This is a genomic window from Acetatifactor muris (assembly GCF_024623325.1).
GTDB lineage: Bacteria > Bacillota > Clostridia > Lachnospirales > Lachnospiraceae > Acetatifactor > Acetatifactor muris.
In genome coordinates, this window is the sequence record NZ_JANJZD010000017.1 from 1 (window position 1) to 115,343 (window position 115,343).

General features: G+C 49.1%; 103 protein-coding genes and 6 pseudogenes. 86 read left to right on the forward strand and 23 right to left on the reverse strand.

Features of this window, described 5'->3' with window-relative positions; genetic code table 11:
* Positions 1-203, reverse strand: a pseudogene (locus NSB25_RS16110) (hypothetical protein); the annotation flags it as partial.
* Positions 204-418: 215 nt separating this feature from the next.
* Here NSB25_RS16110 and NSB25_RS16115 point away from each other — a divergent pair.
* The 10 genes and pseudogenes from NSB25_RS16115 (at position 419) to NSB25_RS16160 (ending at position 6,820) form a co-directional block, all read left to right on the forward strand.
* The gene (locus NSB25_RS16115) at positions 419-1,069 is read left to right on the forward strand and encodes a sensor histidine kinase (protein ID WP_257479281.1); all 651 of its coding nucleotides are present in this window, start codon (positions 419-421) and stop codon (positions 1,067-1,069) included.
* A gap of 54 nt (positions 1,070-1,123) precedes the next feature.
* Positions 1,124-1,537, forward strand: coding sequence for a DUF2871 domain-containing protein (locus NSB25_RS16120; protein ID WP_103240649.1), 414 nt, complete (start codon positions 1,124-1,126; stop codon positions 1,535-1,537).
* 182 nt (positions 1,538-1,719) lie between these two features.
* Complete coding sequence (locus NSB25_RS16125; RefSeq protein ID WP_330406152.1) at positions 1,720-2,136, forward strand: iron chaperone; 417 nt, start codon at positions 1,720-1,722, stop codon at positions 2,134-2,136.
* A 29-nt stretch (positions 2,137-2,165) separates the two neighbouring features.
* On the forward strand, positions 2,166-2,306 hold the full coding sequence (locus NSB25_RS16130; RefSeq protein WP_172455169.1) for a hypothetical protein: 141 nt from the start codon (positions 2,166-2,168) through the stop codon (positions 2,304-2,306).
* 22 nt (positions 2,307-2,328) lie between these two features.
* Positions 2,329-2,679 (forward strand): DUF2200 domain-containing protein, encoded by a 351-nt coding sequence (locus NSB25_RS16135; protein WP_103240636.1) that lies wholly within the window; start codon positions 2,329-2,331, stop codon positions 2,677-2,679.
* 89 nt (positions 2,680-2,768) lie between these two features.
* Positions 2,769-3,137: a DUF4180 domain-containing protein gene (locus NSB25_RS16140; RefSeq protein WP_103240635.1), complete on the forward strand. Its 369-nt coding sequence runs from the start codon at positions 2,769-2,771 to the stop codon at positions 3,135-3,137.
* Between the two features lie 324 nt (positions 3,138-3,461).
* On the forward strand, positions 3,462-3,719 hold the full coding sequence (locus NSB25_RS16145; RefSeq protein ID WP_103240634.1) for a TfoX/Sxy family protein: 258 nt from the start codon (positions 3,462-3,464) through the stop codon (positions 3,717-3,719).
* A 155-nt stretch (positions 3,720-3,874) separates the two neighbouring features.
* Positions 3,875-4,477 carry a DNA-3-methyladenine glycosylase I gene (locus NSB25_RS16150; RefSeq protein WP_103240633.1) on the forward strand — a complete coding sequence of 201 codons (603 nt, stop codon included), beginning with the start codon at positions 3,875-3,877 and terminating at the stop codon, positions 4,475-4,477.
* A gap of 125 nt (positions 4,478-4,602) precedes the next feature.
* Positions 4,603-5,149, forward strand: a pseudogene (locus tag NSB25_RS29725) (SMI1/KNR4 family protein); the annotation flags it as partial.
* Between the two features lie 501 nt (positions 5,150-5,650).
* On the forward strand, positions 5,651-6,820 hold the full coding sequence (locus tag NSB25_RS16160) for an immunity protein Imm33 domain-containing protein (protein WP_103240632.1): 1,170 nt from the start codon (positions 5,651-5,653) through the stop codon (positions 6,818-6,820).
* 19 nt (positions 6,821-6,839) lie between these two features.
* On the opposite strand, the gene NSB25_RS16165 is transcribed toward NSB25_RS16160, so the two are convergent.
* Complete coding sequence (locus NSB25_RS16165) at positions 6,840-7,655, reverse strand: MerR family transcriptional regulator (protein ID WP_103240631.1); 816 nt, start codon at positions 7,653-7,655, stop codon at positions 6,840-6,842.
* Positions 7,656-7,837: 182 nt separating this feature from the next.
* Between NSB25_RS16165 and NSB25_RS16170 the strand changes: the two genes are divergently transcribed.
* Positions 7,838-9,091, forward strand: coding sequence for an MATE family efflux transporter (locus NSB25_RS16170; RefSeq protein ID WP_103240630.1), 1,254 nt, complete (start codon positions 7,838-7,840; stop codon positions 9,089-9,091).
* Positions 9,092-9,098: 7 nt separating this feature from the next.
* Here NSB25_RS16170 and NSB25_RS16175 read toward each other — a convergent pair whose 3' ends face one another.
* Positions 9,099-9,734, reverse strand: coding sequence for a DarT1-associated NADAR antitoxin family protein (locus NSB25_RS16175; RefSeq protein WP_103240629.1), 636 nt, complete (start codon positions 9,732-9,734; stop codon positions 9,099-9,101).
* 165 nt (positions 9,735-9,899) lie between these two features.
* Here NSB25_RS16175 and NSB25_RS16180 point away from each other — a divergent pair, with 165 nt between their 5' ends.
* The 4 genes from NSB25_RS16180 (at position 9,900) to NSB25_RS29955 (ending at position 12,690) form a co-directional block, all read left to right on the forward strand.
* Positions 9,900-11,000: a hypothetical protein gene (locus NSB25_RS16180; protein WP_146040095.1), complete on the forward strand. Its 1,101-nt coding sequence runs from the start codon at positions 9,900-9,902 to the stop codon at positions 10,998-11,000.
* Positions 11,001-11,383: 383 nt separating this feature from the next.
* A complete protein-coding gene (locus NSB25_RS16185) occupies positions 11,384-11,725 on the forward strand; it encodes an ECF transporter S component (protein ID WP_242982486.1) in 342 nt (113 codons plus the stop codon).
* 489 nt (positions 11,726-12,214) lie between these two features.
* Complete coding sequence (locus NSB25_RS16190; RefSeq protein WP_103240627.1) at positions 12,215-12,475, forward strand: hypothetical protein; 261 nt, start codon at positions 12,215-12,217, stop codon at positions 12,473-12,475.
* Entirely contained in the window at positions 12,457-12,690 is a 234-nt protein-coding gene (locus NSB25_RS29955) for a hypothetical protein (protein ID WP_416386619.1), read from the forward strand. The genes NSB25_RS16190 and NSB25_RS29955 overlap by 19 nt, the downstream gene beginning before the upstream one ends.
* Here the strand turns inward: NSB25_RS29955 and NSB25_RS16200 are convergent.
* The 3 pseudogenes from NSB25_RS16200 to NSB25_RS29730 form a co-directional block, all read right to left on the reverse strand.
* A pseudogene (locus NSB25_RS16200) lies at positions 12,635-13,132 on the reverse strand (DUF4303 domain-containing protein); the annotation flags it as partial. The gene NSB25_RS29955 and the pseudogene NSB25_RS16200 sit on opposite strands and share 56 nt — an antisense overlap.
* Before the next feature lie 77 nt (positions 13,133-13,209).
* Positions 13,210-13,438 (reverse strand): annotated as a pseudogene (locus tag NSB25_RS16205) (helix-turn-helix domain-containing protein).
* Positions 13,408-13,494: pseudogene (locus NSB25_RS29730) on the reverse strand (sigma-70 family RNA polymerase sigma factor); the annotation flags it as partial. The pseudogenes NSB25_RS29730 and NSB25_RS16205, both read right to left, overlap by 31 nt.
* Before the next feature lie 235 nt (positions 13,495-13,729).
* On the opposite strand from NSB25_RS29730, the gene NSB25_RS16215 reads away from it, so the two are divergent.
* Positions 13,730-13,963 (forward strand): hypothetical protein, encoded by a 234-nt coding sequence (locus NSB25_RS16215; RefSeq protein ID WP_103240624.1) that lies wholly within the window; start codon positions 13,730-13,732, stop codon positions 13,961-13,963.
* 47 nt (positions 13,964-14,010) lie between these two features.
* Here NSB25_RS16215 and NSB25_RS16220 read toward each other — a convergent pair whose 3' ends face one another.
* Positions 14,011-14,367: a helix-turn-helix domain-containing protein gene (locus NSB25_RS16220; protein WP_103240623.1), complete on the reverse strand. Its 357-nt coding sequence runs from the start codon at positions 14,365-14,367 to the stop codon at positions 14,011-14,013.
* A gap of 298 nt (positions 14,368-14,665) precedes the next feature.
* On the opposite strand from NSB25_RS16220, the gene NSB25_RS16225 reads away from it, so the two are divergent.
* The 17 genes from NSB25_RS16225 to NSB25_RS16305 all read left to right on the forward strand — a co-directional run bounded on the left by NSB25_RS16225 (position 14,666) and on the right by NSB25_RS16305 (position 38,147).
* Positions 14,666-15,262, forward strand: a complete 597-nt coding sequence (locus NSB25_RS16225; RefSeq protein WP_103240622.1) for a ClpP family protease — start codon at positions 14,666-14,668, stop codon at positions 15,260-15,262.
* Between the two features lie 106 nt (positions 15,263-15,368).
* Complete coding sequence (locus NSB25_RS16230) at positions 15,369-16,673, forward strand: VirD4-like conjugal transfer protein, CD1115 family (RefSeq protein ID WP_103240621.1); 1,305 nt, start codon at positions 15,369-15,371, stop codon at positions 16,671-16,673.
* A 154-nt stretch (positions 16,674-16,827) separates the two neighbouring features.
* Positions 16,828-17,928, forward strand: a complete 1,101-nt coding sequence (locus NSB25_RS16235; protein WP_146040093.1) for a hypothetical protein — start codon at positions 16,828-16,830, stop codon at positions 17,926-17,928.
* 118 nt (positions 17,929-18,046) lie between these two features.
* Positions 18,047-19,366 carry a hypothetical protein gene (locus NSB25_RS16240; RefSeq protein WP_103240619.1) on the forward strand — a complete coding sequence of 440 codons (1,320 nt, stop codon included), beginning with the start codon at positions 18,047-18,049 and terminating at the stop codon, positions 19,364-19,366.
* Positions 19,348-21,072, forward strand: coding sequence for a hypothetical protein (locus tag NSB25_RS16245; protein ID WP_103240618.1), 1,725 nt, complete (start codon positions 19,348-19,350; stop codon positions 21,070-21,072). Before NSB25_RS16240 ends, NSB25_RS16245 begins: the two co-directional genes overlap by 19 nt.
* A gap of 313 nt (positions 21,073-21,385) precedes the next feature.
* Complete coding sequence (locus tag NSB25_RS16250) at positions 21,386-26,779, forward strand: AAA family ATPase (RefSeq protein ID WP_103240617.1); 5,394 nt, start codon at positions 21,386-21,388, stop codon at positions 26,777-26,779.
* Between the two features lie 401 nt (positions 26,780-27,180).
* Positions 27,181-27,453, forward strand: a complete 273-nt coding sequence (locus tag NSB25_RS16255) for a tetratricopeptide repeat protein (protein ID WP_172455168.1) — start codon at positions 27,181-27,183, stop codon at positions 27,451-27,453.
* A gap of 34 nt (positions 27,454-27,487) precedes the next feature.
* Positions 27,488-28,564 carry a radical SAM/SPASM domain-containing protein gene (locus tag NSB25_RS16260; protein WP_103240647.1) on the forward strand — a complete coding sequence of 359 codons (1,077 nt, stop codon included), beginning with the start codon at positions 27,488-27,490 and terminating at the stop codon, positions 28,562-28,564.
* 15 nt (positions 28,565-28,579) lie between these two features.
* Positions 28,580-29,404, forward strand: coding sequence for a hypothetical protein (locus tag NSB25_RS16265; RefSeq protein ID WP_146040092.1), 825 nt, complete (start codon positions 28,580-28,582; stop codon positions 29,402-29,404).
* Between the two features lie 187 nt (positions 29,405-29,591).
* Positions 29,592-29,894, forward strand: a complete 303-nt coding sequence (locus tag NSB25_RS16270) for a hypothetical protein (protein WP_103240614.1) — start codon at positions 29,592-29,594, stop codon at positions 29,892-29,894.
* 89 nt (positions 29,895-29,983) lie between these two features.
* Entirely contained in the window at positions 29,984-31,087 is a 1,104-nt protein-coding gene (locus NSB25_RS16275) for a CAP domain-containing protein (RefSeq protein WP_103240613.1), read from the forward strand.
* Positions 31,088-31,593: 506 nt separating this feature from the next.
* Entirely contained in the window at positions 31,594-32,799 is a 1,206-nt protein-coding gene (locus tag NSB25_RS16280) for a hypothetical protein (RefSeq protein WP_103240612.1), read from the forward strand.
* Between the two features lie 25 nt (positions 32,800-32,824).
* Positions 32,825-33,790 (forward strand): hypothetical protein, encoded by a 966-nt coding sequence (locus NSB25_RS16285; RefSeq protein WP_103240611.1) that lies wholly within the window; start codon positions 32,825-32,827, stop codon positions 33,788-33,790.
* Between the two features lie 82 nt (positions 33,791-33,872).
* Positions 33,873-34,889, forward strand: coding sequence for a lactonase family protein (locus NSB25_RS16290; protein ID WP_172455167.1), 1,017 nt, complete (start codon positions 33,873-33,875; stop codon positions 34,887-34,889).
* Between the two features lie 113 nt (positions 34,890-35,002).
* The gene (locus NSB25_RS16295; RefSeq protein ID WP_103240609.1) at positions 35,003-36,265 is read left to right on the forward strand and encodes a M28 family metallopeptidase; all 1,263 of its coding nucleotides are present in this window, start codon (positions 35,003-35,005) and stop codon (positions 36,263-36,265) included.
* Positions 36,266-36,450: 185 nt separating this feature from the next.
* The gene (locus NSB25_RS16300; protein WP_172455166.1) at positions 36,451-37,308 is read left to right on the forward strand and encodes a DUF4474 domain-containing protein; all 858 of its coding nucleotides are present in this window, start codon (positions 36,451-36,453) and stop codon (positions 37,306-37,308) included.
* Complete coding sequence (locus NSB25_RS16305) at positions 37,305-38,147, forward strand: metallophosphoesterase family protein (protein WP_103240646.1); 843 nt, start codon at positions 37,305-37,307, stop codon at positions 38,145-38,147. The genes NSB25_RS16300 and NSB25_RS16305 overlap by 4 nt, the downstream gene beginning before the upstream one ends.
* Here NSB25_RS16305 and NSB25_RS16310 read toward each other — a convergent pair.
* Both NSB25_RS16310 and NSB25_RS16315 read right to left on the reverse strand, forming a co-directional pair.
* A complete protein-coding gene (locus NSB25_RS16310; RefSeq protein WP_103240607.1) occupies positions 38,140-40,191 on the reverse strand; it encodes an ankyrin repeat domain-containing protein in 2,052 nt (683 codons plus the stop codon). The two genes, NSB25_RS16305 and NSB25_RS16310, sit on opposite strands and share 8 nt — an antisense overlap.
* 57 nt (positions 40,192-40,248) lie before the next feature.
* Positions 40,249-42,276, reverse strand: coding sequence for a methyl-accepting chemotaxis protein (locus NSB25_RS16315; RefSeq protein WP_103240606.1), 2,028 nt, complete (start codon positions 42,274-42,276; stop codon positions 40,249-40,251).
* A 166-nt stretch (positions 42,277-42,442) separates the two neighbouring features.
* On the opposite strand from NSB25_RS16315, the gene NSB25_RS16320 reads away from it, so the two are divergent.
* Entirely contained in the window at positions 42,443-43,027 is a 585-nt protein-coding gene (locus NSB25_RS16320; RefSeq protein WP_103240605.1) for an ECF transporter S component, read from the forward strand.
* A complete protein-coding gene (locus tag NSB25_RS16325; protein WP_146040091.1) occupies positions 43,024-43,584 on the forward strand; it encodes a uridine kinase family protein in 561 nt (186 codons plus the stop codon). Before NSB25_RS16320 ends, NSB25_RS16325 begins: the two co-directional genes overlap by 4 nt.
* 20 nt (positions 43,585-43,604) lie before the next feature.
* Here NSB25_RS16325 and NSB25_RS16330 read toward each other — a convergent pair whose 3' ends face one another.
* Together NSB25_RS16330 and NSB25_RS16335 are read right to left on the reverse strand one after the other, a co-directional pair.
* Entirely contained in the window at positions 43,605-45,188 is a 1,584-nt protein-coding gene (locus tag NSB25_RS16330) for a methyl-accepting chemotaxis protein (protein WP_103240603.1), read from the reverse strand.
* A 129-nt stretch (positions 45,189-45,317) separates the two neighbouring features.
* Entirely contained in the window at positions 45,318-46,562 is a 1,245-nt protein-coding gene (locus NSB25_RS16335; RefSeq protein WP_103240645.1) for an extracellular solute-binding protein, read from the reverse strand.
* Positions 46,563-46,811: 249 nt separating this feature from the next.
* Between NSB25_RS16335 and carB the strand changes: the two genes are divergently transcribed.
* From carB to NSB25_RS16355, 4 genes are all read left to right on the forward strand, one after another.
* The gene (carB, locus tag NSB25_RS16340; RefSeq protein WP_103240602.1) at positions 46,812-50,039 is read left to right on the forward strand and encodes a carbamoyl-phosphate synthase large subunit; all 3,228 of its coding nucleotides are present in this window, start codon (positions 46,812-46,814) and stop codon (positions 50,037-50,039) included.
* 51 nt (positions 50,040-50,090) lie between these two features.
* Positions 50,091-51,509, forward strand: a complete 1,419-nt coding sequence (locus NSB25_RS16345) for a family 43 glycosylhydrolase (protein WP_103240601.1) — start codon at positions 50,091-50,093, stop codon at positions 51,507-51,509.
* 150 nt (positions 51,510-51,659) lie between these two features.
* Entirely contained in the window at positions 51,660-51,851 is a 192-nt protein-coding gene (locus NSB25_RS16350) for a hypothetical protein (protein WP_103240600.1), read from the forward strand.
* A 231-nt stretch (positions 51,852-52,082) separates the two neighbouring features.
* Entirely contained in the window at positions 52,083-54,029 is a 1,947-nt protein-coding gene (locus NSB25_RS16355) for a glycoside hydrolase family 31 protein (protein WP_172455165.1), read from the forward strand.
* Positions 54,030-54,125: 96 nt separating this feature from the next.
* Here the strand turns inward: NSB25_RS16355 and NSB25_RS30040 are convergent, their stop codons facing one another.
* Together NSB25_RS30040 and NSB25_RS16360 are read right to left on the reverse strand one after the other, a co-directional pair.
* Positions 54,126-54,299: a hypothetical protein gene (locus NSB25_RS30040; RefSeq protein WP_330406149.1), complete on the reverse strand. Its 174-nt coding sequence runs from the start codon at positions 54,297-54,299 to the stop codon at positions 54,126-54,128.
* Positions 54,293-54,853: a class I SAM-dependent methyltransferase gene (locus NSB25_RS16360; protein WP_330406148.1), complete on the reverse strand. Its 561-nt coding sequence runs from the start codon at positions 54,851-54,853 to the stop codon at positions 54,293-54,295. The genes NSB25_RS30040 and NSB25_RS16360 overlap by 7 nt, the downstream gene beginning before the upstream one ends.
* 258 nt (positions 54,854-55,111) lie before the next feature.
* On the opposite strand from NSB25_RS16360, the gene NSB25_RS16365 reads away from it, so the two are divergent.
* A complete protein-coding gene (locus NSB25_RS16365) occupies positions 55,112-56,425 on the forward strand; it encodes a glycoside hydrolase family 27 protein (RefSeq protein WP_103240598.1) in 1,314 nt (437 codons plus the stop codon).
* Between the two features lie 22 nt (positions 56,426-56,447).
* On the opposite strand, the gene NSB25_RS16370 is transcribed toward NSB25_RS16365, so the two are convergent.
* Together NSB25_RS16370 and NSB25_RS16375 are read right to left on the reverse strand one after the other, a co-directional pair.
* Positions 56,448-58,289, reverse strand: a complete 1,842-nt coding sequence (locus NSB25_RS16370) for an HD-GYP domain-containing protein (RefSeq protein ID WP_103240597.1) — start codon at positions 58,287-58,289, stop codon at positions 56,448-56,450.
* A 6-nt stretch (positions 58,290-58,295) separates the two neighbouring features.
* Positions 58,296-59,978, reverse strand: coding sequence for an ATP-binding response regulator (locus NSB25_RS16375; protein ID WP_172455164.1), 1,683 nt, complete (start codon positions 59,976-59,978; stop codon positions 58,296-58,298).
* Between the two features lie 230 nt (positions 59,979-60,208).
* On the opposite strand from NSB25_RS16375, the gene NSB25_RS16380 reads away from it, so the two are divergent.
* A complete protein-coding gene (locus NSB25_RS16380; protein WP_103240595.1) occupies positions 60,209-61,903 on the forward strand; it encodes a methyl-accepting chemotaxis protein in 1,695 nt (564 codons plus the stop codon).
* 32 nt (positions 61,904-61,935) lie between these two features.
* Here NSB25_RS16380 and NSB25_RS16385 read toward each other — a convergent pair whose 3' ends face one another.
* Positions 61,936-63,126 carry a DUF4317 domain-containing protein gene (locus tag NSB25_RS16385; protein ID WP_103240594.1) on the reverse strand — a complete coding sequence of 397 codons (1,191 nt, stop codon included), beginning with the start codon at positions 63,124-63,126 and terminating at the stop codon, positions 61,936-61,938.
* A 198-nt stretch (positions 63,127-63,324) separates the two neighbouring features.
* On the opposite strand from NSB25_RS16385, the gene mscL reads away from it, so the two are divergent.
* Positions 63,325-63,798, forward strand: coding sequence for a large conductance mechanosensitive channel protein MscL (gene mscL / locus NSB25_RS16390; protein ID WP_103240644.1), 474 nt, complete (start codon positions 63,325-63,327; stop codon positions 63,796-63,798).
* A gap of 30 nt (positions 63,799-63,828) precedes the next feature.
* Entirely contained in the window at positions 63,829-64,884 is a 1,056-nt protein-coding gene (locus NSB25_RS16395; protein ID WP_172455163.1) for a tetratricopeptide repeat protein, read from the forward strand.
* 76 nt (positions 64,885-64,960) lie between these two features.
* Here NSB25_RS16395 and NSB25_RS16400 read toward each other — a convergent pair whose 3' ends face one another.
* Positions 64,961-65,176, reverse strand: coding sequence for a cold-shock protein (locus tag NSB25_RS16400; protein WP_103240592.1), 216 nt, complete (start codon positions 65,174-65,176; stop codon positions 64,961-64,963).
* Positions 65,177-65,433: 257 nt separating this feature from the next.
* On the opposite strand from NSB25_RS16400, the gene NSB25_RS16405 reads away from it, so the two are divergent.
* From NSB25_RS16405 to NSB25_RS16420, 4 genes are all read left to right on the forward strand, one after another.
* On the forward strand, positions 65,434-66,096 hold the full coding sequence (locus tag NSB25_RS16405; protein ID WP_103240591.1) for a PTS glucose transporter subunit IIA: 663 nt from the start codon (positions 65,434-65,436) through the stop codon (positions 66,094-66,096).
* A 279-nt stretch (positions 66,097-66,375) separates the two neighbouring features.
* Positions 66,376-68,784 (forward strand): glycoside hydrolase family 31 protein, encoded by a 2,409-nt coding sequence (locus tag NSB25_RS16410; RefSeq protein WP_103240643.1) that lies wholly within the window; start codon positions 66,376-66,378, stop codon positions 68,782-68,784.
* A gap of 52 nt (positions 68,785-68,836) precedes the next feature.
* A complete protein-coding gene (locus NSB25_RS16415) occupies positions 68,837-71,269 on the forward strand; it encodes a glycoside hydrolase family 2 protein (RefSeq protein WP_172455162.1) in 2,433 nt (810 codons plus the stop codon).
* Positions 71,270-71,288: 19 nt separating this feature from the next.
* Positions 71,289-71,555 carry a Gfo/Idh/MocA family oxidoreductase gene (locus tag NSB25_RS16420; RefSeq protein WP_103240589.1) on the forward strand — a complete coding sequence of 89 codons (267 nt, stop codon included), beginning with the start codon at positions 71,289-71,291 and terminating at the stop codon, positions 71,553-71,555.
* A gap of 18 nt (positions 71,556-71,573) precedes the next feature.
* On the opposite strand, the gene NSB25_RS16425 is transcribed toward NSB25_RS16420, so the two are convergent.
* Complete coding sequence (locus NSB25_RS16425) at positions 71,574-72,008, reverse strand: DEAD/DEAH box helicase family protein (RefSeq protein WP_103240588.1); 435 nt, start codon at positions 72,006-72,008, stop codon at positions 71,574-71,576.
* Between the two features lie 56 nt (positions 72,009-72,064).
* Positions 72,065-73,063 carry an aminopeptidase gene (locus tag NSB25_RS16430; protein ID WP_103240587.1) on the reverse strand — a complete coding sequence of 333 codons (999 nt, stop codon included), beginning with the start codon at positions 73,061-73,063 and terminating at the stop codon, positions 72,065-72,067.
* 257 nt (positions 73,064-73,320) lie between these two features.
* Between NSB25_RS16430 and NSB25_RS16435 the strand changes: the two genes are divergently transcribed.
* The 5 genes from NSB25_RS16435 (at position 73,321) to NSB25_RS16455 (ending at position 76,458) form a co-directional block, all read left to right on the forward strand.
* Positions 73,321-73,773, forward strand: coding sequence for a LytTR family DNA-binding domain-containing protein (locus NSB25_RS16435; protein ID WP_103240586.1), 453 nt, complete (start codon positions 73,321-73,323; stop codon positions 73,771-73,773).
* Complete coding sequence (locus NSB25_RS16440) at positions 73,770-74,336, forward strand: DUF3021 domain-containing protein (protein ID WP_103240585.1); 567 nt, start codon at positions 73,770-73,772, stop codon at positions 74,334-74,336. Before NSB25_RS16435 ends, NSB25_RS16440 begins: the two co-directional genes overlap by 4 nt.
* A complete protein-coding gene (locus tag NSB25_RS16445; RefSeq protein WP_103240584.1) occupies positions 74,333-75,223 on the forward strand; it encodes an ABC transporter ATP-binding protein in 891 nt (296 codons plus the stop codon). The genes NSB25_RS16440 and NSB25_RS16445 overlap by 4 nt, the downstream gene beginning before the upstream one ends.
* 12 nt (positions 75,224-75,235) lie before the next feature.
* Complete coding sequence (locus NSB25_RS16450; protein ID WP_103240583.1) at positions 75,236-76,021, forward strand: ABC transporter permease subunit; 786 nt, start codon at positions 75,236-75,238, stop codon at positions 76,019-76,021.
* A gap of 92 nt (positions 76,022-76,113) precedes the next feature.
* The gene (locus tag NSB25_RS16455) at positions 76,114-76,458 is read left to right on the forward strand and encodes an ArsR/SmtB family transcription factor (protein ID WP_103240582.1); all 345 of its coding nucleotides are present in this window, start codon (positions 76,114-76,116) and stop codon (positions 76,456-76,458) included.
* Between the two features lie 71 nt (positions 76,459-76,529).
* On the opposite strand, the gene NSB25_RS16460 is transcribed toward NSB25_RS16455, so the two are convergent.
* Positions 76,530-77,543 carry a DUF5050 domain-containing protein gene (locus NSB25_RS16460; RefSeq protein ID WP_103240581.1) on the reverse strand — a complete coding sequence of 338 codons (1,014 nt, stop codon included), beginning with the start codon at positions 77,541-77,543 and terminating at the stop codon, positions 76,530-76,532.
* A 155-nt stretch (positions 77,544-77,698) separates the two neighbouring features.
* Between NSB25_RS16460 and pheA the strand changes: the two genes are divergently transcribed.
* From pheA to NSB25_RS16495, 7 genes are all read left to right on the forward strand, one after another.
* Positions 77,699-78,823, forward strand: coding sequence for a prephenate dehydratase (gene pheA / locus NSB25_RS16465; protein ID WP_103240580.1), 1,125 nt, complete (start codon positions 77,699-77,701; stop codon positions 78,821-78,823).
* Positions 78,824-78,859: 36 nt separating this feature from the next.
* On the forward strand, positions 78,860-80,209 hold the full coding sequence (locus NSB25_RS16470; protein ID WP_103240642.1) for an ATP-binding protein: 1,350 nt from the start codon (positions 78,860-78,862) through the stop codon (positions 80,207-80,209).
* A 149-nt stretch (positions 80,210-80,358) separates the two neighbouring features.
* The gene (locus NSB25_RS16475; RefSeq protein WP_242982484.1) at positions 80,359-81,900 is read left to right on the forward strand and encodes a Ppx/GppA phosphatase family protein; all 1,542 of its coding nucleotides are present in this window, start codon (positions 80,359-80,361) and stop codon (positions 81,898-81,900) included.
* An 18-nt stretch (positions 81,901-81,918) separates the two neighbouring features.
* Positions 81,919-84,051, forward strand: a complete 2,133-nt coding sequence (locus tag NSB25_RS16480; RefSeq protein WP_103240579.1) for an RNA degradosome polyphosphate kinase — start codon at positions 81,919-81,921, stop codon at positions 84,049-84,051.
* Between the two features lie 128 nt (positions 84,052-84,179).
* Complete coding sequence (locus NSB25_RS16485) at positions 84,180-84,773, forward strand: Maf family protein (protein ID WP_103240578.1); 594 nt, start codon at positions 84,180-84,182, stop codon at positions 84,771-84,773.
* The gene (locus NSB25_RS16490) at positions 84,767-85,423 is read left to right on the forward strand and encodes an HAD family hydrolase (RefSeq protein WP_242982487.1); all 657 of its coding nucleotides are present in this window, start codon (positions 84,767-84,769) and stop codon (positions 85,421-85,423) included. Before NSB25_RS16485 ends, NSB25_RS16490 begins: the two co-directional genes overlap by 7 nt.
* A gap of 85 nt (positions 85,424-85,508) precedes the next feature.
* On the forward strand, positions 85,509-85,769 hold the full coding sequence (locus NSB25_RS16495; protein WP_103240577.1) for a glyoxalase: 261 nt from the start codon (positions 85,509-85,511) through the stop codon (positions 85,767-85,769).
* Positions 85,770-85,860: 91 nt separating this feature from the next.
* Here NSB25_RS16495 and NSB25_RS16500 read toward each other — a convergent pair whose 3' ends face one another.
* Positions 85,861-86,748, reverse strand: a complete 888-nt coding sequence (locus tag NSB25_RS16500) for a PHP domain-containing protein (protein WP_103240576.1) — start codon at positions 86,746-86,748, stop codon at positions 85,861-85,863.
* Positions 86,748-88,385 (reverse strand): ABC-F family ATP-binding cassette domain-containing protein, encoded by a 1,638-nt coding sequence (locus NSB25_RS16505; protein WP_103240575.1) that lies wholly within the window; start codon positions 88,383-88,385, stop codon positions 86,748-86,750. The genes NSB25_RS16500 and NSB25_RS16505 overlap by 1 nt, the downstream gene beginning before the upstream one ends.
* 299 nt (positions 88,386-88,684) lie before the next feature.
* Here NSB25_RS16505 and NSB25_RS16510 point away from each other — a divergent pair, with 299 nt between their 5' ends.
* A complete protein-coding gene (locus NSB25_RS16510) occupies positions 88,685-89,518 on the forward strand; it encodes a glycerophosphodiester phosphodiesterase family protein (protein WP_103240639.1) in 834 nt (277 codons plus the stop codon).
* Positions 89,519-90,013: 495 nt separating this feature from the next.
* Entirely contained in the window at positions 90,014-92,638 is a 2,625-nt protein-coding gene (ppdK, locus tag NSB25_RS16515) for a pyruvate, phosphate dikinase (RefSeq protein WP_103240574.1), read from the forward strand.
* A gap of 327 nt (positions 92,639-92,965) precedes the next feature.
* On the opposite strand, the gene NSB25_RS16520 is transcribed toward ppdK, so the two are convergent.
* A complete protein-coding gene (locus NSB25_RS16520; protein ID WP_146040090.1) occupies positions 92,966-93,229 on the reverse strand; it encodes a hypothetical protein in 264 nt (87 codons plus the stop codon).
* A gap of 66 nt (positions 93,230-93,295) precedes the next feature.
* Between NSB25_RS16520 and NSB25_RS16525 the strand changes: the two genes are divergently transcribed.
* From NSB25_RS16525 to NSB25_RS16645, 25 genes and pseudogenes are all read left to right on the forward strand, one after another.
* Positions 93,296-93,943, forward strand: coding sequence for a hypothetical protein (locus NSB25_RS16525; protein ID WP_146040089.1), 648 nt, complete (start codon positions 93,296-93,298; stop codon positions 93,941-93,943).
* 1,109 nt (positions 93,944-95,052) lie between these two features.
* On the forward strand, positions 95,053-95,805 hold the full coding sequence (locus NSB25_RS16530; protein ID WP_242982483.1) for an ATP-binding protein: 753 nt from the start codon (positions 95,053-95,055) through the stop codon (positions 95,803-95,805).
* Positions 95,806-95,926: 121 nt separating this feature from the next.
* Positions 95,927-96,679, forward strand: a complete 753-nt coding sequence (locus tag NSB25_RS16535; protein ID WP_103240571.1) for a TraX family protein — start codon at positions 95,927-95,929, stop codon at positions 96,677-96,679.
* Between the two features lie 72 nt (positions 96,680-96,751).
* Positions 96,752-97,630: a metallophosphoesterase family protein gene (locus NSB25_RS16540; RefSeq protein WP_103240638.1), complete on the forward strand. Its 879-nt coding sequence runs from the start codon at positions 96,752-96,754 to the stop codon at positions 97,628-97,630.
* 48 nt (positions 97,631-97,678) lie between these two features.
* Positions 97,679-98,044 (forward strand): annotated as a pseudogene (locus tag NSB25_RS16545) (N-acetyltransferase family protein); the annotation flags it as partial.
* A 196-nt stretch (positions 98,045-98,240) separates the two neighbouring features.
* Complete coding sequence (locus tag NSB25_RS16550) at positions 98,241-99,278, forward strand: hypothetical protein (protein ID WP_103240569.1); 1,038 nt, start codon at positions 98,241-98,243, stop codon at positions 99,276-99,278.
* Positions 99,279-99,280: 2 nt separating this feature from the next.
* Positions 99,281-100,546: a hypothetical protein gene (locus NSB25_RS16555; RefSeq protein WP_103240568.1), complete on the forward strand. Its 1,266-nt coding sequence runs from the start codon at positions 99,281-99,283 to the stop codon at positions 100,544-100,546.
* 6 nt (positions 100,547-100,552) lie between these two features.
* Positions 100,553-101,446: an ATP-binding cassette domain-containing protein gene (locus tag NSB25_RS16560; RefSeq protein WP_103240567.1), complete on the forward strand. Its 894-nt coding sequence runs from the start codon at positions 100,553-100,555 to the stop codon at positions 101,444-101,446.
* Between the two features lie 119 nt (positions 101,447-101,565).
* Complete coding sequence (locus tag NSB25_RS16565) at positions 101,566-102,846, forward strand: ABC transporter permease (protein ID WP_242982482.1); 1,281 nt, start codon at positions 101,566-101,568, stop codon at positions 102,844-102,846.
* Positions 102,847-103,082: 236 nt separating this feature from the next.
* The gene (locus NSB25_RS16570; RefSeq protein WP_103240566.1) at positions 103,083-105,092 is read left to right on the forward strand and encodes an ABC transporter permease; all 2,010 of its coding nucleotides are present in this window, start codon (positions 103,083-103,085) and stop codon (positions 105,090-105,092) included.
* Between the two features lie 50 nt (positions 105,093-105,142).
* A complete protein-coding gene (locus NSB25_RS16575; protein ID WP_146040088.1) occupies positions 105,143-105,436 on the forward strand; it encodes a hypothetical protein in 294 nt (97 codons plus the stop codon).
* Positions 105,437-105,988: 552 nt separating this feature from the next.
* Positions 105,989-106,216, forward strand: a complete 228-nt coding sequence (locus NSB25_RS16580; protein WP_103240564.1) for a hypothetical protein — start codon at positions 105,989-105,991, stop codon at positions 106,214-106,216.
* Between the two features lie 44 nt (positions 106,217-106,260).
* Positions 106,261-106,497 carry a hypothetical protein gene (locus tag NSB25_RS16585; RefSeq protein ID WP_146040087.1) on the forward strand — a complete coding sequence of 79 codons (237 nt, stop codon included), beginning with the start codon at positions 106,261-106,263 and terminating at the stop codon, positions 106,495-106,497.
* Positions 106,498-106,500: 3 nt separating this feature from the next.
* A complete protein-coding gene (locus NSB25_RS16590; RefSeq protein ID WP_416385572.1) occupies positions 106,501-106,758 on the forward strand; it encodes a hypothetical protein in 258 nt (85 codons plus the stop codon).
* Positions 106,759-106,779: 21 nt separating this feature from the next.
* Positions 106,780-107,004 (forward strand): DUF6718 family protein, encoded by a 225-nt coding sequence (locus tag NSB25_RS16595; RefSeq protein WP_103240561.1) that lies wholly within the window; start codon positions 106,780-106,782, stop codon positions 107,002-107,004.
* A gap of 342 nt (positions 107,005-107,346) precedes the next feature.
* Positions 107,347-107,592 carry a hypothetical protein gene (locus NSB25_RS16600; protein ID WP_103240560.1) on the forward strand — a complete coding sequence of 82 codons (246 nt, stop codon included), beginning with the start codon at positions 107,347-107,349 and terminating at the stop codon, positions 107,590-107,592.
* Positions 107,593-108,084: 492 nt separating this feature from the next.
* Positions 108,085-108,846, forward strand: coding sequence for a nucleoside phosphorylase (locus NSB25_RS16605; RefSeq protein WP_172455160.1), 762 nt, complete (start codon positions 108,085-108,087; stop codon positions 108,844-108,846).
* 137 nt (positions 108,847-108,983) lie between these two features.
* On the forward strand, positions 108,984-109,286 hold the full coding sequence (locus tag NSB25_RS16610; RefSeq protein ID WP_146040086.1) for an MBL fold metallo-hydrolase: 303 nt from the start codon (positions 108,984-108,986) through the stop codon (positions 109,284-109,286).
* A gap of 229 nt (positions 109,287-109,515) precedes the next feature.
* On the forward strand, positions 109,516-109,950 hold the full coding sequence (locus NSB25_RS16615; protein ID WP_103240557.1) for a DUF3788 domain-containing protein: 435 nt from the start codon (positions 109,516-109,518) through the stop codon (positions 109,948-109,950).
* A gap of 327 nt (positions 109,951-110,277) precedes the next feature.
* Complete coding sequence (locus NSB25_RS16620; RefSeq protein ID WP_103240555.1) at positions 110,278-111,126, forward strand: hypothetical protein; 849 nt, start codon at positions 110,278-110,280, stop codon at positions 111,124-111,126.
* A 154-nt stretch (positions 111,127-111,280) separates the two neighbouring features.
* Complete coding sequence (locus tag NSB25_RS16625) at positions 111,281-111,817, forward strand: hypothetical protein (RefSeq protein ID WP_146040085.1); 537 nt, start codon at positions 111,281-111,283, stop codon at positions 111,815-111,817.
* 94 nt (positions 111,818-111,911) lie between these two features.
* Positions 111,912-112,193 (forward strand): GNAT family N-acetyltransferase, encoded by a 282-nt coding sequence (locus NSB25_RS16630; RefSeq protein ID WP_330671176.1) that lies wholly within the window; start codon positions 111,912-111,914, stop codon positions 112,191-112,193.
* A 64-nt stretch (positions 112,194-112,257) separates the two neighbouring features.
* Positions 112,258-112,935, forward strand: a complete 678-nt coding sequence (locus tag NSB25_RS16635; RefSeq protein WP_103240552.1) for a response regulator transcription factor — start codon at positions 112,258-112,260, stop codon at positions 112,933-112,935.
* Positions 112,913-114,406 (forward strand): sensor histidine kinase, encoded by a 1,494-nt coding sequence (locus NSB25_RS16640; RefSeq protein ID WP_103240551.1) that lies wholly within the window; start codon positions 112,913-112,915, stop codon positions 114,404-114,406. The genes NSB25_RS16635 and NSB25_RS16640 overlap by 23 nt, the downstream gene beginning before the upstream one ends.
* An 18-nt stretch (positions 114,407-114,424) precedes the next feature.
* Positions 114,425-115,342, forward strand: coding sequence for a hypothetical protein (locus NSB25_RS16645; protein ID WP_103240550.1), 918 nt, complete (start codon positions 114,425-114,427; stop codon positions 115,340-115,342).
* Position 115,343: the final 1 nt, after the last annotated feature.

Sequence of the window (115,343 nt, forward strand, 5' to 3'; positions counted from 1 at the left end):
GAAGGGAGCCGTGGCGGCGAGCCAAAGACAGAGTAGCAGTCCCGCATGATGGAATCCGTCTGGGAAAGGTCGAGGTACCAGAACTGCACGATATAGTCCCAGGTGCTTTTGGGAAGCACAAAGGGATCAGGGTAAAATTTAAGGAACTGGGATACGAAAGTATCCTGAAAGGCGGCATGACCGCCAGGGTTATAAGGTAACATCAAAAATCGCCTCCAATCAAAAAATGTACTTATTGATCAAGGGGCGCGAAGCGCCGCATTTTTTGACTGGTTTGTCAAGTGTTTTAGAGAAAAAAGTGGGTGATTTTTGAAAAATAGGTTCTGAAAGCACCATGAAATAAGGGCTGAAGATTCCGAGAAGTTATCTTCGGGAAAAGGAGGAAAGGGAGAGGAGGCAGCTTAGGAGCAAAAACGAACTGATTACCAATGTCTCCCATGATCTGCGCAGCCCCCTGACCTCTATCATCGGCTATGTGGAACTGCTAAAGGAGACGGGGCCGGGGGACAGACAGAAGTTCGACGAATACATGGAGGTGGTGGAACGGCGTCTGGAGGGGCTGAACGTGCTGATAGACGAACTGTTCGAGTATACAAAGCTGAACGCTGCAGACAAAGTCCCTGACATGGAGAGGAGGGACGTAATGGAGCTGCTGCGGCATATCTTATACGAGAACAAGATTCTTATGGAGGCAGAGGGGCTGACCCTTTCCTGGGAACTGGAGGCGAGGGCCTACCCGGCCGATATCAACACCGGGCAGATGATTCGGGCATTCCAGAACCTCCTGGACAATGCCCGCAGATACGCTGACCCCTCCGCCCCGGTAACCGTCACGGCGCAGGATAGGGGCCGCCTCCATATCTGCATCTCCAACCGGGTAGCGGATGCCCGCAGCCTGGAGCCGGATCAGATGTTTGAGCGCTTTTACCGGGGAGACAAGGCCAGGAGCGATGCCAGAAGTTCCGGGCTGGGACTGGCCATTGTAAAGCGCATCCTGGAACTCCACGGAGGGGAAGTGAACGCCTCTCTGGAGGGGGAGGAACTGTCGGTTCATTTGTTCCTTGGGTAGTTGCGGCACTGTATCACAGAAAAAACTTGGAATCTGAGAAAGGAGAGATACAAAATGACAAAGAGGTATGCAAATTTGGCGATTGTCTATGCAGCCGTGGCCATGGTGTGCGGTGTATTCTATAGGGAGTACACGAAATTCAGCCAATTTAACGGCGTGACAAATCTGGCCGTGATGCACACCCATTATTTCCTGCTGGGGATGGTATTCTTTTTCCTGCTGATGCTGGCGGAGAAAGGGTTTGGGTTTTCCAACAGGAATACCGGAAAAATCCTGGTGATTTATCACATCGGACTGAATGTGACAGGGCTGGGGTTCCTGATGCGGGGGCTGAACCAGGTGTGGGGGACAGCGCTTAGCTCCGCCATGGACGCGTCCATCTCCGGAATCTCAGGAATCGGGCATATCCTGACCGGGGTCAGCCTTATCCTGGTGCTGCTGCAGATCAGGAAGCATGCGGCTGGGTAAAAAGATTGCCGCTGCATCTTTAGGCCACAGGGCCTGCTCCCTCAAAGCGAATTGATACCAGTGTCTTTGACAGTACATTCATGATCCGATAAAGAAATAAAGCAGCTTTCGGTAGCATAAACGGGGCAGGAGAGCGGGAATGAATAATTTGAGTTCAAAGAAAATGTAATGAGGCAGGAGGAATGAAGATGTGGATGTGTCCGAAGTGCGGGCGTACTTTTAAGAGGCAGGAGCAGAGCCATTATTGTGGAAAAGCGCCGGAAACGGTGGATGAATACATTGCGGCACAGCCGGAAGAGGTGCGGGAATATCTGAAGGAAATAAGGAAAGCGCTCTGTGCGGCGCTGCCGGAGGCGGAGGAACGGATTTCATGGAGTATGCCGACTTTTTGGAAAGGGCATAATATCATTCAGTTCGCCGGGTTTAAGAAACATGTGGGCCTGTATCCGGGTCCGGAGGCTGTCAGAGAATTTTCCGAACGTCTGAAAGATTACAGGACCAGTAAGGGGACTATACAGCTCCCATACAGCAGGCCGGTTCCGGCGGAACTGGTCTCTGATATTGCCGGGTGGTGTTACAGGACGGGAAATCATCCGTAGGAGTAAGAAACATTTGGAGGATTCTGGAAATGGAGCAGGATGTATTATACTTTTTTGATGGGAAGCCCTTTGTTTCTTTTCTGCCGGTGCGGAAAGGGAAGAAGCGGCCGGCTTTTCGGCCGGCAAACGCTGAAGGCGTCAGGCCGGCAGAGGCGATGCCGGGAATATAGTCTGGAGGAGTATCAGTATCTTATGGGAAATGAGAAAATATATCAGATGGATTTTTCAAAAGTTTATCATCTGCTTGTCAATAAGGCAGAGAAAAAGGGGCGGACAAGGCAGGAGGTTGACGAGGTGATCCGCTGGCTTACCGGATACAGTCAGCCGGAACTGGAAGAGATGCTGGAAAGGCCGGTGCCTTATGGGGATTTCTTCCGGGATGCCCCGGAGCTGAATGAAAAAAGGAGGATGATCAAAGGTGTGGTCTGCGGTGTCAGGGTAGAAGATATTGAAGAGCCTCTGATGCAGGAGATACGCTATCTGGATAAACTGATCGACGAGCTTGCCAGGGGGAAGGCCATGGACAAAATACTGCGTAAATAATGAGGCGGCGCTTGACAATTTATCTATTGTCCTGTAGAATCTACCCTTAACTGGAATTTGTACTGCAGGTTTGAGGTAAGGAGGACATTATGAATATTGAACATTTAAAGGATAACGGGATTGATATTGCAGTCATTTCCGGTGATGAGATGGTGATTGTTGATACACAGTCGGCTCTGGATCTGGCGATGACTGTGAAATATGAGACAGGTGCGGAAAGGATTGTCATTGATAAAGATGCGGTATGTGAGGAGTTTTTCATCCTTAGTACAGGTATGGCGGGCGAGATTCTCCAGAAGTTTGTGAATTATCATGTGAAAGTAGCTGTTTATGGTGAGTATTCGCATTATACCAGTAAGCCGCTGAAAGATTTTATCTATGAGTCGAACCAGGGGAAAGACTTTTTCTTTGTGGCAACGAAGGAAGAGGCAGTGCAGAAGTTGACAGAGACACAATAACAGGCGTGTACAGATTCCAGTTTTTCTGTAGATTGATTCTGCATGTTATTTTACCAAACATAAATTCAATTAAAGTTTTTTATCACCATTGCGGAATAGTTTTCGTACTGTTTTTCTTTAAAAATCTTTGTATCTTTATATATAATTTCCACTTTATACCTTCACAAATAATATTTTTGGGGTTCTGTCCCTTTGTAAGATTACCGGCTCTGAAATCTGATTGATATGGCGGCCTTTTTCTGCTATGATTGGTAGTGGGAAGAGGCCGCCGAAGAGCCAGTGAACTGAGACCCGGTGGCTATAGGAGCGATACAGGAGAAAAATATGGCGGAATTAACATCTATGATGAATATTGGCAAGGCGATGGCAAAGAAGCTGGATTCTGTTGGGATTGGTTCGGCGGAAGAGCTGGTCCGTTCAGGTGCGGAACAGGCTTTCCTGAAATTGAAGGAAAGGTATCCGAATGTCTGTCTGGTGCATTTGTATGCATTGGAGGGAGCGGTCTGCAATGTGGAGTTCAACAGCCTTCCGGAGAGCCGGAAAAAGGAGCTGAAAGAGTTCAGCGATTTTTTGAAGCGATGACGGCGGAGTGTTCGAAGGAGTTTTTTGGAATTTACCGATTGTGAAGCTGATGGAAGAGAAACGGATGAAGGATTTTCACAGGATAGTTCTGGATACGGAATACCAGAAAGGATTGCTGTGAGAAGAACAGTGAGCGTGTGGCAGGAGGGACGGATATGAAACGGTGTGCATGGTGTCTCTGTAATGAAAAGATGATAAAATACCATGATGAGGAATGGGGGATCCCTCTGCATGATGACAGGAAACAGTTTGAATTTCTGATGATGGAAGCCATGCAGTGTGGCCTGAACTGGAATATGATGATACAGAAGAGGGAGATATTCCGGGAATGTTTTGACGGGTTTGATTTCCAGAAGGTGGCAGATTATACGGAAACGGACATCCGGAGGATTATGGAGACAGAAGGGATGATAAGGTCACGGAGGAAGATAGAGGCGGTTATCCATAATGCAGGATGCTTTTTGAAGGTCCGGGAAGCGTTTGGTACGTTCAGTGATTATTTATGGGGATTTTCAAAAGGAAAGATGATCCTGTATATGGGGCATCAGAAGGGCGGGATTCCGGCGAGGAATGGGCTTTCCGATGCGGTGAGCAGGGATTTGAAGAAAAGAGGATTCAAATACCTCGGTTCCGTCACGGTATATTCCCATCTGCAGGCCTGCGGGATTGTCAATGATCATGTGGACGAGTGTTTTCGGTATCAGGAGGTTATGGCGGGGAGCCAGACAGTTCGTAAGCGGAGAGATAACGAAGGCTGAGATGACAGTATTCTCTTTTCATTTGAAACATATCGAATTTGCATGACAGGATTTAGCCGGATTTCATGGAGCTGAGGACTGGTCCTGTTGGAAACGGTTGGCGCTTCCGGCGGGAGAAAGAAGGAGGAATGACGATGTTTGAAGGATTTGATTTTACGGACTTTTGGGAGGATTGCGAGTATGCGCGGGAGAAGTATGTCAGTGACCCTCCCTCTGACGAACTGATTGCAAGTGTGGAGCAGGAACTGGGTTACAAACTGCCTGCCTCCTACATTTGGCTGATGAAGCGGCACAATGGCGGTATCCCGGTAAACACCTGTTTTCCCACAGATGTGCCCACCAGTTGGGCGGAGGATCATGTGGCCATCACAGGCATCTTTGGCATTGGCCGGGAGAAGCTTTACTCCCTGTGCGGGGGACTGGGCAGTCGATTTATGATCGACGAGTGGGAATACCCGGATATCGGCGTGGCTGTCTGTAACTGTCCCAGTGCCGGACATGATATGATTTTTCTGGATTACCGGGAGTGCGGGCCCCAGGGAGAGCCAAAGGTTGTGCATATTGACCAGGAGTATGATTACGAGATTACGCCTCTGGCAGACAGCTTTGAGGACTTCATCCGGGGACTGGTGAATGAGGAAGTCTATGAGCCGGACCCGGATGAGGAGAAAGCCGAAAATCTGGACCTGGTGCGCACCGCGCCGTTCTCCTCTCTTCTGGCGGAGCTTTGTCGAAAGAGCGGCGCCCCGGAAGCCGCGGAGCGGTGGATTCGGGACATTGCAGAGCAAATCGTGGAGGACAAAGGATTTTTTGCGCTCCACGGGGATAAGGAATCCTGGCTGCTCTATGATATCCAGTTCTGGCTCTATACAAATGCTTTTCCGGGCGTGACGGAGCAGCAGTATCTGGAGATATATCCCCAGATGATGGTGGCTGCAGATGGGTTTTCCACCGGGGGCTATGCGCCTGGCTTTGTGGAAGACTGGCTGAAAAGCAGGAAGAAGACAGGGGAGATTCAGAAGAAAAACGGCGGGCTGTTTCTGTCAGAGTCCGCAAAGGCAGAACTGGAGGGACAGCTTCACCAGGTTTGCCGCAAGGGATGAGGCGGCACGGGAGCGGTTGAAAAGCCTGCCTGGATTTTCGGAAAAAGGAAGATAAGAAGGAGGAAAGAGTATGGGATTATTCGGCAAGAAGAAAGAGGATAAAAAGGCGCAAAGCAAGGCAGAGCAGAGTGCGGAAAAGCAGGCGGCAGAGACCCTGTCACAGGAAAAACAGGAGCAGACGGAGCAAAAGGAGCGGCAGGAAACCAAAGTATACATCCAGGGAGCCGGGGGAACCATTGTCACCAAATCCATCCTGAACGGTACCTCAAAGCTGAAATGGCTGTTTCGGCAGGACAGCGGGCATGGCAACGGTTGGGTAGCCTTTGGGGACAGGGACAGCCAGGAATACGTAAATGACGCTCAGAACATGGAGATTGTGGATTTCAATACTTTGGCCAATATCGAGCCGACAGTGGTAAATGTGTTCTACATGCCCATGGGCAGCGATCTGGAATTTCGCTGTGATAAAACGGGAAAATACTTTGTGGATACCAGAACCGGAAAGGAAATCAGGGAACCTGTGAAGCATCCGGCCCAGATTGCCTTTGAGAAGAACCTGAAATTTCTGAACCAGGAGAACTATCCGGCGGAATTTTTTGAAATGCTTTTCACGGAAAGTCCTAAAATCAGGGTGGTTCGGGCAGGAGAAGCGGACTTTCCTACCGGGGAGGTGGTATTGGCGGACCCTCTGGCCTATCTGGGCAGTCAGTATGAAACGGTTCTGGATAAGAGGATCCCGGCGGGAAGTTATCCGGTGGAGCTGTCGGTGTGTCTCTCACGGATTGCAGGTCTCCGGTTTGCCGCCGCAAGGCTTTCCGTCAGCGATAACCAGGTTGCCCGCTATGAGATTGCCATGCCTAAGGGAAAGAAGAGAGAGGAACTGGGGATGCCGGGCACATTTACCTTTTTCGGCGTGGATACGGGGCTTGCCTGCTTTGCGGACGGGAAGGTTTCCGGGGAGAGTCGGCAGTTTTTTGAAAAATGGGAGAAAGAGAATCCGGGAAAAAATAAGTATACGGACTATTTTGCCGCCCTTTTTCAGGAGAGTCTGGAAGCGGCTCCTCAGTTTCAGAACAGTGGTACCAGTTTCTTAGAGTGGAAGCTGCCTGGAAGCGGCTTAAGGACGGTCTTGTTTTCCAGTGGAATGGGAGACGGCATTTTCAGCGGTTACTGGGGGCTGGACGCAGAGGGGAAGGCTGCCTGTCTGGTGGTGATTTTTATGAATCCGGAGTATTTTTGATAAGGCTTGTATGTTCCCTTTACAATACAGGTATCTCAATCTGGACAAGGGCATCCTCCATTCTGTCAATCACATTTTCATTGAGAATGATTTCATAAGAAAAGCCTGACAGCGTAAATTGGTTTTTTGCGGCATAATCAAATAGTTTCCGGTAGCACAGCACGGCGTTTTCAGGGGAGTCTCTGTAAAAAGCCTGTAGATATTTCCCGGCGGGCTGTATGTGCAGTCCGTCTTTCTTTATGGGAAAGGGTATCTCGATAAACATTTTTGCATAATCATCAAACTTCCCGTTATACAGACTTTCCACGGAAATCATGGTCCCATAAGAGGCATCGTGGAGGCGGCGCAGCTGATATTTCTGCGTTTCGCTGGTAATCAGCTCCACCAGTTTGTCAAAGGAGGTGTCCGGGGTTACGTCCACAGTGACGAAACTGTGGGCCTCTTTTTCGACAATATTGATTGCTGATAGGTCTATAGTCAGAAGAGTCAGCATATTCTGCCGGTGATACATCAGGGTTTTTCGAACCGCTTTCAAATGGGCCAGATTCCGGTCCAAATCTTTGATTTTTTCCTGTAAAAGCTGTTCCATGCTTGCCGCGGAACGGTTTTTCATAAATGCCTGGATTTCGTCAATGGGCACATCCAGTTCCCGCAGCAGCAGAATGGTTTCCAGGATGGAGCTTTGATGGTAGCTGTAATACCGGTATCCGTTTTCGGGATGGATGAACGCCGGATGAAACAGGCCGATTTCATCGTACCACATCAGCGTTTTCTTATTGATGCCGTGCAGGGACGCAAATTGTCCGATGGTGAGCAGTTTGCTTTTTTTCTCCATTTTTATACCTCTCTGAACCTTGGGCACGCATACCAATCCATATTTGTATTTTGATTGCAAACCGTAGGTTTGTCGTTGAAAGTTTTCTTTTAATCTTCAAATTTCCTCTTGACCGTACAGTTACTGTATGGATTATGATAAGGCATATACAGGAAAAAAACAAGAGGATAAGGAGAAAAATTATGGAAAATCAAAATGCTTACAGTAAACCGGTGACCCTGGGGAACATTCTCAAATTTGCTGTTCCCACCATAGCCATGTCGGTATTTATGTCTTTTTACACCATGGTTGACGGGCTGTTTGTGTCAAATTTAATCGGGACACAGGCCTTGTCGGCCATCAACCTGACAGCGCCGGTGATCCAGTTGGTGACTGCTATCTCCACCATGCTTGCCACAGGCGGCAGCGCAGTGATTATGAAAAAGATGGGAGAGCATAAGGAAGGAGAGGCCAGGGAAGATTTCACGTTTCTGATTTTGGTCAATGTGATTGTGGGTCTGGTGATGTGCATTCTGGGATATGCCGTCATGGACAGCATTTTCGGAAGCCTGGAGGTGTCCGGGGAGGTGGCGGGCTACTGTACCGCGTATCTGGGCCGCTATCTGCTGTTTACCATCCCCATTCTGCTGATGAACAACTTTACCCTCTATATGATTGCCTCCGAGAAGGCAGCCCTTTCCCTGGTCTGCTCCGTAACGGGAGGCGTGCTGAACATGGTACTGGATTATGTTTTCATCGCCGTTTTTGACCTGGGAATCGGCGGAGCGGCCATGGCCACTGGTCTGGGGTATTCCGTGACAGCCCTGGTGGGCCTGTTTGTATTCAGCAGCAGGAAAAGTCTGCTCCATTTTACAAAGCCTGCCTTTCGCTTCAAAGTCCTTGCAGGCGCGGCATCCAACGGCTGCTCCGAAATGGCCACCGCTCTGGTCACGGGCATCATCACCATGATGTTCAACTGGACCATGCTGCATTATGTGGGGGAAAACGGTGTTGCCGCCGTGACGATTATCATGTACGTCCTTATGTTTGCCAGTTCCCTTTATACCGGCTATTCTTATGGCGTTGCGCCCATGATCAGCTATTACTATGGGGAGAAAAATCAGGAAAAACTGAAAAAACTGGTGTCCGTATTTGCCCGCCCGGACAATCCGGTTTATGAACTGGCCGTAACCGGAAACCAGATATGTACCCTTGCGCTGTTCTTCATCGGGTTCAATATCTTTGCCAGCGGAATGTTTACGGCGCTGTCCAACGGGATGATTTCCGCAGTCCTGGCCTTTTCACGCTCCTTTGTGTTTATGCTGATAACCATGTTGGTGCTTCCCGCTCTGCTGGGGGTCAATGGGATCTGGCTTGCCACGCCTGCCGCGGAACTGATGGCGCTGTGCCTGTCTGTATTTATGTTTTTGAAATATCGGAAACGGTATCAATATTGAGGACCTTTCAGACAACATGCTCTTTGTGGTATTGGATAAATTCGTCCTTTGAAAAATCCCGCAGGCATCCATACTCCGCTAAAATGAGATGAATCAGCGCAGCGGTTCTCGCCTGGGTGTTGATGCTTTTTGCGGGATTAAATTCAATGTCCGTAAAGGTATTGTAGGTTGAAATTGCCTGGATTTCTTCTGCATTCAGGGATTCTCTTACGGCGGCAATGTAGATAAAATCGTAGAATACGGTTTTGGGAACCAAAGGGAAGTCCTGGCCCTGATAACGAAACACGGTCAGACTGCCGGAATTTTGGAGCCGTTGGTCCCGCTTTGCCTCCTTCGGCGATACTTCAAGCAAATCCAAATAGGGACCGCCGTTCTCAAAGACTTTGGCGCTTTGGAAGATATTCTCAAGGGTATGGCTGTTCAGAGTGAGACGAAATGCGCTTAACTTTGTCCCTATGGATGCCGGACTCTTGGTGCTGATTTCCAGGGGCCTGGAGTGGGCGTCTGCGCTCAAAATTGCATTGTGCAGACTTTCTATGGATTTCTGCTTTTGGGATAGCGAAAAACCGGGGAACCATTCAAAAGAATATATTTTGGTGATAACTTTTCCATGGTCAATGTTGAATGCAGGACGTTCGGCCATAACACACCTCCAATGATAGTAGGTTTCGGCCCTGTGAGATTTTTCATATGGCTGTCCGGATCACAGGGGATTTTGTATATCTTTCTGCAAAGAAACCGCCTGCATATACGGTTGTATGTATACGCAGGCGGTTTGCAAAAACATTCGTTAATGGTGACCGCGTCTATGGCCGGATTGATGATGCCCGTTTCCTCCATGGCTGTGCTCGCCGGTTTGTGCGCAACCGGAAACACCGCAGGAATTATGGGTATGACTGCTCATGTCCGTGCAACCAGAAATGCCGCAGGAGTTATGGGTATGACTGCTCATGTCTGTACAACCGGAAACACCGCAGGAATTATGGGTGTGGCTGCTCATATCTGTGCATCCCGCTACGCCGCAGTTATGATACCCATGACCGTCATCAGCAGAGTGGGGATAGCAGTACTGGCCGTTATGCATGTGAGCAGAAGTTTCGGTACATCCCGCAACGCTGCAAGTGCCGTGGCTGTGTTTACCGGTCTGTGTACAGCCGTCAATGCCGCAAAGTCCGTGTGCGTGAGCAGCTTCCAGAGTGCAACCCGCTACACCGCAGTTGTGATATCCATGACCGTCATCCGCAGAGTGGGGATAGCAGTACTGGCCGTCGTGCATGTGAGCAGCTGTTTCGGTACAACCCGCAACGCTGCAGGTGCCGTGGCTGTGCTCACCGGTCTGTGTACAGCCGTCAATGCCGCAGGCGCCGTGGGTGTGTTCGTTTTCCAGAGCGCAACCTGCTACACCGCAGTTATGATACCCATGACCGTCATCAGCAGAGTGGGGATAGCAGTACTGGCCGTTATGCATGTGAGCAGAAGTTTCGGTACATCCCGCAATATTGCAGGTGTCATGGCTGTGTTCACCGGTCTGTGTACAGCCGTCGATGCCGCAGGCGCCGTGGGTGTGTTCGTTTTCCAGAGTACAACCTGCCACACCGCAGTTATGATACCCATGACCGTCATCAGCAGAGTGGGGATAGCAGTACTGGCCGTTATGCATGTGAGCAGAAGTTTCGGTACATCCCGCAACGCTGCAAGTGCCGTGGCTGTGTTGGCCGGCCTGGGTACAGCCGACAATTCCACAAAGGCCGTGTTGATGTACTTCTGTCTGTGTGCATCCCAAAACCGTGCAGGTAACATTCATTTGATTTTCCTGTGCAGTACCCTGGACTTCCGGGGAACTTTGGTTTACTGCATAGGAGACAATACTGCCTGTTACCATGGCAATGGATACGAACGCAATGGCTGATAAGATTTTTTTCATTTCCACCTCTCCCTGTTCAAAATGCAATTTGAGTGTAAGTTTTCATTTTAAGGATACTATAGCATACAAAGCCCTTAAAATCAAGGTTTTCCAGTTACTAAGCAAGTAAATTTATGCGTCCGTATTTGGACAAAATTTAGTGTTTCTATTGACATTGACGGAAAAGAAATCTATAATGGGGAACAACAACCGAATAGAATGAATATCTTCAAGGCAGGGTGAAATATTCTGATCATATGCACTTTTTTGCCTATCTGTTCAAAGCTTTGTTGACATTTTTCAATACACCTTAAAATTGCAGCACCGAAAGGCATTCCATTGCTTTTGGGTGTTCATTTTTTAAGAGGTATTTTCTATGAACAGTTAAAATGAAGAAACTCACAACAGCAGGTATGCTCTGCGCCTTTGCCTATGTGGCTGCCGTAACTGGACGTATTCCGCTTGTACTCTTTTTGAAATACGATCCAAAGGATATTATCATTGCAATTGGGGGATTGATTTTCGGTCCGCTCACATCCTTTTCCGTGGCATTAATTGTTTCTTTGGTGGAGATGTTTACCATCAGCGAAACCGGTATTCTGGGTTTCCTGATGAATGTTATTTCAAGCTGTTCCTTTGCGTGTACCGCTGCATTTGTTTACAGGAAAAAACCAGACGATCAGGAGTTGTTATCGGGCTGTTTTGCGGGTGGGGGTGCATGGTCCTGGTAATGCTGTTTTGGAATTATTTAATCACCCCTGTTTATATGGGCTATCCAAGGGAGGCGGTTGCCGAATTGCTGATTCCGGTTTTCCTTCCTTTTAACTTGATGAAAGGCGGCCTAAATGCGGCGTTTACGATGATTTTATATAAACCTGTGGTTACAGCTTTCAGATGCGCTCATTTATTATAGAAACTTATTATAGAAACGAAAATGTACTCTGCTCCCGGAATTGCAGGCAGACTGCGTGCCAAGAGAAGGAGCAGTCACAGGATACCGCAGGCAGATGCTGCCACATGTTCCCCGGTACAATGGAGCCCAGACAGCGCGCATGCCGAGAAGCATACCCCATGAAGCGTTTTGTCAAGTGCTTTTTTGAGTTATTGACGCCTTTTGAAGTCCTGTTGCGTAACGTTCCATTCTGTTCTTTGGGAGAGGTCGGGGGGCGGGGGCAGTAAACTAACCAAATAAATTGGAATTTTGCTGGAGGAATAATAAAGTGATTTCGTTGCAAGAGATAGATTTTTCCAATCGAAATTTTTGGGTGGGCTACATGGCAACTTCTTTCCCGACTGCTTTGGATGAAGAAACAGATATGTCATTGACCGAACTCATGACAGAAAACGGAATGCGTGATACAAGTTGGTGGGATAATTTTACAAAATATTATGATGGGGGCGGAACAAACAGAGTGTATCAACATATCCTTCCATCAAAGCATCGGATATTGAAAATCTGGAAATTGATTTGCCACCGATAGAGGAACAGAAGAAAATAGCGTCTGTTTTGTCAGGTCTGAGAAGAAAAATGGCATATAATGTAGCTGTAAACGGGAATTTACTGTTACGGGCTAATCGCTTTCTGGGGTCTCGCAGGTTTCCAAATATTCCGACAACAGAACCGAAGATGGATTCAATCGCAATGCCCGGTCGTATTCTGCACCATCGCCATCAGGCGGAGCCTGTTCTACATTGATGACCACGCATTCCCGCTCTTTCCTGGTTCCAAACAATCCGGAAGCATCGAGCCTTTTCATAGCCTCCTCCATAAGTTCAATCCGCACTTTCCACTCAGTCTCATATAGTTCATCATCGGATAATTTACTTGCCCTTTGATCCAGCAATGCATCCACTTCACCAAAAAACTCATCGTAACCATAAACAGCATATGGAGAGTCTGCGCTATCCCATTTCCACCAGCTCTTGTCCTCATCAGTTATCTGCTGTTCCTTTATGGATTTTTCCAAGGATTCGTAAGACCATGCTGAAATATAGGGGTGCATTCCCTCATCAAATACAAATACATAAAAATAAAAATGTTCTTTGGTTGTTTCTTTCAGAGACAGAAACGCCGCTCTGGCAGCGGTTATAAGAGCTTCCATTAATTCCTCATTATCTTTTTCAGTACACATATCCATCTTGTCCTTTCTTTTTATAAATCTCGATTTGTCATTGCTTATTATATATCCCTTTTCCCAAACATGAAAGCAACTTTTCACACTTCCTGTTTATCAAAGCGGAATTTGAACAGGGCAGCAACAAGCCGCTGGTTTTATGCTGTCCTCTGTATCTCTGCCAATATGTCCGTTTTCAATGGCGGAGATTCGGATATGCCTGCTGTAATGCCGTAAAACCTCGTCCACGGCTTCTGGCTCTCTGCTGGTCGCCCGGACAATCGTTTCATAGGGCAAAAGATTCGGATTCCGGCCGTACTCCGGCAGCATCCGTACACTTCCCCGATTTCCTGTTGTGTATAATCCCCGAAAAAGTAAAGGAAAATGCCGTGAATTAATGTCAGTTCTTTCAGTATTAGGTTAGTTTTGAACGAACTGCATGGCTGAAAAAAGACACAGGGCAGGAGCTGTGCAGTTTTATACATTCCGGGACGAGTGCGGAAGGTGATTGGATTCGTAAAAATTACAAATATATAGGCCAGGCCTGCTATAATAGACACCAGGCATCAGAAATTGATTATTGCCGGCATACCAATCAGATGAGACGAGGAGGAATGTGACGTGGAAGGGTATTTTACGGACGCGATCTATATCCGCAGGGCTGCGGGAAAATCGCCGGAACTGGAACTGCGGGAAAAACATCTGTACGCAGAGCTGGCAGCCCGTATCTCCGGTGAGGAGTATCTGCGGATAGAGGAAGAACTGAACCATTTTTATGACGAATTGGGAAAAGAGCTGTTCAACAGAGGGTTTATGGAGGGGATCCGTTTTCTTCTGAAATGCTTATCTCAATAACCCAGAAGGCTCTGTGAAGTGATTTTCCTACATTTCCAGGCGGAATTTTAGTTTTCCCCTTTTCCGTCCTGGAAGGAATTCTCGTCCAGATGGCGAAACATAAGCTTCACCATGTTGACGGCCAACGCTTTCTGTGACTTTGTCCTGCCGGCCAGTAATTGACGCAAAATCAAATATTCCGCATCCTCATCCGGAATAACGGAATCGGAAAGCAGGTAATCCACTGTGACGCCTAACCGGTTGGCCACCGCCACCAGATTATCCAGGGTCAGGCTGCGCTCACCGCGTTCAATCTGCCCGATATATGCCATGGAGAGGTTTACATCTTCCGCTAACTTTTCCTGTGTAAGATTCAGTTTCAGACGTTCTTCCCGGATACGCCTGCCCAATGGTCGCTGCACCATAGAATTCCTCCAATGCTTATAGTATACCCCAATCATACTAAAAGCTAATATTTTGTGTAATCTGCACAACGCATTATTTTTCTATGCTGTATGTTACATTTACTTTCAGGATAGGTGAAAAAGGAATCGGACAGCACAGGGGATTCCCTGGTACAGACAGATCGTAATTTTTACAAATGCCCGGATCGGCATCTGATAGAATGGCATTACAGTTACGGAAGCCCGCCTGCAAACCTTTATGCCCGGTTTTGGTTAGAGGCCGGGATGATGCGGAACTAAAAATAGGAGGAACAGACTTATGTACATCTCAAACGAAGCAAGAATCATCAGGGAATCATCCCACGGCTACGACCTCATTCCCATCCAGGATGAGATGCTGTCCCACCGGGAGGTGGAGTTGGTGGGAGAAGTGGACGCAGCCTCGGTGAATGCCCTGATCCGTCAGCTGCGCTACCTGCAGCGGCAGGACCCGGAGGGACAGATCACCCTTTTCATCAACAGCCCCGGCGGCAGCGTGGATAGCGGCATGGCACTCTACGATGTGATGCAGGCGGTGAGCTGCCCCATCCGGACGGTCTGTGTGGGGCTGGCGGCCTCCATGGCGGCGCTGCTCTTTGTATCAGGGAGCAGGCGGGATATGCTGCCCCACAGCCGCATCGTGATCCATGACCCGCTGATCGTCCAGACCGGCGGCAGCGCCCTGAAGCTGAAAGCGGTCAGCGATGACCTGATGGAGACCCGGCAGATTATTGCCAGGGTCATCTCGGAACACTCCGGCAAAACCCTGGAGGAAGTTCTGGCCAAAACAGCCACTGACAGCTATTTCCGGGCGGAGGAGGCCGTGGAGTTCGGCCTGGCGGACCATATTATCACAAGCCTGGCAGAGGGCTGTTAGGTTATGGAGGAACCCGTCGGCGCGGGAAGGAAAACGGACATCACCGGGGCACATCCTTTATAAAACGGAAAAAAGCGCAGAGGAATTTCAGAAGGGAGAAGAAAGCATGTTTCACAATGTCAGATCTAATCGTATTCTTGCAAAGGGTGTTTCTGTCAGCAACGACACCTGGGTCACTGGGATTAACAACAACGACCTGGTGGTGGGGCCTTCCGGCGGCGGAAAAACCAGGGGCTATGTGGTGCCCAACATCCTCCATACCCAGGACAGCCTCATTGTGGCCGACACCAAGGGGAATCTGCGCAGGCTCTACGGCAGTCACCTGGAAAAGCAGGGCTACACGGTCATGCACCTGGACTTCACCGACACGGCCGCCACTCCCTGGGGCTACAATCCCCTGACTTATATCCGGAAATGCCGGGACAGCGAGGCCAACCGGGAGGGCGATTACTACAACGAGCAGGACATCAAGAAAGTGGCGCAGGCTATCTGCCCGTGCAATAACTCCAAAGATCCTTTCTGGGACATGGCTGCCCAGATGTACCTGGAGGCCATCCTCCTTTTCGTCCTGAACCGGCTGCCCCGGAAGCAGCATGACCTGTACCAGGCGTATACCTTCCTTACGAAGATGGGGACTGCCGAACTGGACGACGTGGTGGCGGAGGAATGCATTGCGCACCCGGACTGCGCTTTTGCGCGGAAATTCAGGATGGTGCAGCAGAATACAAAGGCGGACAGGATGGACGCCAGCATCAAGGGGATCCTGGCCCAGCACCTGGATGTGGTGTCTTACTCCGGCATGAAACGGATGTTCCGGATGCAGCGCCAGGTGGACCTGGGGGCGTTCCTTAGGGGAAAGACGGTCCTGTTCCTGTCCGTCAGCGACTCCGACCGCAGTCAGGATGCCCTGATCAATCTGTTCTATACCCAGGCGCTGCAGTACCTTATGGCTGCTGCGGACAGGCAGCCGGACAGCCGGCTTCCCATACCGGTGCGATTTATTCTGGACGATTTCAGTACCAACACCTTGATTCCTGATTTCGACAAGATCATCTCCGTGATCCGTTCCCGGGAGATTTATGTCAGCCTGATCGTACAGAGCCTTTCCCAGCTGGAGGGCCTCTACGGAGAGGCAAAGGCCCAGACCATCATCAATAACTGCGACCATTGCCTGTACCTGGGTGGGACAGACACCCGGACGGCAAGGTATTTTGCGGAAAAGTTCAACTGCCAGGTTTCCACGGTCTTAAACCTCCCCTTAGACAGCCTGTTCCTCTTCACCCGGGGCAGCGAGCCGCGGAAGGCTGTAAAGTACGAGCTGAATGGAGATGATGCCTACCGCAGCCTGATGGAAGCGATGGAACAGGCTGTTGATGAGAGCGAAGCGGTATTCGGGAGGGATGGGCTGTAAGTTGTTTTTTTCTTTAGCGTGTGCTAAGATGGCAGAAAGCAGGAAAAGATGCAGAAGGCCGGTTCCTGCAAGGTGATGGCAGGACGGCGGCTGCAAAAAGAAGGAGCAAACATTGAAAGGAATGTCAGCCGATAACAGGCAGGAGGGTGTAAACATGGAAAAACAGAACAAAGATCTTTTGACACTGGAGGAGCGACTTCAATATGCGGCAGAATCCCGGGCATCCTCACCGGAAGCCGCCGTCCGGATGGTACGGAAATTTTCCGGAATCCCCGCGGGGTATTTTTTCTGCGGAGGGGAAGACTTGAATGCCATGAATGAACTGACAGGGAAGTTCTGGGATCATCCCTCTGTGGACGTGGATACCTATCATGGCTTCAGCCAGACCTTCAGGCTGGCGATACTCTACGATACCGCCTGCCGCATGCGGGACCAGCCGGAAACCATACTGTCCGGGGAGGACTCCTGTAATCCCTGTCGGCTCGTCTGGAGCGCCGCCACGGTCAACGCCGTCATTCTGCTGGGGCTGATGCTGTTGGACCATGCGAAGGGCAGGGGGAAGAACAAAGACATCTACCACTGCATGAGGATGACCCTGGGACAGTATCTGGATGCCCTGGCGGAATTTATTTCCGAAAAGGAGGGGAAGCCGGGAACGTCCCGGACAGATTTCCGATTGTTTGTACAGAGCTTCCTGAAGAGCCACGACGGCTCCAGTCCCCTGGGGGAGGCGTTGGCGGACATCCTCAGGCGCTATATTGCCGCGCGGCAGGAATTTGGCCGTGTGGACCATATTCTCCGCTGCATGGACGCCCTTTCCTGCTGTCTGGAAAAACAGGGAGGGATGCAGGCGGACAGCGCGAGGCGCTTCCGGGAGGTTCTGGGTAAGTATTGTCCCGGTTTGGATGGAAGGAAGCTGATGGAGGAAGGCGGAGGGTACCCGGATCCTTATGGGCATTATCTCGCCCTGGCCGGAGAGTATCCGGAGGATACGCCGGACCCCGGCAGCGAAGGGCTTGCGCCGAGAGCTGTGCGCAGCCAGGTATTTTTGCCTGGGTATGACTGGAGTCCCCAGTCCCTGAGCGCGCTGGCAGCCCAGACGCCTTTTGGGGATTTCCGGGAGCTTCTGGAGAAGAACATCTGCGGGGAACGGATGGCCCATGCCATGAATGAGATGAACGCGGCTGTAGCGTATCTGTATACGCTGTGGGTGGAGCCATATCTGCCGGTTGAGGAGGATCTTTTCCAACTGTGACAGCCCATACAGGATTCCGCAAGATGCAGTGGGGACGTCTTGCGGGAATCCGCCGGATTGTTTTAAGACAAGGCGCACATGGTATCCCCGATTTCAGGAGAGGAGAGGTAAGAAAAGGATGAGAATATTGGAGGGAGACTGGGGAAATTCCCAAAAGAACCTGCTGTGCCTCCAGGAGGTGACAGACAGGCTGATAGGCCATATGAAGGGGCATGGATACTCCTTCCGACCGCAGATCACGGACGGGAAGGGAAACTTTAGTCAGGAGAAGCTCTGTGTTCTGGTGGGGGAACTCGTGAGCGGCTGGGCGGAGAAGCTGCAGGAGTATATGGACAGGGATCCGGCTACAGGAGAGAGCCTGGCGGAATCCTATCTTGGGGAGCGGCGGGAGCTGTATGGCCTCTACTTCTATCTGGTTATGCGCTGCAGTCTGTACGAGGGAGCGTATATGCGTGCCTATCCCAACAGTGTCGTGTCGAAGGAGCGGACGGATTTTGCTTTCCTTCTGGAACAGGCCAGGCGGATTTCCAGGAGATGGTGCGTCATGGTCGGGCCGGACGGCAGCAAAAGGAATGAACTCTACGAGGGCTATGACCCACACTTTGGCTTCCATCTCTATAAAACCATTGTTGATCCAGAGAGATTGTTCAGCAACAGCGCCCTGAGTCCCTGGTGGGAGCTGCCTGATACCAGGCTTGATTCCATGACCAATGAGGGAAACATGAAACGCATTTTTATCAGGCATCTTTCGGGTTCTTGCCGGAAAGGAAGGGGCGAGGGGATCGCCCGGGACGAAGCGGCGGAATCGGGTGAAGGAACAGCCCCGGACAAAGACACGACTCTGGAGGAAGGGGCAGTCCGGGCAGAAAAAGCGGTGCAGACAGAGAATGGCAGCGGCGAGGACGGAATGGAAGGCTCTGTGTGCTGCGAAAACAGGGAAAACACCGATGTCCATGCTGAGGGAGCCGAAGGCGGCCCGGACGGCGATGACGGCTACGAGGATGCCTATGAGGATTATGATGACTATGACGATTATGATTATGATGCCTATGCGGATGATGATGAGGACGATGACCCTTACCCGTTCCCTGATTTCGAAAGCAAAGCCGCATTTGAGGCCGCCGAGTTAGAGCGGATGGCAGAGGAGTACGAGCGGAGGGATTACCTGGCCGGGCTTGCCTTAGGCTTTGCATGCAAGGCCGAGTATCGGGAAGCCTGCAAGAGGTTTGCGGCGCTCTTTGAGAAGGCCGATGCTGCGGTGCTGCGGGACTTTTCACAGGAGCTGGAGATGATCGTAGACCTGTATCTGATCGGGCGGGAGCTCTCCCCCATGGCGGATACAAATAAGGTATTGGACGTGTACAGCCGCATTTACGACGGCCCCTGCAGGCAGGCGGAACGTTATGAGAGGGGGCTGCAATGGAAGAAAAATCAGTGAACAGCATCCGTGAGATTTTCTACAATGACATTATCTACGATTACCAGGTCAAATGCGAAGGGGAACGTGAGAGGGCTTTTCTCTACAGGGCTTTTTGGGCGGAGAATGTTTCGGGGCTGCTGAAATGCCTTGACAGGTCGCTTTCGGAGTATGGCCGCAGGAATCACCTGCAGACCAAGGGCAGGTCCCGGATCAGGGAATTGTTGGAAGAGGCTATGCGGGAGGATCCGGAATGGAGCAGGCTGTTGGAGGAGGCGCCGGGGAAAGGCAGGGACTTTTGGGAGAAACTTCCATGGCTTTTGGCGGAGAAACCCATACGGCCCCGGGACGAGTCCCGTATCAAGGAGCTGCTGGGTAAAGCGATGGGAATGGAGGAATGCTCGGAGTGGGCCAGGGCCAGGAACCAGGACAAAACCAAAGATGTGCTTCTAAGGGAGGTGCCGGGGAAGGACAAGAAGGAGCGCCGTGATTTCTGGGAGGAGCTTTGGCGGAACGATGCCGGTTATATGGCGGGGCTGATCACGGACACGGACTATTATCTGTGGCTGACGCAGTACCTGGCTGAGCGGGACATCTATTATAAGGATAACAGCATGCCGGACGGGCATTTGTGGCTGGAAACGCTGCTGTTGGAGGCGGGCGCGGTGAAGCCGGGGAAGGCAGAAAGCGGGAAGAATCCGGAGAGGGCGCAGGAGCCGGGGAACGGGAAACAGGCAGGGAATCCGGATGCCGGGCAGAGCGAAGACTTCCGCATCAAGGCCAATGTGGGAAAGAAGCTGGCTGAGCTGGCGAGGCTGATACGGGAGGAACGGGATGCCGGAGGGACGGAAATTGCCGGCAGGCTGCAGCATCTGGAGATCACTGTGAAAAACGGGGAGGATGAGAAGAGGGAGGACTACCTGCCCTGGCTGACCGCCCATCTGGAGCAGATGGCGCTCCATATTAAGATCAAGACATGGCTGCAGGACAGCGGATACCCCGCCAGAGGGCAGGAGGGGGCAAGGAAGTCCGGAAAGGAGCCCCGGAAGCAGGACTTTTCCCTGCGGCTCTTCGAGGCGTACTGTGACAGCAGGGAGGGCTATGAGTTCTGCAGGAAGGACCAGGCGGGCGGGGAGGGCAGCGGAGCCTGGCATATGGAAGGCCAGGGATTCTGCGTGTTGGATGTGACCCCCCAGCAGGCTGACAAACTTCGGGAGAGCCTGGAGCAGGACAGGGAGCGGCCGCCCTATCTCTATATTCCGCTTGCCATACACACAGCGAGTGGATGTGTCTTCTTCCTTGCGGGGAAAGAGAACTACAGGGAACTGTATGAGCGGGCGGGGAAGAGGCCGGATATGGGAAAGGCGCTGAAGGAGGCTTATGAGAAGGCAGAGGCCTGCTACTGCTTTGACTATCTGCGCCTGGACAAAAAGTTCCGGGAACAGTTCCTCGGGGATGTGGGAGGGGCGTTCCGCCTGCATCCTACCTTTCACAAAAGACAGAGGAAAAACTATGAGGAGGTTTTGGAGGATTTCAAGCGGTACTGCAAGCGCGGGTGCGACAGCCCGCGCCGGGTGGTGAAGAACCTGAATGAGGAAATGGAAATGCCTGCCGATATCCGGAACGCGTTTAACTGGGCTTTCGATAATGTGGAAGAGATGGAAGTAAGCCTTGAGGCTGCGGTTTCCTTCCACCATACCCGGGAAATGGCGGACAGGGAGTATTGAGCCTTATTCAGCTGTACCGGGCAAGATGCTGTACGATTGTTTCTCTGACGGAGGATTATTTTGAGGGCTGCAATTAGGCTTTACGGAGAACGACGTAAATATCGCCCTGGTTTCAAAGGGCAGGTATTCTAGAGGTCCAAGGAGGGAGGCGATGCGGCGGACATGCCGTTGCTTTTCACGGCTTCGCAGTCAGCTGGCTGTTATTCCTGTTCGGACACGATAAAAATATATGCTGTCAGTTGTTTTTATGTCTTCTATGTGTTAATATAACAATAGAATTTCGTATCAAAATATACCGGAGGAGGAGAGCAAGATGGACAGTACCACCAGACAGTACAATGTTTCTATTTTTCACTGTTCGGGGACAGGGAACACGCCAAGCTCTGCGGTTCATATGGAAGTGACCGGAGACTTCAAGGCATTTTATGAGGATGCAATGGACTGGATAAGGGCGTTTCACCAGTGCGGAAAAGAGGACAGATTCCGGATACATGATGGAGAGGAGGAAGAAGGCTTTTTTGTCCGCTGCGATGAGGCGGAGGTTATCCTTTCTCTGTTGTATTGCTGTAAAGAACATAAAGCCGCTGTCAGGGAAATCTTCTATCAGGGAAACCACTACACAGACATATCGGATATCCGGTTTTCAGAGGGATTTGTTGCCGACAAATATGGGGTTGATGGGTTTGGCAACGCTGACCGCATTAATATCCGGCTGCATGCGAAGAGGAACGGCCGCGATACACTGGTATATATATTCGGACCGGAATTCGGCTATATACCCACGGACAATTATGAGGAAGAACTCTGTATTTTCGGATATCCTCTCTCCCACGGCATGGTGGAAACAGAAGAAAAGCGGATGTATTATGCGGGAACCTGCTGTTATCCCTGCTATGAAGAGATAGACGATTTCTACTACCCCAGCCCTGGGGTAAAAATCTGTGATTATCATGACGGAGTGGAGCTTTTTCTTGAAACAGACGGAAAAAATGTGACATTCAGCGCATTGATGGACGGCAGGCTGTATAAGAAGATAAGCAAAGACGATGAAAAAATCGTCTTCCATTCCGCGCTGCACGAAGACGTCCTGCTGCGCGAAATGAGACTTTATGAGGCGTGTGAGGGCGGCGCCCGGAAACTCAGCTTTTGGCAGTGCAGGGACATGCAGGATGTGGAATTTGGGAAGGACAGCAGCGGCAGATACCGGTATATGGGAGACAACAGGGAGGTTGCCGAAATATGGGCAGACAGGGCCTTCGTTCCGCCGCAGACACCGGACCCGGGCAGCCTGAACCGGGAGTCTGCGCTCAGGTTGTGCAGGGACTATATCAGGGCGTTTTATGCAGAGCGCTCCGACCGGATTCCGGAAGCCTCCGAAACCGGCGCAAATCCCAAAGAACCGGAAACTGCAGCGGCTGCCGAAGAGAAAAAGATATGGAATGAGTTTCGGAGAATCCTGGAAGATATCCAGGGGAAATACGGTTTGTCGGCGGCAGAGAAGGCTGCATATGAAGTGAAAGCGGAATATAAGGAGGCGACGAATGCCGAAGTATTATATGCAGCCAGTATATTTTTTTCACTGGAGGATAGGGAACTGGAGAAACTTCTGCCTACAGAGAAGCTGCGGAAAGAATATGAAGTGCTGAAAACTGCCGTCAAGGATGATCTGAACCTTCAGGCTGACCCGGATGTATCCATATTCAGCGAGCTGCGGGAAATTTTTGCCGGGGATTTTTTCTATCTCAACCGGATTACCATTCCCTGGGAGACGGAAGACAGATTTCTTCCCGTTCCGGATGATGATGTGCGCAGCGGGATAATTTCCGAATACAGTTCAATTTTCCTGTTGGTATCGCTTGCAGGGAAAAGGCTTTATAATCCGGATCCAGGCAGATATAGGTGCAGAGATTTTCTTTCTATCATAAAATACTACAGGACAAATAAGCCCAGGAAGGAATCTCCGAAAAAGGAAATTGATACTGTCATAGCCCTGCGCAAAAGGCTTCGGGATGGGCTGAGGGCCGGGGTCAGGGGCCAGGATATGGCGGTTGAGAAGTTTGTGGACGGCTATATCCGTTATCAGATCCGGGGGAAGGTATCGGGCAAACCCGCAGGCCTTTATCTCTTTGCGGGACCTCCCGGAACCGGCAAGACCTATCTGGCGGAAACCTTTGCGGGGCTTAAGGATATGCGGGAGGCGGGATATCAGTACCGGCGTTTTGACATGTCTGCCTATGGAGGCGGAAGCAGCGATGCCGTGTCAGGGCTGGTGGGCTTTGAAAGAACCTGGAGAGCGGCGCAGCCCGGACAGCTTACGGATTTTGTGAAGAAGAACCCCAAATGTGTCCTGCTTTTTGATGAGATAGAGAAAGCCAGTCCCCAGGTCAGATTCCTTTTCCTGAGCATACTGGAAGGGGCGGTTCTCATAGATAAATATTATAATGAGCAGGTTTCTTTCGAGGACGCAATCCTCATATTTACCACAAATGAGGGCAGGGATCTCTACGAAGATAACAGCGAGGTGAATCTGACGGCGCTGTCGGATTCTGCCGTGATAGAAGGCCTTCAGGCGTCAAAGTTTGCGCCGGAGCTGATTTCCCGCTTTATGTCCGGGACGATCATTATGTTCAACCACCTGGACTATTTTAATATGTCTGCAATCTTTGCGAATTCCGTGAACCAGGCTGTGGAGCAGATACGCAGGGACCGGGATAATCTGCACTTTAATCTTGTCTATGACGATAAACTGCCCAAGCTTTATCTGTTGAGCAAGGGGGACAGAATCGATGCCAGATTTGTCAGCGCAAATGCCCGAAAGACGGCAGAGGATTATTTCCTGGAAGCAGTGGAATATATGGGAAAACACTGTCCCGGCAGTCTGGGGGAAGTAAATAAGGCGTCTGTCTCGGTAGAGGTAACGGAGAAGAGCCGGAAATATTTTGAGATGACACAGAGGCCGCGGATCCTTCTATACACGGAAGAGGGTACGGCGCTGTACACAGGCGAGACTGTCCGTATCAGCAGCGGCTTCCTTCCGGAGAAGGCGCTGAAGGAATTGGGGCAGATGGCGGACTGCGACCTGGCAGAGCATGCAGAAAGTGAAAAAGGGCATGAAAAGAGCTTCCGGAAATTTCTTCAAAGCTGCAATTGGAACAGCCGCAGGAGAGAGGACAGATATGACGCAATCCTGATCGATTTGGGGGAAAATTCCAAGAAATACAAAGCGACAGAGAGCTATAAGTGCCTGAAGATCACGGCGGAAGCAAAACCGAACATTCCCGTAATCGTTGTGGACAGAGGAAATGTGGAGGACAAGGCGCCGCTTCTGGCTCTTGGCGTTACGGATTTCCTGCGGGCAGTGCCATATGAGCCGCAACCCACGGATAAAAGCGATCCGACGGATAGCCTGGCGCTTGACAGGGCGGAGCTGGAGGTAATTCTTGGCAGGCAGTATTTTGTGGAAATGGCGAAGTCGCTTGTCCGGGAAGGGAAGAGGCTTTCCTGTGATGTGGATTACAATTACAGGAAAGAATCCGGCGAGCTGGAAATCCGTTTTACCAACCTGCGCGAAAAAGAGGCAGCGGCGGAGGATGCCGAAGCCAGGAGGCAGAACAGAAAATATCTTCTGACGGAAAAGCCCCAGGTGCGATTGACGGATATCTTTGGCAATGAACAGGTGAGAGAGGCGGTAAAGCGCTGTATCGACAATATCAAAAATCCCGAGAAATACCGGGTCGCCGGAGCCAGGCTGATGACTGGCATATTGATGTACGGCGCGCCGGGCATGGGCAAGACCATGTTCGCCAAGGCCATGGCCTTTGAGTCAGGAGCGTCGTTCATTTCCGCGGTAGGGGCGGATTTCCTCAGCAAAGACGGCAATGCCCAAAAGGACGGCAATGCCTCAAAAAATGGCATTGCCAAAATGGAAGAAATGTTCCGGACGGCACGCCGGAAAAGGCCCTGCATCCTGTTCATTGATGAGTTTGACGCCATTTCCAGGCACAGAGAAGGCCCGATAACCAGCGAACAGGAAAACGTGCTGGAGAAATTCCTGAAAGAAATGGATGGCCTGGAGACGGATAACGACGGAGTCTATGTGGTGGCGGCTACCAACTATCCCCTGGAAAGGCTGGATGATGCGGTTACCAGGAGATTCAGCGCAAAAATTCCTTTCCGGTATCCTGATATGGAAGAACGACTGAGCTTCCTCCTTCATGTTTTGGAGAAGAAGAATCTGAAAGATAAGGTTTCTGAAAGAACCGCCAGAACATTGAGCCTGAAGATGTACGGAACGAGGACAAACTTTTCGGAAATCGAGACATTTGTCGAGGAATCTGTGGCGGAGGCGGTATATAAAAACGAAGCCGTCACGGAGCGGTTTCTGCTCAATCGGATACATGACGAGGCGGACGGGGCTGCCCGGCAGAATCATGATCCCAGGAACTATATAGCCACCGCTTTCCATGAGGCAGGACATGCAGTGCTGCAGGACTACTACGGCATGAAGGTCGATTATGTGACAATCGTATCCAGAGGGATTTACGGCGGGTATGCCCTGGGGCAGCCAAGATACCATGCCGGCCAGGATTTTCTGGATCAGATCTGTATCTGCTTTGCCGGGCGTATTGCGGAGATGCTCTATACGGGCAAGGAGCTGGGCATCAATGTAGGCGCGGGGAGCGATCTGCAAAAAGCGACTTATATTGCCTATGAATATGTCTGCCGATATGCCATGGACCAGCGCTTTATGGTGGTGCCTGAGATGTTCGCGCCGCGGACAGGGGTGTACCCGGAAAACGTGCTGCCGGAGTCTGAAAAAGAGGCCATCTGGACATCCGTAAACCGGATTCTGAATCAGCAGTGGAATGCGGCCATACAGCTTCTGCAGAAATGTTGGGATCAGGTACAGGCGCTTGCCTACTCACTGATTTATATGCAGGAATTGGTGGGCGATAAGGTGGAGGAAGTCATTCGGAGCAAAGTGCCGTATGTAGAGGAAACCTGCTTTCTGGATTCGGACAATGATTATATGAGAACAATAGGGACCGGTGCAGAGACCATGATTCCTTTTGGATATGCTGTCTATCCATATTATTTTAATTCCCAGATCAAGACCCGGCCGGAAGAAGAGGACATGCCGGAGACAGAGGGCAGACATTATTTTTACGCGGTCAAAAAGGCGGAAAAACCTCTGGGTATTTCCGAGAATCTGCAGGAAGCGTTTACCGCTGCGTATGGACAGGGCGCAAGCTGCCGACGGTTTGTAAGCCCGGAGGCTGCCCGGAGATATCTGGATATGCTGGAGCTGAAAGTCTTCCGTCAGGGCGAGAACCGTTTCTGCAATTTTTACGAGGATGCGCTGTCAGAAATGATAGATACCCGGGTAAAGGTGAAGGATCTGATTATCGTGGAAGAAGGGGAAATCGGCTGTTATCAGGTGAAGACAGACAAGGCAGGGGTGACGCATCTGGCTGTGCTGAAAAGGGAATATATCGACTTGTACCTGGAGAGGGCAGCGGAAGCGGGAATGCCTTTTGCATGGTATCTGATGGATGAATTGGCGGAAAGGTTTTTGGAGGAGAATGAAAGCGCTTACCGGGTTATTCAGATATACGATAAGGAGCTTCAGAAGGAACTGCTGAATTATATGGGCGCCATGGAATATCAGGCTAAGCGGTATCGCAGGAATTTGGGTTATCAGGATTGAACGCGCACCAGTCCTGGCCGGTGGGACAACTGAAAACGGCATCATAAACGGTCAACAGGGGGCTGCCACACAATTTACCGTGCGGTAGCCCTTTTGATGTGTTCGACAGGAGGCGGGTAATGCCCGTAATAATTACGGATTTGTATATAAGGGCCTGCTATACTATTGTTACTGTTTATTCCGTTTACAGTAACAGATTATTTTTCTAAGGCACGCACCTTGACAGGAACTTCACAATGACCGTCCGAAGGGATACTTCCCCGGAGAAATACGCGCAATGCCCCAATCGGGGCGGCGTATCAAGGGGAAGGCAACGCCGCAGGAAAGGCACTGGGGCAGGAACAGCATCGGGAAGAACGGCACCAGGAAGTATAGTACGGAAAATCCGTGAGTAAATGAACATGCTCACGATCATAACCGGAAAGGAGAAAAATGGAAGCCGAATTTACCAAAAACTACGGGCAGACTGCGGCAGCGCATTGGAATTGTTTGAAAAAGCCGCCCGGCGGGGCCATGCCCAGGCCCGGTTCAACTGCGGCTGGATGTATCTCAAGGGCATAGGCACGGAGGCGGACAGGGATAAAGCAAAAATGTGGCTGTCAGAAGCAGCCGCGCAATCAAAGGATAAAGTGTCACAGGACAATGCGGAGAAACTCCTGCGGATTGATTTGTAACTGCAATAAGGAAAGGACCAGGGAAAGCAAACAGATGAAATATAAAATCACAGATCCCAAATACCATTTTATAACTGTGTTCGACGACGAGACAGGAGTTTATGTCCGGACCGGCATTATCAAAAACGGTCGCGACACCGGCGCAGACCCGTTTATGGCATCGTTTCCCCATCTCATCGACGTGGGTGTGATGGGGCATTGTATCCATGGGAAAACAGGGCTGTGCCAAAAAGCGGGAATCGGCTGCTACCAGAACGGCGCAGTGACGGAAAAGCCCAATATGACAATAGACGATTTTCGATGGATTGCGGAGCAGTGCCGGGGCCGGACAAATCAGCTTGCCCTGGGCGGGCGGGGTGACCCGGACCAGCACGAGCACTTTGAAGAGCTTCTTCAAATCTGCCGGGAAAACGGCCTGGTTCCCAACTTCACCACCTCCGGCTATGGACTGACGCCGGAATTGGCGGCTGTCTGCGGGAAATACTGCGGGGCCGTGGCTGTGAGCTGGTACCGCAGCACATATACACACAACGCCATCCGGATGCTCCTGGATGCGGGAGTGAAGACGAACATTCATTATGTTCTGGGACAAAACAGCATTGACGAAGCCATAGAGCGCCTGGAGAGGGACGATTTCCCCACAGGTATTAATGCCGTTATCTTTCTCCTCCATAAACCTGCCGGACAGGGGACCCGGGAAAATGTACTTGCGCCGGAGGACCCAAGGGTGAAACGGTTTTTTGCACAGATAGACAGAGACCATTCTTTCAGGGTAGGCATGGACAGCTGCAATGTGCCGGGAGCCATCCGCTTTTGCAGAAACATCCTGCCCCAGTCTCTGGATACCTGCGAGGGCGGGAGATTTAGCTGCTACATCGGCGCCGACATGGTGATGTCAACCTGCAGCTTTGACCGGAAGGGTCAGTATGGGGCAGCGCTCAGGCCATGTACCATCGAAGACGCATGGAACAGCGAAGCCTTTGAACATTTCCGGAACCGTATGCGCAGCGCATGTCCGGACTGTAAAAAACGGGAGTTATGCATGGGCGGCTGCCCGCTGATGCCGGAAATTGTTTTCTGCAGCAGTGAACATAGAAAAATGGAACAATGAAAGGAAAAGATGGATATGAAAATCAGGACTGATTTTGTGACCAATTCCAGCAGCAGTAATTATGTCACAATAAGCATTAAAAGCCCTAAATTAACAGAAATCATGTGTGCGGCAAGGCTATGTAAAGAGGATGAGGAATCCGATATATGGGAGTGCTGGGAGAGATTAGAGATTGACGAAGCAGAACAAATTGTAAAACTTGTGTGGGAGATATCGTTTATCATCTCTGATGACGACGACTGGAATATGGAGGATTTGGAGCAGACGGACGAGGAGGATTTGGCGTATATCGGCTGCACGCCGGTTAGTTTAAGCGATTTACCCAAAAGCTTCGTCAGGCTGCTGAAAAAAGTCGGAGAATACCATTTATATCAACAGGGCTATGATCTGGCAAAGATTTGCAGCGCATTGGAGAAAAGCGGCGATGACATTCTTGCGGATACGGAAAGCGCTGACTGGATTTATGTCACGGGAGGCCATGGGGAAGCTAACCTGTTTAAATGGTTCAGGACTCTTTCAAAGATGATAGCCAGAAAGGAGAATCTGGATTACCGTCCCTCATCTGCGAGGCTTTTGAGTTCTTTCCACTATGATAGAGAAAACGGAGAGTCCTGTAAAAGAGAATACTCATACGTCAGAATCAATGCGGAGGATTTTACCGATAGTGATTTCAATGTAGAGGAGGATTTTACCGATAGTGATATCGATGTAGAGGAGGATTTTACCGATAGTGATATCGATGTAGAGGAGGATTTTACCGATAGTGATTTCGATGTAGAGATGGATTTTACCGATAGTGGTTTCGATGTAGAGGACGATTTTACGGAGGAAGAAGAGTAAAACAAAGGCAGAATGACTGGTTGGAGCAGATATTTTCTGGGTTTGGCAGGGAATGATGAGATATCCGTAATAATTACGAACACGCATACAAGGGCCTGCTATACTATTCTCATAAGGCACACGTCCGGAAAACGGATGACCGTCCAAAGCGTGGAAGCCTGTCAAAAGAAAGGAGACGACTGTCATTATGAGATCATACGGAACATGCCCCAAATGCAATACAGGTCTGCTGCGGCCCTCCGGTGCAGGCGGGTGCAACTGCACATGCGAGCTGTGCGGCTACCAGACCCGCCCGGAATATCTGGAAAGAGAATCCGGCCCGTCCTACGGCAGCAGTAGATCATCGTACAGCAGCACAAATTACACATCAGGCAATTACAGCCAGTCCAAACCGACACGGCATTACAGCACAGGCAGGAAAAGCAGCAGCGGCTGCGGAACGTGGATTATCGTGATCATCGTTGTGTGGTTCTTGTCGCAGTATTTCTAAGCAGACACAGCGCGCTATAGGATTCACTGCAGGGTGCACGCCTTAAAAAGGAACAGCTAACCTAAGAATATTTTCAGGAGGTATCCATCATGAAAAAGAATATGCTTGTTTATCCAGTATCTGTACTGTTGGCAGCCAGCCTGTTTGCAGGCTGCGCCACCATGCCCGTCCAGGCTGCTGGCGGCAGGACTGTTTCCGCCGCCAATCCGAAGGCCAGCCCCGAGCCTGAAGTCCTGACTGCTTCCCCGGACATGGATGCCATCGCCGGACTTGGCGAACTCCAGGCAGGAGTAGAGGAGCCATACTACAAGCACAGCGACTCCTTTGTGGTGGATGTGGAGAACGGACACAATCCCTATGATGTAGAGTGGGACTACGGCGAGCTGTACGATACCTACATAGAGGAAGCGGACTGGTCTTTGGTGTTCGACGCGGATTTCTATATGGAATCCTTCCCGGCCCTTGCGCTTTTGTACCAATATGACGAGGAGCTTCTGCTGGAGCACTTCCAGACCGTGGGCATCCACGAAGGCCGCCAGGGAAACGAGGCCTTTAATGTGGCCGCCTATCAGGAGAACTGCAAAAAGGAGCTGCGCCATGCCTTCGGCGATCACTATGAGTGCTATTATTTCTACTGGATGCTGAACCAGGATTCCCAGAAAGGAGTCACCACATCGGGCAAAGGCTATCCGCTGCAGCTCTGTGTAAAAATGACCTCCATGCAGGCAAAAGAATTTGAGAAAGTCAACGAGTACCGCGCCGAGGTCGGCATCGAGCCCCTGGAATTTGACTCTGAGCTGGCAGCCATCGCCTGCTACAGGGGCTGGGTTGATATCAGCGAAGGCTATGGCGCCCATGACTGGCTGATAGATGAGGAAAACGAGGAGAGAGCCAATGCCATGATGGAGCTGCTCCATATGACCCGGTTAGGCGAGAATACGGTGGATTGCGGCGTGAATAACAGCACCCAGCGTATACACACCGCCTTCTATATCGACTACCGCTATTCAACGGAGCATTATGAAGCCATGATAAGCCCGGATTACAAATACTTTGGCTGCTCACATATTTATTTCGGCAATAACCGCATCCTGGAGTCGAGAAGCAGAAGCGGAGGCACCTATAGCAAACCAATGATGCGTGTGGAATTTGATCTGTTCACAGACGGGCTCACCACTCCGATGTATCCGTGATCTCCACATCCTGCTATGGGGGCAGACCTTTTTGCCCCCGTTCCGGAATTTAAATTCGGGAGTGGCCGCCTGCGGGCTGCAGCCACATGTGTGACTGGGACGAGGTGGATCTGTCCACCTGAAAGCCTGCAAGGGGCGCGGCTGTATCCGCACCGGCTGTCACTCCTATAGTTTGCGCAGGTACCCCTTTAGCAGAACGCAGATCCACAGAGCGGATAAAACCAATGCGGGCAGCATAATTTTCTGTATTATAATTAGGAAAGTGGCCGTTCTCGTTTCTGACCGTTTTATCAGAGACGAGGGCGGCCTTTTCATTAGAGGATTAAATCGTATTTGACCAGGGGGAAACTGCGATGCCTGACCCGGGAATGCCTGGCCCGGAGCGCAACAAAAGGATGGAAATAAACGGGGAGGTATGGTATCATGGTGTATAGAATAGGTAGGATTGATGCGGTTCAGGAGAGCTGTATTTTTGGCAGAAGACAAAGGAACAGGAGAGACAGCGGATGCGTAAGACGAAAAATGAGTTGTACCGGACCCTGGACGGGGCGGAGCCGGAAGGGGAACGGTATTCGGAGCTGTTGGAACAGTGCCGGATTTGGAATGAGAACGATGAAAATTTCCGGGAGCGGACACAAAAAGCATGGGCGGCTTTTGCGGAGCAGGAGGCGGAACTGCGCCGTTTTATGGAAGAAGACAGGAACCATGAACGGGGGGAAGAACTCACCGGGAAGTGCGAACAAATTCTGAACCTGGCTTTTGCGGATATTTCCTTTGAGATGGGCTTCAACGGCCGGAAACCGGAATTGATTCTCACTCCGGAGGGAGATAAGGTCAAGCTCTTTGAACTGGTCTATTTTCAGAAGCATGCGCCTGCAGTTGTACTGGAGCACTGGAATATCCTGGTGGGCCGTCAGCCTGCGGCGAACATGGGCCTGCGCTCCGGCGAATGGGAGATTTCCGGGGACGATGTGCGGATCCGGGTGGAACAGACAGGGGAGAAAAGCTTTGCCCTCTTTGCATACTGCGAAAAGCTGCTGCCCCTGCTTTCGGAGGAGGAAGGCCGGGCATGGTGGTTGCTCACCACCCTCACCGATCAGGTATTGGGCGAGATTCCCCATATGAGATACATAGACGCCTTCCATGTGCTTCACGAACCCGGGGAGGAACCCTGCATTCTCCTGACGGAACTGCCCGGGAAGCTCCAGGACATGGGACTGGACCTTTCGTCTGACCCGGAGGCTTATCTGGAGGGCAGCTACACCGGCTATCGCATGGAACCCAATGAAGACCCGAATGGGGACTGGCGACTGGATGTCATAGCCGGTTCCACCAACTGCACGGCTCTGGTCAGCGAATATCTGAACAATGAAAACGGGTATATGGACGCGCTTCACGCAGACGGCGCTGCTGCGGGGTTTTTCTGCTATCCCCTGGAGAGCTTTACCGGTGAGAACCGCAGTCAGCAGATTTTTGACTTTCGGGACAAACTGGAGGCAGCGTTGCGGGAAGGCGCCGGCGGGGACTGCGTCACTCTGACCGGCGGGGCCACCGGCATTTACTGCGGCTATGTGGATTTTATCGCATGGGACCTGCTTACCGTCTTAACCCAGGCCAGGGCCTTCTTTGAAAACAGCCATATCCCCTGGGCGGATTTCCATGTGTTCCGCCGGGATGCGGGGACGGTGGCCCTGAAAGCCCGGAAAGAATAGAATAAAAGAAAAGAGGAAACATGAAATGAACAATCCATTACTCCGCCCGTATTTTGAAAAACTCACCGAAAGGGATAAAACGGCTCTTATGCAGGAGATGGCAGATCGTTACGGGCTGCAGTTCAAGGGGCTGCAGAGGTTCTGCCGTTGGGACCGCAGCTGCACCACCGGCGTCTTTGAAAAAGGCGGCAGGGAGTTTGTATTTGTCCCCGGAGATACCGTCACCATCGGTTGGGAGCGTTTTGAAACGGGATTGGACGAAGAGAATCTGGAAGAACTGTACGATGTATTTGAAGAATATGAATATAAGGGGACTCCGGAGGAATTCATTGGGGAGGATATGGCTCCGGTCCGGCAGGTTACGGTTGCGCCTATGCTGGCAGGGCGGAAACTGGAAGAGATCGGATGGGAGCCGGTGAGTTTCCAGGATCCCCGGCTGTTGGAACATCCGGACTGGCTGCAGGCGTTTCAGGAGCATCAGCGCGCCGGAATGCGGGGGCTTAATCTGGCAGGCTGCGCCCGGTTTCATTGCACAGACGGCCGGTGGGAGGCATTTCTCTATCATGATGTCACCTACGATGAACTGAAAGAACTGCTGAACAGACAGGGCTTTTCCCTTCCCACGGCGGATGAATGGGCCTATCTCTGCGGCGGCGGATGCCGTACCCTGTTTCCCTGGGGGGACGGTTTGAAAAGCGGTATGCATCTTTATCATTTCAGCGAGGCGGCGGATGCAGGCAGGCCCTATGACATGGAGGAGCCGAACTTCTTCGGGCTGTCCATTGCCTATGACCCTTACAAACAGGAATTGGTGGAGGCGGATGCCGCTGCAACCTGCGGCGGGGACGGCGGCTGCTGTATCTGCGGCGGCGAGGGTCCTCTGCTGGGTTATCTGCCCTGCTCTCCCCACAGGAAGCCGGAAATACAGGAGGACGACGTGTTGGATAATGATTTTCATTTTTACCGTCCGATTATACGGGTTTGGCAATAAGCTGTTCCGGATACTAAAAAGATACCAGCAGCACCCATGTTGGATATAGCATGATGAACTGAGATACACGGGAGGAAATACTGTGAAATACGAGTTTTACGCGGGTTCCTATGGAAAAAAAGAGGAAGAGAGTATTGTAAAATTTTCACTGGACGGAGAGACAGGGCAGATTGAGCGGATTTACGGATGGAAAGGTGTGGAAAATCCTTCCTGGCTGCTCTTGAATGCCGGGAAAGACATGCTCTATTCGGTAGAGGAACTGGAGCCGGAAGGAAGGGTATGTGCCTTTGCCGTGGAGGAAAAAGGACTGCGATTTGTGAATTCCGTATCCACAAAAGGGGCTGCGCCATGCCACATCAGCATGGACGGGAGGGAAGAGACGCTGTTTGTCTCCAATTATACAGGTGGTTCTCTGGCTGTCTGCAGACTGGAAGCTTCCGGCAGGATATCGGAAGTCATGGAACTGATTCAGCATGAGGGGCACGGCGTGAATCCGCTCAGACAGGAAGGTCCCCATATCCACTTTACAAAAGTGTCGGGGAGAGAAATTTTTACTGTCGATCTGGGGGTGGATAATGTGTTCATCTATGAACAGGAGGAAGAGGGGCGTCTGAAGGATACGGGAAAGCGGATTGTATTCCCGGCAGGAGAGGGGCCCAGGCATCTGGAGTTCCATCCGGAGAAGCCCGGACTGCTTTATGGGGTCTGTGAACTGGGCAATAAGCTTGGGTTTTTCCGGGAAAGGGGCGGGGAATACCATCTGGAAGCGTTGCTGTCCACTGTTCCGGAGAATTTTTCGGGGAGCAGTAAGGCGGCGGCCATCCGGATTGGAGGCGGCAGGCTTCTGGTCAGTAACAGAGGCTATGACAGTCTGGCGGTTTTTACGCTGGACGAAGGCGGAATACCGAAGCCCGGGCAGATTGTTCCCACGGGAGGAAAGTCGCCCAGGGATTTTGAGATTTTCGGCAATTTGGTGGTCACGGCGAATCAGGATTCGGATGAGCTGAGGGTTCTGAAATTTGACGAAGCCACGGGAGCACTGGAGCATACAGGAATATCTGTGCCAATGGTTCGACCCGTATGCATTTGCCGGGTGTGATATAGATTCTGAACAGGCCTGTTACAGCACATAAAGGCATGGTGGGAAGACGGCAGGTTGTCGGATACTAACCGGCGGGGTATGGGCTGACAAGGATATATGAGGAGGGTAAAATGAAGGAACTGATGGATTTTGTAAAGGAACTGAGCTTTGTCCGGGTGGGAGGAAGTGCAGAAGAGAAGAAGGCTGCGGAACTGATTATGAGAGAAATCAATGAGACCGCGGAGGAAACGGGACGGCAGGATATTCAAAAGGAATATATGAAATTCCGGATCCCGGACGCTGAAGTCAGGAAATGCTCTGTGGGGGCAGCAGGACGGGAGATTCCATGTGTGCCGTACCTGTGTTCCGGTAATATTGACAGAGAGTGTGAGCTGATATATCTGGATGACGCTTCCGAAATTGACTTTGCCGGGGTGGGAGACCTGGAAGGCAAGGCGGTATTGCTGAATAAGCTCACTGATGAGGAAGTATATAAGCGACTGACAGAGCATAAGGTGTCGGCGTTTCTGGTTATGCAGGGGAAATACTACTCTTCGGAGAAGGAAGCCTCCCTGTATCCCAGAAGGTTAAGAGAACACTTTACCAGAAATGGAGTGATTCCCGGATTTCTGATTACGGCGGCAGATGCCCTCCGGTTGATTCAGGAAGAAGTGGAGAAGGTACAGCTTATATTGGAGCAGGAAGAAACGGAGCTGGAGAGTCAGAACGTATCAGCTGTGATTGAAGGAACGGATTTGAAGGCGGAAAGTATTGTGCTTACAGCGCACTATGATTCTGTCCCTGTAGGTACGGGATCCTGGGACAATGCCACAGGCACAACGGCGCTTCTGGCTATTTTCAGATATTTTGCGGCCAATCCGCCCAGAAGAACCCTGCGTTTTCTATGGTGCGGCAGTGAAGAACTGGGATTGCTGGGATCCAGAGCCTATGTAGAGCAGGAGAAAGAAAGGCTCGAGCAGATTGCATTTTGCTTCAACTTTGACATGTGTGGTACGGCACTGGGTTCAAACAGAATCTGCGTGACAGGGGAGAAGGAGCTGCAGACATTTGCGGAGCAGTATTGTAAAATTACAGGTTATTCCGCGGAAATCAAGTCACTGGTTCACTCCAGCGATTCCGCGCCCTTCTGCGACAATGAAATCCCGGCGCTGGGGCTGAGCAGAGGGACATCTACGGCGGAGATTCACACCATATATGACTTGCTGCCCACGCTAAGTGAAAAAGCAATGTGTAAAAATGTGGAGTTTGCGGTTGGAATGATTGGGGCTGTGGCAAATGCGGCAGTGCTTCCCGTCAAGAAAGGCATGCCGGAGGACACCAGGAAGGAACTGGATAAATATTTCCACCGCGAAGAAGACAAAGGGAAAAAATGACGGGGGAACTCTGTCATCTTTTGGGGTACATCTTTCCTGCCGGCGGCATATAATAAAGCAAAACAACATAGGATTATAGGTTATAGATTATGTACGTTGCTCTGTTTATTTTATTGTTGCTTGCCTTTTTGGGCATGCTTTTCGGGCACTTTTGCAGAAAGAAGATTATCTGCAGAATTCAGTGTATGGATAAGTGCAGGAAATGTTCCCTGCTGGAGGAACTGGCGGAACCCTTCGGCTATGTGTATCATTGCTGCTGTGGCTTCTTTTCTTCTACCATTGATGCCTGGCAGAAAGCCGCGGGGTATACCTGGCTCTATGATTATATGGCGCCCAGATTCCAGATGGTGTTCGACTCTCTTCCGGTCTACTTCAATTATCGCGGCAGAACATGGCTGATTGAGTTCTGGAAAGGCCAGTACGGCATCAATGCCGGTGCCGAAATCGGTATCTATCACGCCGACAGACTGCTGTCGGAGACGGAATATCGGACCGCACATTTTGAAGCGGCCGGAGAAGAGGAGATGCTGTCCTGTTCCATGCAGTTATGTACAGAAAAGGGTGCCTGTGTGAAGATTTCCGAAAGGCATTGGTGGCTGACCGCTTTTCTGCCGGGTGTTTTTTCACGACCCTCTGAATTGTGTCTGAAGGCGGCCCTCTGCTTTCCCAACAGAGAAATGCTGGAAGGCTTCTATCGGGGGCTGTGCCGGGCTGGATACCCTGCGGAGAGGATTTCCATGCAGAACCTCTCGCTGTCCTTTGTCTTTCATCAGCCGGGAGGGCAACACTATGGCCTGCTGACCCGTTTTCACCGCAGACTGTCTCAGTGCCTGAACCGGATGTACTGTTGTCTCTTCCGGTGGGTTACCAGACCTTTTGAGTGCGCGGAAGACCGCATTCTGTTCCTTTACTATTATCTTCCGTTTTGCTTTCGGAAGCTGATGCGTCTGCGCCGTTTTCACAGACGGTGCCACAGGAAAAATGGCTGCTGCCGCCCCGGATGTTGCCGCAGATGCAGGCCCTGCCGCAGGGAAAAGCCATGAGTACCGCCAGTCGTCTGGACCGCGCTTTTTCCCAGGCGCTGGTGTTGCCATTTCACAATTGTTCCAGATATGTGCTCATCAGTGACTGTCACAGGGGGGTGGGCACCTCCTCGGACAATTTTCTGAAGAATCAGCATCTGTATTATGCGGCCATGGAACATTATTACAGGAATGGTTTCACTTATATCGAACTGGGGGATGGAGAAGAGCTGTGGGAGAACCGGAAGCTGCGAAACATCACGGAAATTCATGAAGATATATATTGTATGTTTGCCAGGTTTGAAGAGAGCGGCCGCCTGCATCTGCTTTACGGCAATCACAACATTGTCCGTAAAAAGAATCCTGCTTTTCTGGAAGCTGTGATTCTGTATTCCGATGCCATGCCGGAGAAATCTCTGTATCTGACCCATGGACATCAGGCCAGCTTCCTGAATTCTACGCTGTGGCGCCTGGCCAGGTTTCTGGTGCGTTATTTCTGGAGTCCTCTGGAAAATCTGGGCTTCCTGGATCCTACCAGCGCGGCCAAGAATTATGAAGTAAAGGAAAAGTGTGAAGAAAGTCTGCGCAGATGGGCAGAAGCACATGGTCATATTCTGGTGGCAGGGCACACCCATCGCCCTGTGCTGCCCGAGGAGCCATCTTTCTACTATAATACGGGAAGCTGCGTCCACCCCCGCTGTATAACCTGCATTGAGATTCAGCGGGGGGAGATGACCCTGGTAAAATGGACCATGAATGCCCGGGCAGACAGTGTCCTGTATGTGGCAAGAGAAGTGATTTCCGGTCCTGTGAAAATACTGAATACCAATCAGTATTGCAGCCGGAACAAGGTTATCTGATATCTGTCATAAGCTCCAATACCGTGTCCAGACCATTTTCCACGGCAATCTGAACAGGAGTCTCACCATGGTTATTGGGGCGGTTATAGTCGGCACCCTTTCTGATGAGAAAGCGGGCATCTTCTTCGGAACCGCGGCTCAACGCGTGATGCAGAGCCGTATTGCCCGCGTTGTCTGCCATGGTGAGATCCGCTCCGGCTCGCAGCAGCAGCTTTATCATATCTTTATCTGCGGACATGAGGGCTGTCATGCCGGTATTGTCAGCATGATTTACATTCACACCTCTCTCTAAAAAGAGCGAAAGCAGCTCTCCGGTTGTATAGTCCAGCAGCAGGAAAGGGGTTTTCCCGTCCTCACGGGGGATGTCCAGATTTTTCAGAAGGCTCAGGATTTCTTTCCTCTGCGTTATATTGAATTCTTTGCCGTATCTTTTCCTGCTGAGTGCAAGATGAGCCGGGGTCTCACCATTTATAGTCTTCACGGTATCATCCGCGCCGGCGTCCATGAGCAGTTTCACCACATCCACATGACCGTTGGCGCAGGCGAGATGGAGAGGAGAGGTTCCTGCCTCTGCGGGCGCATCCTCTGTCAGATTGACATTCACTCCTTTTTCCAGCATGACTTTCAGCATGGTGGTATGACCGTTTTCTGCGGCGAGATGGATGGCCGTTTCTCCCTGATTATCTGTCTGTTCCATGGATTCCCTGGAAAAAAGCTTTGCCGCTTCTTCAAAATAACTCTCATCAGACGACTGCTCCATGGAGGCCAGGATAATGGCCGGTGTCTGTCCGTTTGTGACCGCCTTATTCATATCCACACCCAATTCTACCAGCTTTTTCAGAGTGTTGATTCCAAAAGCAGGGCGGAGACATTCATCACGCAGGCAGAGAGACTCTCCGTGGTAATAAATGGGCATGGTAAAATCAATTCCGGCATTTTGGCAGCAGTCCAGTACATGAGCATTGCTGTCGGATATCAGGGCGTTATGTAGAATGTAGGTGATTTCTCCGATTTCGTCATCATCCGGGTCTAACTGTCCAATTAACTTTTCGGTCATATACAGCGCCATTGCCAGAGCATCTCTGTCCGTTTCCTGGACGCCGGCAAAAGCATTGCCGGTAATCTGACTGAGGGGAAACAATTCCATTTCATTGTCGGGAACAGGGGTTGCACCATGGTCTAAAAGGGCCAGATACAGGGGCTGATTCCGGAAATCTATGGAGTGAAGGAGAGGGGTTACTCCCTTTTTGTTGGCCGTATTTATAAGTTCGGGACAATGCTCTATCAGACGCAGTGTGGCAGTTTTATGGCCGTGCCTTATGGCCATCATCAGAAGTGTGTTGCCGGCTTCATCCACATAATCGGTTTTCGCCCCTTTTTCCAGGAAAATTTCTGTCAAAGGCCAGGTATACGAGGCGCTGTATTCCTTAGAAAGCAGAAGTTCCAGGGGGGTGAGTCCATTGTTCTCTTTTTTATTTATATCACAGGTCAGAAGACGGGCGATCTCACCTTTTTGTTCCACGCTTCTCTCCAGGCTTTCGAAATTAAGTGCCAGGTCCGGACCATTGTCGGCGTGTTCTGGTGCGCTGTATCTGGGATATGCCAGAAAATGGTATGCATTCATACCTCTCTCGTCCCAGAGAGAGGCATCGGCTCCATGATCCAGCAGAAGTCTGACCATGGCCAGATTTCCCCGGGAGCAGGCCAGCAGGAAAGGCGTCAGACCATGTCCTCTGTGATCCGCAAGGTCCACATTCTCTGCTGTGATTCTGCCGTCACAGAGCATTTTTTTCACCGGTTCATAGAAATTATGTATGACCAGAAGGTGAAAAAGGGTGAGGCCGAAACAACCTGTCGGTGCCAGTAAAGCTTCTGTATCGCATTTTTCAAGGCAGGCCTCAGCTTCGCTTATCATTTCGCGCTCAAAAATATCATACGGGTAAATGTAGTTTTCATAATCATCTGTCCACCAGGGGATGAACTTGTGATTCTGAAAGCTTTCGCTGGAATCTGTCAGCAGCGCTGTCAACTCTTTTATATTCATAGGTTTTCCTCAATTTTAACACAATGTTTACCCTGCAGTTTCTGTCAATCAAACTGTTTACTGAATACGGAACTGACCGATCAGCTGATTCAGTGTTCTCGCCTGAGCAGAGAGCTCATTGGAGACGGCCGCGCTTTCTTCAGCGGCAGCAGAATTGGCTTCTGTTACTCTGGAAACCTCTTTGATTCTGTTGTCCACCGAGACGATCATTTCCGCCTGCTGAACACTGGCCTGCGCAATTTCATCCATCAGCGTTTTGATGGACTGGATGCATTCGCTGATGACCTGCATGGCAGAAATGACAAGACCTGTGGAATCGGTACCGACTTTTACATCCTGAATGGAGCGGCCGATCAAAGCACTTGTATTTCCCGCGGCTTCGGCGGATTTGGCGGCGAGGCTTCTGACTTCCTCGGATACGACAGCGAACCCTTTTCCTGCCTCTCCGGCACGGGCGGCTTCCACTGCGGCGTTCAGCGCAAGAATATTTGTCTGAAAGGCAATGTCTTCGATGGTCTTTATGACACTGACAATCTGGGCGGAAGACCGGTCGATATTACCGGTAGCTGTGACAAGCTGTTCCATTTTGGTATCGGCTTCGGCCGCGTAACCGGTGGCTCTGTCGACCAGATTGCTGGCATTGGTACAACGTACAGTACTGTTCTGAATCTGTGCGGTGATGTCCGTAATATTGGAGACAAGACCGTTGATGGAATCCTTCTGCTGCATGGTTCCCTGGGACAGGGCGGCAGCTTCCGCGGATACCTGATTTGAACTGTTGCTTACCTGATTTGCAATGTGCGTGATGTCGCGCATTACCTCCGTGAGGCGGGTGCGGATGCTCTGGAGACTCTGCGCCAGAACTTTGAAATCTCCCATGTAATAAGATTCGTTTCTAGTTACATCCACAGCCATATTGCCATCGGCCATCTCGCCGAGAATCCGGCCGATATCTTCGATGGTTTTTCTCAGACAGTCGCAGACATGATGAATCGTCTGTGCAATCATGCCGATTTCGTCTTTTCTTCCGTAAAATGGCGCCAAATCCCGGTCGGCGGAAAGCTCCAGATTACCGAGACGCCGGATAGCCCTTTCCATGACCATCAGCTCCCGACCCTCCCGGTACAGAATCAGCAGAGTGATAAATATGATGACAATCGCAACAACTGCGCATAGAATACCCACCGTAAAGCGCACGGTTGTCACTTCCGCATACACTTCCGCGGCATCATCGTGAACCATGAAAACCCAGTTCCTGTCTTTGAGATATTTATAGACCACCAGCTGGTCCGTACCGTTTTCATCCTGATAGGAATAAGTACCGGCCTGGGTGTTCCCGTCTGCCTTGATTCGACGGATAATTTCCAGATAGCCGCTGTCGGTGGTCTGGGTATTCAGCAGTGACTCATCCTGATGATACAGGTAAGTACCGGTATCCACATTCAGAAATACATATTCACAGTGCGGAAGCCCTTCAATATTTAACCCCAGCAGTACATCCATCAGACGGCTGGCATAGACGCCGGCGCCCACATAACCGATACAACTGTCGTCCTCAAAAAGCGGATAATACATGGAGAGAATCATGCTTCCGGTCCCCGGAGATTTCATTATTCCCAGGTTGGTCAGCTGCGGCCCGGCCAGAATTGTATTGCGGAATTCCTCCAGGGATTCGCCGGTTCGGGTGGTTATTCCGATGGCATTCTGTGAAGTATGTGTCAGAATATATGTAGAGGGAGTACCGATATACAGACCTTCAAAAATGCCTTTCACTGCGGCAAAGTCTTCCGTATATTGCTGTCCTTTCTGAAGCAGAACGGGATCTTCGGGGTTAGATAACAGATTGCGTACTTCGCTACCCAGGGCGAAAGCCATCATATATTCCTCCGCCGACGCCACGTAATCATTTATGATTGCGGCTCTTGATTCCACCGCATCGATCATCTGATTGGTGATATCGTTTTCAACCATGGAAGCAACGCGGTCAGATACAATGAGCCAGAGGATCAGCATTCCGGCAAAAAAGATAACCGTGGTAATAATACCTATTCGTGTGGCAAGTTTTCGATTGACAAGAAATTTCATAGAAGCCTCCAACTGTAAGAATATTGCTGAATCAAGTTTACCACTTTTGAGAAATTTTTTCAAGTAAGGTTTGAGCGATGCAAAAAGCAGGGATTGCCTTGACAAATACTCCATTCTATGAAAATATGTTGACATACTATATTAAGCGTATTGGAGGTTATCTGAGATGAATGAAAAAAAGAACGGTTCTGTATTTAATCTGACACTGGCTGCCATGTTTCTGGCAACAGGCCTGCTGCTTCCGTTTCTGACGGGACAGATTCCGCAGTTTGGGAACATGCTTCTGCCCATGCATATTCCGGTTCTTCTGTGTGGCCTGATCTGCGGCTGGCAGTACGGGCTGGCCGTGGGGGCTGTGCTGCCGATTCTGCGTTACTTTCTATTTGGAATGCCGGTGCCCTTTCCTACCGGAATTGCCATGGCCTTTGAACTTGCCACCTATGGTCTGGTGGTAGGATTATTGTACTCCCGGTCTCGCTGGCAGTGCGTGATTGCACTATATCGCAGCATGATTGCCGCAATGGTGTCCGGACGTGTGGTCTGGGGGATTGTACAGATAGTATTGCTTGGTATCAGCGGCGGAGGATTTACCTGGAAAATGTTTATGGCAGGGGCGTTTCTCAATGCAATTCCCGGCATTATACTGCAGCTGACTCTGATTCCTGTCATTATGGTTGCTCTGAACCGGACGGGATTGGTGCGATTCAGCCGTCAGGGGGCACAGGCCCGGAAAGCGGGAGAGGAAGCATGATGGATATCTTGTGGAAAATCGCGGAACGAATTCAGAATTATGAGAAATTTCCGCTGCTGATAGCTGTGGACGGAAGGTGTGCTGCAGGTAAGACCACGCTGGCTGCCGCACTGAGAGAGAGGACAGGCTGCCAGGTAATACATATGGATAATTTTTTCCTGCGGCCCGGGCAGAGGACGGAACAGCGTCTGCAGGAGCCGGGCGGGAATGTGGATTATGAGCGTTTTCTGGAAGAGGTGATGCTTCCTCTCAGCCGGGGAGAAGGCTTTTCCTATCGGGCCTTTGACTGCAGGAAGATGGAGCTGGCGGATGCCGTCCGGGTGGAGCCCCGGGCCGTGACAGTTGTAGAGGGATCCTACAGCTGCCATCCTGCTTTGTGGGACTATTATAGTCTGCATGTGTTTCTGGACATAGAGAAGGAGGAACAATTTCAGCGGATATGCCTCCGAAACGGGAACCAGGCAGCCGCCAGGTTCCGTGAACTGTGGATTCCGCTGGAGGAGAAATATTTTGCCGCTTACAGGATCAGGGAACGATGTGAACTGACCTCCCCGTAGAAGCCGGGGAATCGTGCCGGTTACAGGTTATCAAATGCGATTGTTTCCTTCTCCAGTTCGGCTACCACTTCCTGGTTAATTCCCATACGCTGTGTGATATCTTTCATGTCGGCGGCAAGGCTTCTGCTGTTGTCAGCCACACCTGTGATTCCGCCGGTCCCTTCATCGATGGCTTTTGTGATAGTTGCAATGGACTCTGCAATGCCGGACATGGAAGTTTTCAGACGTTCGGTCCGCTCATAGAATTCATCCATGGTTCGGCGGATGTAAGCGGCGTCTTCCTTGTACTGGCAGCCGGACTGTACGAAGTCCTGGAATTCCTTCAGGACAGACTGGCTCATGTAGTCAATCATATGTTGTGCGTGTTCGGACAGATTGCCGACAGCGTCAGTAACCACATTATTGATTTCCCGGATTCGACTGGCGGTTTCCTGGCTGGAATTGGAAAGCTCGCGGATTTCTCTGGCAACCATGGAAAAACCTTTGCCGGCATCGCCTGCGTTGGCGGCCTCCACGGAAGCATTCAGTGAAATCAGCCTTGTCTGTTGGGCGATGGCAAGAATTTCGCCGGTCAGATTCTTAATCTGGTTTACGCTTTTGCTTTTTTCAATGGCATCATTGAGAGAATGCAGAATTTCTTCTGTTTTGGCTCCGGTGATTCTGGCGCTGTTTTGAGCGGACTGCTGCATGGCGTCTGCCCGTGTATTCATGCGGGCAGTATAGTCGGTGATGGCTCTGCAGTCTTCGGCTATGGTCCGCACATCCAGGTGCACACTGCCGGCACTGCTGTTGATAACAGATATATTGCCGGCCACTTCCCGGAAAGTGGAGGAAAGCTGATCCGCAAGTCCGGAGAGGTCAGCCGCACTTTTTCTGGAAGTCTGAGTCTTCTTCAGAACCTCACCAGTCATATTGTTAATGCGTCCGGAACTGTCCTGTATGGTTTTGAGGATGCTTTTGATCGGAATTATCACATTGCCGGTAATCAGCTTCAGATCTGCAAATACCAGCAGAATACAGGCAGACGCAGCGAAAATGCCTATGATCAGGGATACAAGGTACACAGCGGAGAGGCGGCTTCTGGCCTCTGCGGTCTGTTCACTGATAGAGGCATTCAGGGCGTCAATATCTCCTTCCATTGCGTCGGCAAAGGAAGCGACATCGCCGTTGGCCAGGGCATAGGCATCCTGGGTTTTGTGGCTTGCGCTGGCACAGACCAGATGAACCAGGGCATGCTTAAAGGAATCGTAATCGGACAGCAGGGATTCGTACCGGGGCCGGTCCTCTGGCATGACATAATCTTCATAATCTGTGAGCATATTGTCCAGAAGTGCTTCTTCTTCCTTGATCTGCTGAATGAGAGTGATCATTGTGTTATAGTCCGTGGCAACAATGTGACTCAGGGCCATTTTGTGAATGTTCATGGAAGACTGGTATATTTCAGCCAGCCGGCTTTTGCCTTCCATATAATTGTCGGCGATGTTGGAGGCGCTGGCGTTCACATTGCGGATATTGAAAATGGACAGGATATTTGACAGCAATGCCACAATACCCAGAAGTGCAATGGGAATGATCAGACGATGTTTTAAACTGATATTTTTCATTATGGCGGATACTCCTTTTGTTCACTGTGGAAGTCTTCAGATTTTATTGTCCTGCTGTTATGCATGGCGGTACAGCCGGTTACCGGGAGTCTGTACCGGGAAAGCTGCGGGGGGAAGCAATCGGGTAAGTCAGGGAGCGGTAATTCCTGTAACCATTGTATCGAGTAATTCCTGACGACTCTTTCCGGAAGGGGTTCCATTCAGAATTTCCGCGGTAAAAGCGGTAACAGGATCCCAGAAATTGCCGCCGATACGCTGCAGACAGGAAAATTCAGACTGTTCCAGCAGCGCTGTAATGGCAGGGGAATTCTGAACTTCCTCCGAAGCGGCAGCGTTGATATTGGATGGCCCCTGGCCCCGGAGACGGAAGCGGAGTTCCTGATTTCCTTCATTTGTAATCCATTCGGCCAGTTTTGCCGCCCATTTGGGATTTTCGGAATAGGCATTTACCCCGATGAGCTTATATCCGGAGAAAGAAGCCATCTGGACCTGACGGCCGGCACAGGTATAAGAGGGCAGTTTGGAAGCTCCGAAGTTGCTCTGCCATGCATTTTCCACGATCACTGCGTTCCAGGTACCGCTGATACCTGCAATGATAGTACCGTTTTGGATACCTTCCACAAATCCGGCGTCATCGGTGCTGATAAAGCCCGGATTTTCTGCGATATTTTCCATGGACCTCACCACATCGGTTCCCTTGATATCCCCTTCAGTGCTGTTCCAGGTACAGAAGTTGGTAATGCCGTCGTCGTTCAGGCCCACGGTGAGACCGGTGTTGCCGAACAGAGAGTACACATACCAGCCGGAAGACCATTCCATGGAGACTTTCTTCCCCTGAGAAGCGGCAATGTCCAGCATGCGGTCCCAGGAGAGTATGTCTTCCTCCGAAAAATACTGCTTGTTATAATATAAGAAATATCCGTTATCTGCGGTCAGCGGATAGGCGTACAGGGTATTGTTTACAGAGGCGGCGGAGACTGCCTCGGGCAGATTTGAGGCCTGCAGCATATCCGCATTTTCCACAGGATTCAGGGCACCTGCCGCTACCAGAGTGTTCAGCTGGTCGTCTGCGAAAGCAAACACATCAGCGCCGTTTTCCAGATCAGCCATCAGCGCATTGGTACAGCTGCCTTCGCTCTGGGGTTCATATGTAATCTGAAAATCCGCTTCCGTCTGATATTTATTTTCAAATTCTTCAATTATCTGACGAAGCAGTTCCTCGTCCTCTTCGGCGCCCCAGACAGTGAGGCTGACGGTACCGGAATCCGATGACGGCTTTTCTTCTGAAGCGGTGTGATGACTGCTCTGGCATCCGGACAGGGATATGGCCAATGCAAAAAAGGCCGGAAGCCATATGACAATTTTCTTTTTCATGACAATCTCCGTAATGTAATATTTTCTCCACAATTTTATCACTGTACGATATTTTTTGCAATATGGTTGTCGGCCTGTCCGCGCAGCGGGGAGCTTTCAGGCCGGATGGTTACTCTGCTATATACAGCGGAAGAAAAAATTCATTTCCGTATTTGTAAAAACGCTTAAGTTATGGTACAATGTTGAGTCGGAAAAGTTTGCTCTCGGTTATACAGCAGGATAAAAGTTATAAAATCAGGAGGACACAATATGCCACAGAGAACTGACATTAAAAAAGTGCTGATTATAGGTTCGGGTCCTATTATTATCGGTCAGGCCTGCGAATTTGACTATTCCGGTACACAGGCCTGTAAGGCACTGAAGAAGCTGGGGTATGAGATTGTACTGGTGAATTCCAACCCGGCTACCATTATGACGGATCCGGAGATGGCGGATGTCACCTATATCGAACCGCTGAATAAGGAGCGTCTGGAACAGATTATCGCCAAGGAGCGGCCGGATGCTCTGCTGCCCAATCTGGGCGGGCAGTCCGGGCTCAATCTCTGTGCAGAGCTTGCCGCGGCGGGAATTCTGGAGAAATATCAGGTGAAGGTAATCGGCGTGCAGGTGGAGGCTATTGAACGGGGAGAGGACCGCATTGAATTCAAGAAGGCAATGAATGCCCTGGGGATTGAGATGGCCCGCAGTGAGGTGGCCTACACTGTGGAGGAGGCTCTGCAGATTGCGGACAGGCTCAGATTTCCTGTGGTGCTGCGTCCTGCGTACACCATGGGCGGTGCAGGAGGCGGACTGGTATATAACAGAGATGAACTGCGGACGGTTTGTGCCAGGGGGCTGCAGGCGTCTCTGGTGGGACAGGTTCTGGTGGAAGAGTCCATTCTGGGCTGGGAAGAGCTGGAGCTGGAAGTGGTCCGGGATGCGGAAGGCAATATGATTACCGTCTGCTTTATTGAGAATATAGATCCCATGGGGGTGCACACGGGGGATTCCTTCTGTGCAGCGCCCATGCTGACAATTTCGGAAGAGCTGCAGAGGCGGCTGCAGGAACAGGCTTACCGTATTGTGGAGAGTGTGCAGGTCATCGGCGGCACCAATGTTCAGTTTGCCCACGACCCGGTCAGCGACAGAATTGCTGTCATAGAGATTAATCCAAGAACTTCACGTTCTTCCGCGCTGGCCTCCAAGGCCACGGGTTTTCCCATTGCGCTGGTCAGTGCCATGCTGGCGTCAGGGCTTACGCTCAGGGACATTCCCTGCGGGAAATACGGCACTCTGGATAAATACGTGCCGGACGGCGACTATGTGGTAATTAAGTTTGCCAGATGGGCCTTTGAGAAATTCAAGGGCGTGGAGGATAAGCTGGGCACTCAGATGCGGGCTGTGGGTGAGGTCATGAGCATCGGAAAGAATTATAAGGAAGCGCTGCAGAAAGCGATCCGTTCCCTGGAAATCGGCAGATACGGGCCGGGACAGGTATCGAAGCTGGAGGAGAAATCCCTGGAGCAGCTGCTGCGGATGCTGTTGACTCCTTCCAGCGAAAGACATTTTGTTATGTATGAAGCACTGAAGAAGGGCGCGTCCGTGGAGGAACTTCACGAGATTACCCATGTGAAGAAGTGGTTCATTGAACAGATGAAAGAGCTGGCGGAGGAAGAAAGGGAGTTGCTCACATGCCGGGGCGGACTTCCCGCGGATGAACAGCTGATCAGGGCGAAAAGGGATGGATTTTCGGATAAGTATCTGAGTATTCTCCTGGAGATTCCCGAACAGGAAATCCGGGAGCGCCGGATTGCGCTGGGGATGGAGGAGAACTGGGAGGGCGTCCATGTAAGCGGTACCCCGGACAGTGCTTATTATTATTCCACGTACAATGCGCCGGATCAAAATCCTGTCCGGACGGATAAACCAAAGGTGATGATTCTGGGCGGCGGTCCAAACCGCATCGGTCAGGGAATCGAATTCGATTATTGCTGTGTCCATGCTTCGCTGGCTCTGAGGAAGCTGGGCTTTGAGACCATTATCGTCAATTGTAATCCGGAGACGGTGTCCACAGACTATGACACCTCGGACAAGCTCTACTTTGAGCCGCTGACGCTGGAAGATGTGCTGAGTATTTATAATAAGGAGAAGCCGGTGGGAGTCATTGCCCAGTTCGGCGGACAGACACCTTTGAACCTTGCGGCAGATCTGGAGAAAAACGGTGTCCGCATTCTGGGTACCTCTCCTGCCGTGATTGACCTGGCGGAGGACAGGGATCTGTTCCGGGCCATGATGGAGAAGCTGGAGATTCCCATGCCTGAGTCCGGGATGGCCACGACAGTGGAGGAAGCACTGAAAATCGCCCACGAAATCGGATATCCGGTGATGGTGCGTCCCTCCTATGTGCTGGGCGGCCGGGGCATGGAGGTGGTGTACCATGATGAGAGCCTTACCAGCTATATGAAGGCTGCGGTTGGCGTGACACCGGACAGACCCATTCTCATTGACAGGTTCCTGAATAATGCCACCGAGTGCGAGGCGGACGCCATCAGTGACGGAACCCATGCTTTCGTGCCTGCAGTCATGGAGCATATTGAGCTGGCCGGGATTCACTCCGGTGACTCAGCCTGCATGATTCCTTCCAGGCACATTTCAGAAGAAAATGTGGAGACAATCAAGGAATATACCAGGAAGATTGCCGAGGAGATGCATGTGCGTGGGCTGATGAACATGCAGTATGCCATTGAGAACGGCAAAGTGTATGTGCTGGAAGCCAATCCCAGAGCGTCCCGCACAGTGCCTCTGGTATCAAAAGTGTGCAATATCCGCATGGTTCCTCTGGCCACGGACATTATTACTTCCGAGATTACAGGCCGTCCCTCCCCGGTGCCGGAATTGAAGGAGCAGAAGATTCCCTATTACGGGGTGAAGGAGGCGGTATTCCCCTTCAACATGTTCCCGGAGGTGGACCCCATTCTGGGACCGGAGATGCGTTCCACCGGCGAGGTGCTGGGTTTGTCGGCATCGTCGGGAGAAGCATTTTTCAAGGCCCAGGAGGCTACCCAGACAAAGCTTCCTTTAAGCGGTACCGTGCTCATCAGCGTCAACCGCAGGGACAAGGCTGAAGTAGTGGAGGTAGGAGAGGCCTTTCAGAAAGCCGGATTCCGGATTCTGGCTACCGGAAGTACCTGTGCGCTGCTGAATGAAGCGGGAATTCCGGCCAGAATGGTGAAAAAGCTTTATGAGGGCAGACCCAATCTTCTGGATCTGATTACCAACGGTGAGATTGATCTGATTATCAATTCTCCCGTGGGAGATGACAGCGAGTATGACGACAGCTATCTGCGGAAAGCGGCCATCAAGGCAAAGATCCCCTATATGACTACCATAGCCGCGGCAAAAGCCACCGCGGAGGGAATCCTGCATGTGCAGAAGGCCGGCAATGGGGAGGTGCACTCTCTCCAGACCCTTCATTCCCGGATTCGGGAGAGAGGATGATGCATCGACTGAAATTCACTGGTCGCGCAGACATTGCTAAGGAGGCGAGATATGAAAAAACAGGCATTGAATCCCTATCTTCCCAGCTGGGAATACATACCGGACGGGGAGCCCTATGTGTTCGGAGACAGAGTATATGTGTATGGCTCCCATGACAGATTTGGCGGATACGCCTACTGCCAGAATGATTATGTGTGCTGGTCGGCGCCGGTAAATGACCTGGGAGACTGGAGATATGAGGGTGTGATTTATCCCCGGTCGGCGGATCCGCTGAATCAGGATGGAGATATGCTGCTGTTTGCGCCGGATGTGACAGTTGGCCCGGACGGCAGATATTATCTATATTATGTGCTGGACGGGGTGAGTGTGGTTTCCGTGGCGGTCTGTGACACCCCTGCGGGAAGATATCAGTTTTATGGATATGTGCATTATGAAGATGGCACAAGGCTGGGAGAAGCGGAGGGAGACGAGCCGCAGTTTGACCCCGGCGTGCTGACGGAAGAGGGAAGAACCTGTCTCTATACCGGATTCTGTATGCCGAACGACGCAGAGCGGCATGGCTCCATGGTGACAGTGCTGGGGGAGGATATGCTGACAATCGTGAGAAAGCCGGAGTTTGTGGTGCCCTCTAAACCTTACGAGAAGGGAACTGGCTATGAGGGACATGCTTTCTTCGAGGCCTCTTCCATTCGGAAAGTGAGAGGCAGATATTATTTTATCTATTCTTCTGTGCTCAGTCATGAGCTTTGTTATGCCACAGCGGATTCTCCTTTCGGACCATTTCGGTATGGAGGAACCATTGTGAGCAACTGTGATCTGTTTATTGACAGCTATAAACCTGCAGAGCGGCCCATGTTTTACGGAGGCAACAATCATGGAAGCATCATTGAGATAAACGGGGCATGGTACATTTTTTATCACAGACATACCAATGGAACCAATTACAGCCGTCAGGGATGTATTGAGAGAATCGAGATTCTGGAAGACGGAAGCATTCCGCAGGTGCAGATGACCTCCTGCGGCGCAAACGGCGGACCGCTGAAAGGAGAGGGGGAATACCCGGCTTATATCGCCTGCAATCTGTACTGCGGCGATGCGGCCACCACGGTGGGTGCACCCGGAGACTGGATGGACTGCAGATTCCCGAGAATAACGCAGGATCAGCCGGACAATGTGGAAGGCCAGGGGTACATAGCCAACATGCGTCCGGGGGCGGTGGCCGGATTCAAATATTTTGACTGCCGGGGTGTGAAACGGATTGCCGTTCGCACCAGAGGAGGCGCCCGGGGAAGCTTCCATGTGAAAACCCGCTGGGATGGAGAAATCCTTGGCACCATTGAACTGGGCCGGAACAACGAGTGGAAAACTTATGAGGCGGACATCACGGTACCGGATGGCATTCAGGAACTTTATTTTGAGTTTGCCGGGACAGGAAAGTTGTCTTTTGCGTCGTTTGAATTACGGAAGTGAAAGGGGCTGATGGCAGAGCTGATTCAATGAACCTGATTTACTGAATAAATGCTTTACACCCTGGGCATAGATTGTTATAATGAAACCAGATACATATAAGTCTGAGAGAGGTCGCAGACTTCCCTTTATTATCAGAAAGCAGGTGATTATATGCCGAGTGGAGTAGAAGTTGCAAAAGTGGCTATTGATGATTTCAAAAAAATACAAAAATATATGTTTTTAGCTAAAGAAGAAGGCGCCACAAGAACATATGCCGAGCTAAAAGAAGAATATTTTTCTTTAAAAGCAATTCTTCAGGTTTGTGGTGTGAACCTGACAGATATTGACAGGATAAAAGAATAAGATGTAATCGCGAATAAATATTGACAATATCAGACAGAGACATCTCTTTGGAGGTGTCTTTTCGTTTTTCAGATAAATAAGTATAAGAGTAAATAAAGAAGAAAATCTTATTGCAGGAAGGATGCCAGTATGATAACCTGAAATTATATTCGGAAGGACAGAAATACAGCGTAAATTGCCATATATTTTGCGAAGGGTATGCGCATGGCAGAACTACAGAAGGAGGTTTCTATGAAATTCGAAATCAGAGACAACGCAATTTACTTTATCCGGGCAGGTGAATGGGGGAAAATTTCGGCCTGTGGGAAGAACTGCATTCGGTTCCAGGCTTCGCCTTCAGGTCCGGTGAAGGAGATGAACTGGACGCTGCTGCCGGGAGAAGTGGAAGCGAAAGCCTGGCTGGAAGGCAATACGGCGATTCTGGAGACCGGGGACATGCAGTGTAAGCTGTATGATAACGGCAGAACGGAATACTTCCGCAACGGCAGGAAAATTCTGTCGGAGAAATGTGAGATGACCTTCAGCACGGGAATCCGGAATTACCGCAGCAGGGGAAGCGGCCTCTGGAGCGGCCGGGTCACATTCGAGCCGGTGGAAGGGGAGCACTTTTACGGATTGGGACATGAGGCAACAGGATGTTTTGACCTGAAAGGCTGTACCATCGATCTGCGCCATGTGAATGCAAAGTGCACTATGCCGGTGGTGTATTCTTCTCTGGGATATGGCTTCCTGTGGAATATGCCTTCCACGGGAAGCTGTGAGCTGGCCTGCAACCGGACCAGGTGGAATAGTGATCGGATGCGGCAGATGGATTATGTGGTCATGGGAGGAGAGCCGGCAGAGGTGGCGCAGGCGCTGGCGGACCTGACGGGACATGCCCCCAGGATGCCGGAGTATGGCCTGGGCTTCTGGCAGTGCAAGCTGCGGTATGAGACCCAGGAAGAGCTTCTGCAGGTGGCCAGACGCTATAAAGAGCTGGGGATTCCGCTGGATGTGATTGTGATTGACTATTTCCACTGGACAGAGCAGGGCGATTATAAATTCGACCCCGTCTACTGGCCGGACCCCAAAGCCATGACGGAGGAGCTGCACGCCATGGGCATTAAGCTGATGGTATCCATGTGGCCCACCATCAATGAGAAGAGTGAGAACTACAGGGAAATGCTGGACCGGAATCTGCTGATCAGGACAGCCAGCGGCTCCAACAGAGTGTTTGACTTCTATGGTCCCCAGGCGGAGATTGACCCCACCAATCCCGAGACCAGAGAGTATGTCTGGTCGAAACTGAAAGAAAATTACATCGACCAGGGGGTGGACTGTCTCTGGTTCGATGAGGCGGAACCGGAGATTCATCCGGAGCATTTTGACAATCTGGTGCTTTCCATGGGAAACGGGGATGAAGTGGGACTCCTTTATCCGTATTACTATGCAAAGCTGGTGTATGACGGGATGAAGGCGGATGGCCGGGAGGATATCATTACGCTGTCCAGGTGCGCCTATCCCGGGGCACAGAGATTCGGCACGCTGGTGTGGTCCGGAGACATCCCTTCCACATTCGAGAGTCTGGCAGATCAGGTGAAATCCGGACTGAATATGGCAATGTGCGGGATTCCCTGGTGGACCACGGATATCGGCGGCTTTTACGGAGGCCATATTGAGACGGAATATTTCCGGGAGCTGATTGTCCGCTGGTTCCAGTATGGACTGTTCTGTCCTGTCATGCGCCTGCACGGCAGCAGAGCCGGCCGGGACAATACGAAGGCTATCATAGAACCCTCCGGCGGCGACAATGAAATCTGGAGCTTCGGGGAGGAGAATTTTGAGACGATTAAAGAGCTGATTCTTCTGCGGGAGAGGCTGAGGCCTTATCTCAGAAAGCATATGGACAGGGCTTCGGAAAAGGGCATTCCGGTCATGCGGCCCATGTTCTTTGACTTCCCGGAGGATGAAGTGTGCTATGGGCTGGGAGAGCAGTATATGTTCGGAGACGATATCCTGTTCGCGCCCATTGTCAGACAGGGAGAGCGGGCGAAAAAGGTGTATCTGCCGGAAGGGAACTGGATTCTCACCAGAGACCGGGAAGTCTGTGCGGGCGGAGCGTGGGCAGAAGTGTCCGCGCAGCTGAACGAATTCATCGCTTTTGTCAGAGAAGGCAGTGATGTGATTGAACTTTTCTGATATCAGAAGCTCTCTGCCCGTGAAAGAAAAAGTGGAAGAGATGTCATTTCAGGTCTGAATTACGCAGGTTCCAGTCCGCTGGAACCTGCGTTTCAGCTATTTTTTACCGGCTTTCACCAACAGCATCATGGGACGACGCAATTCGTCCTTCATTCCCGGAATATGCATCATTTCTTCAGGTGGTTTTGCCTCCTCCACAGCCTCGAGCGCAAAGCCGTTATTCAACAATCCCATCAGGATCTGGGTGAGTGTGTGGTGCTGCTTTACCACATCACATCCCAGAAAGTGTGTGATTCGCTCCCCCGGGATAAAATAATTATCAATGGGCCAATACCGGGGGTTCCGGCTTCCGTGCAGATCCAATCCTGCCCGACGCCTGCGGTAAAAACAGGATGTTCAATGTTAAAAATAAATGTGCCGCCCGGCTTCAATGTCCTGTGGACTTTTTGAAATACAGTCTCGAGATTTTCGATATAGTGCAGCGCCAGATTGGAGACGACGCAATCCCACATTTTTTCCGGGTACTCATATTGCTCTATTCCGCAGACACGATATGAGATGGTGCTTTCCATATTGCGCTTTTTGGCTTCCTCAATCATTTTCCTGCTCAGGTCAATCCCCAATATCTGTATTGCTCTCTGTTCTGCCGCAAATTTACAGTGCCAGCCATAGCCGCAGCCCAGATCAAGGACGGTTTTCCCCTGAAGTGGAGGAAACAGAGGTTTCAGCTGATGCCATTCTCCGGCGGCACTCAAACCATCTCTGCTGCGAGACATTTTCGCATACTCCTCAAAGAATCTGTCATTATCATATTCATTTTTCAAAGTTTTTTGTTCTCCTTTTTTCGTCTGTTCTGATGATGGGTCTTATTATAGCATGGAGTGGTGAAGGAGGAAACAGTGTGTTTTACGAATTTGCCCGATTTTTATTTTGAATGGTGAATGGGAAAGACTTATGGTATAATGACAGTATGGTTTGCTTCAGAACTTTTTGCAGGACAGAAGCATTGCGCTGAAAAAGGAAAAATGATCCCTGTATGGAGCAATGCCGGATAAAACAAAATCTTAGAAAAGGAGTGCTCAATGAAACTGACAATGGAAAAGGCCCCCATGGGCTGGAACAGCTATGACTATTATGACACCACAGTGACAGAAGCGCAGGTAAAGGCCAATGCCGACTATATGGCGGCAAATCTAAAAGAGTGCGGCTGGGAGTACATAGTGGTGGACATCCAATGGTATGCGAAGGACGCGGGAACGCAGAGAGACAAATATCAGTATATTCCCTTTGGAGACATGGAGATGGATGAATACGGCAGATATCAGCCTGGGGTAAATCGTTTTCCCTCTGCGCAGGGAGGAAGAGGCTTCGGGCCTCTGGCGGAATATATTCATAGTCTGGGATTAAAGTTCGGCATTCACATTATGAGAGGAATTCCAAGGCTGGCGGCTCACAGGCATCTGCCCATAGCAGGGACTTCCTTTACGGCGGCGCAGGCGGCGGACCCGGCGTCAATCTGCGGTTGGAATCCTGATATGTACGGGGTTCGGGACAACGAGGCAGGGCAGGCCTACTATGACAGCCTGATGCAGATGTATGCGGACTGGGGTGTGGATTTCATCAAATGTGACGACATCTGTGACAGCTGGATGTACCGGAATCGGAATTTCGGCGGCTGGCATGAGACCCGGATGCTGCAGGAAGCGATCGGGAAGACCGGGCGGGATATTGTGCTCAGCCTTTCACCGGGGCCTGCTCAGATTGACAGAGCATGGCAGTATGAAAAGTATGCCAATATGTGGCGGATAACAGATGACTTCTGGGACCGCTGGGAGCTGCTCAGGAATATGTTCGACAGATGTGAATTGTGGCAGAACCATGTGGCGGAGGGTTCCTACCCGGACTGCGACATGCTTCCGCTGGGTAAGCTGGGAAAAGGATTTGAACGCGGCGAGCGGGATACCTGTTTTACCAGGGACGAACAGATTACCATGATGACGCTGTGGTGTGTCTTCGGTTCACCGCTGATGGTGGGGGCGGAGCTTACCCTGCTGGATGACTGGACGCTGTCACTTCTGACCAGGAGAGACATTCTGAAACTGGTGTCCAATGGGTATGTGGGAAAACAGTTCGAGAAAAGCCAGGATTCCGCCATTTGGAGCTGCCGGAATGAAGCCACAGGGGAGAGATATCTTGCGTTTTTCAATTTTCAGGAAAAGGAGCAGCAGATCTCCTGTAATCTCCGGGAGGTGGAGCAGTTTGCCGGGGAGAAAAGGGAAGTGGAAAGCGCTCTGGAGCTCTGGAGTCAGGTGGAGGTGAAGCCTGCGGGAGATGTGCTGACAGACTGTGTGCCGGCACATGGGGCGAGACTTTTCCTGTTGGGCGGGAAAAAATAGGATGTTCCTGCACTTCTGAGGTTCATGGGGAATGGCTGAGGAATACGGAATGGTATGCTTCCCTGCGTTCTTCCCGATAGATGCGCTCCAGCCTTCTCACCACACGATTATCTCTCAGCCTTGCGGTTAAAAGGGGCGAAAATCGCTTGCCTTCCAGTGAAACTGCGGTTTTGAAGGCTTCTTCAAAGGTCAGCTGTACACCGGTGTAAAGATGATTGGCATCAGTGACATTGTCCAGCCAGTCTGCCAGTCCGATGACATCTACCATCTGACGGGAGGGACATTCCAGCCGCACATAGGAATCAGGATAGCCGTGAGAGCCGTCATACCAGGAGTGATGCCCCAGAGCAATGGGGGCATATCTTCTGGTGGACGGCCGCACAGCCAGATTTTTTTCGCCCACAAGCGTATGCAGATGGGCCATTTCATACTCCTCCTCAAACCATTGTCTCGCCGACTGCGCATACAGACTGGTGAAGCTGATTTTGCCGATATCATGCAGGAGGCTGCCGTTTGTGGCATATTCCAGCACTGCATCCAGCTTTTTACCGGGATTCTCAATCTGACGAATGGATTCAATGTCATCAAAAAAGCCGGATTCTTCTTCCATGATGATTCGGCACAGCTCTGCCGCAGCCTTGCCCACAATATAGGAGTGTATATAGTCCTCGGGCAGAAAGCGCATCAGAAGCTTTTCCACGAAATCCCCATAGGGAATGCTGCTGTCGGTTTCCACGAAGGTGGACATCAGCTGTCTGACATGAAAAAAGAGCTGCTCGTTTTCCGATGCCTGGGGAAAATGCTCCACATAATCAAGAGCCTGTTCATACAGCCGGTCAATATACTCCGTCCGTGCCGGTATTTTTTCCGGATGATCCTGAAGAAAATTGCAGTAAAAGGCTGGCAGGGAAATCATCCGATATATGCCGTCTCCGGAAAAGTCATCCGCCTGTGCGGTATCGATCAGAAGTTCCATTTTCTCAAGCAGCCCGTCCAGTGTATCCAGACCGCAGTAATAGTTGATGGAGTCATAGGAGAAGGAGGACTTGGCAGGCGGATTTTCCCCCCGGCTGCGTGCTTCCTCGAACTGTTTTTCATAGACAATATAGACAGATTCCATGATGTCCACGATGTCCTGAGGAGACATGGCATTTTCTTTGTTGCGGGAAATGCTGGCCGCCATCTGCTGATGCGTCATATAGAGGTATCTGTCCCAGGGAAGCTCAGGGGCCTTTTCACGATATCCTTTATCCTGTAGAATTCGCAGGGTGTAATTGACCAGCCGGATTTTCTCTCCGGATGATTTAAACTGTCCCAGTGCCACATTTGCACGGGAACGTATAATATATCCTTTCGTATCGCTGTCTTCGATTTCTTCGAAGTATTTCAGATAGGCGGCAGCTTCCATAAAGCACAGCCGCATCCGGACCATGTACTTTTCGATGTACAGCCAGTCAAGGCCAACAAGTCTGGTGCATATGCTGTTATAGCCCATTCCCAGCCAGTATAGCTGACGTATCATATCATTCCGGTTTCCCGCCTGTCTGGCCTTGCTCAGCAGTGCACGGCGAATCTGACAGAAAAGTCCCACATCCCGTTCCGTGCGTCCGTCAAACAGGATTCCTGCGAAGTCTTCCAGCTCTCGAAGCGTTTCCGGTTCTGCTTCGAACAGATGATCCAGAAGAGGAAACAGTTTCTCCCGCAGCAATTCCATATTCCGGGCCACAATCTGTTCCAGATGTTTTTTGTCTGACAGTACTTCCTCATAAGGGACGCAAAAGGACCGGCTCCCGGACTTTTCCGATGCCGACAGCTTTGCGATTTCTTTCAAATTGGCTATATATTCCTCCTGATATGGCTGCATAACATTTCAATCCTTTTCCCGTTTTTTCAACTGTCTGTAAAGGACATCCTGCAGCTGCTCCATGCTTACAGGTTTTGACAGGTGTTCGTTCATACCGGCGTCCTTTGCGGCACGGATATCTTCCACAAAAGCGTTGGCCGTCATTGCTACAACCCAGACTTCCTCCGCGTCCTTCCTGGACAGTTTCCGAAGGCGTCTGGTAGCCTCGTATCCGTCCATGACCGGCATCTGGACGTCCATGAAAATCAGATCAAAATAATATTCCGGAGAGGCTTCGAACTTTTCCAGTGCATGAGCGCCATTGTCGGCTACTTCTGCGTCCACGCCGTTCAGGGAGAGCATTTCCAGTGCGATTTCCTGGTTCAGCTCATTATCCTCCACCAGCAGGACATGACACCCGCTGTAATCTGTGCTGGCTCCGGCAGAGAAATCCTGATGACTGCTGTCCGTGTCTGTCAGGTCGGACAGTGTATTCAAAAGCCTGCTCTTAAACAGGGGACAGGGAACGAAAGCGCTGACACCTACGCGGGTTGCACGATATTCCAGCTGAGCCCAGTCCACATCTGAAACCAGCACAATAGGAAAGTCCGGGCCGGCAGACTGCCTTATGTGAGCTGCCAGCTCCAGAGGTGACATGTCTTCCAGCTCCTGCCCCAGCAGCAGCGCACAGGGCATATGATGTTCGCTGCTGGCCTGCGTCAGGCAGGTTACGGCACCCAGTCCGCTTTTTACATGGAGGGGAATCATATCTGCCTCCTGAAGAAAAGCTGTGAGTCTGGCGGCCTGCTGTTCCTGACTTTCGGCTATCAGCACAGCCTTGCCGGCAAGCCGTTCCAGATTTTTCCCATCCTGGGATGTGAAGGAGAGGGGAAGCCTGATCTGAAAACTGCTGCCCACACCTTCGGTGCTTTCCACTTTTATCTGTCCGCCCATGCGGTCTATGAGGCTCTTGACAATCGACATTCCCAGGCCGGTGCCTTCGATTTTATTGACCGCGGCATTTTTCACCCGTTCGAAGGGGACAAAGATTCGTTCCAGAAATTCGCTGCTCATCCCGATACCATTGTCCTCACAGGTAAAGTCCAGAAAGATTCTGTTCTGATCCCGGGAATCGGCAGTATCGTCTGCACGGTGCTGAAAAAGCCTGACAAGAATTTCTCCGTTGTCCGGCGTGTATTTTATCGCGTTCCCGATAATGTTTACCAGTATCTGCCGAAGCCGTAAGGGATCGCCGATAAGGGTCTCCTGGTAAATCTGTCCGATTTCTATCTTCAGATCATGTCCTTTCTGAACTGCCTGGGGACGTACAATGACAGTAATGTCATGGACCAGATCAGCAAGGGAAAAGGTTTCTTCGTTCAGACTCATCCGGTCACTGTCTATCCGGGAGATGTCCAGTACATCGTTTACCAGACTCATCAGATGGGAGGAGGCTGTCTGTATCTTCTGCAGGCAATCCTGCACCCGGGCCTTCTCGTCAATGTGGGACAGGGCGATGGCTGTCATGCCTGCAATGGCATTCATTGGGGTACGTATGTCATGGGACATATTGGACAGAAAGGTGCTTTTGGCTCTGTTCGCTTCCTGTGCCTGTGTCAGAGCGGTTTTCAGCATCTGCAGCTGAAGATTGAGATCCGATATGTCGGTGAGCTCCGGATTTTGGGTATCAGTTTTTTTCATTGTATCCATTCCGCATACTCCTTTGATATCCGGTAAATTTCGCATGTACTTTTATTGTACTTTTTACGCAACGTCTTGTCAATGAGGATGCGCACTCTTCTCTATATTTTATGTGACCGTGTTACGCCTGGGGCAGGCAGTGTCATCTGTATGAAAGTTAAGTATTGCTTTTTTGTCAGGTATTGTGTAGACTTAAGGTACTTACTTTATTTTCAGCTGCACAGAGAGGAGCATCTATTATGAAACGTGCGATGAAGCAGTCAACTCTGATTTTGATTTTGAATGGGATTTCTATTTTGACATTACTGTATATGGTATATTCTCTGTTTTTATACAGTTCTGTCAGCAGCAGACTGACAGAGGCCAATGAAGACCGGTTTGCGCTGACCTACAATGCCAATCGATTTATGAATGGTTCTGCATATCTGACAAATGAGGTCAGGGCTTTTGCCGCTACCGGCAGCCAGGAGCATTACGACAATTACTGGAATGAAATCAATGTGCTGAAGAACAGAGACCAGGGAGTGGCGGCTCTGCAGGAGATCGGAATTACCAAAGAGGAACAGCTTATGATCGACGAGATGTCCGCTCTGTCCAATCAGCTGGTTCCGCTGGAAGAAGAGGCCATGAAGGAAGTACAGGCAGGAGAGAGTGAAAAGGCAGTGGAATATGTGTACGGGGAGGAATACAGTACTTCCATTGCACAGATCAATGCTCTGAAGGAACAATTCCTTGCCGCGCTGGATGTGAGGTCTCTGGACCAGGTGGAAGCGATGGAGAGAGAAGCGGGATTTATCAGGCTGAGAATGATTCTGGCGCTGGTGATGGTCAGTTTCATTCAGCTGCTGAATATGATTATTACCAGGATACAGATTATGCGCCCTGTAATTGCGGTGAAGAATCAGATGGGAGAAATTTCTCAGGGAAATCTCTCAGCGGCATTTTCTCTGGAAGCCAACACTTCCGAAATCGGTATGCTGGTAAATTCCATTCATGAAACCAGGCGGGAGCTGAAAAAATATATCAAGGATATCGACTACATACTGGCCCAGATGGCTCAGGGCAATATGAATCTGACAGTGGGAGAGGACTACCGGGGAGAATTCCTTCCGATTCAGAATGCCATGAAGCAGATTCTGGACTCTCTGAATGGCGCACTTATGGGAATCAACAGTACGGCCGAGAGGGTTTCCATGGAATCGGAGCATATGGCTTCCGACGCCCAGACGTTGTCCAGTGGTTCTGTGGAACAGGCAGCTGCCGTCCAGGAGTTGTCTGCGAGCATACAGGATATCTCCAGGCAGGTGGACAGTACTTCGAAGGATGCGGACAATGCCAAAACGCTGTCAGAAGAATCATCGGCCCATCTTCAGGTGTGCGACGAGAAGATGGGGGCTTTGACAGAAGCCATGGCGGATATATCCCGTTCTTCCAATCAGATTGGCGGTATCATCAAAACCATTGAGGACATTGCGCTTCAGACGAAGATATTGGCATTGAATGCGTCGGTGGAAGCGGCGCGGGCAGGCGGCGAAGCGGGTAAAAGCTTTGCAGTGGTGGCAAACGAAGTACAGAGTCTGGCAAACAAAAGTTCCGCGTCAGCCCAGGATATCACAGAGCTGATTGAGAATTCCATGCGGCTGGTGTCCTATGGAGAGACACTTTCCACAGATACCACCCAGGCTCTTTCCGAGGTGATTTCCAGTGCTGAGAAATCGGCGGAAATGGTGGAAAGGATTGCGGCGTCGGCTGTGGAACAGGCCCAGTCTCTGAAACAGCTGACCCTGGGGATGGAACAGATATCCGAGGTAGTCCAGACCAATGCGGCAACCGCGGAGAAATCAGCCGCTTCTGCCAGAGAGCTGAATCAGCAGGCAGATGAGCTGCGGCTTTCTGTTCAGCAGTTTAAACTGCGGGAAAGGGGCAGAAGATAGCGGACAGGGGGAACAGGAAAACGCGGAGAAGATTATTCTTCTCCGCGTTCATTTTCGGAAACCTCTTTTTCAGAGGAAGTCTTCACCGCAATGCCGTTTACGATCACGCCGCCGTCCAGCTCGATGACAAGACACTCCCTGCCGTTTATTCTGCGGGTTTCAATCAAATCGGTGCGTTCCGGATTGACCTTGATGACGATATCCGGAGTTTTCACCTCGAAGGAACGAGTGTTCATAACATTGGACATGAGCAGGGAAGTATTCTCCCCGGCTGTTTCGTCGTAATGCCGGTCAAATTCATCCAGCTTGTCATTTGCCACGCCGCTGTCGGCCAGAATGGTTTTGACTTCATTTTTATCCAGTACAAGTGGTTCCGGTGCCTCTCTGTGCTCTTCCGCCAGCTCGGTGAACCGGTCGTGAATGCTTTTTACCACTTCGATATCGCAGTCTTCTCCCAGGGTATCTTCTATCAGAGCCTGAAAGGTTTCTTTCTGGCTGTCGGCGGAGAGGGGCAGGGGACAGCCAAACAGCTGTTCCACGAATCCTTCCTTTAACTCTTCCGAATTTTTCGAATAGTACAGAAGGCTGTGAATATCCGCGCTTCTGTCAGTGAAGGCCGGGAAGAGGAAACCTGCCTCGGGAAGAGATACCACCCAGTCCCGGGTACGGTTTCGGAATGTATTTTCCTCTGCGTCATAACTCAGGCCTGGCCTGGACAGCTCAACGGGACAGATACAGGACAGTATGTATTCATAGATTTCATCGGAGGCATCCTCCATTTCCAGACCGTCCGTGGTCCTTCCCGGCACATCATAGATGTCATGGATGATCAGAATCAGATAATTTCCCACATATTCATAGTTTTCGATGATTTTATCATAGTAGGCTTCCAGCAGGGCATCATCTTTCAGCTTGCTGTCTCTCAGGCGCAGCAGAAATTCATGGGTATTGTCCGGAGATTCCGTGTCTGCGGCAAGCCCGGCCACTTCCAGAGACAGAGGGAAATCCAGGGTCAGGAGGTTTCTGCCCAGAGTTCCGGACAGAACCTTCCGCAGAATTTCGAAGTATTTGAACATTTCCTCTTCGGGAAGGGCCAGAAAGGCCTGCTTCAGCTCGGTTTTTTTATTTTTCTCCCCATCCACATAACAGCCGCAGATACGTGTGATAGAGCAGTTTTTGGGTGTGAGCAGCTTTTTGATTTCTGCAATCTCTTTTTTGGTCATAGCGTCAACTCCTTAAATTGATTTCGGTCTGTTTTTACGGCACTTGTTCAGTATATACCAAAATTTATGGGCGGGCAAGTTACAAATGGGTTGTGGCAGGAGAATTCTTGTGATACTATTAATAGGATGGATTTGGAATGTCAGAAAAGCAAAGCAGCTGTACAGACTGATAAAATATACAGAAAGGCAGGAAAACAGATGGGCAGGAAAGAAAAAAAGGATTTTCAAGGGAAGGGATTTGTAGCGGAGTTCAGAAAGTTTATTACAAGAGGGAATGTGCTGGATATGGCAGTGGGTGTCATTGTGGGCGGCGCGTTTACTTCCATTGTGACTTCGCTGAACCAGGATATTCTGACACCGATACTGGGCATTTTCGGCGGTACGGATTTCAGCTATCTGTCTGTTACTCTGGGCGGCGGGGAAAATGCGCCGGTGCTTTATTACGGGAAATTTATTACAGCAATTATCAATTTCCTGATTACGGCGCTGGTTATTTTCTGTCTGATTAAAGTGATCAACGCGCTGAGTGACAGGATGAAGAAAAAGGAAGAGGACAAGCCTGCCGCACCCACTACGAAGAAGTGTCCCTATTGTCTCAGTGAGATTCCGAAAGAGGCGCTCAGATGCCCTCACTGTACTTCTCATCTGGATGAAAAGAAGGAGAACCGGTAAATTATCGGTATGCCGGACAGGGAGGCCGCTATGTTTTTACTAAAAAGAGGAAAAAAATGGATCTGTCTGATGGCAGGTGCGCTGACAGCTGTCATACTGGGAGGCTGCGGCGGAGCCGGGGAGAAGACCCAGAGTGCCATGCAGATGATTCAGGAGCTGGATTATCAGGGGGCGCTTGCGCAGCTGGACAGTGCGGAGGAGAGCGGGGAGAACAGCAGACTGATTAACAGAGCCAGGGGAATCGCCTGCATGGGACTGATTGACTATGAAGGGGCGGCTGCTTTTTTTGAGGCGGCCATTGCAGGCAGTGACGGTCTGGTGCAGAGTATAGATTATGATCTGAATTTCTATCTGGCTGCAGCTTACACCAAGAGTGAAAGATACAAAGAGGCGGAGGAAATCTATAATGCGGTGCTTGCCCTGCGCCCGAATGAAGAGGACGCCTATTTCCTCCGGGGAAATGTGCGTCTGGCGCTGAACAATTATGAGGAGGCCATCGCGGATTTCGATAAGGCTATTTCCATGAACCCTGCAAATTACGACCGGCTGATAGAAATATTTGAAGTGCTGGATTATTACGGGCATGGAGAGGCGGGGCAGGTTTATCTGCGGAATGCTCTGGAGTCCGGGGGAAAGGACATGGACAAATACGTCAGCGGCCGCATTTATTATTTTCTTGGAGAATATCAGAATGCCTATATGGCGCTGGAGGAAGCGAGAGAGAAGGGCGGCGCGGAGAGTTATCTGTATCTGGGCAGAGCCTATGAGGCCACAGGGGACTACAACTACGCGGCCAACGTTTACAACAGCTACCTGGAGAATAACGAGGGTAATGCGGAAATGTACAACCAGCTGGGACTCTGTGAGATGACCCGGGGAGAGTATCTGAAAGCGCTGGAGGCTTTTCAGGCGGGTATGCAGCTGAAGGATACCGCCATGATGCAGACTTTGTCCTTCAATGAGATTGTGGCTTATGAATTCCTGGGAGAGTACAGGCAGGCACAGGTTCTGATGGAAAATTATCTGAAGAATTATCCTGATGACGAGCAGGCGAAGAGAGAGTACGAATTCCTTTCCACCAGATAAAATGATACAGGAAGTACAAAGGAAAAAAGCATCGGCCGAAGGCCGATGCTTTTTACTGTCTGGCTGCAAGAAGCAATTAAGCTACAACAGTAACGTTGGTAGCACGGATTTTGCTGCTGTTCTGGGGATCACATTCGGTATCGAAAGTAACCTTCTGACCTTCTTCAAGAGACTTGAATCCCTCAGCATTGATGGCGGAAAAATGTACGAATACTTCTTCTCCGGTAGCATCATTGGTGATGAATCCGTAACCCTTCTGTGCATTAAACCATTTTACTGTACCGTTATTCATTTAGGTACCTCCTTCATAATATTTGGTATTTTACGATTCTAAATCCTCGGGCAGAAAAATCACATATTTTTGTAAACCATCATTAAAAGTAACAGTGACTTACAAAAATATGTGAGTTCAATGACTTTCATTTAGAATACGGTTGCAGTATACCACCATTCTATACGTAATGTCAATAAGTTTTTTTGAAAATGTGCATAGATTTTTGAGGTTCAGGGAAAACTTGGTACAAATCGTTTAACTTGGAGGATTTTCCTATGATGATGAATGTATTGTGGATGATGACAGCGTTGGTTGCAGGGTTTATGGTGGGCAGGATATCCATGTATTCCATGTACGGACAGGTGGATGGGGAAGAGACGGAAGAGGCCTCTGCTCCTCAGGAGGAGAGAAAGCGGTTCCGGCGGGGAAGAGGACACAGAACAGAAGAGAAAGGACAGTTCTGGTCCGTGGGAAGTCCGGCATCCGGTGATGTGACGCTGCAGAGGGAGGGAGAACATCCCACAGTGGTAATCCATCCTGACAGCGACAGAATCTATGCGCCGGCGGGCGGAAAAGTCACCAGACTGTTTCCCATGGGCAATGCGCTGCTGTTTACCACGGATTTTGGGACAGAATTATACATTCAGGCAGGAGATCGAAACGACGAGCTTCTGGTCCGACACTATCGCCCCAGAATTGTTCAGAACGAAGTAGTGGAAAAAGGAAAGCTGCTTCTGGAATTTGACAGGGCAGGCCTGGTGACGGAAGGCGCCTCTGCAGAAGTACTTGTCTGTGTGGAGAACTGTTTCTACGGCGGGGAGGTGCGGCTGACGGCCGGTGAATATGTGAAAGTCGGTGAAGAAATTCTGCAGGTATGTGAAAAAACCGCGCAGGAGTCTTTTTCCAAAGCCCGTGCGGTGTCTGTCAAGACTTCCTGATTTTCAGGAAGAAATAAGGCTGTTCCACTATATCTTAATAAATGGATAAGACGGTTAAGATTTGAATATTGTCAGACTGTGAGAGATATGAGATAATAATTTCACCAACAGGAAACGCGCCAGGGAGATAAATCTTCCTGGTGTTGCTTTTTAACAATTTATGCCTGAGGTTCTGACTGGCAGCCTGTTAAGAGGCGGGCAGACTAGGGTGTGGGAGGACGTTTCTGCGGTCTGGACATGAGCCACAGAGTGGAACAAAGAATACAGGAGGAAATGGCCATGATGGATGTATTTTTGCCGAAAAAGGAAGCGATTGAAAAAGTCCGGAGGGAGAAAAACGCGTTGTTTCTGGAGCAGGAGACGGGATTGCTTCGGCTTCTGCCCCAGACAGATACGGCTGTGCGGATATCCTGGAGCCGGGACGGACAGTTTGAAAAGCGGCAGGGAGAAGTGTATGCGGATTTGTCGGACACGGCTTCCTGGAATTGGAAGGAAGAAGAGAGCAGAATTCTTCTGTGGACAGACAAGCTGTGTCTGGCAATTGACAGACAGACCGGATCCATCCGTTATGAGAAGCCGGACGGGACACTGCTGCTGGCGGAACGCGGGAAGCAGTGCAGGGAGATGGAAAGCTTTCCCGTATACAAAACGGTGGTAAACGATCGAATGGAAGTGGAAGAAGTGGTGACGCCGGACGGAGTAAAAAAGAGGATCAAGGCGGCAGACAGAGTACATGACGGCAATTTGTATCACACCCGGGTCTACTTTGATTTCCAGCCTGGAGAAGTACTGCTGGGGCTGGGGCAGGATGAAGCAGGGGTGTGGGACCTGCGGCATACCACCCGCTATGGACATCAGGCCAACCGCAAGATCGCGCTTCCCATGTTCGTTTCCGGCAGGCAGTATGGGATTCTGTCAGGTACACAGTCTGCGTTTTTGTTCTGTGATACAGGGGAGAAGGCTTATTTCCAGACAGAGGCGGACAGCTTTCTGGACTATTATTTCCTGGGCGGAGAAGGTCTGTTTGAAGTGATACGCGATTTTCGCAGACTCACCGGAAAGGCAGCGATTCCTCCGGAATGGGCTTTCGGCTACATTCAGTCTCAGGAGCGCTATGAAAGCGCGGAGGAACTGATCTCTGTGGCCGGAGAGTTCAGACGGCGGCAGCTGGGACTGGACTGTCTGGTTCTGGACTGGATGTCCTGGGAGAATGGAAAATGGGGGCAGAAAAGCTTCGATCCCGTGCGATTTCCCGATCCTGCGGGACTGATGGAACGTCTGCATGAACAGCAGGTGCATTTCATGCTGTCCATCTGGCCCAATATGAGCAAAGAGACTGAAAATTACCGGGAATTTGCAGAGAGAAAGCTTCTGCTGCCGGGCACGGAAATCTATGATGCTTTTTCACCGGAGGCCAGGCAGCTTTACTGGAAACAGGTGAAGGAGAAGCTCTTTGGCTGCGGCATCGACGCCTGGTGGTGCGATTCCAGTGAACCGTTGTCACCGGAGTGGGAGCGGCGGATGGAACCGGAGGCGGGAGAACTGTATCGGGAATATGTGGAAGAGGCATCAAAAGTTATGCCCGCGGATCAGATCAATGTCTTTGGGCTGTATCATGCCCGGGGGCTCTGGGAAGGCCAGAGAAGCACAGACGACGGAAAGAGAGTGATGAATCTGACCAGAAGCGGATGGGCGGGAAGCCAGAGATACGGAACCGTGCTCTGGTCCGGGGATATTGCGGCAGACTGGGGGACCCTGAGGCATCAGATCGCGGCGGGACTGCAGTTCTGTGCCGGCGGGCTTCCCTACTGGACTCTGGATATCGGGGCTTTCTTCGTTAAGAAAGGGATTCAGTGGTTCTGGAACGGGGAATACCCCGGGGGACTTGAGGATGCCGGTTACAGGGAACTGTATGTGAGGTGGTTCCAGTATGCCGCTTTTCTGCCCATATTCCGGGCCCATGGGACGGATGTGAGAAGGGAACCCTGGCAGTTTGGAGCAGAGGGGGATCTCTTCTATGAAGCGCTGCGGGAGGCGATTCGTCTGCGCTACAGTCTGCTGCCTTATCTGTATTCCCTTGCGGGAGAAGTCTATCTGGAGGACGGCATGATGATGCGTCCGCTGATGTTCGATTTTCCGGAGGATGAGAAGGTATTCCGGATTTCCGACCAGTATATGCTGGGAGACGCACTGATGATTTGTCCGGTGACGGTTCCCATGTATTATGAAAAAGGCGGACGGTCCATAGAGACGGGGACACGGAAAGTGAGGAAGGTATATCTGCCCGCAGGCACAGACTGGTATGACTGGCACACAGGAGAGCGCCTTTCCGGCGGACAGGAGACAGAGACTTCGGCGCCTCTGTCACAGATTCCCGTATTCGTACGGGCAGGTTCCATCATACCTGTGAGAGTGCCTGGCATGAGCAGCGCGGCCATGAGAGGGACACCTGTGACGCTGCAGGTTTATCCCGGAAGAGATGCTGCATTTACACTTTACGAGGATGCGGGAGACGGCTACGGATATGAGGAAGGTGCCTGCTGTCGGACGAGAATTACCTGGGACGAGGAGACCGAACAGGTGGACTGGGTATCGGAAGGAGATCTGGCGTATCGGCAGGGGGAACTGCAGGTAAAGCTTATCCGGGCGGATGCGGTTCAGACACATGAGGAAATGGAAAAACAGTAGTGCGGGCGGGGGAGGCTGCCTCGGGCGAAACTGGAATAGGAGAAGCAGAAAAATGGAGAGAATACATATTTTATGGAACCGGGACTGGAAATTCATGCATGGATATTTCCCGGATGCGGCGGGAGCGGAGTTTGATGATTCAGAATGGTACGACATTGGTCTGCCGCATTCCTTCGGAATTCCCTATTTTATGGAAAAAGATTTTTATGTGGGTTACGGCTGCTATCGGAAACGGCTGTATATTGAAAAGGCGTGGCTGGGCCGGCGGATTCTTCTGGAGTTCCAGGGAGTCTTTCAGGAAACGGAAATCTATGTGAACGGAAGTCTGACCGGCACCCATAAAGGCGGCTATACCGCTTTTGTGACGGATATTACGGATGCCGTGACGGCAGGGGAGAATATCGTGTTTATCAGAGTGAATAATCTCTGGAATCCCAGACTTGCGCCCAGGGCGGGAGAGCATGTGTTCAACGGAGGCATTTACCGGGATGTAAGTCTGATTGTGACAGACCCGGTTCATGTGGCCTGGTATGGAACCTTTGTGACAACGCCGGAAATTTCCGGGGAACGGGCGACAGTGGAGATTGCCACGGAAGTGGAAAATCAGGAAACGTGTGAGGTGGGCTGCCGACTGATTTCTGTTATCCGGTACGAAGAACAGGAAGTGGCGCGGGCAGAGGGAGAGATGACAGTGGGAGCGGGGGAGACCGCGGTGCTTCGACAGCGCACTGCCGTTCTGCAGCCAAAGCTCTGGAGCCCGGAAGCGCCCCGCTTATATCAGGCAGAGACCCTTGTGTATACAGAAGGGCAGCTGAGGGACCGGTATGAGACAACTTTCGGCATCCGCTGGTTTGCGTTCACTGCAGACAGGGGCTTTTTCCTGAACGGGGAACATTATGAGATTCACGGGGCCAATGTTCATCAGGACCATGCGGGCTGGTCGGATGCCGTGACACATACGGGAATCACCCGGGACATCGGGATGGTGAAGGAATGCGGTATGAACTTTATCAGAGGCTCTCATTATCCGCATCACACTTTTTTCGCAGGGGAATGCGACAGACAGGGAGTGCTGTTCTGGTCGGAGAACTGTTTTTGGGGGACCGGAGGAGCGAAGGTGGAAGGATACTGGACTGCCAGCGCCTATCCGGTGAAAGAGGAGGACGAAGCGGAATTTGAGGAGAGCTGTGTCCGCTCTCTTACGGAAATGATCAGGACCAACCGGAATCATCCCAGCATTATCGTGTGGAGTATGTGCAACGAACCCTTTTTCACCGATGCGGCTACAACGGACAAAGCGAAAGCACTGCTGAGAAAGCTGGTGGAGGTTTCTCACAGTCTGGATGCCACGAGACCTGCGGCCATTGGCGGCGCCCAGAGAGGCGGATTTGACACCCTGGGCGATCTGGCGGGCTATAACGGAGACGGCGCGGCGATTTTCCATGATCCGGGATTTCCCAGCTTTGTATCAGAATACGGGAGTACGGTGGCAGACCGGCCGGGAACCTTTGCGTCCCGCTATACGGACGGGGTGGAGCAGCCTTATGCATGGCGCAGCGGCAAGTCGCTCTGGTGCGCGTTCCATCATGGCAGTATCCTGTATGATATGGGGCATATGGGAATCATTGATTATCACAGACTGCCGCTGGATGCCTGGTACTGGTACCGGGAGCAGCTGACGGGAAAGCCGCGGCCGGAGAGTGCGGTGGAGGGAGTTGCTCATGCGCTTACGCTTACCGCGGACCGGGAAGTTATCTCAGATGACGGAACGCAGGATACACAGCTGGTAGTGGCGCTTCTGGATGCGGAGGGCCGGCGCCTATCCAATTCCTGCCAGGTGACACTGTCTGTGGTCAGCGGAGGTGGCAGATTCCCTACCGGAAAACGTTTTGTAATGTCAGCGGAGAAGGGAAGCTTTCTGGACGGTCTGGGTGCCATTGAAATGCGGGGACTCTATGGAGGCGACACTGTGATACGGGCGGAGGCGGAAGGCGTGATTCCGGCGGAAATCCTCATTCATGTGAACGGAGAGGAAAAAAGAGAGGGAGCATTTGAGAATGAATTGCTTCCGCCGCCCAGTGTGATGAAGGCTCCAAAGGGAGAGAAACTTTATGAGATCGGCATAAACCGGCCGGTTTTCAGCAGCAGCGCGGCGGAAAAGTTCCCCGCCCGGAGTGTCACTGACGGAAGCTGGGATACCTGCTGGCGTCCGGCGGAGAAGAAGGACGGAGAATGGATTATGGTGGATATGGAAGGCACAAAGGAAATCCGTGAGATTCGGATAACCTTTGCGGAGATGGCGCATGGAGAATTTGAGGTGTCTCTGTCCGGGAACAGGGAGGGATTCGAAGTGCTTTATGTGTCCGGAGAGAGACCGGAGCTGACCCATCTGACCTTAAAACCTCAGGATAAAGAGGCACGTTTTATCCGGATTCGCTTTTTGGAACAGGCGGTGGGTGTCCGCAGGATGGAGATACTGGCATAGAGGAGTGTGTAAAAAGGCGATGTTTCAGAACAGCAGTGAAGCGGATGCGGTGTTCGAGGCGGCCGGCAGGAAGGGGATATTTGTCATGGAAGCGCTTTGGAGCAGATTTTTGCCTGCCGTGCGGAAGGCAGGGCAATGGGTGGCAGAGGGAAGAACAGGTGTGCCGGAGATCGCGCAGTGCGCTATTGGTTTTGCGGCGCCTGAAGGCAGGGAAAACAGATATTTTAATCCGGTTCTTGGAGGCGGGGCGGCGAAGGACATTAACCTTTGGACTGGCCTGTTTTAAGCCTGCAAAAGGCTGATATCACTTCATTTCGGCAATCTTTCTGTATACTTCGTCGATACTGGTATGTTCGGAAATCACATGGATGTCGTGGGGCTCCATGTCAAAACTGCCATGCCTTTTTTCCAACATAGCTGCTACCGGTGCCGGCAGATTACCATGCATCCGCCCGGCGAAGCGCTTTTTTATGATTTCCAAATCTGCTGTTACCAAAACGCGGATACATCCATCGGGCAACAGCGGCAGGTGTTCCCTTTCCGAAATTACATAGATGATATTCTCACCGTTGACGGCTTCAAGCAGCTTTGTCCGGAAAGACTGCTTTGCGGCAGCTTCGCTTTTTTCCAGGCGAAGATAATCCCGGCCTGTATAAACCTGTGCATGTATACTCTCTTTTAATTTGTCTGCAAGGGTGGATTTGCCCGTACAGCTCTCACCAAAAATTCCAATCACCATTGTTGTCTGCTCCTGTCAATTTTCTGTTCTGACTTTTTCATTGTTGTCTATTTATATCATTGTTCTCCGGGTACAAGTATCGTGCCATGGCCGACAAAATCGATGTGCTCCAAAGCCGCATTTGTGCCGCCGAACATATTATTGGCACCGACGGCAATGTGAAAAGTGCCGCACATTTTTTCATCCAAAACGGTATAACCGCACAGTTCCGTCACATTGGGGTTCATGCCAAAACCCAGCTCGCAGACAACTTTGTTCTCCAGCGGCTGCTTCTCGAAAAAGGCGGTGATTTCAGGATGGCTGCTGCCGCGTATCTGTCCGTTAGCAATATGCAGCAGAACCTGCTCGTATTTTGTGCCGTCAAGGTAGAAAGCTTCAAAATAAACTGTCCCCCAGGTTTTGTTCTCCACCGGGGCGATGTAAATCTCGCCGCAGGGAAGGTCGCCGTCCCCGGCGTCAATATGCCACACTCTGTCGGCCAGCTCAAAAGAAAGCTCACAATCCTTCCCTGTGTGGAGCAATACTTTGTCCACTCCTTCAAAACGGTCTTTTGCCTGTCTGCAGGCTTCATAAACCGCAGCATAGTCGACATCATAGGCTTTCTCCATACGCAGAATATAGTCCTGGGGATCGAGACCGGATTCTTCTGCGTTTGCCATGGTGGGGATTCTGATTTGCGTAAAGCGTTTACAGTTCATGAGCTTTGAAAAGAGCTGTGCCATATATCTGCGGTAGAGCTCAAATTTGTCAGGATCTATTTCAAAGCCAAGAATGACGGGTTGATAAGCGAAAACATCAAGCACCGCATCAAACTTTGTGAACAAATCAAAATATTGCTCATTGTAACAGCTTTCTTTTGCTGTGAGGAAGATGTCCCGATTTACAGATCGAGACTGCTGCAGCAATACGGGTGTGGCCCCTGTATCCGCCACAGCTGTCATGAAATTGTTTGCAATCTCCTTGTCAGCGTCCTCTCCCCAGAAATGAATCAGGATCATTTCACCGGAAGAGACACCGCTGGCTTTCACAATTTTAGATACAATTTTTCTGTCCATTTATCTTAAACCTCCAATCTGGATTTGATTATATCATCGCGACATTAAAAAAACAAGTTTAATTTTATAGTTATAAAAATAAATTTTCGGATGATGGCTGTTTTCCATAAACTGCCTGGAAGCATACAATGAAAGGGCCGAAACCGGACAGATGCATTTCAGCCCTGTCTGACAGCATTCCGGAGGCACATATATTGTGATATTCTGTGCGCATGATATAATGACCTTAAAATATTCCGGAGAAAAGGGAACAGATCATGAAGATAACGCTGCAGAAAGTGGATGGGGAAGAGGAAGAAGTCATTATCAGATATCGGGAAATGACCTGGGAGATATCGGATGTGGTCAGATTGCTTTCCGGCGGCGGGCGCAGGCTGTCGGGCGTGAAAGAGGACGGGGAAGCGAGGTATTATTTTACTCCGGAAGAAGTCTATTACTTTGAGAGCGTGGACGGTCGTATATATGCCTATCTGGAGAAGGCTGTTTACCGGATCAGAGAAAGTCTGGAAGATATCTCGGAGCAGTATGCGGAGCTGGGGATTGTCCGATGCTCCAGGACCATGGCGGTGAATCTGTATCAGGTGGAGTGGCTGAAAAGTCAGCCGGGAGGGCGGATTCTGGCATCGCTCAGGAACGGAGAGAACATTGTCATATCCAGAAGGTATGCGGGAGAGCTGCGAAGACAGCTGCGGAGAGGAGGCGGAGTATGAAAGAGGGGTATGAAGAACATATAAGGAGGGACTGGAAGGCAGTGGGGAAAGAATATGAGAGAGTATGCCAAAAAAAGAACGAAGAGGAATCAGGGGAAATGCGGTGCAGCAGGAAAAAGGAAAAGTGGCTTCACTGGCTGGGAACGGAAGTTGCCGTGGAATATAAGGCCTGCCTTTATTTTTTTGCGATTCTTTTCTATTATTCCCTATATCAGGTTACCAGGGGAATTTATACGGTCAGTCTGGTACATATGATGGAGATGATTTTTGCGACTTATGGAATGGGATATCTGCAGGTATTAGCTCTGGACAATTTTGACGAGGCAGAACATTTTCGGAGGAAGGAACTGGCTCTGTCGCTGCTTTGCGCTGCACTATATACGGCTGTCAGTTACCTTTTTGAGTGGTTTGACAGGAAAGTACCGGCGACAGGAGGGTTTTTCCTTTACTGTATGGCGGCTTATGGATGTGCTTATCTGGCCAATAAGTGGAAACGATATGTGGACACAATGAGGCTGAATGCAATGCTTCGGGCTTATCAGAAAGGGGAGAAAAAGGAATGACATGTGCCATAGAGACGAGAAATCTGACGAAAAATTACGGCGGGAACAGGGGAATCAGAAATGTGAATCTGGTTGTGGAGGAGGGGGATATTTTCGGATATCTGGGGCCTAACGGCGCCGGGAAATCCACCTCTATCCGCTGTCTGCTGGGCATGATACATCCCTCATCCGGCGAGGCGTATGTGCTGGGGAAGCAGGTGGGAAGAGAGCAGACAGAGATTCTGAAGTGTACAGGCTATATGCCGTCGGAAGCTTTTTTTTACCCGTCTATGAGTGTGGATGAAGTGATTCGATATGCGGCAAAGGTGCGTGGACTGGATTGCAGCGGTGAGGCGAACCGTCTGTGTGACAGACTGGAAGTGGACAGAAAGAAGAAAATCGGACAACTGTCCCTGGGAAACCGGAAAAAGGTGGGAATTGTGTGCGCGCTGCAGCATAAGCCGGATTTGATTATTATGGACGAGCCCACTTCGGGGCTGGACCCGCTGATGCAGGAGGCATTTTTTGCGCTGCTGATGGAGAGAAACCGGGAAGGAGCCACCTGTTTTCTTTCTTCCCATGTACTGCAGGAGGTAAAACGGTACTGCAGGAATGCGGGCATCATCAGGGACGGGGAACTGATAAAGGTGGAATCTGTGGAGAATCTGACGAAGACCAGCCTGCGCAGGGTAAAGGTGGCTGTACCGGAAGCGCTGCAGGGGCGGCTGCTGGAGAGGCTGGCCGGCGTGGAAGGAATGTCGGAAATGACCAGGCGGGGAGTGGAGATTTCCTTTTCCTGTCGGGGAGAGACGAAGAGGCTGCTGGAAGCGCTGGACGGCCTGGAGATCGAAGATTTGCTGATTGCGGAGCCTTCTCTGGAGGAAGTGTTTCTGCATTTTTATGACTGAGGGAGGAAACATATGCATTTATTCTGGCAGGAATGTAAAATGAACTTAAAGATGCTGCTGATCTGGGCATTCTGTGTGGGAGGACTGAGTTTCGGCTGTCTGTGTCTGTACCACAGTGTGGCAGATTCCGTGGGGCAAATGTCGGATGTCTTTGCCGATATGGGGGCATTTTCGGAGGCGCTGGGCATGGATAAGATGGGAATCGGTACACTGGAAGGTTATTATGCCGTGGAGATCTGCATTCTGATTTCTCTGGGAGGCGCCATGTTTGCCGCCATGTTGGGGGCAGGAATACTGGCAAAGGAGGAGGAAGGACATACCTGTGAATTCCTGAATGCGCTTCCGCTGGGGAGAGGAAGAATTATCGGGGAAAAGTATGCCGCCATGTTCGCATTGCTGGCAGCGTTTCATGGAATCTGTGTGGCCTGCAGCCTGGCCGGGTTTGCCTGGATGGGCAGTATGCCGGATGTGGGGCATTTTGTCGGATATCATGGGGCGGTGTTCCTGATGTGCCTGGAAATGGGGACTGTCTGTTTTCTGCTGTCTGCGCTGCAAAGCAGGAAACCGCTGGGACTGTCCATTGGCATTGCCGTGCTTTTCTATCTGCTGGATCTGTTTGGGAGAGTGATTCCCGCGCTGAGGAAACTGAAAGTGCTGAATCCTTTCTCTTACAGCAACGGGGCAGATATTTTCTCTGAGGGAAAGGCACCGGACGGCGCCTGGGCTGCTGGTGCGGCAGTGACGATTCTGGCGCTGGGGCTGGCTGTGTGGGTATATCGGAGAAGGGATTTGGTTTGACACAGCTTTTCGGGAATGGTATACTTGAAAATATGGTAATTCAGGATTTGGATTAAATCACATTGACAGAATAAAAGGGAGGAAGCGCAGATATGGAAGAAAACGCATATATTCATGTGGATCACGGAATCCTGAAACAAATAGATGAGAACATGCCTCCCGAGGAAGAGCTGCAGGACCTGGCGGAATTTTTCAAGGTGTTCGGGGATGGGACAAGGCTGAAGATTCTGTATGTGCTTCTTACAGCCGAGATGTGTGTGTATGATATAGCAGCAGTCCTCAATATGTCTCAGTCGGCGATTTCTCACCAGCTGCGGGTACTGAAGCAGATGGATCTGGTAAAAAACCGCCGGGAGGGCAAGACGATATTTTATTCCCTGGCAGATTCCCATATTGTAACCATTCTCAGCCAGGGGCTGGACCATATTGAAGAGTGAAGATGCTTTTCACAGTTGTAAACCGGATGCTGTGGGGTGCAGCAGAACAGTCAGGAAAGAAGCCGCCAGGATTACTGCGCGGCTTCTCTTGCCCCATGGAAGGCCTCATAACTGCTGCTGCCCAGCGGGGAATGATACAATGTGAAATCATCTCCGAACTGCTGGAAATAGACATACTGAGAGGTCATGTTGATTCTGGTATAATTGCCTTCAGCAACAGCCTTTGCCTCGGTGCCGTCTGTGCGCATACACATCAGCTTTGCGTCGGCGCCGTTTTTCTGATAGTAGATATAACCGCCGCCAACGTTGAAGCAGTCGGCTCTGTCCTGGGTCAGCACTTCTATCACATCCTGTGTCCGGGAATACCGGCATATTCTGTAGTCATTGGCCACATCCATGTAATAGATATAATCCCCGTCCACAATCGGATACCAGATATTTCCCTTCCAGATTTCACGGGAGACATCGGTGGCAGTGTCCAGGCTGTAGAGATAATGATCGCCCCGGGTTCCGTTGTAATAAATGATGCCATTGTACGCGCAGGCGGGATTGATAAGATAATCTGCCAGCATCACCTGATCGGTATTGTTGATTTTCACTTTATAAAAGGAAGGACCGGTCTTGGTGGAGGTGAGCAGATAGAGATAATTGTCCACCAGCTGACCTGTCACCACGATATCATTGGTCAGGGATTCGGCATTGCTTCCGTTCAGCCTGCTGCGCTGAAAGGATTTGATTCCCAGGGCATCGCCGAAATCGGTGATTGCGGCAGAGTTGCCGGTATGGAAATAGTACAGGTATTTTCCTCCGGCCAGAATATTGCGTACTTCCAGACCGTTTATCCTGCGGATATTGCTTTCGTCCGGATTCATGGCAAAAAGTCCGCCGCCGGGAAAACTGTTGTAAAAATATACCGTGCCGTCATATTCGCAGAAGTATCCGTCGTTGTTCAGATTCCCTGCCGTATTGCCCACGGTTCCCGCCGGGTTCATTGTGACGCGCTGGGAGAGCACGAGCAGAACCGCCACGGAGACCAGCAGAAGGCATGCGATGACGGATATTGTAATTTTTGCTGCTTTGTTCATAAAAACCTCCACTTGAATGTTTGACAGTCGAACTGTTAAACTATAATTGTAAAGTTATTTTACACCCCTTTTCGCTTGCTATCAAGCTTGATTTGGTATAATATAGAAAAAAGAATCAATTTAGTGATACAGATGAAACAAAGGAGCCGGGTAGGATGGATTTACTGGAATTGCGTGAACAGATAGACAACATTGACGAACAGATTGTGAGATTGTACGAGCAGCGCATGAATGTCTGCAGACAGGTGGCGGAGTACAAAATTTCCACGGGGAAGAAAGTTTTTGACAGGCAGAGGGAAATGGAAAAGCTGGCGAAAGTCAGGGCATTGACCCACAATGAGTTCAATCGCTGCGGAGTGGAGGAGCTTTTTGAGCAGATTATGTCCATGAGCAGAAAGCTTCAGTATCAGCTTCTGTCGGAGAGCGGAAGTCTGGGAAAGCTGCCTTTTATCGGTGTGGATGAGCTGGAGACAGGAAAGGCCAGGGTGGTGTTCCAGGGAGCAGAAGGCGCTTATTCACAGGCGGCTATGGTAGAATATTTCGGAGATGCGGTGAACAGTTTTCATGTGGATACGTTCCGGGATGCCATGAATGCCATAGACGAGGGCAGCGCGGATTTTGCAGTGCTTCCCATAGAGAATTCCACAGCCGGGATTGTCAGTGAAATCTATGATATGCTGCAGGAATATGAGAATTATATCGTGGGAGAGCAGATTATTCGGATTGAGCACTGCCTTCTGGGGGTGCCGGGGGCTGCTCTGGATGATATCAGAACGGTTTATTCCCATCCACAGTCCCTGATGCAGAGTGCCCGGTACCTGGAATTGCACCACTGGCAGCAGATCAGTATGCAGAATAACGCTTTTGCTGCCCGGAAAGTGGCGGAAGAGCAGGACAGGAGCCAGGCCGCCATAGCCAGCGAATATGCGGGAGGAATCTACGGGCTGGAGGTGCTGCAGCGCAAAGTGAATCATTCCGGAACCAATTCCACCAGATTTATTATCGTTACCAACCAGAAGATATTCCGGAAGGATGCGAAGAAAGTCAGCATCTGTTTTGAGGTTCCCCATGAGAGCGGCTCTCTTTATCACATGCTGTCTCACTTTATCTATAATAACCTGAATATGACGAAAATCGAGAGTCGTCCCATTGAAGACAGGAACTGGGAGTACAGATTTTTCATTGATTTTGAAGGAAATCTGGCGGACAGTGCGGTGAAGAACGCATTGCGGGGACTGCGGGATGAGGCGAGGAATATGAAAATTCTGGGGAACTATTAGGAGAGGACATTTGGTCGGAAAGGTTTGAAGGCGGATATGAGACGACAGGAATTAATGATATACAGAGATTTTCCGAGAGGGAGTGATAAACTTCTGATCTATGTGGAAAATCTGGTGATGAAGTATGAGGATGGCATTCCGGAAAAGCCGGCGGCATTTGGGCCGAATTCCATGAGAAGTATGGCGGGAGATTTCTATGAATGTATTCATGAACTGATTGCACAGGCAGGAAATTACGGATTTCATGGCAATCTGTGGCACTGCTATCTGACCCATCTGCTTGTGATCAGTGAGAACGGTTACAGCCGGGCCTGTGAGCTTCGGGGAAAAGCGGAGGGAACCATTAACGCGGCGGTTCTTCATGACATGGAAATCTTCAGAGAATTTTTTGAGTATGATTTTGGGCCCCTGTGTGAGAAATTTCATGTGACAGAATTTTCCATGGTGGAGCATTATGAGGGCGACAGAATGGAGACCGGGGTTTACAATGCCCGAATCTGTAAGTGTATCTGCGGACTGGCGGAAGAACTCGGCAGAAGCGGCAGTGCCGAAGAAATGAAGGATATTCTGACAGGATTTTACGGCAGATACGGGGTGGGCAGATTTGGACTGCACAAATGCTTCCGGATAGACAGGGGGAAGACGGGAGAAATGTGTATCGAGCCCATTCCACGCATCACCCATGTAAAGCTGGATGACCTGGTGGGGTATGAGATTCAGAAGAAAAAGCTCATTGACAACACAGAGGCGTTTGTGGCGGGGAGACGTGCCAACAACTGCCTGCTGTTCGGAGATGCAGGTACGGGAAAGTCCTCCTGCATCAAGGCAATTGCCAACGAATATTATGACAGAGGACTGAGGGTCATTGAAGTCTATAAGCACCAGTTCCAGGATCTCAACGAGGTAATTACCCGGATTAAGGGACGCAACTATAAATTTATCATTTTTATGGATGACCTGAGCTTTGAAGATTTTGAGATTGAATATAAGTATCTGAAAGCGGTTATCGAGGGAGGATTGGAGAAAAAGCCGGAAAATATCCTGATCTATGCCACTTCCAACAGACGCCATCTGATTCGGGAGAACTATGGGGATAAAACGGAAGACGGACATTTCCCGGAAGTGCGGCAGGATATGCACACCAGCGATACTGTGCAGGAGAAGCTGTCTCTGGCATACCGCTTCGGCGTCACGATCTATTTCGGCACACCGGACAAGAGACAGTTCCAGGGCATTGTAAAAGCGCTGGCAGAGAGAAACGGCGTGACCATGCCGGAAGAAGAGCTGCTGCTGGAGGCCAACAAGTGGGAGCTTTCTCACGGCGGTCTTTCCGGCCGTACGGCCCAGCAGTTTATCGATTATATCTGCGGGACACTGCGGAACTAAAAAACGGACAGTGGGCAGCGGAACTAAAAAACAGCAGTCCCAATGAACAATGCCCGGAAGAATTTACGGACACAAGGTGGCCGGGAATTCTTCCCTGAAGGGCATTGGAAATTGGGAAGCGGAACTAAATTAACGAGGAGGTGAACCAGTTGACCGTCAGAACATTTGCGGCAATTGATGTGGGCAGCTATGAGCTGACCATTAAAATATTTGAATTTTCCGGGAAAAACAGTATGCGGGAAATCGACTGTGTGAGTAAGCGACTGGATTTAGGGGCGGATACCTTTGCCATGGGCAAGATCAGCAACGAGAAGATGGACGAACTCTGCCGGACGCTGAAGGATTTTTCCGATATTATGAAGTCTTACAGGGTGGTGGGCTATAAGGCTTACGGCACCAGTGCTATCCGGGAGACGAAGAACACCACTATCGTTCAGGACCAGATTGCCCAGCGCACGGGAATCAAGGTGGAGACTCTGGGCAACTCGGAGCAGCGGTTTCTGGATTATAAATCCGTGGCTTCCAAAGGAGAGAGCTTTCGGAAGATTATAGAGGAGAAAACGGCGATTCTGGATATTGGAGGAGGGAGCATTCAGCTGTCACTGTTTGACAAGGACACTCTGGTATCCACGCAGAATCTGCGTCTTGGTGTACTGCGGCTGCAGGATTACCTGAACCGTTTCTCGGTGAAGAGCTCTCAGACGGAAGAGCTGATCAACGAGATGGCCATGGCCCGGCTGGATACATATAAGAAGCTCTACCTGAACAATAAGGAGATCCGGAATCTGATTGTGGTGGACGATTATCTCAGCCCCTGGGCAGTGCGGCGAAGCGGGAAGGACGCGGGAAGGACTTTTCTGGACAGAGCGGAATTCCTGCGCATTTTTGAAGTGCTGCGCGGTAAGAACCCGGCGCAGATTGCCGCCTATATGGATATTTCGGAGGAGCGGGTTCCGCTGTTGTTCATCAGTGCGGTCCTGATTAAATATATTGCGGAGATGATGGGAATTGAGCGTGTCTGGCTGCCGGGAGTGACACTCTGTGACGGAATTGCCTATGAATACGCGGAAAAAATCAAAATGTTCCAGGGAGAGCATGATTTCGAAGAAGACATTATCGCCTGTGCCGTCAATATCAGCAAGCGCTATATGGGAAGCCGGAAACGTTCGGAGATACTGGAAAATTTCACAATGACCATCTTCGACAGTATGAAAAAGGTCCATGGCCTGGGGAAGCGGGAGCGGCTTTATCTGCGGCTGGCCGCCATTCTGCATGACTGTGGCAAATACATCAGTATGGTGAATATCGGGGAGACTTCATTCCAGATTGTCATGGCTACGGAAATCATCGGCCTGTCTCAGCAGGAGAGAGAGATTGTAGCCAATGTGGTGCGCTTTAATCACAGTAAATTCGTCTATGACGGTCAGGAAGCCAGTCTGGACTGGAACCGGGAATCCTTCCTGATGGTAGCCAAGCTGACGGCTATTCTGCGGCTGGCCAACAGTCTGGACAGAAGCCATAAGCAGAAGCTGAAAGGCCTGAAGGCAGTTTTAAAGGAGAATCAGTTGGTGCTGACTGTGGACACACAGGAGGATATCACTTTGGAAAAGGGCTTTTTTGAAGCAAATGGGGACTTTTTCAAAGAAGTATTCAGTGTGGAACCTGTATTGAAGCAGAGAAAAATATTTTAAGACGGGGTGAGGAAAATTATGGGTGAAATCGATTTTTATGATCCGAAATATTACACGAACAGAGAAATCAGCTGGATTTTGTTTGATCAGAGAGTATTGAACGAGGCCCGGGATAAGACGATCCCGTTGTTTGAACGCCTGAAATTTTTAAGCATCACAGCCAGCAATCTGGATGAATTTTTCATGATTCGGGTGGCGTCTCTGAAGGATATGGTCAATGCAAAGTATCAGAAGCCGGATATAGCGGGACTGACGCCCCAGGAACAGCTGGACTTGCTGGATGTGGCTATTCACGAACTGGTGGATCTGCAGTACACCACATATAATCGCTCTCTTATGCCCAAACTGAAACAGAACGGCCTGCAGATTATCCGCAGATATGAAGATCTGACCAGGAAGGAAGCGGAATTTGCGGATAAGTATTTTGAGGAAAATGTATACCCCGTACTGACGCCCATGGCGGTAGATTCTTCCAGGCCCTTTCCGCTGATACGCAACAAGACCCTGAACATCGCGGCGCTGGTGCACAAGAAGGAAAAGGGCAGCGAGCTGGAATTTGCCACCGTGCAGGTGCCCGGCGTGCTCAGCCGCATTGTGGAGCTGCCCACTAACGGTGGAGCGCGCAAAATTATCTTCCTGGAGGAAATTATCGAACGGAATATGCACAAACTTTTTCTGAATTATGACATTGTGTGTGCATACCCGTTCAGGATAATGCGGAATGCTGATCTGACGATTGAGGAGGATGAGGCTGCGGATCTGCTGAAGGAAATTGAGAAGCAGCTGAAGAAGCGTCAGTGGGGAGAAGCCATTCGACTGGAGGTGGCGGCTCACTGCGATAAAAGACTGCTGAAAATTCTTCGGGATGAACTGCATATAGAGGAGCATAACATTTATACTATAGATGGCCCGCTGGATCTGACAGTGCTGATGAAGCTGTACGGGCTGGAAGGATTCGAGCATCTGAAGTCGCCGAAGCACATTCCTCAGCTGGTGCCGCAGCTTCCTCCCGGCAGCAGAATATTTGACGAGATTCGGAGAAACGATATCCTTCTGCACCATCCTTACCAGACCTTTGAACCGGTGGTGGAATTTATCCGTCAGGCGGCAAAGGATCCGGAAGTGCTGGCCATTAAGCAGACCCTGTATCGGGTCAGTGGCAATTCTCCCATCATTGCGGCGCTGGCCCAGGCTGCGGAGAACGGAAAGCAGGTGACAGTGCTGGTGGAGCTGAAGGCCCGCTTTGACGAAGAGAACAATATTGTGTGGGCGAGGATGCTGGAGAAGGCAGGCTGCCATGTAATCTATGGTCTGGTGGGGCTGAAGACCCACAGCAAGATTACGCTGGTGGTGCGCAGAGAAGAGGATGGCATCAGGCGCTATGTACATCTGGGAACCGGAAATTACAATGATGCCACGGCTAAGCTGTACACGGATATCGGACTGCTGACCTGCTCTGAGGCTATCGGGGAGGATGCCACCGCAGTATTCAACATGCTGTCGGGATATTCCGAGCCTCTGGTGTGGAACAAGCTGTCTCTGGCGCCGCTGTGGCTGAAAAAGCGTTTCTGCTATCTGATTGAGCGGGAGAAAAAATACGCACTGGACGGAAGGCCTGCCCGTATCATTGCCAAGATGAATTCTCTCTGTGATCAGGACATTATTGCATCCCTGTATGCCGCGTCGGCGGCAGGTGTCAAAATAGACCTGATTGTCCGGGGAATCTGCTGCCTGAAGACAGGAATCAAAGGTGTCAGCGAGAATATTACGGTCCGTTCGATTGTAGGTGATTTTCTGGAGCACAGCAGAATTTTCTATTTTGAGAATGATGAACATTACGAAATTTACTGTGGCAGTGCGGACTGGATGCCACGCAATCTGGAGCGGCGTGTGGAAATCCTGTTCCCGGTGGACAGACCGGAGCTGAAGGAGAGACTGCTGCGCATACTGCAGAGTCAGCTGAAGGATAATGTAAAGGCTTCGGTATTGCGGGGGGACGGCTCCTATGAGCGGGCCAGCAAGAGAGGACAGCAGCTGCGCTGGTCCCAGAAGGAATTCTGTACGGAAGCCATTGCGGAGGCGAAAGCGGCGTTCGAGGAGGACAGCCGGACCACCAGAACCTTTGTGCCGGAGATTCATCACGAGTCGTAAGAGTATTGCAGATTTTACAGTACCCACTGCCGCCCGGGTGATCATTCCGATTACCGGGTATTTCGTGAGAGCATGAGCACCAGGCGGAGCCGGAAAGGTAAAGCTGGAGACAGTAACAGGAGGCGGAGATGAGAATCATACTGGCATCGGCGTCGCCCCGTAGACGGGAGCTGCTGACGCAGATAGGAATTGACTTTGAAGTCAGAATAAGTCACATGGAAGAGAAAACGTCCGTATCGGAACCTGCTCTGATGGTAGAGGAGCTGGCGCGGCAGAAGGCGGAGGCAGTGCTGACGTCTGAGGAGGACACCGGGGAAGATGTTCTGGTAATCGGAGCGGATACGGTGGTGGCTTTGGAGGGAAACATTCTGGGCAAGCCTGTGGATGAGGCGCAGGCCAGTGAAATGCTGAGGGGACTTTCCGGGAAAAGTCATGAAGTGTATACCGGCGTGGCGCTGCTTTTTCGAAAGGGTGGCAGGGAAGAGCGTATTATACAGCGCAGGGTGTTCCATGAAGTGACAAGAGTGAATTTTTACCCGCTGACAGAAGCGGAGATAACCGCCTATGTGGCGGCAGGGGAGAGTATGGATAAGGCGGGAGCCTATGGGATCCAGGGAATTTTTGCCCGATATGTGAGAAGTATAGAGGGTGATTACAATAACGTGGTGGGGCTGCCGGTAAGCAGACTTTACCAGGAGGCAAAGGAGTGGACGGAATGGTGAAGAGAGCGGTGATTTTTGATCTGGACGGAACACTTTCCGATTCCATTCACAGTATAAAATACAGCGGGGACCGAACCATGGAGCAATTCGGCTATGGCCCTTTTTCTGTAGAACAATATAAATATTTCATTGGAGACGGGGCGGCGAATCTGGTCAGACGTGCGCTGGCAGCCGGCGGAGACAGGGAGCTTGTGCATTTTGAGGAGGCCTATGCTCTTTACAGAGAAATATTCAGGGAAAACTGCATGTATAGGGTGCGGCCCTACGAGGGGATTCCGGAACTGCTTGCGGCATTAAAGGCTCAGGAGATCAAGCTGGCGGTGCTCTCCAATAAGCCTCACGCGGAGACTGTCAACGTAATTGAAACGCTGTTCGGAAAAACGTGCTTTGACGTGATACAGGGGCAGAAGGAATCCGTCCCGATCAAGCCAAGTCCGGAAGGCGTTTTCAGGATATTGGAGAAGCTTGGACTGACGGCGGCGGATACACTGTATCTGGGAGATACAGCCACAGACATGAAGACCGGGAAAAATGCCGGTATCTTTACCGTAGGTGCGCTCTGGGGCTTCAGGGAGCGAAAGGAGCTGGATGAAGCAGGTGCGGATGCGGTGATTGAATATCCGCTGGAATTGTTGCGATATACAGATTGATTTCATTTCCATATTGACATGGATTCTTAATCGTATTATTATGTGTGCAAGAGCATGAACTTCTGGAAAGAAAGGAGGGTAAAAAATGCAGTTTGACGACGATGTGTTGGAGTGCTTTCTGGAAAATCAGCTGCAGCTTTTTCCCAGGGAGGTTGCAGAAACCCTTGAGGAAGCTGAGCACTTTTTAGACGACTCCATGGCTGTTGTAGTCAACTCTGTTGCAGAAGTGATTCAGTACTTCGAGGATGAAGGCATCGACATTGAGGGTGCAATGGATGAAGAGATTCTGGATGCAGACGAAGTGTTTGACATCGGCGACGGCAGATATCTGATTGTGACAGTCTGAAAGTCAGAGGTTAAAATGACAAAAACGGCAGGAGAGATTCCTGCCGTTTTTATGCGCAGCGCCGAGAGGCAGGTGCGGAGGGAATATGCCGTCATTTTCGCGTATTTTTGCGCTCGATAAAATCCTTGATATCATCCAGAACGGAATGGGGAACGAACAGCTTTCCATAGCCTGAGGCCAGATCCAGGCCAGGTTTGTTGGAGCCGTGAAAATCACTGCCTCCGCTGACAAGCAGCCCATGTCTGGAAGCCAGTGTGCGCATCTGGCGCTCCTCCGTGTCAGAATAGGTGCTGTAAACAGCCTCTATGCCTGCCAGCCCCGCTTCCTGCAGACTGGCTGTCAGCGCCTCCAGCTGCCGGGCATCCATATGGTAGAGAATCGGATGGGCAAGGATGGGGACACCTCCGGCATTCTGTATCAGCTTCACAGCCTGAACGGGGGTGATTTTCTCCCGGGGAACATAGCAGGGCCCCTGATCACCAATGTAGCGGTCGAAGGCCTCTGCCATACTGGAAATGTAACCGTGATTCAGCATATACCTGGCATAATGGGCTCTGGTGATTACCGCGCCGGGAAATTCCGCCAGAAGCGCCTCATAAGTGACGAAAAGGCCTGCTTTCTGAAGCAGACCGCACATTTTCAGATTTCTGGTAACTCTGGAATTCACAAAAGTCTGGAGATGCCTTTGAAAGGCATCTCCGTGATAATCAATATACAATCCCAGGATGTGGATATCTTTTCCCAGATATTCAGTCGAAAATTCGATGCCGGGTATGACTTCCGGCACTTTTTCCGGGGCAGAGAGACAGGCCCGCAGACTTTCGGCGTATCTTATGGCCTCGTCCAGGCCCTCCACTGTGTCATGATCCGTCAGTGCAAATGCGGTCAGCCCCTTTTCCATGGCATAATCCACCAGCCCGGCGGGAGTGAAGGTACCGTCGGAACGATTGGAATGTACGTGTAAATCAACTGCCTGCATCAATATTCTTCCTCTTCCTTCTGAGCGGTAAATACAGTTCGCTTTCTGGCCATTTCGTCGTTTGCCAGATATTCGTCATAAGAAGTAATCTTGTCAATCATGTGTCCGTCCGGCAGAAATTCTATAATGCGGTTGGCCGTGGTCTGTACAAACTGATGGTCGTGACAGGAGAACAGGGCCACACCCGGGAACTTAATCAACCCATTGTTCAGAGCAGTAATGGACTCCATGTCCAGGTGATTGGTGGGCTCGTCAAAGACCAGACAGTTGGCGCCGCTGATCATCATTTTGGACAGCAGACAGCGGACTTTTTCCCCTCCGGAGAGGACTTTCACTTTCTTGACACCGTCCTCACCTGCGAAGAGCATTCGGCCCAGGAAACCGCGCACATAGGTGACGTCCTTTACGGGGGAATAGCCGGTGAGCCATTCGGCAATGGTCATCTCATTGCTGAATTCCTCCGTATTATCCTTGGGGAAGTATGCCTGGGAGGTAGTTACACCCCATTTGTAAGTCCCTTCGTCCGGCTCCAGTTCTCCCATGAGTATCTGGAAGAGAGTGGTTTTCGCCAGCTCCTGACTTCCCACAAAGGCAATCTTGTCATCATGGCCCACCACGAAAGAGATATCGTCAAGCACTTTTTCTCCATTGACGGTTTTGGACAGATGCTCCACTGTCAGAACCTCGTTTCCGATTTCACGGTCCGGGCGGAAGTCAATATAAGGGTATTTGCGGCTGGAGGGTTTAATCTCATCCAGCTCGATTTTTTCCAGGGCACGTTTTCTGGACGTCGCCTGCTTGGACTTGGAAGCATTTGCAGAGAAACGGGAGATAAATTCCTGCAGTTCTTTGATTTTCTCTTCCTTCTTCTTGTTTGCCTCCTTCATCTGGCGTACCAGCAGCTGACTGGATTCATACCAGAAGTCATAATTGCCCGCATAGAGCTGAATTTTGCCGTAGTCGATATCTGCGGTATGGGTACATACCTTGTTCAGAAAATAGCGGTCATGGGAAACCACAATTACCGTATTCTCAAAATCAATGAGAAAGTCCTCCAGCCATGCGATGGCATCCAGGTCCAGATGGTTGGTTGGCTCGTCCAGAAGCAGGATATCGGGATTGCCGAACAGGGCCTTCGCCAGCAGGACTTTTACCTTCAGACTGCCGTCCAGATCCTTCATCAGCGATTCATGAAATTCGGTGCCGATGCCAAGGCCATTCAACACCATGGCGGCATTGGATTCTGCTTCCCAGCCGTCCATCTCCGCAAATTCCGCCTCCAGCTCGCTGGCGAGGATACCGTCCTCATCGGTGAAATCTTCCTTGGCGTAAATGGCGTCCTTCTCCTTCATAATCTGATACAGACGGGCATTTCCCATGATGACGGTGTCCATCACAGGATACTCGTCATACTTAAAATGATCCTGTTCCAGCACGGAAAGGCGCTGACCGGGAGTGATGGAGATGTCGCCCCGGGTGGTCTCCAGATCTCCGGACAGGATTCTCAGAAAAGTGGATTTGCCTGCACCGTTAGCGCCGATGACGCCATAGCAGTTGCCCTCGGTAAATTTGATATTTACATCCTCGAATAATGCCTTTTTGCCAATCCTTAAGGTTACATTGTTTACACTTATCATTTTACATCCTCATTTCCCGCGTCTGCCGCCGGATTTTGACGGACAGGCGTTTCTTTATTTCATTATATCATTATACACAAAAAGCCTGAATTAGCAAGGAAAATCGGGTAAATTTGCCATTAGAATGAACTGTTTACAGAAATGGTTCATCACACGGGGACAGGATACGGCGGTTTCGTGTCCCGGCTGAAGAATGATACAGGATTGGAGAAGTGTATGCTTTGAAAGCCGGAGGACTTGAAAAATATGAAAAAAAGGATTACAGTAGAGAAGGTGTGAGAAGAAAGGATCAGGGACCAATGAAAATACTATTGATACTTTTCATCTGTATCGTTATATTGACAGTACTTTATTTTCTGATGATTATGCCCCGGATGATGTACAAGCCGGATACCTTGCCTTTTACCGGCCGGCTGTATGCGCACAGAGGACTTCATGATAACAGGGCGGGCATACCGGAGAATTCGCTGATTGCTTTTCGGCGGGCGGTGGAGGAAGGCTTTGGCATTGAGCTGGATGTGCAGCTCACAGGGGACGGCATTCCGGTGGTATTCCATGATTTCACTCTGAAGAGAATCTGCGGAACAGAGGGAAAGCCGGGAGAGTACACTTATGAAGAACTTCGCAAGCTGCGTTTGTGCGGAACGCAGGAGCAAATCCCGAAACTGGAAGAAGTTCTGCAGCTGGTGGACGGACGGGTGCCGCTGATTGTGGAGCTGAAAATCGAAAGGACGGATATGTCGCTGTGTCCGGCGGTGGACAGGCTGCTTTCCGCATATCAGGGACTTTACTGTATCGAATCCTTCAATCCGCTGGCTGTATTCTGGTATCGCAGACACAGGAGAGAAGTTGTGAGAGGACAGCTTTCGGATGCCTTTCTGAAAGAGGGAGAATATGTGGGTACCATTTCCTTTCTGCTGCAGAATCTGCTCCTTAACTGGGTGAGCAGACCTGACTTTATCGCATATAACTGCAAATATCCCAAGATACTGTCCAGAAGGATCTGCCGCAGCCTGTATCACAGCAAGGCTGCGGCATGGACGATTCGGAGCAGGGAGCAGCTGGCAGAAGCGAAGAAACATTTTGATATGTTTATTTTTGACAGCTTTATGCCGACAAACCATACCTGCTGAGTGAGGCAGCTGCAGGGAGCATATTTATTCCCGCGAGCAACGAGCCAAGCGGGCATGCTTGCATGCACATTTGGCGACTGCCGCAGGGGTCAAATACCAAAGTGTCCTTTGGACGCTTTCTGCTCTGCAGCGCTACAAATTTGATGCCCCGTTGCTTGCAGCGGGGTCTTTGACACGGGGACATTTCATGGATTATATGCTGTTCCTGAATGTTGTAGGATTGTGAGACAGGACAGCGGAGCAGGATAAGGCTTGTAAGTGCAACGTATGTAAACGCTTACAAGTCATTTTTTGTTGTGCAGTATGTCATCTGCAAATGACGAAAAATGGACAGGTTGCACGAAATTAGAAAGCCCGGTCAAGAATTGCCAAGATATGGGTTGATATTCCTTTGGTAAATTGTTACAATATTAAAAGACTGACGTATATTTGTTTTTTGTCAGAAAGCGGATAGTTTGGTCCGCTTAAGAATTCAAAAGGAAAGGGAGAAAAAAGATGAGAAAATGGGTGTACTTGTTTACAGAGGGGAACGCCGATATGCGGGAACTTCTGGGCGGTAAAGGTGCAAACCTGGCAGAGATGACCGGACTGGGACTTCCGGTGCCTCAGGGCTTTACTATTACAACGGAGGCCTGTACACAGTACTATGAGGACGGAAGAGAAATCAACGATGAGATACAGGCACAGATTAATGAGTATATTGTGAAGATGGAAGAGATCACCGGCAAGAAGTTCGGAGATAAGGAGAACCCGCTGCTGGTATCAGTCCGCTCCGGTGCGAGGGCATCCATGCCGGGTATGATGGATACAATTCTGAATCTGGGTCTGAATGAAGATGTGGTAAACGTTATTGCAGAGAAATCAGGCAATCCCCGCTGGGCATGGGACTGCTACAGAAGATTTATCCAGATGTATTCTGACGTGGTTATGGAAGTGGGCAAGAAGTATTTCGAACAGCTCATTGACGCCATGAAGGAGAAAAAGGGTGTAAAGCAGGATGTGGAGCTGACGGCAGAGGATCTGAAAGAACTGGCAGGACAGTTCAAGGCTGAGTATAAGGCAAAAATCGGCAGAGATTTCCCGGATGATCCGAAGGACCAGCTGATGGGTGCCATCAAGGCAGTGTTCCGTTCCTGGGACAATCCCCGTGCAAATGTGTATCGCCGTGACAATGATATTCCCTATTCCTGGGGTACGGCTGTCAATGTGCAGTCCATGGCTTTCGGCAACATGGGTGACGACTGCGGTACAGGCGTTGCATTTACGCGTGACCCGGCTACAGGGGCAAAGGGACTTTTCGGTGAGTTCCTGACAAACGCACAGGGTGAAGACGTGGTTGCAGGTGTCCGCACGCCCATGAAGATTACGGAGATGTCGGACAAGTTCCCCGAGGCGTTTGCTCAGTTTAAAGATGTGTGCAAGACTCTGGAAAATCATTACAGAGATATGCAGGATATGGAATTTACTGTGGAGCATGGCAAACTGTATATGCTCCAGACCAGAAACGGAAAGAGAACCGCACAGGCAGCTCTGAAGATTGCCTGTGATCTGGTAGATGAAGGCATGCGTTCTGAGCAGGAAGCGGTGGCCATGATTGATCCCCGCAACCTTGATACGCTGCTGCATCCTCAGTTTGACACCGCTGCGCTGAAGGCCGCCACTCCTGCCGGCAAAGGCCTTGGAGCATCCCCGGGAGCTGCCTGCGGTAAAATCGTATTTTCAGCGGAAGATGCGGAAAGCTGGCATGCAAAGGGAGAGAAGGTAGTTCTGGTTCGTCTGGAGACTTCTCCCGAAGATATCACCGGTATGAAGGTGGCACAGGGCATTCTGACAGTTCGGGGCGGCATGACTTCTCATGCGGCTGTTGTGGCCCGGGGAATGGGAACCTGCTGTGTATCCGGCTGCGGTGACATTGCCATGGACGAGGAGAACAAAAGGTTCACCCTGGCGGGTAAGGAATATCATGAGGGAGATTATATCTCCATCGATGGTACCACAGGTAATATTTATGATGGCAGAATTCCCACTGTTGACGCCACTATCGCCGGCGAGTTCGGCAGAGTTATGGCCTGGGCTGACAAATACAGGAAACTGAAGGTAAGAACAAATGCGGATACTCCCGCAGACGCCAAAAAAGCAAGAGAGCTGGGGGCAGAGGGTATCGGTCTGTGCCGTACGGAGCATATGTTCTTCGAGGAAGACAGAATTGCAGCTTTCCGCGAGATGATCTGTTCTGATACTGTAGAGGAGAGAGAGGCGGCTCTTGAGAAGATTCTGCCTTATCAGCAGGGTGACTTTGAGAAGCTCTATGAGGCTCTGGAAGGATATCCGGTTACTATCCGTTTCCTTGATCCGCCTCTTCATGAGTTTGTTCCCACAGAAGAAGCTGACATTGAGAAGCTGGCACAGTCTCAGGGCAAGACCGTTGAGGAGATCAAGAATATCATTGCAAGCCTGCATGAGTTCAATCCCATGATGGGCCACAGAGGATGCCGTCTGGCAGTGACGTATCCAGAGATTGCGAAGATGCAGACCAAAGCTGTCATCCGTGCTGCAATTAATGTGCAGAAAGCTCATTCCGGCTGGAAGACAAAGCCTGAAATCATGATTCCCCTGATTTGTGATATCAAGGAATTAAAGTATGTAAAGAAGATTGTGGTAGAGACAGCAGATGCGGAAATCGCGGCTGCAGGCATTGATCTGGACTATGAAGTAGGTACGATGATTGAGATTCCCAGAGCAGCGCTGAGTGCGGATGAAATTGCCAGCGAAGCTGATTTCTTCTGCTTTGGTACCAATGACCTGACGCAGATGACTTTCGGCTTCTCCCGCGACGACGCAGGCAAGTTCCTGACCGCTTACTATGACGCCAAGATTCTGGAGAATGATCCGTTTGCGAAGCTGGATCAGAACGGCGTTGGCAAGCTGATGGAAATGGCGATTAAGCTGGGCAAGCCCGTGAACCCGAAAATGCATGTGGGTATCTGCGGCGAGCACGGCGGGGATCCTTCTTCCGTGGAGTTCTGCCATAAGATTGGTTTGGATTATGTGTCCTGTTCTCCTTTCCGGGTGCCTATTGCACGGTTGGCGGCAGCACAGGCGGCTATTAACAGTAAGTAATACACTGGAAGCTGCGTAAATAGTAGTTTGATTATTTATACTTATTGGACTACTAATGTCCAATAAGGTACAGGTATGTACAATAGAAAGCGCGCTTTGCGAACTTTCTATTGTCATGAATAAAGAAAAGTCCTCTGTTACTTTATAGAAAAAGTAGCAGGGGACTTTTTTGTGTGCTGTAAAACGCGTGGTTCTGGCTGTCAATGGAGAATATAAGGATTGAAACGAGAAAGGGCATGTTACGTTGACGGGTAGTAACATGCCCCTGATATTTTTATTTTTTTGGTGATTGGTATGGATCATTCATTAGCTTATCAACCCTGGTTTTTATTGTATCAATTCCATTGTCTTTAAGAAAAGTTTTTTTGTCAGAGCTGCAGAGAGACAAAAGAATGGTTCTTTTGAATTTGCACAGTCGAGATTATCGAGATCATCGGGACAGACACGACAGAAGAGGTTGAAGTCTGCAAACGCGTATTTAACAACAGCTATCAATATGCCTACGAACTGAACAGAGAAGAGGGTACGGCTGTATGGATTGAGCATGGCGAAGTTTTCGTTGAAAAGACATCCGGCATCATCTTTCGCCACGCGGCGAACTATGCCAACCAGATAGAACCGAATCTAAGGGTTCAACCGTCGAAATTGCTGAATTATATGAGAAAGCATTTCAATCTGTCATCCGACAGGGAGGTAAAGCTTCTCACACTGTATCTTGTGACCTCCCTGTGGGGGCTTAGAATTAACCATCCCATTCTGGTGCTTACAGGGGAGAAAGGATCAAGTAAGAGCAGCAGTTTTAAAAAACTGGAGGAACTGATCGATCCGAAGTCAAGCGAACTGGGAAGCGGCATTCCAAGAGGCAGCGACGGACTGGAGGTGAGGCTGTATAACGGTTACTTTGTGACATTCGATAACTTATCTTCCCTGAGCCGTAAAATATCGGATATTCTTGCAGTCGCAGTTACCGGAGGGAGTTTTTCAAAGCGCGCATTATACCGCAATGCAGATGAAATCGTTCTGGACTTAAAGGCGGTGGTTGCGGTCAATGGGGTTTCATTAGTCGCGAAAGAAAGCGACCTGTTAGACCGTTCTGTTATTCTCACATTAAGAAGGATTACTCCTGATAAGGTTCTGACAGAAGAGGAACTGTGGGCGGAGTTTGAAAAAGACAGACCGGAGATGCTCGGAGCCTGCTTCAATGTTTTGGCGGCTGCACTGAACGATACGGAAGAGGTCCGGATCAGAAATAAGATAAGAATCAGCGCACACTGGACGAGGATGTTGTTGCCCTGTGTGTCATAGAACTGATGCAGGGCAGGAAAGAATATGTAAATTCCATGTCCGGATTACTGATCGATCTTCTTGATGTTGCAGACAGCAACGGTATGCCGTCAACCGTGATTCCAAAGACGGCAAACAGAAATCAAAAAAGTTAGCGAAAGTTGCGACAGCAGAAGAGTGCTGATAAACACACCAGCAGAGATAAACTGTCGCAACTTTCGGAAAAAATTTAGAATTATTATTTTATGCCCTGTCAGTCTGAACCAGATACGGAAATATATATTATATCCATGATGACTGACAGGTGATAACTTCTCGGAATCTCAATGAACGAGATACCAACCGAAAATTGACAACTGAATATCGTGCAGGAAAAGAAATTAGAGAAAAATGGACATAAACATTGGACATAGCGGGTACTATGCCTTGAAAAATCTTATGGAATCGCTTAAGATATCATTATTAGGCGGTCAATCCTAATAATGATTCTTGTTTTGCCGGTGAACAAGGGTGTTCACAAAAGCAGCCACGTTTCCGGTTTGATTTCGGGCGCCGGTATTTTGCCTGATGTTTGGCAGCTTCATATCCATCTTTATGCATACGTAAGCCCAACTTACAGACAGGGACCCCATCGTCATCGATTGTAAAATCGTCCTTATAGGTAAAATGCCCGGTATGTCCGGGATTGAGGTCGATAAACGGTGTGATATGTTTCCGTCTGCAGTATTCATAAACAGGGTAAGCGTCGTGTGCAGAATCCAGAAGGAGCTTTTCAATCTGGAATTCCGGAAGATACGCTTTCATGGTGAAAAAAGAATGCAGGAAGGAAAGCATGTCATGCCGGGAGGCCCGCTCTAAAAGCGGAAACACAGGGAGGTCGCTGAAGGAATCGGAAGCCACATACATGTAGAGGTGGTAACCGAAAAAATAGGATCCCCTGTGAGAGTCCCATCCCCAGTTACAGTCGGGCTGAGAATAATGGCGTTTACAGTTACAGGAAGAACAGCCATTACTGTAAAATATGCGGCGAATATAAAGCAAATGAGAAATTTTCAGGGAAAGGCCATGCAGCCCATATCTGCAAAGCCTGCTCCCGTTTAAGTGCTGCGGAAAAAGCGGCAGCAATGGATATGAGCCGTTTAATGGACTTTCCCATGCGGCGGCTTTCAGAGAACGAGAAGAAATGGCTGAAAACCAAAATGAAGGATGACTGCCCGGAGGTGGCGGACACGGCCAGGGAGATTTACAACGTATGCTTTCCCTATGCAGAGCGCAATGCCATAAAAAAGCAGCTTGTCATCAATACGCTGTCTTTTGGGGTACATACAGAGGTTTACGATGAATACGGCAATATGGAGCTGGTAGATCGGCATTTTACCATTGACCGGAAAAGCCGTGTGCTTACCATGACGGATTTTCAGACAGAGGGTGTGGAGCAGTCTGTCACGTTAGAGGGCGGGCAGATGGCGAAGCTGCTACGGTATATTGTGCATACATTGGAAATTTTTATGTGGGAGGAAGACTATTCCACTATATCCGAATGTCAGGTGAAATTAGACGAGCAGATCTTTTACCGTATTGTCGAGAATATCTTTTCTAATGCCATTCGATATGCCAAAAGCAAGGTGAATTTTGGGTACTCCCTTACCGATGGTATGCTTATGATAACCATATCAGACGATGGCAAAGGTTTTTCAAGGGCAATGCTCCGTAAAAAGAACACCTTTCTTTATTCTGAGGATAAAACGGGAGAGCATATGGGCCTGAGATTGGCTACAAGCCGTGTCCTTAGCCAGAAACACGGCGGAAGTTTAGAACTTTCAAATATTGCTTCTGGTGGAGCTTGTGTAACAATTAAACTTGCAGTCCACAAAATGGGTTGATATTTTTATTGGAGAAAAAAGTGATTGGCAAAGAATCAAATCAAGATTTATTTTGGAAGAATTGAAATGGATAAAAAAGAACGATGAATAGGATAATCGGAATTTTAGGAGGTAATTGAAGATGGATGAAATAACGGAAACAAAATGGAAAGTCTTAAATAGAGATACAATTAAATACATAGCCATGTTCACGATGCTTTTAAATCATATCTCAAAGATATTCATGGAAAGTGGTAACTTTGTATCAGAAGTTTTTCTGAATGTAGGGTATTTTACAGCTATTATTATGTGCTATTTCCTTGTTGAAGGGTATCAATATACTCATTCAAAGAAAAAATATGCCTATAGGTTGATAATATATGCTTTGATTTCTGAAATACCATATTGCCTTGCTTTTACGGAAAATGGAGTATTGGAGTTCTGCGGGCTAAATATGCTTTTTACATTATTTATATGTTTTTGTATTCTTTTTGTAGTAGAAAGAGTTAAACATACGCCATTGAAAGTTGTCTCTATTTTAATTCTAATCTTACTTTCTCTTGTTTCAGATTGGCCTTTGCTGGCTCCAATATTTACGCTCTTGTTTATATGGGGAAAAGATTCAAAAAAGAAGTTAAAAGCCGCCTTTGTAATTTCAATTATATTGTTTGGTATGTTTAAGTTTGTAGGTGGTATTGGAAGATTTCCTCTAAATACAAATATTCTTTATGCGTTAGGTCGTATTGTAGGAGTAACTCTTGCAGGAATTACTATCATCTATTTTTATAATGGTAAACGGATGGAACGGGGAAAGACATTTTCTAAATGGTTCTTTTATTGGTTCTATCCGGTTCATCTCTTCGTGTTAGGTATAATAAGAATTTTGCGGCTATAATACAACTTCCCATTTGTCGGGAAGTTGCAGAGAACATAAAATGATGATTTGCAGGAGGAAGATATGGTTGGTATGAAAAAAATAGCAAATGAGAAAATAGTTGTTCTCTCCGACATACATGGTAATTACATAGCGTTCCAAAAGTGCCTGGAATATGTTTTGGGTATGGGAATCCGCGCATTTATTTTTCTGGGGGATTATTTGGGGGAATTTCCCTACCCGCAAAAAACGATGGAAATCCTATATTCTTTGAAAGAAAAATACACCTGCTTTTTCTTGCGAGGAAATAAAGAAGACTACTGGATCAGCCGGAAATACGATAAAAATTGCGTATGGAAAAACGGAAATTCAACAGTAGGCGCAATGAAGTACTGCTATGAAAACCTGACGGATAAGGATATTGGTTTCTTTGAAAGTCTGCCACTCTGCCGTGAAATCACATTTGACGGGGCAGGCTCAATCCTGGCGTGCCATGGTTCGCCGGATAAGAATAATGAAAAAATGTTTCCGGATGGTGAAAATACAAAAGGGATCATGGAAAGGTGTGCAGGGCAGTATATTCTATGCGGGCATACCCATGTTCAGGGAAGCTTTTCCCATGAAGGAAAGATTTTGTTAAATCCCGGCTCGGTAGGCGTTTCTTTATATAGCGGGGGAAAAGCCCAGTTTATGATTCTGTACCAGAACGGGGAAGAATTGGGGCATCAGTTTATAAGCCTTGATTACGATAAGAAAAAGGTGATAAAGGAAATGGAAGAATCGGGGCTTTGGGATGCGGCACCGTATTGGTGTCGGGTGACAAAATACGGGATGCTTGCAGGGGAGATTTCCCATGGAACGGTATTGGGCAGGGCAATGGAGCTTTGCAGGGAAGAAACCGGGAAATGCGACTGGTACAATATCCCCGAAATATATTGGGAAAAAGCCGTCCAGGAGCTTTTGGGATGCTAAAATTTGTTGCAAAACAGATAAATCGTTATTCGTAGGAGGCAGTGATGAATTATCAATCAGCCGGAATTGCAGGTATATATAACCGACTTTGGTAAGAAAAAAGAAGATATAGGTTTGGTTGCGGAAGTTGATAAAAAGGTTGTTGGTGCTGTTTGGGTGCGCATTATGGATGATTATGGACATATAGACAACGACACTCCGTCCTTTGCCATTTCTTTATATAAAGATTATCGGGGATTTGGAATAGGTACTGATTTGATGAAAGAAATGCTTCGTATTCTGAAAGACAGAGGGTATAAACAGGCGTCACTTGCAGTACAAAAATCCAATTATGCTGTAAAAATGTATCAAAAAACAGGATTTGAAATTGTGGGCGAAAACGGGGAAGAGTACATTATGCTTTGTCGTTTGTGACAATATGACTTCCGGTTTGCCTGGCAGAATAACTATGCCAAGAGCCAACAGACTTGTGAGAAATTACAGTTTGTTGGCTCTCTTTATGTAAAGAACTAAGCTGTTTCTCCATAAATTTTTTTCTATTCCTTGACCACATTTTGACTTTTGGTTTTTATAATGAAAGTCGAATCTAAAACAAGTAGGAGGATGGACGATGCGAAAGCGATTCTTATCATTAGCTGTGATTTTTGTTTTGCCCTTTGCTGTGGCGGCCTGCGGAAATTATAACATTGCGGACGAGAATGCCCCGCCGCAGACTGTAGAAGAAGACCCATTCGCCGGGGCGCAGGAGGACGGAGATTTAGGGTTTCTCAGCCATGGGGAAGCCAGTCCCGCCAGAGCCGATGACCAGAGTGTTTTGCCTTATGAGTATCATGGCGGAGAATTTGTCCTGGACTATCAGTTTGTGTCAGAAGGGAAATTGGACAGCATTGGCTTCCTGCTTTTTTTGGACGGAAAGCCGCAAGCCTACAAGGTGAATGACACGGGGGCGGAATATGAGTATCTCCACTGCTTCCGGACATCAGAAAAGCACGAAGAGAATTTTTCCTTCGTGTTCACACCGGACACAGGGAAAAAAGGCGATACCCTGAATATGACGGTTGTGAGCGTCACCAGGCCCGATTTCCGGCCTGATATGAAAGAAACCTCAAGCTATGGCTGGTATCATCAGAGTTTCGAAAGGGTGCTGAAACTGCATTTTAATGAGGATGCTCCGGAAAATGACAGCATTAATGGAGAAAGTATAACTGCTTTTCGTGATGTCAGCATTACAGAGGAAAAAGTCACTTCCTCTTTTATTGAGAATGAGCTTGTGAGAGCAGGATGGAATGGCGTTACCATGGATACCCTGGATAACAGTGTCTATTGGACGCTTGTCTATGACGGAGAGGTGGTGTATGACAATATCAACCTTACCGGGAAAGATACGCTTACCGTGCGCTACACCCTTTGCGGAACGCCAGGCGCAAGATATGGCATATCATTTTTTTTAAACCATAAGCCCATATCTTTTGATGGAGCGGTTTCCTATGATGTCACATTAAGCAAAGGAAATGTGTGGATTATTGAGGCAACCATAGAAACGCTTAAGCTGGATGGTTTCAATACTTTTTATGCGACAGCTGTTGCGGCGGACGGAAATTCAGTTACAAGTAAAACCGGTTCAATTTTATTATACAAGGAGGACTAAAAATGAAAACAAAATGGATGTGTATGATACTTATGCTTGCTTTGGCTCTTAATCTGTCGGCCTGCGGGAATAGACAGGAGAATGGGAACAGCTCTGAAAATGGAGCCATAAACATGGAAACGCAATCCCTGGAAGATGCTTCATCGGAAAATACCGGAAATGAAAGCAGCGAAATGAACGTGATCGATCTGCAGGATAACGGTACAGATAAAAAGATTATGGAAGTTGGTACAGTTAAGAATTCAACTTTTTCCGGAAAAGTCAAAGGCTGTTATTATGCCGATGGCAGCCGGATTATCGTTGCGGCGGATCAGCTTTATCTTTACGATACGGGGAAAGGCGAAACAATCGCAAGCGCGGATATTTCTATGGAAGATTTATGCGTACAGACCTTTACAGACGGCTACTTTGTTGTGGGCCAGGGAAAGGCTGGCGGCGGAGGCAGTAACGGTTCATTTGCTGCATCAGAAAGCGGCGGTATCAATGGATACATACTGAATAAGGACTTTGCTGTTCAGGATACCATTTCCTTTAGCGGATTATTAAGTGATGATTTTATTCCGCAGATCACAGGAATCGCTGTTTCACAGGACGGAAAACAGGTTGCTTTCGGCGGACTTTCGGGACTTTACCTTTATGATGTTTCTTCCCGGAAGGTTCGTACCATTCTGAACTATTCCGAAGAAGGCACGGCAGATAATATGCAGATTGTAACTATGGACAGCCTTACCTTTACGGGGAACAACACTTTAGTCTATGTAGGCATGGCTACAGATGCCTCCATTGGCGGGGATGGGGTCAGTGTTTATGGTACAGTATCCACAGACAGCGCAGATCTCACCATTACCAAAAAGGGGGATTATAAAGTAGATACGGAAGAAGTGCAAAAGGGCGGAAACCTGCTTATTATGCCCCAGAGCTTTGACGAAAATAATGGAACCCTGCTGATGTTTGATACCATAGCCAATACAGAAAATACGATGTCGTTCTCAAGCCCCAGTGAGGGAAAAGACGGTGTTTACTGCTCCGGGCAGGGAAAATATGTGGCTACTGCTGTTTTGGAGGGAAGCAGTGTTACGATCAACATTTATGATACGGCATCGGGAAAAAATATCCATACGGAAACCGTTCAGGACAGCAACAGCGCCTATTTCATGCGTATCCCTCAGATATTGATTTTGGATGAGTCCGGCACCTGCATCGTTGTGCTTGGACGGGGTATTGACGAGGTAAGCACCCTGATAACAACCTTTGGCTTTGCGGGGTAATTCTTGATGAAAATATCGTTACGAAATGTTTCAAAGCAGTACAAGGGCAGGGGTGCCCTGGGCATGTCTGCCAAAGGCATATATGCCCTGAAGGATTTTACCACGGAACTTACGGAGGGTGTCTATGGGCTTTTGGGCGCTAACGGCGCGGGAAAGACGACACTGATCAATATCTTTGTGGGTATTTTGGGAAGCGATGGCGGAACGGTTTTGATTGACGGGCAGGATGCGGGAACACTGGGTAAGGACTTTCTGTCAAAAATCGGATATATGCCGCAATATCCGATTTTCTACCGGGATTTTACTGTGATGGATTTTCTGCTGTATATGTGCGCGCTGAAAGGGATTCCTGACGGACAGGGGAAAAAACGGGCTTTGGAGCTTCTGGATATCGTCAATCTTTCAGATGCGAAAGAGAAAAAGATTGGCGCCCTTTCCGGCGGCATGCGGCAGAGGGTTGGCATTGTCCAGGCGATGCTGGGCGATCCTGAAATTCTTATTTTGGACGAGCCGACAGCAGGGCTCGATCCCAGCGAACGTATCCGCTTCCGCAACCTGATCTCAAAATTCGCACAGGGGCGGACAGTTTTGCTGGCCACCCATATCGTTTCCGATGTGGAGTGTATCGCAAAGGAGATTATGATCTTAAAGGATGGCTCTTTAATAACCCAGGGAACTACCGACGCATTAGAACAGAATATCTATGGGAAAGTGTGGGAGGTGACAGTAAACGGGGAAGACGCTGCCAGACTTGGCAGCCGATATTATGTCAGCAATATGAAACAGCAGGGGGAACGCTTTTTAGTAAGAATCGTAAGCGATATGCAGCCTGCTTCAGACGCGGTAAAGGTTTCCCCTAACCTGGAAGATGTATTTCTGTATTACTTCCGCGGGCAATGAGCCAAGCGGACATGCCTGCATGTCCATTCTTGACAATAGAAAGTATGCTTTCTATTGTATGGCGAATGCCGCGAGAGTCGCAAGACCTTCCGCGGGCAATGAGTTAAGGGAGAGATTACATGACACGCTTAATCAAATATGAATTTTACAAATTATTCTGCAAGCGGTCAATACTTGTTGTGCTTCTTTGCTTCAGTGTAATGAACCTGTTCAAGATAAACAGCGAATTCCACTCGTATTCCTACCTGGCGGACGGAAATGACAGCCGCAGCTGGAACAGCGTGTATTGGCAGCTTTATGAGGATTACAGAGGGGAGATCACGGCTGAAAAAATCAATCATCTTCTTTCCGTATATCAGCCGTTAGCAGACGCTACGGCTGATATGACAGCAAGCACGGCCAAAGACAATCCGGATATGATGACGGGGAATATATACAGTGACCGGAATATCCTGGAAAAATACTATGTGGAGCCTATGGAATATTTCTATCATTATCGGACTTGTGCGCTTCAAGTGGCAGAGAGGGCAAAAGAAAATGCCGCTGTTTACAAAGAACGGGGGCAGACGTATGAAGCACGTAAAAACAGTGTGATCTATCACCTTTATTCCGGACGGAGCATAAAAGCCTTTGCCTATGAGGAAATGTATAACTATTATCTGAACTATGATTTTTCGGGCATATTGGTTTTATTTCTTTGTCTGTACGGGGTTGTCAGTACCTTTGTCTGCGAAAAGGAAACACAGATGGATATGCTGCTGCTGACAAATCCGGGCGGCGGTAAAAAGACCACATTCGCTAAAATTGCAGCGGCTTCTTTGTTTGCGGTCAGTGTGGCCATATGGTTTTCTGTTGTGGACTATATTGGTTTTGCGTATTTCTTCGGAACAGCGGAAGGAGGAAATCTTCCGCTGTATGCTGTCAGGAATTTCAGCACGGCTGCGGTAAACTGTAAGTTATGGCAATATGCGATTCTGTCCGCGGTGATAAGGGCAGTGGGCGTATGGACGATGAGCATGGTGTTTCTGTTGATTTCCCTGTTTGGGCGCAATGCCCTTGTTCCGTTTGTCGCTGATTTCGGGGCAGCCCTGTGTTTCATTATTACAGGTGCGTCACAGAGCTGTTTCAGTAATGCTTGGCTCAAAATCATAAACCCGTATTCGCTGCTTGCTAACCGCATGCTGTTTGGCAAGACCGAGTTCATTGATTTTGCAGGATATCCGGTACAGAGTTTCCAGGCAGCAATTATTTTTGCCATAACCGTAGGTGTGGTTTCCATAACGGCAATGATGATGCTTTCTAAAAGGAACTGTTATATTTTCTGCTGGACGGTAAAGTCGCGAAGGCGCACGAGAGGAACTTTCATGAGTGCCCTTTCGAATGAAAGTTCCTCTCATTAAATGTGCGCCGAAGTGACTTTACCCTTTAGTGCTGTCGCGCAGCGACTTTAAATAGTCCAGCTAAGAAATGTCAAGTATTTATGAGAAAAAATATCTGCTGGACGGTAAAGCTGCAAAGGCGCACGAGAGGAACTTTTATGAGTGCTTTTTCGAATAAAAGTTTCTCTCATAACCGGTGTGTCGAAGCAGCTTTACCCTTTAGTGCCGTCGCGCAGCGACTTTTATAGGAGGATAAAATGTCCGGATTTATGTATGAAGTAAAAAAGATCATGCTCTGTCAAAGGGGGCTGTTCTATATTGCCCTTGTCCTGCTCTTTGGCACGGTCTGGCTTGCCTTGTCCGACAACCCTGTAGACATAGCGATGGAGCAGTATAAAAATGAATATGAATGGTATCTGGAAAAGGTAAACGGATACTGCACCGAGGAATCTTCCCTTTATCTGGAGCAGGAGGCGGAGAGGATTGCGGAAGCGAAGGAGAGGCAGAACAGCCTTTTGGAGAATTACTATGACGGGAAGATCAGTGAAAGTGAATACAAAAAAGAGAGCCGGGAAATAGAGAAGGTTCTGGAGCGTCAAAATGGATTTGAGGTCATCTATCAGCAGTATCTCTATATCTGCGAAAATGCGGGAAACCGCTGTTTTCTCCAGACAAACGGATGGATGGGGCTTCTTGGCAAGGGTACGCTTCATTTCATTCTCTTCCTTGGCATTTTGCTGATTGTTACGCCTGTTTTCTGTTCTGAGTACAGCTGCCAGATGGACACCCTGATCCTGACTGCAAGGGAGGGGCGAAAAAGCGCCCTGTATAAGCTGCTCATTATGATTGAGGTTGTCCTTTTCTTATCGTTGTGTATCTCGCTTATTGAATACGGATTTTACAGGTTCAAATACGGGCTGCCGGATGGGGATTATCCGATTCAGAGTATCCGTTACTTTGCAGACAGCAGCAAAGGTATGTCGCTGTTGGAGGGATATGTATGGATCGGGCTGCTCCGGATATTTGGCGGTGTGTTTCTTACGATACTACTGATGTTCATTTCCGTTTTGGCCAAAAAGTATGCGGTCACCCTGCTGACTGGTGCGGTGTCCGTGATCATTCCCTATATAGGCTTATCGAAAACCGGCATTTACCGTCTGCCTCTGCCGCTGCCGTTTCTGCTTGGAACAGACTTTTTTGCAGGGGATATTGTTATGAACGATGCCCTGACGGGTGATGAGAAAATTATTTTTGCGGAGGTCGGCACGGTTACGCTATTGACCCTGCTCTCTGTATCCGTGCTTTTGTGTGCTTTGGCCGTTGTCTGGATTTTACGGCGCAATTCTAACAGTTGGCTGATGAAATCAGGGCAGAAGAAGCGTGGGGCGGCTTTCGCTGTCATGTTTGGCCTGGCATTGGCAGTGACGGGATGTTCAGGCCGTGGAAAAACGGGAAGCGTTGTCTATAATTCATCGGCAGTCTATGACTGTATGGGTTATGAAATCATACGGGATGAAGGGAATTTTGAGTATTCTCTCAGAAATACTTCCACGGGGGAAACATATCCTTTAGTACGTTCCCCTGTGTTTGGGGTATTTTCTGATGACGAAGAAATACGTGCGTTTTATGTGTGTCCGCCATATCTGTATTACACCACATCGGTTATGGAAAGCTATGTCAACCGGGTGGGAAACTATAACAGCAATATAACGAAAGTTTCGGTTGTGGAGCTGAATCTGGATACCTTTGAGGAAAAAACAATCTTTGAGCAGATGACGAATTCCGGGCGTTCTCTTTTGGGCATTGACTATGAAACAGGGGATAAATGGAAGTTCCTGGATTTTCACCACGCTTTTTTCCTGGATGACGACAGCCTGTTTTTCATTGGCAATGATGGCATAACAAAAGTAAACCGGTATACCGGAAAAACTGTAAAGCCAGACATTCCTGCAAACGGAAATATTTCATTCGACGGGGAAAACATCTTTTACAAGAATGAACAGGGGGTTTTGACAAGATATGACGTTTCCGGTAATGAAACTTACACTTATGAAAATATAGTTGCATATGATTTCTGCATAGATGAGCAGTCAATCTATTATGTCTCCAGGACGGACGGAGGAGACTTGTATTCCTGCGGCAAGGACGGGAATAACAAGGAATTGGTCAGTCATATACCTGCAATGTCTGTTACCTGTGATACAGGAAATATTTATGTGTTATCAAAAGAAAGTGGTAAGGAAATCGTTTTACCAAAAAGCCATTGATTTATTCCAGATTGAGTAACAAATGCGGCAATGAACAGGAAACGATAAATATGGGGAGCAAAGCCAGTCAGCAGATGGTTTTGCTTCTGTTTCTTACGATTCGGAAAGGAGCGCATATGTATTCAGACAGACAAACAGAGTTAAGCATATTTTTAGAACAACTGCAACAATCAGCAGAGGAAAAGACAGAAGAAAGGGTTATCATTCATGCAGTGACAAAGGCAGGCGGAGAGAAGATTTTTGAGATTGAGAGAACCCACTGTTTGCCCCAGTGGTATGTGTGGAAGCATCCGGCACAGACTATGGAATTTCTGAACAACCGAAAACAGGCGAAAAAGCGCTGATGTACAGGTACCGTATCCGGTAGAAAATGCAAGGCATGACTATGCAGTGGGCAATGGCAGGCTGAGAACTGCGGCGGCAATGGCTGACAAGCCTGTGTAGAGGGCAGCGTTAAAAGAGAAGCTGGCGGCATGGCATACAAGGCACAGGTATCTGGAGCAGGCAGGGCAGATACGGAGAAAGCGAAAAGGAAGGAGGAAACGCTGTAACAATCAAAAAAACAATCAAATTTCCACCATTGTCCGGGCTGCAATTAAAAAGTTCCGATTGATTTAGCCGGGATTTCGGGGTATAATGACATTGAGGTCATATACCTTTTGGGAATGGTTTTTGCGTTTCTTACCATATACCATATGAAAAGGAGGTTTATGGCTGATGGATACGGAAATAAAAAATGCGGTCAGTGCAACAGACCAGGACGCACAATATGATGAACAGTAAAGCAGTGGATTTGTTTTTATTAGAGAAAACAATTCTCTGCTTTTTCTGTTTTCGGGAAGAAAGACAGTCATAACAGATTGTCTTTTTTTCATGCAAAGAAAGGAAAATCAAATATGGCAGATGCAAAAACAGAAAAACAGAAAGTAAAGGAGATTACTGACAAGTTGGAGGAAGGCTTAAAGGAACTTTTTGAAAGCGAGAAATATAAAAGCTATCTCTCCACCATCTGGATCAGAAAATATCGGGAAAGAAGCGCTCTGAAGACCGCTGAATCAGAGTTCTTACCTGTGAATGCGGCAGGACTTTCCATAAATATAAATATTGCGGGATATGATATCTGATGTTATGATAAATAATAAGCAGAAAGGCAGGTGGAAGTATGCCTATGATCGGTTATTATGACGGAACGGCAGTTCAGGTAAAAGAGCCATTACAAATGAATCAAAAGGTAATTGTGATTCCGATAGAAAACGATACAGATTTAGGAGAGTCAGCTGCAGGAGGGCTTTATAAGTATGCGAATCCTTCTTTAATTGAACAGGAAAAGGATGCGTGGAGAAAGGCGGCGATCAAAAAACATGCAAGAAATCATTCGAGGAAAAACTGTTATGTAACATTGTAGGTACTGGCAGAAGTCTGTTATGTATTGGAAGGTGTATATCAGGTTACGAGGGAAGATATTGCATGTAATTTCCGTAAATTAGTTAATGATGTGAGTATTCTTAATGTGGATATATTACTTCGTGGATTAGAAATATTTGACAGAACACCTAAACTTGATTTTGTGGATTGTCTTTTATATGGATATAAATGGGAAAAGGGTATTGATATTGTTACTTTTGATAAGAAGCTGCAAAGACGTTTAGGTGAAGTATTTCTGTAATGTTTGAGGAGGCGCTAAGTTGTGTGTTATCTCATAGCGAAAGAATTTGATAAAAAAGGGTGTATTGCGGTAAAGACCAGACATGGTAAAGCATTGGCGGACTTTACCGAAAAGCTACAAAAGCAGATGGGAGAGAATGGTGTGCAGTTGATTACAATCAGCCGCCCCAGTGCTTATGGAGAATATGAACCTTATGAAATTATGGAAAGTAAGGAAAAGTTTCAGGAACATGTTCTGAGCCTGTAGAAAAGGATAATGATGGAAAAAACTGTTTTGAGTCCACATTTTACCATTGAAGATATTCATAGGCTCATGGAATATAATTTGAAATGACATAGCATATGACAGATGAAGAACGGATGGATTACTGCAACGAGAGAGGAAGAGAAGTTCAGAAAAAGATAGAGAAAATGAAAGCCTTATAATCATTTTAGTGCCACAGAATAAATTAGCAGTATAGAGTGTCTCACTGACCGCGATATACCGCTCAGGCGGCTATTTCCAATTGATGCCATAGGAATTTGGGTGCGAACAGGCAAAAGTATTGAAGAATAGCTTAATACAATAGAAAGCAAGCTTTCTATTGTCATGAATCAAGGTTTTTTAGGCTTGGTGGGGTTCACTGGAATGGTTGGTGAACCCCACTTTTTTGTGATTTTGGATGCCGCTGATAGAGGGGCGATTGGGGAAAAAATTGTACTATCAGGCAAAAGTATACTTTCACGCAAAAGTCAGGGAATGGTTGTTGGGAGTATACAGATGTCGGAAATATACAATACAACCATTCGGGTATGCTGTATAATAGAAAAAGGTAGTTATGTTTTTACTGCTTAAATAAAAACGACATACCGTATTTCGGGATTTCCATCACTTAAAGGAGGCATCTACATGAACAAACAAAAAACATTTTAACCCGCGCTGCTGAAATTGTCGCTCAGCGTACTGTGTGCCAGGACAAGGACAGCTCTCAATCTCTGTATGATTCGCTTTATGGCACAGCGTTATAGGCTGTTTATAAACTGGGAATTGGTAAAAGTGGAAATGATGCCATAAATGAGATTATTTAAAGCATAGGAGGTAATGAATATGTTTTTAATACCAACTTTACATTGTGGCGGTCGCTGCGCAGAAGTAATCGAGTTGTATAAAAAGGCGTTCCGCTTACAAAGACAAATTTGGATTTAAGTGGTTCTTAATGGTGGAGCTTTCTGAAAACCAGTAATTCCTGTGGGAAGAATGAAACAGAATCCAGAGTTTGCCGTCTTATGGACATAGAATACAGCGCTTGTGGTTGTGAAGACAGATATGAGTGAGAGGAGAAGAAACATGATAACAGAAGCTTTTGACAATCAGTCCCCAGCAATTATCAATCCGCAGATAAAGGTGAATGCGCCTCAGGTCGATGCGTGTATTCTGACTTTTTCCCATATGATTGAGAAATTTGTTCTGGAGAATTACGATTGCAGACAGATTGCGTCGTTTTGGTTTGCAACGGGTAATACGCCAATTTATGAATTGAAGCATAAAGGGAAAAAGTTTGCTTTTTATAAAACCTATGTGGGTGCGCCTGCCTGTGTCGGCACGGTGGAGGATACGCTGTCGGAAATAAAGACGGACAAGTATGTTGTATTTGGCGCTGCGGGCTGTCTGAATAAGGAAATTGCCCGCGGAAAAGTCATGATACCGACACAGGCTTACCGGGATGAAGGCACTTCTTATCATTACGCGCCAGCATCGGATTATGTTACTGTAGGAAATGCGGACATTGTTGCCGCTTTTATGGAGGAAAATGGGATTCCTTATGTGAAAGGGAAAACCTGGACTACCGATTCTTTCTACAGGGAAACTGTCAATAACTTTGAGAAGCATAAGGCGGACGGCTGTATCTCGGTAGAAATGGAATGCGCTGCCTTACAGGCAATGTGCGATTTCCGAGGGCTGAAGCTGTACACATTTTTTACAAGCGGCGATTTGCTTGACGCCCCCAAATGGGATGCCAGACGGAAGGAAGGGCAGACGAAAGGCACCCAGCATGATGCCGGGCATTTCGATATTGCATTGGAACTGGCGAGATATGTGGCGGAATAATACAAGTAGGAGGAGATGATCATGTTAATACCACACTTACATTTTTGCGGAGATTGCGAAAAAGCAATCGCTTTATATGAAAAGGCATTTGATACAAAAGCAGAAAATATTGTACACAATTATGATTATGCGCGCTGGTGGAGGAAAGGGAATGTTTTTATGATAGATTCCACTTTGAAGTGATTGGGGGACATACGCTGGATTCATCGGTTCTTTATTTTCAAATGGGCAATGATACCTATTGTATTACGGGAGACGAATGCTATTTCTGTGACAACATGGATAAAGATATTCCCATCGGCATCAGTGTCTGCGGGGAGAAAAATGAGAGGTTTATCCGTAAGGCGCATGAAAGAGGATGGATACCGTTGCCGTTTCATGATGCGGGGATTTTGAAGAGATATGACAGACTGACGGAAAATATTGTCAGGATGTGTTAAAGCTGCCGCACACCTGGAAACATTTTCGTTCCGCATATAAAATGTTATATGGCGCAATTCTAAAGGCCTTTTCCCCATATGCCTTAGGAATTATAATATTTCTTACGAAAGAATACTGAATAAACAGGTAGAGATTTCTATAGGGAAGTTTTTGGAACAAATATTTTGAAGCTTTTGAATATGAATTTATCCGAACGATAGAAATATAAACCGTAAGATAGGAGACTCTATGTACGAAAGAATGTTGGATAAACTGGCAAAGCCGATTATAGAAGAAATGGCTGTGTTTTGTGGTGAGAATGCGGAACGATTCTCCTTGCTGAATGAGTGGCTGGCCTCCGTCTTTCACACGGATGAGAGGATTGTTTTTCCATATGGAAATCACTATGGCTGGGGCGTTTCCCATAAAGTGAAAAACAAACTAATCTGTAATATTTTTGCGGAAGACAATGCATTTACGGTTATGATGCGGCTTTCGGATAGGCAGTATCAAACCGTTTACAGTCAACTGCAAGAATATGCCAGAGGTTTGATAGACAACAAATATTCCTGCGGTGACGGCGGGTGGATTCACTATCGTGTGACAGAAGAGGAACAGTTTGACGATATAAAGACATTGTTGGCCGTCAAATGTAGTCCAGCGAAACAAAGGAGAACCGAATGACAAGCGATGCGCTTACTTGGTTATTGGATTTCGGGAATCCGGCAGTACAATATCGGACGAGGACAGAATTACTGAATCAAGAGGATGATTCGGCGGGAGTGATTTGGGCAAGACAAATGAGAAGCTGCTTCCGAGCTGTAAGGGTGCAAAATTTCTTGAAGGATGGAGATTCAGTAACAAAGTGAGCATCGACAAGTTATCTACATGGGCAGATAGCTTGATTAAGGCAGACCGATAAACACGAATTTTGCTATTTATGTGTGTCTGTCATAAAAGAGCAGGTTCGTTCATAGTGAAACGGGCGGTCAACAGGAGGTGAAGCAATTCATGTCAGATTACAAAACCGGTAGATGGGCAAAACAGATACTTGACAGCAGAGACAGCGAAGGAATGTGGGGGAATTTCCATACGTTAAGTCAGCCTGTCGGGAATAAGGAGATTACTACGGAACAGGCCTTGCGCAGATTGCGAATACTGGGATTTACAAAAGATGACGAACCCATTCGGTGGGTGCTGGACAGAATGTGCTTATGTGTCAGCGGAAGGAAAAAGATAGACAACTATTATGAAAAAACCCACGACTGGGCTTTATTTGAAAAGCTTATGCTTTCTGCGTGGATCAGGATATTTGAACCGGAAAATAAAATTGCTTTGGACGTTGCAAAACAATGGGGAGAGATCGTGGAAAAATCGTTTGGCAGCGGACAGTATAACAGGGCTGACGATATAGCCGCCTTCACTTCGCAATTTGGCAGAAAGCCCAAAAGCGGATTTGAAACAGGCTTTGGTATGTTCTATCATGCAGCACTGTTAAAGGGGGTATTGTCTCCCGCGACGGAAAACCTTTTGCTGCAATATTATCTGACAAGGTCGGACGGTATTTATTATATTTATGATAAAAGCCTTAATGTGCTGCCCGATGTTTTTGCATCGAAAAGGGCGAGTCAATATCTGGCGGCAATAGAATTATTGGCGGGATACGGACAGGCACGGGGGAAATTGGGTTTTGTTGCTAAGTGGCTTGATTCCCATAAGGATAAATACGGTCAATGGGATTTGGGAGCGGGTGCGAAAGACGGTGTATATTTCCCTTTGTCCGATTCATGGCGGAAACGGGAGTACAGAATAGCGGACTGCACGGAAAGGATAACAAATTTGATGCAGCAGATCTTTTGATTGTCATTCTTGCGATTCTGGGCACCTGCCCGCGGGGGATTTTTTATGGCTGCAAAGGGGCAAAATGCCTATTGTAAGGCGATTGGAAATACTGGGGGTCATTGCACTGGATCGACCAGTAAAATTAAACTTATGGAAGTCTAAGGAGTTGTCTATGACGATTGATGATTTATATATTGTTAATTACTGTCACCCTAGTTGCGCGCCTTTGCTGAACATCATGCGCCTGCCGAAAGACGAGGCGTTTGCGCTGGCATATAAAATGGCTGGACAGAACAAGGATACTACTGCGTTCTACAGATTTGCAGATTTTGAGAATTATTATCCAAAGCGCTTGCAAACGGACAAGCTATTACACGCACGATTTGTAGAACTCGGCGGTAAACCTTTGCAGGAACACCCTCTTTCGTTTGTTCTACAAGGAAGTGCTTATCTGAACGATTGGTTTGATAATGGAATTGTTACAAAGATACCGCTAAATCGTATTTCTTCTAATCATATTAGCTTTACATATGGTGATAGTATGGCTTCCCTTGAAAAGCATGGTGAGTTTACTATGCTTACAAAGGACATGCTTTTTAAGGTGATGTCGAATTATGATGGCACGCTGGAGGAATTTATGACTAATATTGAAAAACAGTATCATTATATAGAAGTGCAGGTTTGGGATGACGAATGTGTAAGGATATGAATAATTTGATATTTGTAACTCCAACAAAAGAGCATGAATCGCAAGTAATGGAATTGAATGTCTTGGCTGGACTTCGTCTGCTACATATCTTGGTATTCGTATTTCCGATGGCAGACTGATTGGAATGATCGATTTGAGACATGAACTTTCCGGATTTTTGCTGAAATATAACGGTCAAATTGGCTATAGTGTTCGACCATCGGAGCGCAAAAAAGGTTATGCCTGTCAGATGTTGTTACTTGTACGAAAAAAGGCTGAAAACTTTGGTTATAAAAAAGTTCTTGTGTGTTGCAACAAAGCAAATGCTCAATCCGCCAGAGTGATACAAAAGTGCGGCGGCGCACTTGAAAAATATGGGCAGAGGCATAATAAGTGAGAAATTTGAAAACTACACACTAATCACATAATTCTATGTTATGCTGTTTTCTGGAGGTGTCATTATGCAGAAAATTTTAGTCGTTGAAGATGACCTGGATATTCAAGAGCTATTAAAAAACTTTTTGCAAGAGGTAGGCTATGAAATAATTTTAGCGAATGATGGTGTTGAGGCTGTCTCCATATTCACTGCCGCACATTTTGATTTGATATTACTTGATGTAATGCTCCCCAAAATTGACGGCTTTGCCGTCTGCGAACTAATACGCAGGCAATCTCAGGTTCCCATCATCATGCTTACTGCATTGAGCGGAGAAGAAGAACAAATCCGAGGACTGGACTTGCAAGTTGACGACTATATTACAAAACCTTTTTCCATGCCGATTTTAGTTCGCAAAATTGCCGCTGTTTTACGGCGTAGCGGCGGGCCAGAGGAGGATAAGCATAAAACAATCGATTACCAAAATCTTATTTTAGACTGCGACAATTACACAGCCATGATAGATGGAGCCGCCTATGAACTGACGCAGCGGGAATTTGAAGTGCTGAAAGAACTGCTCACGAATCAGGGGCGTATTTTGACCCGGCAAAACCTTTTGGACAAACTGTGGCGGTATGACTTTTATGGAGACGAGCGTGTGGTAGATACGCACATCAAAAACCTGCGAAAAAAACTGGGCATTGATTTTATCCAGACAATCAGAGGGGTGGGATATAAGATTGACAAAGAAAATCAGAAGTAGTTTATATGCAAAAGTGTTTCTCACCACAACAGCGATGCTTTTATGTATGTCACTATTGGTATTTAGCTTATTAGCATGGTTGATGCCGCAAACCTATTCCAACAGGCTGAATACAGTCTTGGACGAACGGGCGCAGCGTTTTGTTTCCGAACTGGAGCAAGTAGCTTTTCCGAATAGCGGCGGTTTGTTCGACCAGCTTCTTCAGGATATGGAAATCAATTCCGTTGAACTGTATAATGGCAAAGGCGAGTTCGTGCCCTTGCCGACAGAACTATTTGCCGAAGCGTGGGACGGTAACACGGCGTATATTGAGCAAACGCAGATTAATGAGTTGCGAAAAACTGTCCCCCTTCTGTCTGGCAGCTACCACTTTTCCTTTTCTGATAGCAATGAGCGATATATGCTCATCGTTTACGGAGCAGCAGAACAAATCGGGGAATTGCAGCAGTCTTTTATCCGTGTATTTCCGTTTATCCTGTTGATCGTTTTAGCAGTTGCTTTTATTGTGTCCTGGCTTTACTCTTGTATGATTACAAAGCCCGTGCTGGAAATCAGCCGCATATCCGAAAAGATGTCTGACTTGCAGTTGAATTGGACGGTTGATGAACAACGGACTGATGAATTGGGAACACTGGGGAAAAGCCTGAACAGGCTATCGCACAATCTTTCTGTCACCCTCTCTGATTTGCAAAACGCAAACAGGAAACTCGAAGCCGATATTGAGCATAAAAAGAAATTGGAACAGGCCCGTACAAATTTCTTTTCGGCGGTGTCCCATGAGCTGAAAACACCTGTAACCATTATCAAAGGCCAGTTAGAAGGAATGCTGCTGGGTATTGGGGCATACAAAGACCATGATAAATATTTGACGAGATCGCTGGAAATTGCAAACACCCTTGAAACAATGGTGCAGGAGATATTGACAATCTCCCGGCTGGAAACTGCTGGGGCAGAGTTTAAAAAAGACCATTTGGATTGTGTTCAGATGATCAAATCCTATTTAAGTGAAACCGAAGACTTGATTGTGGGAAAAGATTTGCAAATATATCTTGATGCTCCACCATCCGTTCTTATCACCGGAAACAAAATGTTGATGGAAAAAGTGTTTTCCAATCTGATCGGAAACGCAATCAAGTATTCTCCGCAGGGCGCCTTCATTCGTATCTCCATCCATGTGGAACATGAACAGATAAAGTTTTCTGTGGAAAACACGGGCGCCCATATCCCGGAGGATAGTATTCCCAAAGTATTTGATGCGTTTTATCGTGTGGAGCAATCCAGAAGCCGTAAAACCGGCGGAAGCGGGTTAGGGCTGTATATTGTGCAGGAGATACTACACCTGCATGGAAGTGAATGTACGGTCTGCAATACACAGGCCGGGGTAAAGTTTTCTTTTTTTTCAACTACACATAAATCACAAACGAATCCCACATGTATCACAAAAAAAGGTGATATGATATGGGCATACTAAGAAAGGATGGTGTTTCAAATGAAGAAAACAAAGAAAATCTCATATGCACTTCTGGCCCTGCCTCTTGCTGCCTGCCTTATCGGATGTAGTGCGGCTGCTGCATCGGTACTTCCGCATGGAAGCGGTGAAACGTCCGCTTTACCCTCGGAGTCCACATCTATGTACGATGTGGCCTATGCAGAAAATGGTGTCGAAAATGCTGCCCACGATGAAGCGGTACTGAAGGAGAAGCTCAAGCACTATGAAGAATTTGGCATGGTCTACGATTCGGATAAAGATGTGTTGTATTACAACGGGAAGTTGGTCAGATGGTTTGAAGATTATTACGAGTTGAGTGCTGAAGAGCGGGCAGGCATAGACTTTTTCAACGAGAACGGAGTGGTTGATGTTTATGCTGTCCGGGATTTTAGTAACCTCATTCAAAATGATGACGGCTCCTTTGACCCCAGCGGCAAAATAATTGGATTGAAAGAATTTTCTGATAAGGAATTTGCTGAACGGGACATCAATGCCATAAAAAACCCGCCAAGAGCGGTGTGTTACGCTGGCGGTGGGCCGCTGACGCCAGATGAAGCACAGGCTATAGCAGACGAATATGCCGCATTTGGTGTCACCTATGACGCCACCATTGACCAGTGGTATTTCAACGGCGAAAAAGTACGGTTTTTCCAAGATGTGCTGACCTCCAATGGCGAAAGCCTGACCGGCGGAAATTTCCATGGTGCAATCCGCAGTTCGTGGAACGAAAACGGTTCAATCGACATCTATACGGTTCGTGACTTTGCAAATCTGAACACTTCCGGGAATGGAACGCTGTCCGGCGTAGAGAAATTCAGCCAGGCGGAATTTGACAAACACACGCAGGCGGAATTTAGCGAACATACGCAGAGGGAAGTACAAAACAGCTCGGGTGAGTGTGTGGTAATTCAAGAGTAAA

Bases quoted from the DNA above. Each gene is read 5' to 3' on its own strand.
- NSB25_RS16550 (WP_103240569.1), top strand. From the start codon at position 98,241: ATGCGAAAGCGATTCTTATCATTAGCTGTGATTTTTGTTTTGCCCTTT.
- NSB25_RS16280 (WP_103240612.1), top strand. From the start codon at position 31,594: ATGCGTAAGACGAAAAATGAGTTGTACCGGACCCTGGACGGGGCGGAG.
- NSB25_RS16365 (WP_103240598.1), top strand. From the start codon at position 55,112: ATGAAACTGACAATGGAAAAGGCCCCCATGGGCTGGAACAGCTATGAC.
- NSB25_RS16380 (WP_103240595.1), top strand. From the start codon at position 60,209: ATGAAACGTGCGATGAAGCAGTCAACTCTGATTTTGATTTTGAATGGG.
- NSB25_RS16575 (WP_146040088.1), top strand. From the start codon at position 105,143: ATGGGGAGCAAAGCCAGTCAGCAGATGGTTTTGCTTCTGTTTCTTACG.
- NSB25_RS16495 (WP_103240577.1), top strand. From the start codon at position 85,509: ATGCAGTTTGACGACGATGTGTTGGAGTGCTTTCTGGAAAATCAGCTG.
- NSB25_RS16420 (WP_103240589.1), top strand. From the start codon at position 71,289: ATGTTTCAGAACAGCAGTGAAGCGGATGCGGTGTTCGAGGCGGCCGGC.
- NSB25_RS16460 (WP_103240581.1), bottom strand. From the start codon at position 77,543: ATGAACAAAGCAGCAAAAATTACAATATCCGTCATCGCATGCCTTCTG.
- NSB25_RS16165 (WP_103240631.1), bottom strand. From the start codon at position 7,655: ATGGAGAAAAAAAGCAAACTGCTCACCATCGGACAATTTGCGTCCCTG.
- NSB25_RS16400 (WP_103240592.1), bottom strand. From the start codon at position 65,176: ATGAATAACGGTACAGTAAAATGGTTTAATGCACAGAAGGGTTACGGA.
- NSB25_RS16330 (WP_103240603.1), bottom strand. From the start codon at position 45,188: ATGAAAAATATCAGTTTAAAACATCGTCTGATCATTCCCATTGCACTT.
- NSB25_RS16510 (WP_103240639.1), top strand. From the start codon at position 88,685: ATGAAAATACTATTGATACTTTTCATCTGTATCGTTATATTGACAGTA.
- NSB25_RS16135 (WP_103240636.1), top strand. From the start codon at position 2,329: ATGGGAAATGAGAAAATATATCAGATGGATTTTTCAAAAGTTTATCAT.
- NSB25_RS16245 (WP_103240618.1), top strand. From the start codon at position 19,348: ATGGAAGAAAAATCAGTGAACAGCATCCGTGAGATTTTCTACAATGAC.
- NSB25_RS16525 (WP_146040089.1), top strand. From the start codon at position 93,296: ATGAGAAAGCATTTCAATCTGTCATCCGACAGGGAGGTAAAGCTTCTC.
- NSB25_RS16560 (WP_103240567.1), top strand. From the start codon at position 100,553: ATGAAAATATCGTTACGAAATGTTTCAAAGCAGTACAAGGGCAGGGGT.
- mscL (WP_103240644.1), top strand. From the start codon at position 63,325: ATGGGCAGGAAAGAAAAAAAGGATTTTCAAGGGAAGGGATTTGTAGCG.
- NSB25_RS16370 (WP_103240597.1), bottom strand. From the start codon at position 58,289: ATGCAGCCATATCAGGAGGAATATATAGCCAATTTGAAAGAAATCGCA.
- NSB25_RS16645 (WP_103240550.1), top strand. From the start codon at position 114,425: ATGAAGAAAACAAAGAAAATCTCATATGCACTTCTGGCCCTGCCTCTT.
- NSB25_RS16140 (WP_103240635.1), top strand. From the start codon at position 2,769: ATGAATATTGAACATTTAAAGGATAACGGGATTGATATTGCAGTCATT.
- NSB25_RS16180 (WP_146040095.1), top strand. From the start codon at position 9,900: ATGGCCGGATTGATGATGCCCGTTTCCTCCATGGCTGTGCTCGCCGGT.
- NSB25_RS16540 (WP_103240638.1), top strand. From the start codon at position 96,752: ATGAAAAAAATAGCAAATGAGAAAATAGTTGTTCTCTCCGACATACAT.
- NSB25_RS16305 (WP_103240646.1), top strand. From the start codon at position 37,305: ATGAGTACCGCCAGTCGTCTGGACCGCGCTTTTTCCCAGGCGCTGGTG.
- NSB25_RS16395 (WP_172455163.1), top strand. From the start codon at position 63,829: ATGTTTTTACTAAAAAGAGGAAAAAAATGGATCTGTCTGATGGCAGGT.
- NSB25_RS16605 (WP_172455160.1), top strand. From the start codon at position 108,085: ATGATAACAGAAGCTTTTGACAATCAGTCCCCAGCAATTATCAATCCG.
- NSB25_RS16620 (WP_103240555.1), top strand. From the start codon at position 110,278: ATGTCAGATTACAAAACCGGTAGATGGGCAAAACAGATACTTGACAGC.
- NSB25_RS16410 (WP_103240643.1), top strand. From the start codon at position 66,376: ATGATGGATGTATTTTTGCCGAAAAAGGAAGCGATTGAAAAAGTCCGG.
- NSB25_RS16120 (WP_103240649.1), top strand. From the start codon at position 1,124: ATGACAAAGAGGTATGCAAATTTGGCGATTGTCTATGCAGCCGTGGCC.
- ppdK (WP_103240574.1), top strand. From the start codon at position 90,014: ATGAGAAAATGGGTGTACTTGTTTACAGAGGGGAACGCCGATATGCGG.
- NSB25_RS16335 (WP_103240645.1), bottom strand. From the start codon at position 46,562: ATGAAAAAGAAAATTGTCATATGGCTTCCGGCCTTTTTTGCATTGGCC.
- NSB25_RS16345 (WP_103240601.1), top strand. From the start codon at position 50,091: ATGAAAAAACAGGCATTGAATCCCTATCTTCCCAGCTGGGAATACATA.
- NSB25_RS16295 (WP_103240609.1), top strand. From the start codon at position 35,003: ATGAAGGAACTGATGGATTTTGTAAAGGAACTGAGCTTTGTCCGGGTG.
- NSB25_RS16635 (WP_103240552.1), top strand. From the start codon at position 112,258: ATGCAGAAAATTTTAGTCGTTGAAGATGACCTGGATATTCAAGAGCTA.
- NSB25_RS16565 (WP_242982482.1), top strand. From the start codon at position 101,566: ATGACACGCTTAATCAAATATGAATTTTACAAATTATTCTGCAAGCGG.
- NSB25_RS16405 (WP_103240591.1), top strand. From the start codon at position 65,434: ATGATGATGAATGTATTGTGGATGATGACAGCGTTGGTTGCAGGGTTT.
- NSB25_RS16260 (WP_103240647.1), top strand. From the start codon at position 27,488: ATGAAATATAAAATCACAGATCCCAAATACCATTTTATAACTGTGTTC.
- NSB25_RS16430 (WP_103240587.1), bottom strand. From the start codon at position 73,063: ATGGACAGAAAAATTGTATCTAAAATTGTGAAAGCCAGCGGTGTCTCT.
- NSB25_RS16130 (WP_172455169.1), top strand. From the start codon at position 2,166: ATGGAGCAGGATGTATTATACTTTTTTGATGGGAAGCCCTTTGTTTCT.
- NSB25_RS16125 (WP_330406152.1), top strand. From the start codon at position 1,720: ATGAAGATGTGGATGTGTCCGAAGTGCGGGCGTACTTTTAAGAGGCAG.
- NSB25_RS16450 (WP_103240583.1), top strand. From the start codon at position 75,236: ATGCATTTATTCTGGCAGGAATGTAAAATGAACTTAAAGATGCTGCTG.
- NSB25_RS16315 (WP_103240606.1), bottom strand. From the start codon at position 42,276: ATGAAATTTCTTGTCAATCGAAAACTTGCCACACGAATAGGTATTATT.
- NSB25_RS16470 (WP_103240642.1), top strand. From the start codon at position 78,860: ATGAGACGACAGGAATTAATGATATACAGAGATTTTCCGAGAGGGAGT.
- NSB25_RS16415 (WP_172455162.1), top strand. From the start codon at position 68,837: ATGGAGAGAATACATATTTTATGGAACCGGGACTGGAAATTCATGCAT.
- NSB25_RS16270 (WP_103240614.1), top strand. From the start codon at position 29,592: ATGAGATCATACGGAACATGCCCCAAATGCAATACAGGTCTGCTGCGG.
- pheA (WP_103240580.1), top strand. From the start codon at position 77,699: ATGGATTTACTGGAATTGCGTGAACAGATAGACAACATTGACGAACAG.
- NSB25_RS16425 (WP_103240588.1), bottom strand. From the start codon at position 72,008: ATGGTGATTGGAATTTTTGGTGAGAGCTGTACGGGCAAATCCACCCTT.
- NSB25_RS16170 (WP_103240630.1), top strand. From the start codon at position 7,838: ATGGAAAATCAAAATGCTTACAGTAAACCGGTGACCCTGGGGAACATT.
- NSB25_RS16320 (WP_103240605.1), top strand. From the start codon at position 42,443: ATGAATGAAAAAAAGAACGGTTCTGTATTTAATCTGACACTGGCTGCC.
- NSB25_RS16500 (WP_103240576.1), bottom strand. From the start codon at position 86,748: ATGCAGGCAGTTGATTTACACGTACATTCCAATCGTTCCGACGGTACC.
- NSB25_RS16530 (WP_242982483.1), top strand. From the start codon at position 95,053: ATGAGCCGTTTAATGGACTTTCCCATGCGGCGGCTTTCAGAGAACGAG.
- NSB25_RS16445 (WP_103240584.1), top strand. From the start codon at position 74,333: ATGACATGTGCCATAGAGACGAGAAATCTGACGAAAAATTACGGCGGG.
- NSB25_RS16225 (WP_103240622.1), top strand. From the start codon at position 14,666: ATGTACATCTCAAACGAAGCAAGAATCATCAGGGAATCATCCCACGGC.
- NSB25_RS16440 (WP_103240585.1), top strand. From the start codon at position 73,770: ATGAAAGAGGGGTATGAAGAACATATAAGGAGGGACTGGAAGGCAGTG.
- carB (WP_103240602.1), top strand. From the start codon at position 46,812: ATGCCACAGAGAACTGACATTAAAAAAGTGCTGATTATAGGTTCGGGT.
- NSB25_RS16150 (WP_103240633.1), top strand. From the start codon at position 3,875: ATGAAACGGTGTGCATGGTGTCTCTGTAATGAAAAGATGATAAAATAC.
- NSB25_RS16285 (WP_103240611.1), top strand. From the start codon at position 32,825: ATGAACAATCCATTACTCCGCCCGTATTTTGAAAAACTCACCGAAAGG.
- NSB25_RS16490 (WP_242982487.1), top strand. From the start codon at position 84,767: ATGGTGAAGAGAGCGGTGATTTTTGATCTGGACGGAACACTTTCCGAT.
- NSB25_RS16220 (WP_103240623.1), bottom strand. From the start codon at position 14,367: ATGGTGCAGCGACCATTGGGCAGGCGTATCCGGGAAGAACGTCTGAAA.
- NSB25_RS16555 (WP_103240568.1), top strand. From the start codon at position 99,281: ATGAAAACAAAATGGATGTGTATGATACTTATGCTTGCTTTGGCTCTT.
- NSB25_RS16615 (WP_103240557.1), top strand. From the start codon at position 109,516: ATGTACGAAAGAATGTTGGATAAACTGGCAAAGCCGATTATAGAAGAA.
- NSB25_RS16185 (WP_242982486.1), top strand. From the start codon at position 11,384: ATGAAGAAACTCACAACAGCAGGTATGCTCTGCGCCTTTGCCTATGTG.
- NSB25_RS16175 (WP_103240629.1), bottom strand. From the start codon at position 9,734: ATGGCCGAACGTCCTGCATTCAACATTGACCATGGAAAAGTTATCACC.
- NSB25_RS16375 (WP_172455164.1), bottom strand. From the start codon at position 59,978: ATGGATACAATGAAAAAAACTGATACCCAAAATCCGGAGCTCACCGAC.
- NSB25_RS16230 (WP_103240621.1), top strand. From the start codon at position 15,369: ATGTTTCACAATGTCAGATCTAATCGTATTCTTGCAAAGGGTGTTTCT.
- NSB25_RS16485 (WP_103240578.1), top strand. From the start codon at position 84,180: ATGAGAATCATACTGGCATCGGCGTCGCCCCGTAGACGGGAGCTGCTG.
- NSB25_RS16240 (WP_103240619.1), top strand. From the start codon at position 18,047: ATGAGAATATTGGAGGGAGACTGGGGAAATTCCCAAAAGAACCTGCTG.
- NSB25_RS16250 (WP_103240617.1), top strand. From the start codon at position 21,386: ATGGACAGTACCACCAGACAGTACAATGTTTCTATTTTTCACTGTTCG.
- NSB25_RS16505 (WP_103240575.1), bottom strand. From the start codon at position 88,385: ATGATAAGTGTAAACAATGTAACCTTAAGGATTGGCAAAAAGGCATTA.
- NSB25_RS16160 (WP_103240632.1), top strand. From the start codon at position 5,651: ATGGGATTATTCGGCAAGAAGAAAGAGGATAAAAAGGCGCAAAGCAAG.
- NSB25_RS16325 (WP_146040091.1), top strand. From the start codon at position 43,024: ATGATGGATATCTTGTGGAAAATCGCGGAACGAATTCAGAATTATGAG.
- NSB25_RS16235 (WP_146040093.1), top strand. From the start codon at position 16,828: ATGGAAAAACAGAACAAAGATCTTTTGACACTGGAGGAGCGACTTCAA.
- NSB25_RS16585 (WP_146040087.1), top strand. From the start codon at position 106,261: ATGATCGGTTATTATGACGGAACGGCAGTTCAGGTAAAAGAGCCATTA.
- NSB25_RS16385 (WP_103240594.1), bottom strand. From the start codon at position 63,126: ATGACCAAAAAAGAGATTGCAGAAATCAAAAAGCTGCTCACACCCAAA.
- NSB25_RS16310 (WP_103240607.1), bottom strand. From the start codon at position 40,191: ATGAATATAAAAGAGTTGACAGCGCTGCTGACAGATTCCAGCGAAAGC.
- NSB25_RS16580 (WP_103240564.1), top strand. From the start codon at position 105,989: ATGGCAGATGCAAAAACAGAAAAACAGAAAGTAAAGGAGATTACTGAC.
- NSB25_RS16535 (WP_103240571.1), top strand. From the start codon at position 95,927: ATGGATGAAATAACGGAAACAAAATGGAAAGTCTTAAATAGAGATACA.
- NSB25_RS16255 (WP_172455168.1), top strand. From the start codon at position 27,181: ATGCTCACGATCATAACCGGAAAGGAGAAAAATGGAAGCCGAATTTAC.
- NSB25_RS16265 (WP_146040092.1), top strand. From the start codon at position 28,580: ATGAAAATCAGGACTGATTTTGTGACCAATTCCAGCAGCAGTAATTAT.
- NSB25_RS16570 (WP_103240566.1), top strand. From the start codon at position 103,083: ATGTCCGGATTTATGTATGAAGTAAAAAAGATCATGCTCTGTCAAAGG.
- NSB25_RS16625 (WP_146040085.1), top strand. From the start codon at position 111,281: ATGACGATTGATGATTTATATATTGTTAATTACTGTCACCCTAGTTGC.
- NSB25_RS16355 (WP_172455165.1), top strand. From the start codon at position 52,083: ATGAAATTCGAAATCAGAGACAACGCAATTTACTTTATCCGGGCAGGT.
- NSB25_RS16480 (WP_103240579.1), top strand. From the start codon at position 81,919: ATGGGTGAAATCGATTTTTATGATCCGAAATATTACACGAACAGAGAA.
- NSB25_RS16300 (WP_172455166.1), top strand. From the start codon at position 36,451: ATGGATAAGTGCAGGAAATGTTCCCTGCTGGAGGAACTGGCGGAACCC.
- NSB25_RS16600 (WP_103240560.1), top strand. From the start codon at position 107,347: ATGAATCAAGGTTTTTTAGGCTTGGTGGGGTTCACTGGAATGGTTGGT.
- NSB25_RS16350 (WP_103240600.1), top strand. From the start codon at position 51,660: ATGCCGAGTGGAGTAGAAGTTGCAAAAGTGGCTATTGATGATTTCAAA.
- NSB25_RS16275 (WP_103240613.1), top strand. From the start codon at position 29,984: ATGAAAAAGAATATGCTTGTTTATCCAGTATCTGTACTGTTGGCAGCC.
- NSB25_RS16435 (WP_103240586.1), top strand. From the start codon at position 73,321: ATGAAGATAACGCTGCAGAAAGTGGATGGGGAAGAGGAAGAAGTCATT.
- NSB25_RS16145 (WP_103240634.1), top strand. From the start codon at position 3,462: ATGGCGGAATTAACATCTATGATGAATATTGGCAAGGCGATGGCAAAG.
- NSB25_RS16455 (WP_103240582.1), top strand. From the start codon at position 76,114: ATGGAAGAAAACGCATATATTCATGTGGATCACGGAATCCTGAAACAA.